The following is a 110965-nucleotide window of genomic DNA, read 5'->3' on the forward strand; positions in this document are numbered from 1 at the left end:
GGGATAATTCCTCTATTCCCCCAGCAGAATCTAATTCTGTAAGGTCTGCGTACATGAGGGGTTTCTATGAGATCGCGGCCAACGACCCTGAACGCCCCGCCCTCCTCGGGGAGGAGGGCACGACCTACGGAGCGCTGCTCGACCGCGCCAACAGGGCCGCCAACGGCCTGACCTCGCTCGGAGCCGGACCTGGTGACTGCGTGGTGACCGTGCTGAAGAACGGGCTCGACGCATTGACCATGATGCTGGCGACGTACCAGATCGGGGTTTATCTGGTTCCCGTCAACTGGCATTTCACCAGCGACGAGATCGACTACATCGTGGCCGACTGCGGGGCCAAGGTGGTGGTCTCACCGGAGGCACTCACCGTCACCGAACTCATCGCCGGCCGGCCCGCCACCGCGCCGGCCCACCGGCGGGCCGGGTCGATGATGCTCTACACCTCGGGCACCACCGGGCAGCCCAAGGGTGTGCGCAGGCGGCTGCTGGACCTGACGCCGGAGGAGCTGTACCCGATCCTGATGCGCAAGAGCTGGCGGCACTTCGGGTTGCCGACGGGCGGGGTGCACCTGGTGTGCTCGCAGCTCTACCACTCGGCGCCGTACGGGCAGGCCATGATGGCGCTGCAGTACGGGCACACGATCGTGGCGCCGGAGCGGTTCGAGGCCGCCGCCGCGCTGGAGCTGATCGAGCGGCACCGGGTGACGAACGCGTTCATGGTGCCCACGATGTTCCACCGGATGCTGGCGGTGCCTGAGCGGGATTCCTACGATCTGTCGTCCCTCACCCACCTCTACCACGGCGCGGCCCCCTGCCCGCCGGCCACCAAGCAGGCGATGATCGACTGGCTGGGGCCGGTGCTCTGGGAGTATTACGGCTCCACGGAGGCGGCCGTGGCGACCATGGTCTCCTCCCAGGAGTGGCTGGACAAGCCCGGCACGGTCGGCAAGGCACTCGACGGCATGTCGTTCACGATCGTGGGGGAGGATGGCGAGCAGGCGCCGACCGGTTCGCCCGGCCTCGTCTACATCGGCGGGATCAACCGCTTCGAGTACCACGGCGACCCGGACAAGACGGCGGCGGCCATGCGCGGGCGGGACTACACGCCCGGCGACATCGGCTACCTCGACGACGACGGCTACCTGTTCCTGCTGGACCGGCGGACCGACCTGATCATCTCCGGCGGGGTCAACATCTACCCGGCCGAGATCGAGGCCGCCCTGCTCGAACACGCCTCCGTCGCCGACGTGGCGGTGATCGGCGTGCCCGACCCCGAGTGGGGGCACAAGGTCGTGGCGCTCGTCCAGCCGGTGGCCGGGGTCTCCGGCGGCGAGGAGCTCACGGCCGAGTTGCTGAGGCACTGCGCGCCCCGGCTCGCCCGGCTCAAACATCCGCGGCTGATCGAGTACCGGGAGTCGTTGCCCCGTACGCCCACAGGCAAGCTGAGCAGGAGGAACGTGCGAGAAGCGTATCTTTCGAGCTGAGCTGGGAAGGGATCTCCCATGAGGGAGATCGCCGCGGGACTGGCCGCCGCAGCCGTACTGCTCGCCGGCTGCGGGCCGCCTCCCACGACCACGGGCACCGCCACGCCGTCCCCCGCGCCGACCACGAGCACGCCGACCGCCTCTCGGCCGACCTCGCCGCAGACGTTGGAGTCGGCGTACGAGAAGGTCATCTCGGAGGTTCTGCCGTCCATCGTGCAGATCACCACGAAGGCCGGGCTCGGCTCCGGCATCGTGTTCGACACCAAGGGCCATATCGTCACCAACGCCCACGTCGTCGGCCAGGCCACACAGATGACCGTGACCATCGCCACCGGCGGCCCGGCGCGATCCGCCAAACTGGTCAGGTCGTTCCCCGCGGGGGACCTGGCGGTGATCAAGGTGGACAAGCCCGACGGGCTGAGGCCCGCCCGGTTCGCCGACTCCGCCAAGCTGCGCGTGGGGCAGATCGTGCTGGCCATGGGCAACCCGCTGGGCCTGTCCGGCAGCGTGACGGACGGCATCGTCTCCGCCCTCGGCCGTACGGTCACCGAACCGCAGAACCCCGGCTCGCCCGGGGCGACCATCGCCGGCGCGATCCAGACCTCGGCCGCGATCAACCCGGGCAACAGCGGTGGCGCCCTGGTCGACCTGTCCGGCCACGTGATCGGCATCCCGACGCTCGCGGCCACGGACCCCCAACTGGGCGGTGGCGCCGCGCCGGGCATCGGCTTCGCGATCCCGAGCAACACCGCCACCGACATCGCTCGCCAGATCGTCCAGAACGGCAAGGTCACCAACAGCCACCGGGCCGCGCTGGGCATCCGGGGCAGCACGGTCATCGGGTCCGACGGGCAGCCGAGCGGGGTCGGGGTGGCCAGCGTCGAGCCGGGTAGCGGGGCCGAGCGGGCCGGCGTCCGGGCCGGTGACGTGATCGTCTCGATCAACGGCAAGAACACGCCGACGATGGCGGCCCTGGCCGAGACCATCACCACCCTCAAGCCCGGGGACCAGGCCCGGGTGGGCCTGATCCGGTCGGACGGATCCAAGGCCACGATCAACATTCGGCTGGGACAACTCCAGGGCGACTAAGCGGTCCGCGGGCAGCTCCAGGACGGGTAACTCCCGGCCGGGCGGCTCCCGTGCGGGCGGCTCCAGGGCGGGCAGCTCCAGGCGGGCAACTCCCGTGCGCGCGGCTTCGGTGCGGGCGGCTCTCGGGTGCGCGGGCGGTTGGGGCGGCTCCGATGTGAGTGGGTGGTCAGGGTGCCGCCGGCGGCGCGTGGGTGGTCGGGGTGCCCCTGGGGTGGCTGCGGCGCGGGTGGGTTGGTGCTGGGGTGGTCGTGGGGGCTTTGTGGTGTCATAGCGGGATGTCGCATACGGTCCGAGCTGGGCTCGCCGCTGCCCTCCTTGGGCTGGTGCTTGGTTGCCTGGCGCTCGGGCCCGCCCTGGGCTGGGGGTTCACGCTGCTCCAAGACATGGTGTTCGTGCCCGACCCGGAGTTCTCGCGGTTCACGTTCGGGCTGGCGGGCGGGGCTGCGCGGGTGGTGCCGAGCGACGTCGTGGTGACCGCGCTGGCGCAGGTGTTGCCGGCCGAGCTGGTGCAGAAGCTGATCCTGCTGGCGATCTTCGTGCTGGGGTGCTCGGGGGCGGCGCTGCTGCTGCCGTCGGAGTCGCTGGGGCCGCGACTGGTGGCGGGGGCGTTCTACGTGTGGAACCCGTATGTGGCCGAGCGGCTGCTGATCGGGCAGTGGGCGCTGTTGCTGGGGTACGCGGGGCTGCCCTGGGTCGTACGGGCGGTGTGGTCGGGGCGGCGGCTGGCCCTGGCCGTGTTGCCGGCGGCGGTAGGCGGGTTCGCGGCGATGACGGTCACCGCGCTCACGGCGCTTCCGGTGGCCGCCTCGCGCCGGAGGGTCCAGTCGCGGGAGGAGGCCGTACCCCGGAAGGCGCGGGGGGAAGCTGCGGTGTGGTGGAAGGGCGTGGTGCGGGCGGTGGTGGTGCTGGTGGGGTTCAGTCTGCCGTGGCTGGTGGCGACCGCGTTGCGGCCGGAGGGGATCGATGGGGATCCGGTCGGTGTGGAGGCGTTCGCGGCCAGGGCGGACACGCCGTTCGGGACTGTGGGGAGTCTGCTGTCGCTCGGTGGGATCTGGAATGTGTACGCGGTTCCGCCCGGCTACGAGAGCGTGGTCGGGGCGGTGGCCAGACTGGCGATCACCCTCGCCGGGATCGTCGCCTTCCTGCGGAGCCCGGCGCCGTACAGGAGAGGGCTGGCCGTGGCGGCGGGGATCGGGCTGGCCGTGGCGTGCGTGGGGGTGAGTGAGCCGGGCCGGGAGGCGTACAAGCAGGTCGTGGGGGTGTGGGGCGGGTTCGGGGTGTTCAGGGACGCGCAGCAGTTCGTCGCGCCGCTGGCGCTGGTGGCGGCGCTGGGGCTGGGGCTGCTGGCCGAATCCGTGGCCAGGCGGCGGGCCTGGGTGGGCGCGCTGGCGCTGGTGCCGGTGGCGCTGCTGCCGACCATGGCGTGGGGTTCGCTCGGGCGGCTCGGGTCCGTTCCGTATCCGGAGAGCTGGACGGTCGCGCGGGAGAGCATCAGGCGCGATCCGGCGGCGGGGGACGTGCTGGTGTTGCCGTTCGAGTCCTACCGGCAGTTCCCGTGGAACGGGGGGCGGGCGGTGCTGGATCCGGCGCAGCGCTTCTTCGCGGTGGCGGGGCGGCGGGTGGTCTCCAGCGATGCCGTACGGGTGGGGGACCTGGTCGTCGAGAGCGAGGATCCCCGGGCACGGGCGGTAGAACACGTACTAGAAGGACCCTCACCCGATCTGGCGGGGGCGGGATTTCGCTACGTAATAGTCGACGCGGGGACAGGTGCGGAGCGGCAGCGGTTCGACGGGTGGCTACGGAGCGCGAGAATCATAGTCGATACCGGTGACCTGCGGTTGTACCGATTTGAAGGATCTGTGGAGGAGATTGACTCCGCATAGGTACGCTGATCAGCGGCTTTGTTAAGATTTCGTCTAGCTACTTCCGAGTAGCAGGAATTGGTTCTAAGTTTGGGGACGCCCGCACCACCCGCCCGCTCGAGGAGGAACCCCCGTGATCAAGATCCTCTTAGCAGCGATCGTCGGCATCGCCGTAGCGGCACTCGTGGCGACGGTCACCACCGTCACCTTCACCGGCGCCACAGCCACGCCGGTCAATCAGCCGCTCTACAACTACGGCGACCGGTAACCCGATCCGAGATGCCGCCCTCTCCGCGAGGGGACGAGGGGACGAGCCGACCACCACTGCTTGAGATCGTCATTCCCGCTTACAACGAGGAAGGACGACTTCCCGGGGGGCTCCTGCAGCTGTGCGCGAAGCTTGCCCGAATGCCGTTCCCCACTGCCGTCATCGTCGTGGACAACGCCAGCACGGACCACACGGCCGAGATCGTCACGAACTGGCCGCGCGGCCCCGTGCCCGTCCGTCTCATCCAGTGCGCGATCCCAGGGAAAGGAGCCGCCGTACGTGCCGGGCTGCTCGGCACGAGCGCTCCCTTCGTCGGCTTCTGCGACGCCGACATGGCCACCGACCTCGATGCCATCGACCATGCGCTCGGGCTGTTGTTGTCCGGTGAGCGCGTGGTCATCGGCTCCAGGGCGCACCAGGGCTCTCTCGTCGAGAACCGGCACAGCCGGATCCGCGAGCTGGGCGCGTTCGGGTTCCGTGCGCTGGCCGGAGCGCTGGTCCAGGGGGTGAGCGACACCCAGTGCGGCTTCAAGTTCTTCGAAGGCGTGCTGGCCCGCGAGACCGCCGCGCGGCTGCGTACCTCCGGGTTCGCCTTCGACGTCGAGTTCCTCGCGCGCTGCGTCGAGCGGGGTTCGCCGGTACGGGAGATCCCCGTGCGCTGGCATGACATGCCCGGCTCGCGTTTCTCCCCCGCGCGGCACACGTTCGGCATCGTGCTGGAGCTCGGCCGGATCTGGGTACGGCTGCGCGCCCGGCCCAGGACCGCGCCGCAGCCCGCCTGGGAACCGCCGCTCGACCCCGTCGGATATCCGTGAAGATCGTTGTCGTCAACTGGCGTGACCCCTGGCACCCCCAGGCGGGTGGCGCCGAGACGTTCGCCTGGGAACCGGCCCGCCGTTTCGCGCGGGCCGGTCACGAGGTGTGCTTCGTCACCGCCCGGGCGCCGGGGCAGAGCCGGCGCGAGAGCGTCGAAGGGGTGCGGTTCGTGCGGATGGGCGGCGTCTTCTCCGTCTATCCGCTGGTTCTGGGCTGGTTGTCGCTGCGGCGGCGGCGCTTCGACGTGGTGCTCGACTGCCAGAACGGGATCCCGTTCTTCACGCCTTGGGTGGTGGGGCGGCGTACCCGGGTGCTCTGCGTCGTGCATCACGTGCACGACCGGCAGTTCGGGGTGCACATGCCGGGGTGGCTGGCGGCGTTCGGGCGCTTCCTGGAGGGGCCGGTGTCGCGGTGGAGCTACCGGCGGCACGAGAGCGTGGCCGTCTCGCCGTCCACGGTGCTGGCCATGCGGGAGCGGCTCGGGTGGCGAGGGCCCGTACACATCGTGCCGAACGGGGTGAGCGTCGCTCAGACCGGAAATATCGAGAAAAGTCGTGTTCCGCGGCTTGTCTGTCTCGGGCGGCTGGTCGCCCACAAGCGGGTCCACCTGCTGCTCGACGCCGTGGCGGAGCTGCGGGAGCGGTGGCCTGACCTGGTCGTGGACATCGTCGGCCGGGGGCCGGAGGAGGCGGCGCTGCGGGAGCGGCTGCCCGAGGGGGTGACCCTGCACGGGTACCTGCCGGAGGAGGACAAGGCGCGGCTCGTCGCCCAGGCCTGGCTGCACGTGAGTGCCTCCCAGGGGGAGGGGTGGGGGCTGAGCGTGCTGGAGGCCGCCGCGCTGGGTGTGCCGACGGTGGCGTACGACGTGGACGGGCTGCGGGATGCCGTACGGCACGGGGAGACGGGCTGGTTGTTGCCCGAGGGAACGGGCCTGGCCAAGGGCATTGCCGCCGCGCTCGACGAGCTGGACCACACTTATACCGTGAAATGTCGGGAATGGGCGGGCCGCTTCTCCTGGGACCGCAGCGCTGACCGCCTCACCGCCCTGATGCTCGGCCACGACCCCGGCCCCGGCTGGGAGGAGCCCCGAGCGGCCGAGCGGCCGGGCTCCGGCCAGGAGTCGTGTGCGGCCGAGCGGCCGGGTCCCGGCTTGGAGGGCCGGTGACCCTGCTCCCCACCGACCAGCTGGTGGCCGGGCGGCGCACGGGCGCCGGCCGCCCCGTCCGCGAGCCGGCCAGGCGGCGGCTCTGGCTGCTGCTGTGCTGCTTCGGCTTCGGGCTGCTGGCCTTCACCACCAAGCCGGGCCACCTCATCTCCGACACCAAGATGGACCTGGCGCTCAACCCGGTCGGCTGGCTGGAACGCGCCGCCCACCTGTGGGACCTGCAACAGTTCGGCCAGCTCCAGAACCAGGTGGCCGGCTACATCTTCCCGATGGGCCCCTTCTTCGCGCTGGGCGACCTGGCCGGCGTCGAGCCGTGGGTGACGCAGCGCCTCTGGCTGACGCTGCTGATGAGCGTGGCCTTCCTCGGCGTGGAGCGGCTGGCCGGGCAGTTCGGCATCGGCACGCCGGGCACCAGGATCGTGGGAGCGCTGGCGTACGCGCTGGCTCCGCGCACGCTGTCCATCCTCGGCGAGATCTCGATCGAGTGGCTGCCCGCCGCGATGCTCCCGTGGATCCTGATCCCGCTGCTCACGGCCTCGGAGACGGGCCAGCGGGCGCGCGGCGCGATCAGGTCGGCGCTGGCGGTGGCGCTGTGCGGCGGCGTGAACGCGGTCGCGGTGCTGGCCGTGCTGGTCGCGCCCGTCCTGTACATCCTGACCCGCCCGCGCCCGGTGCCGCGCTGGCGGCTGCTCGGCTGGTGGTCGGGGGCCGTCGCCTTGGCCACCCTGTTCTGGTCGTTGCCGCTGCTGCTCGTGGGCCGATACGCGTTCTCGTTCCTGCCGTACACCGAGACCGCCGAGACCACCACGGCGGTCACCTCGCTCACGAACGTCCTGCGCGGCGCCTCCGACTGGGTGCGTTACCTGCCGCTGAGCGGCGTCTTCGAGCAGCCGCCCGGCTTCAGGATCGCCACCTCCGCCACGATGGTCGTGGTCACGGGCGTGATCGCCGCGCTGGGCCTGGCCGGGTTGTCCCGCCGCGACCTGCCCGCCAAGGGTTTCCTGGTGGCGTTGTTCCTGGCCGGCGCGGTGGCGCTGGTCGCTGGGCACGCGAGCGCGCTGGAGCCGGTCGTGGCCGAGCCGGTGCGCTGGCTGCTGGACGGGCCGCTCGCGCCGCTGCGCAACCTGCGCAAGTTCGACCCCCTGCTGCGCCTCGCGCTCGCCTTCGGCCTGGCGCACCTGCTGGTCAGGGCCAGGATCCCACTCCGTACGCTCTGCGTCGTGGCCTGCACCGCCCTCGTGCTGCCCGTCTTCAACCAGGGACTGGCCGCCCCCGGCGACTTCAAGGAGGTCCCGTCGCACTGGCAGGAGGCGGCCGACTGGCTCAACCGCAACGCCGACGACGACGGCGTGCTGATCGTGCCGGGCGCCAAGTTCGGCGAGTACGTCTGGGGCCGCCCCATGGACGAGCCCATGCAGGCCCTGTCCACCTCGCGCTGGGCCACCAGGCAGATCACGCCGCCCGGCTCCGTGGGCCTGACCAGGCTGCTCGACGTCATCGACCAGCGGCTCACCGCGGGGCACGGCTCGGCCGGAGTGACGGCCGTGCTGCGCCGGCTGGGCGTGCGCTACCTGCTCGTCAGGAACGACCTGAACAGGGAGAACCTCCAGGGCGCCTGGCCGTCCCGGATCTACGAGGCGCTGCGCGAGTCGCCGGGCATCGAGAAGCTGCGCTCGTTCGGCGAGCAGATCGGCGACAAGGAGACCGACGACGCGGTGAACCAGATCGACGCGCCGTTCCCCGCGCTCGACCTGTACGAGGTGAGCGGCAGCTCCGACGTGGTCTCCGTGCAGGCCGCGGCCGACGCGCTGGCCGTGCGCGGCGGGCCTGAGTCGTTGCTCGCGATGGGCGACCTCGGCCTGCTGAACGACGAGCCGGTCCTGGTGAACGGCGACGCGGGCACGCGGGAGGCGCCGACCGTGGTCAGCGACGCGCTGCGGTTGCGCGAGCGTTCGTTCGGCGAGATCAGGACGAACCTCTCGCCCACCCTCACGGCCGACAAGAAGGCCGACTTCTCCGGGGTCAGGGCGCTGGACCTGCTGGAGGGCGGCTGGCTGGACGACAGCGCCGTGGCCGAGTACCACGGCATATCGGGGATCAGCGCGTCCTCCTCGGTCGCGGATCCGTACGCGATCGCCGGGATCAGCACCACGGGCCGCAGCCCCTGGGCGGCCATGGACGGCAACGCCGGCACCGGCTGGGAGAGCGACGGCACCCAGGCCCCGAAGGGCGAATGGCTGCGCGTGGACCTGCCCGGCGCGATGCGGATCCCGTACGTGAACGTCATGTTCGCCCCCGACCTGCTGCTCGGCCAGTCGATCACGAAGGTGGCCGTGGAGACGGAGGCGGGCAGCCTGGTCCAGGGCGTCACGCGCAGCACCGACCCGCAGCGGCTGCGCGTGCCCGCCGGGCCCACGACCTGGCTGCGGCTCAAGGTCGCCGCCACCGCGTCGGAGGTGTGGAGCTACGGGCAGCGCGTCGGCATCATCGAGTTGTCGATCCCCGGCGTCACGGCCGAGCGCACGATCAGGCTGCCCGGTGAGGGCGGCGACGTGTTCGTCATGAACCGGGGGCTCGACGAGCGGCCCGCGTGCATGCGCAACCAGTACCGCTGGATCTGCAACGAGGTGGTGCTGGCCAAGCAGGGCGAGGAGACGGGGTTCGACCGCGCCTTCCGTGCGGATTCCACCTCCGAGGCCGCGAACGTGCGGGGAACGGCCGTCCTGAAGGATCCCGAGCTGATCGACCGGTTCACCCGGGTGGGTGCGGATCTGACCACCGTGACCGGCTCCTCCCAGCTCAGCGACGACGCCGTGGTCTCGCCCAGGTCGGCGTTCGACGCGGACGGGAGCACCACCTGGATCCCGGACGCGGACGACACCGAGCCCACGCTCACCATCGCCTGGAAGCGCAAGCGCACGATCTCCCGCATCCAGATCGGCCGCCCGAGCGGTGACAAGTCGCCGCTCGACGTGATCGTGAGCGGCGACGGCGGCGTCGTACGCGGCGGCCGGGTGGACGCGCGCGGCAACCTGACGTTCAAGGCCATGACCACCACCAGGCTCAAGCTGCGCTTCACCCCGTTCTCCCAGCGGCTCCAGGTGACCGAGATGCTGGTGCCCGGCGTCGACCCGGTCGGCCGGCCCGCCGACATCCCGCTCAGGCTGGGCTGCGGCCTCGGGCCGAGGATCGAGGTGAACGGCCGCACCATCCCGACCAAGGTCTCCGGCACCCACGCCGACCTGCTCGAACAGCGGCCGGTGCAGATCCTCGGCTGCTCGAAGGCCGCGCTGGCGGCGGGCGACAACCGGGTGAAGGTGCCCGGCTGGGATCCGTACCGGATCGACTCCCTCGTCGTCGGGACGTTGCCCGACGAGCCGCGCGGCGTCGAGGGGGCCGCGGCGCGCGGCACCTGGACCACCACGGAACGCGAGGTCAAGGTGGGCGCGCCCAAGGACGCCTTCCTCGTCGTCAACGAGAACTACAACGCCGGCTGGCGGGCCCAGATCAACGGCAAGACGCTCAAACCGGTGCGGATCGACGGCTGGAAGCAGGGCTGGGAGTTGCCGGCGGGCACCTCGGGCACCGCGCGGCTCGAATACCTGCCCGACCGCCCCTACCGGCTCGCGCTGCTGCTCGGGCTGGCCGGGATCGCGCTGCTCGCGCTGGCCGCCCTGGCGTTGCGGGGGCCGCGTCCCGAGCACGTGCGCGAGACGGCCGCCGCCTCGGCGTCGCGGATGGCACGCTGGCGGGCGCCGTACGTGGTGGTGCTCGCGCTGGCGTTCGGCGGCTGGGTGGCGAACTGGCCCGGCATGGTCGCGGTGCTCGCCGCCGTCCTGCTGACCCTCCTGCTGCGCGCCCGGAGGTGGCCCGCGCACTGGGCGGCGGCCGGTGTCTTCGGCGCGGCCACGCTGTCGCTGGCGGCGGCCATGGTGCTGCGCGACTACGGGATCGACGTGGAGGTGCTCATGGATGAGGCGCCACAGCTGGCCGCCTGCGCGGCCGTGGGCGTGCTGTTCGGCCAGCTCGTCACGGAGCCGGCGCGACCGGCCGCGGAGCCGGAGCGGCCGGCGGCGGAACAGGTGCTGACCGGTGTCGGCTGAGCTTGAGAGCGCCCACCTCGACCAGGTGGTAGCTGCCGACGCTCAGCAGCATCGTGATCACGAACGACACCACCGCCACGCTGGCGAAGTCGCCCTGGAACGGCTGCGCGCCGGTGAGCTTGAGCTGCAGCGTGATCACCGGCGCGTGCCACAGGAAGAAGCTGTAGGAGATGCGGCCCAGGTAGGCGGCCACGGGGTTGCCGAGCACGCGGTTCCTGAGCGAGCCGGGCCTGGAGGCCAGCGCGAACGGCGCCACCACGAGCACGGCCACCGCCGTCTCCAGGCTGACCCGCCAGAGCGACTGCGGCAGGGTGGGCAGCGTGAGCGTGCGCGGCCCGGCCAGCTCGGTGCTCAGCAGCACGTACAGCAGGGCCGCCAGGATGAAGAACTGCGGCGCGAGCGAGTCGATCACGCGGCTGTGCCCGATCCACACCGACAACACCGCCATCGCCATGCCACAGGCGAAGAACACCAGGTTGTACGGCAGCGTCAGCGCGAGCTGCGGCTGCTCGAACAGCCGGGCCACGACCACGGTGACCACCGTGATCACCGGCAGCACGGCGATGCCCATCAGCAGCCGGACCGGCCGGTTCCCGCCGCGCGCCCACCGGTGCAGGAGCCAGGCCAGCACCGGCAGCAGCACGTAGAAGGACATCTCGATGGGCAACGTCCACATCTGGTAGAGCCCGTCGGGCGCCGGGTCGTCCGGGAAGTAGTTCTGCGCCAGCAGCATCCACTTCAGCCAGCCGGCCCAGTCGAAGGAGCTCCACGCCCACAGCGCCAGCCCGGCCACGAGCCAGTAGACCGGCATGACGCGCAGCACCCTGCGCCACAGGTAACGCAGTGGCCTCGGGCGTGGCGTATTCTCGATCACCGCGCGCGCCCACGGGCGGTACAGCAGCAGACCGGACAGGAGGAAGAAGATCGGCACGGCGATGCCCAGGCGGCTCATCATCCAGGGGATCATGCCCTCGCGGTACATCACCCCGGTGTTGCTCCCGACGTGCAGCAGCCAGACGCCGAGCGCGGCGATCGCGCGGATGCCGTCGAGGGCGGCGTCCCTGCTCTTCATCGCTGCTCCCACTTTCCTCTTTCCTACGCAGAAACCACGATAGAACTTGTTTCTATCAATTTGGTTGCGGTGGCAGGACCGCCGGTGACGCGCATCACCCACTGTCATACTTTGTTGCTCGACGATCGCACCAGACGACAACGTGTTCTACAAATGCGGAGGCCCTGATGGGTCGTATCTCAACGCTCGTCCTCATCGGGTTCGGGGCTTTCTTCATCGCGCTGGCGCCGCTGCTGAAATTCTGGGCGGCGGGTCAGATCATCTCCGCTCCGGCGGACCAGTTCGGCATCTCGCGGCTGGAGGCCAAGGGGGCGCAGTACTTCTCGCTCCAGGACCTCAAGGTGCTGACCGGTGACCTGGACATCATCGTCACCACGCGCGGAGACGTGAAGGAGGCCACGAGCGACCGGGTGGTCTGGGACGAGGCCACGGTCGTCAACGACGTGACCAACAGCCGCCCGCAGATCGACATCTCCGAGCGCCGCAGCGCCTTCAACCGCTACACGGGCACGGGCGTGAACTGCTGCGGGTCCAGCGTCGAGAAGGCGCCGGTGACGCTGGAGGGACAGGTCTACAAGTTCCCGTTCGACGTGGCGAAGAAGACGTACAGGGTGTTCAACTCCACGGCCGGCAAGGCGTTCGACGCCACGTTCGTACGCGAGGACAAGGTCAACGGGCTGCCCGTCTACGTCTTCGAGCAGAGCGTGCCGCCGACCAAGACCGAGACCCGCAGCGCCCCCGCCAACGTGCTCGGCATCACCGGCACCACCGGTGACGTGCAGGTGGACCGCTGGTACGACGGCAAGACCACGTACTGGGTCGAGCCGGTCACGGGCGCGCCGGTGCGGCAGGAGGTGCAGCGCCACGAGGTGCTGAAGACCCAGGACGGCATCGAGCGCACGGCGGCCTTCATCGCCACCGCGAAGATGACCGAGCAGACCGTGAACGACCTGGTCAAGAGCGCGGAGCAGGGCAAGAGCACGGTCAACCTGCTGCGCAACATCATCCCGCTGGTCCTGCTGATCGTGGGCGTCGTCCTCGTTCTGGCCGGGGTTGTCCTGGGACGCCGCCGCCCGGCCGACTCCGAGTAATAGCCGGCATATTTGAGGGCCCGTGAAAACGGGCCCTTTTTATTGGCCGGGAAGCCCAACTAGAACGAGTTATAAGCCGAGGTTACTCACCGGTACCAGACGAAAGGTTCTAGTCTAGAACGCGTTGCAGTTCGCCGGTTGGCGGACGTATTGTCGGGCCATGCGGACCCGCGTAACGGACATGTTCGGAATCGAGCTCCCGATCTTCGCGTTCAGCCACTGCAGGGACGTCGTCGCCGCCGTCAGCCGCGCGGGCGGCATGGGGGTGCTGGGAGCGCTCTACTTCACGCCGGAAGAGCTCGAGATGGAGCTCAAGTGGATCGACGACCACGTGGACGGCAAGCCGTACGGGGTGGACGTGGTCATGCCGGCCTCGTACGAGGGCGCCGACTTCGCGCCCGAGGAACTGGTCGGCCGCCTGCAGTCCATGATCCCCGACGGCCACCGCGCTTTTGTCGAGAACCTCCTGGCCAAGCACGGCGTCCCGGCCCTGTCGGCCGACACCGAGGCCGGCCGGGTCCTGCTCGGCTGGACGGACGCCACCGCCCGCCCCCAGGTGGAGGTGGCCCTGCGTCATCCCATCGCGCTGCTGGCCAACGCCCTGGGCCCGCCGCCCGCCGACGTGGTGGACCTCGCCCACGCCCACGGCGTCAAGGTGGCCGCCCTCGCCTCGACCCCCCGCCACGCGCTCAAGCAGGTGGAGGTGGGGGTGGACGTCGTGGTCGCCCAGGGCACGGAGGCCGGCGGCCACACGGGTGAGATCTCCACCATGGTGCTCATCCCGCAGGTCGTGGACGCCGTGGACGTGCCGGTGCTGGCGGCCGGCGGCATCGGCAACGGCCGCCAGATGGCCGCGGGAATGGCGCTCGGGGCCGAAGGGGTCTGGACCGGCTCCCTCTGGCTCACGGTCGAGGAGGCCGACACCCCGGAGATGGCCAAGCGCCGCATCCTGGAGGCCACCTCCCGCGACACCGTCCGCTCGCGCAGCTGGACCGGCAAGCCCGCCCGCCTGCTCAGGAACGAGTGGACGCAGGCGTGGGAGGCGGAGGAGTCGCCGGGAACGCTGCCGATGCCCCTGCAGTTCATGCTGGTCTCGGACGCTTTGCGCCGCATCGGCCGCTCGGACGCCTCCGAACTGGCCACCTTCCCCGCCGGTCAGATCATCGGGGTGATGAACCAGGTGCGGCCGGCCAAGGACGTGGTGTACGGGCTGGTGGAGGAGTACGCACAGGCCCTGGAACGCCTGCAACGCCTCACGGACGACTGACGGCTCAGATGGGAACGACGGTCACCAGACTCTCGAGCCCCACGAAGTCGTCGGTGTTGCGGGTGTAGAGCGGCAGGCCCCGGCTGGAGGCGACCGCGGCGATCATGAGGTCCATGCGCCGGGGCCGGGGATCGCGCTTCGCCGCGACCGTGAGAGCGACGAGGCTGCCGTAGCGGGCGGCCGCGTCGGCGTCGAAGGGGAGCGGCTCGAAGTCGACTGCCGCGCTGCCCAGCCGTTCCATGCGGGCGGCTCGAGTCGCCGCGTCCCTCGCCATGGCCACGCCTTGGTGCAACTCGGCGAAGGTGATCGCCGTGAGCTCTGGCTGGGCTGGGAGGGCATCGGGAGAGATCTCGCCGAGGTCGATGTACACACACGTGTCGATGACTCCGGAAGTGTGACGATCAGCCATGTCGGCGCCCCCACGGGTCGTCATCGACACGGTCCTCTGTCCCGAAGAACTCGTCGGCCTCACGGCGCATCTCGAAGTAGTCGACCTGGGGGAGCAGCCGGTGCTTCGCGACCAGCTCTTCGGCGCTCAGGCGCCGCCTGCGCGGAAGCGGTCGCAGCTCCGCGATCTCGACGCCGTTGCGGGTGATGTGGAAGGTTTCGCCCGCCTCGACCTGATTCATGACATCGGCGGAGTGGTTTCGGAACTCTCGTTGACTGATGACCTTCATCATGCGCCTTACCGTAGCCTCTTGTAGCTCGTCGTGCTACGGAATCCAGTATAAGCGCGACGGTGGTCAGTGGCCCTGGTAGGTCGGGGGGCGCTTCTCGCGGAAGGCTCTGGTGCCCTCCTTGGCGTCCTCCGAGCCGATCACCGGCCATCCCAGATCGTCCGACACCTTCAGGGCCTCCACCTCCGGCATGCCCAGCGTGTCCCGGTACGTCCGCAGGATGGCCTGGACCGCCAGCGGCCCGGAGGCGGCCACCGCGTCGGCCAGTTCGCGGGCCGCCGCGAGCGCCTGCCCGTCCGGGACCACCTTGTTGATCAGCCCCATCGACAGGGCCTCCGCGGCGGTGATCGAGCGGGCGGTGAGGAGGAGGTCCATGGCGTGGCAGTACGGGATCTGCCGGGGCAGCCGCACGGCGCTGCCACCCATGGGGAACAACGCGCGCTTGGCCTCGAACAGGCCCAGGGTGGCCGACTCCGCCACCACCCGAAGATCCGTGCCCACCAGCAGTTCGGTGCCTCCGGCGACCGCGTAGCCCTCGACCGCGCAGATGATCGGCTTGGTGGGCAGGTCCTCTCTCAGCAGGCCCTTCCAGTGGAAGTTGGGGATCTGGGCGGCCCTGGCCTGGACGTCGGGGTCCGAGGAGGGCTGGCCCATGGCCTTGAGGTCGGCGCCCGAGCAGAACGTGCCTTCCGCGCCGGTCAGGATCGCCACCCGGATCCCGGGCTCCGCCGACGCGTACGCCCAGGCCGAGGCCAGGCCGATCAGCATGTCCGAGGACAGCGCGTTGCGGGCCTCGGGCCGGTTCATGGTGACGGTCAGGACGTGGCCGTCACGTTCGATCCGGCAGTGGGGGGTGCTGATCGGCAGGAGCTCCACGGATACCTCCGAAGTCGCTGAATCAAGCGCTTGCTACCAACTTTGGCCCAGGATACGCTCCCAGCAGCAAACGAGAACAGGTTCCTGTTTTGCTCGCCCTGAGACCTAGGAGTTCAGATGGGCACGCTCGGTTTCTGGAGGCTCGCCCAGGCTGATCCCGAGTGGATCGCGGCCGTGGACCCCGACGGCACACAGCACCGCGCGGGTGATCTCCTGGCCCGCTCGAACCGCCTCGTGCACGGGCTGCGCGAGCTCGGACTCCAGCCCGGCGACGGCGTCTGCGGCCTGGTGCCGAACGGCGCCGACGGCCTGGTGCTCTATCTGGCCGCCCTGCAGGCGGGCTGGTACTACACGCCGGTCAACTGGCATCTGACGGGCCCCGAGATCGCCTACATCGTCTCCGACAGCGAGGCCAAGGCGTTCTTCGTACATCCGCGCTTCCTGGCCGAGGGCACCGTCGGAGCCGAGGCCATCGCGCCCGAGCGCCGCTTCCTGATGGGGGGCGGGGCCGGTTTCCGGACGGCGAGCGAGCTGAGCGACGGGCAGCCGGACACCACCCCCGCCGACCGTACGGCCGGGGCCACCATGCACTACACCTCGGGCACCACCGGCAAGCCCAAAGGGGTCAGACGGCGGCTCAGCGGCCTGGACCCGGACGAGGCCGCAGAGCTCATGACGTTCCTGCTCGGACTGTTCGGCATCACCCAGGGCCGGCCGAACGCGCACCTGGTGACCTCCCCGAGCTACCACACGGCGGTGACCCAGTTCGGCGGCACGGCCCTGCACATGGGGCACACGCTCGTCTACATGGACAGGTGGGACGCCGAGGAGATGCTCCGGCTCTGCGAGCGCCACCAGGTCACCAACTCCCACCTGGTGCCGACCCACTTCAAGCGGCTGCTGGCCCTGCCCGAGCAGACCAGGACGAAGTACGACCTCTCCTCGCTCACCTGGATGATCCACGCCGCCGCCCCCTGTCCGATCCCCGTCAAGTGGGCGATGCTCGACTGGTGGGGCGACTGCGTATACGAGTACTACGCGGCCACCGAGGGCGGCGGCACCCTGGCCACGCCCGAGGGCTGGAAGGCGCATCCGGGCACGGTCGGCTCGGCCTGGCCGATCAGCGAGCTGCTCATCGTGGACGACCAGGGCGAACCCGTGCCTACGGGAACCCCCGGGACGATCTACATGAAGATGATGGGCCTCCCGTTCGAGTACAAGGGCGACCCCGCCAAGACCGCCGAGAACCGCCTCAAGGACCACTTCACCGTCGGCGACATCGGCTACCTGGACGAGGACGGCTTCCTCTACCTGTGCGACCGCAAGGCCGACATGATCATCTCCGGCGGGGCGAACATCTACCCGGCCGAGATCGAGAACGAGCTCATGGTCCACCCGAAGGTGGCCGACGTGGCCGTGTTCGGCATCCCGGACGAGGAGTGGGGCGAGCAGATCAAGGCCGTCGTCGAGCCGGCGCCCGGCATCGAGCCCGGTCCCGAGCTGGTCGCCGAGCTGCTGGCCTCGCTCGAAGGCCGGCTGTCCAGGATGAAGTGGCCCAAGAGCGTCGACTTCATCGCCGAGATGCCCCGCGAGCCCAACGGCAAGCTGCTCAAACGCAAGCTCCGCGCCCCGTACTGGGAGGGACACGACCGTGCCATCTGATCCGCTGGTCGCTCAGCACGTCCTGGAGTTCCCCGGCGGCTACACGCGTACGACGGGGCCGGTGATCGGCCGGTTCCTGAGCGAGCTGCGCGCCCGCCGCATCGTCGGGGTGCGGACGGTGGAGGGCCGGGTGCTCGTCCCGCCCCTGGAGTACGATCCCGCGACCGGCGAGTCCGTCACCGGCGAATACGTCGAGGTCGGCCCGGCCGGCACGGTCACGACGTGGGCCTGGGTGGCGGAGCCGCTCGAAGCGCACCCCCTGGACCGCCCCTTCGCCTGGGCGCTGATCGAGCTCGACGGCGCGGACACGGCGCTCGTGCACGCCGTGGACGCGGGCAACCCGAAGGCGATGGCGCCGGGCACCCGCGTCTGGCCGGTCTGGAAGGACCACCCCACCGGCCACATAACCGACATTTCCTGTTTCGTCCCTGAGGTCACGAAGATCGTGTCGAACGTGCGCGCCGACTACCGCCTCCAGGCGGGCGGCGCGCTCCGCGTGTTCCTGGAGGGCGTCGAGCGCGGCGTGCTCCTCGGCGGCCGGTGCGACCGGTGCGAGAAGGTGTACGTGCCTTATCGGATGGCCTGCCCCGAATGCGGAGGCAGCATCACGGAAGCGCGCGAAGTGCCCGACACCGGCACGATCACCACGTTCGCCATCAACAACCTGCCCGACCCCCGGGCCCCCCAGGTGCCGTTCGTGTCGGCGTACATTCTGCTGGACACCACCGACCTCCCCTTGATCGCCCTGGTCGCGGACGTTCCCGCGCACGAGGTGCGCCAGGGCATGCGGGTCAGGGCGGTCTGGGTGCCCGAGAGCGAGCGCACGGCGTCCATGGCGAACATCCGCTGGTTCGCCCCCACCGGCGAGCCTGATGTGGAGTTGTCATGAGGGATGTGGCGATCGTCGCGTTCGCCCAGACGCGGCACACCGATCACGACACCGGCCTGATCGAGCCGGAGCTGATCGCGCCCGTGATCAACGAGGTCAAGGAGCGCACGGGGCTCACGCGGTTCGGCTTCACCTGCTCCGGGAGCTGCGACTACCTGGCGGGGGCCCCGTTCTCGTTCGTGTCGGCCCTCGACGCGCTGGCCGCCTGGCCGCCGATCTCCGAGAGCCACGTCGAGATGGACGGCGCCTGGGCGCTGTACGAGGCGTGGGTCCGGCTCCAGCACGGCGACGTCGACTCGGCCCTGGTCTACGGCTTCGGCAAGTCCTCGCTCACCGACGTGCGCGCGGTGATGACGTTCCAGCTCGACCCCTACTACCTGGCCCCGCTCGGCCTCGACCAGCTCTCCTACGCCGCCCTCCAGGCCAACGCGGTCGGCGCGGACCGGAAGGAACTGGACGAGATCGTCCGGCGGAGCAGGGCGGACGGCAGGAGCAACCCGTACGCGCTCGATCTGCCCGACCCGGACGGCGAGGACTTCGCCGTGCAACCGCTCAAGAAGACGGACGTGCCGCCCATCACGGACGGCGCCGCGGCGATCGTGCTCGCGGCCGGTGACCTGGCCGGGCGACTGTGCTCGAATCCGGCCTGGATCCGGGGCATCGCGCATCGGATAGATCCCCACTACTGGGGTGTGCGCGACCTGGCCTCGTCGGCCTCCGCGGCCGACGCAGCACGAGCCGCGGGGGTCGGCAAGGGTCCCGTCGAGGTGGCCGAGCTGCACGCGCAGTTCCCGCACGAGGAGATCATCCTGCGGCGGGCCCTTGAGCTGGGCGGCGGGACGGTGATCAACCCGTCGGGCGGCCCGCTGGCCGCCAACCCGATCATGGCCGCGGGCCTCATCCGCATCGGCGAAGCCGCGCGCCGCATCCACGACGGCGCCGCGAGCCGCACGGTCGCCCACGCCACCAGCGGCCCGTGCCTGCAGCAGAACCTCGTGACTGTCCTGGAGGCCGAATGAACAGGTGTGCGGTCATCGGCGTCGGCCAGACGCACTACACGACCAAGCGGCTCGACGTCTCGATCGCCGGGCTGGTGCGCGAGGCGGCGCTGCGGGCGCTGGAGGACGCCGGGCTGACGTTCAAGGACATCGACGCCGTGGTCATCGGCAAGGCGCCCGACCTGTTCGAGGGCGTGATGATGCCGGAGGCGTACCTGGCGGACGCGCTCGGAGCGGCGGGCAAGCCGATGATGCGCGTGCACACGGCGGGCAGCGTGGGCGGCTCCACGGCCATCGTCGCCGCCTCGCTCATCCAGGGCGGGGTGCACGAGCGGGTGCTGGCCGTGGCCTTCGAGAAGCAGTCGGAGTCCAACGCCACCTGGGCCCTGTCCACGCACCTGCCGTTCAGCGCGTCGCTCGTGGTGGGCGCGGGCGGCTACTTCGCCCCCCATATCCGCGAGTACATGCGCAAGACCGGCGCTCCCGGACACATCGGCACGCTCGTGGCGGTCAAGGACCGGCTGAACGCGCTGAAGAACCCGTACGCGCACCTCAAGATCCCCGGCATCGACCAGAAGATGGTCGAGTCCACCCCCATGCTCTGGGAGCCCATCCGCTACCTGGAGACCTGCCCGTCCAGCGACGGCGCCTGCGCGATCGTGCTGTCCTCGGAGTCGGCGGTCACCGGCACGCCCGCCTGGGTGCACGGGGCGGCCATGCGCTCCGAGCCGATCTTCCGGGCCGGGCGCGACACGGTCAGCCCGCAGGCGGGCAAGGACTGCGCCGCCGACGTCTACGCGCAGGCCGGGATCGCCGACCCGCGGCGGCAGATCGACGTGGCCGAGGTGTACGTGCCCTTCTCCTGGTACGAGCCGATGTGGCTGGAGAACCTGGGGTTCGCGGCGGAAGGCGAGGGATGGAAGCTCACCGAGTCGGGCGCCACGGCTCTCGACGGTGACATCCCGTGGAACGCCTCGGGAGGGGTGCTGTCGAGCAACCCGATCGGGGCGTCGGGGCTGATCAGGTTCGCCGAGGCCGCGCTGCAGGTGCGCGGGATGGCGGGCGAGCACCAGGTGGACGGCGCCCGTACGGCGCTCGGCCACGCCTACGGCGGAGGAGCCCAGTTCTTCGCGATGTGGATAGTCGGACAGGAGATGCCCTGACCTGCGGGGACACCCCGCATACCCCGGACAACGGAAGTGACTCTCATGGAGTTCAACCACGCTGACCTGTTCGAAGGGCTCGCGGACACGATCGGGGACCGCACGGCCGTCGTCTGCGGCCGGGAGCGCCGCACGTACGCCGAACTGGAAGCCGAGTCGAACCGGCTCGCCCACCACCTCATGGACCTCGGGATCCAGCCGGGCCAGCACGTCGGCCTGCACCTCTACAACGGCATCGAGTACGTCGCGGGAGTGCTGGCCGCCCTGAAGATCAGGGCCGTGCCGATCAACGTGAACTACCGCTACGTCGAGGCGGAGCTGCTCTACCTCTACCGCGACTCCGACCTGCGGGCGCTGGTCTACGACGTGGAGTTCGAGCCCCGCGTGGCCGCGGTCCGCGAGCAGGCGCCGCTGCTGAAGCACCTGATCTCGGTCGGCGGGCCCGCCTCCATCGGCTCGGCGGTGCCGTACGAGAGCGCCCTCGAACGCGGCAAGCCGGAACGGGGCTTCCCCGCGCGCTCGGGCCAGGACGTGTACATCATCTACACCGGCGGCACCACCGGCATGCCCAAGGGCGCGATGTGGCACGTCGAGGACCTGTTCATGGGCTTCGGCGGCGGCAACCCGTACGGCGAGCCGCGCGCCACCCCGCAGGAGGTCATCGACGAGGCGGTCAAGTCCAACCCCACGGTCATGATGGCCGCGCCGCCGCTCATGCACGGGGCCGCGCAGATGGCCATGTTCCTCACCTGGTGGATGGGCTCGACCATCGTGTTCGTGCGCAAGTTCGGCGCCGACGAGGTGTGGCGGGCGGTCGAACGGGAGCGCGCGATCACCCTCAGCATCACCGGCGACGCCATGGCCAGACCTCTGGCCGAGGCGCTGGAGGGCGGCGGGTACGACCTCTCCTCGTTGTTCGTGGTCAGCTCGACCGGGGCCATCCTGTCCGGCGCGGTCCGTGACCGCCTCCAGGAGCTGCTCCCGAACGTGATGATCCTCGACAGCTTCGGCTCCACCGAGTCCGGCTACACCGCCTCCGGCGTCGCCGGCTCCTCGCCGGAGAAGGGCCTGCGCTACCAGCCGAACGCCGTGGTCAGGCTGGCCGTGCTCGACGACAAGAACCGGCCGGTCGAGCCGGGCTCCGGCCAGCTCGGGACGGTGTCCAGGTCGGGGCGGGTGGCGTTCGGCTACTACAACGACCCCGAGAAGACCGCCCGCACGTTCGTCACCGACGAGGACGGCGTCAGGTGGCTGCTCACCGGCGACCTGGCCAGCGTGGACCCCGACGGGACCGTGAACGTGTTCGGGCGGGGCTCGCAGTGCATCAACACCGGCGGGGAGAAGGTGTTCCCCGAGGAGGTGGAGGCGGTGCTCAAGGGGCATCCCGCGGTGTTCGACGCGGTGGTGACCGGGGTGCCGGACGAGCGCTGGGGGAACAGGGTGGCCGCCGTGATCGAGCCGCGGCCGGGCGTCGAGGTGACGGCCGACGATCTGGACGGGCACTGCAGGGGGCTTCTGTCCGGGTACAAGGTGCCTCGTACGTACGCGTTCGTCCAGGAAATGGTGCGCTCCCCGGCGGGCAAGGCCGACTACCGGTGGGCACGCGAGATCGTCGAGGGTTCCTAGGCTTCCCGCGTCTTCTGGCCGGGCCGGGCGCTCTTGTGCGCAGGGGTGATCAGGCGGCGGACCTCGTCCTCCACCGCCTTCGCCTCCTCGCCCTTCCCGGCCCGCTCCAGCAGTCTCAACCTGCCCGCCAGCACGTCGCGGAGCAGGCCGGACTCAGGCACGGGCAGCTCGCGCAGCAGGTCGGCCGACACCCGCAGGGCGGCGTCGGCGGCGTCGTCCCTGCCCAGCTCCTCCTGGCAGAAGCCGAACCGGGCGTGCGCCACCGCCCTGGACAGCTCGTCCCGCGTCACCTGCGTGCTGCGGTGGAAGACCAGCCCGGCCTCCAGCGCCCGGCCCGCCTCCATGAGCGCGTCGCCCAGCATGAGCATCGCCCTGGCCAGCAGCCCGCCCTGCATCGGATTCCCCGGCGAGAACCGCTCCAGCGCCGCCACCGCCTCCCGCAGCGGCGCGATCGCCTCCGCCGCCAGATCCCGCATCCTGAGCGCGGAGGCCAGCGTGAGGCAGGCGCCGGCCCTGCTGGTGTGCAGGGCCTGCGCGTTCATGCCCGTGGTCAGCAACTCGTCGTAGATCGCGATGGCCTCACGCGCCCTCGCCTCCGCTTCCGTGCCGCCGTCCAGCCGCAGCAGAGGCAGCAGCTCGGAGCTCTGCGCGAGTGAGTCGGCCAGGATCGCCCGGTACGTCAGATCGTCCGGCGACCGCCTGGCCAGCGGGATCAGCTCCGCCACGAGCGCGTTGGCCTCGGCGAGCTCGCCCAGCATCATGTGGGACCCGGCCAGCCGCTGAGTGGCCAGGGCCTGCTTCACCGTGCCCGGTTCGTGGCCGGTGGTGGCGATCCGTGCGTACTCGGCCGCCTCCTGGGGACGTCCCGCGGCCAGAAGATCATCGGCGATCACCCCGGCCGTCTCGGCGGCGGCCAGTGTGTCCCGCAACTCCGCGAACAGCTCCAGGGCCTCCATCAGGTGCGCCATCGCCTCCTGGCTGCGCCCGAACGCCCGCAGCACCCTGCCCCTCACCTGGATCGCCTGCGCCCGCACCCGCCGCAACCCCTGCCCCGCCTCCCCAGCCCCGTCCGGCTCGGTCCTGCCCAGCTCAGCCCTGTCCGGCTCGGTCCTGTCCAGCTCGGCCAGCGACCAGCCGGTGGCCTCCAGAGCGGCCTGCGGGCGGTCCAGCGCGGCCAGGACGGAGGCGAGCAGGGCGTAGACGGCGGCGGCGAGGGCGGGCTCCTCCAGCTCGTCACACAGGTCTGCGGCCCGCTCACAGTGCGCCAGGGCCTCCATCGGGCGGGCCTGGTCGAGCAGCTCCGCGGCGTAGTGGTGCAGGGCCTGCGCGAGCGTCCTGCCCTGGCGTTCGCCGAGGAGGTCGATGGCCTGTTCGAGATCGGCCGGATCGCCGTGGCGCGGGATGGCGACAGCGGCGAGGGCGGACCCGAGCGGCTCACGGTAGGCGCTGGAGACGATGGCCAGCCCTCGATAGACGCGCACGGCCAGCTCGCCGATCAGCGCGGCGGTCACCCTGTCACCCGCCGCCGTCGCGGCGAACGCCGTCAGGCACCGGCCGTACCTGTCGTGCGTCTCCGGCGCCCCGCTCACCGGCACCTCCCGCTCCAGCGCCTCGGTGAACGCGCTGAGCGCCCCGGCCAGTTCGGCGGCCACCTCCGCTCCAGACGTCACCTCGTCCGCGAACCCGGAAAGCTCCTCGATGAGCGCATCGAGCACATCCGTGCGGGGCAGCGGTCGCATGCCGAGTATCTGCGTGTACAGACCGGTTCCCGCGGCCGGTCCCTCGTCCTCCACCCGCAACCTGGCCAGGCGGACCAGCGCCAGCAGATGCACGTCCACGAGATCGTGCGGGACGGGCCCGAGCCGCTCCATCGCCGTCGTGCCCGCCGTCAGCCGGGCCCTGGCCGCCTCGCGCTGGTGCCGCTCCGCCAGGCACAGGCCGCCGAGCTCCAGGCAGGTGGCGGCGAGCAGCCGTTCGTGCTCCCCCTGCTCGTCGAGCGGCGACGGCAGGAGGTCGAGCGCGCGGGTGACCGACTGGAGCGCGCCTTCCGTGTCGTGCCTGCCGAAGCGGATCCCACCCTGGAGCCGCAGCGCCCCGGCTAGGGCGAGCGGACGTTCGAGCCCTTCCTCCACGAGTGTCCCGTACAACTCGGCCAGCCGGTCCGCCGCCGACTCCGCGTCGGACGGGCAGGCGGCGCGAGAGAGCGCCACGGTCTCCAGAACCATCAGCTCGGCCAGCTCGGTACGGAACTCGGCGCTCGTCGCGGCATGCGGCTCGTAGGACTCGATGGCGGTGAGCAGATGCGGGATGGCCTCCTTGTGCCGCCCCAGCCCCACGAGCGAGCGCCCGAGCGCCGCGGCCACCATGCCCACGGCGATCGCGTGCGGCCCGTCGGGAGCGGCGTGCCGCTCAAGCAACTCGGCCGCCTGCATCGCCAGCCCGAACGCCTCCGCCGCCCGCCCCGCACTCGCCCAGGCCCGGGCGAGCATGGCTTGTGCGGACAGATACGCGTAAACCTGCTCGATCCCATCCTCACCGGCTTCCCGGCATTCCGCCAGGTGCTGCTCCGCCCTGGTCACGGCCTCCTCCGGCCGGTTCCCGAGCAGCGCCAGCGGCCACGGCTGCCCAGGGCCCGGACTTGCCGGGACGGATTCCAGCCTTCTGCGCAGCCTGGCCCGCACCTCGGAGCGATGGCCGGAGGAGGAGTCGTCATCGGCGCTCAGCACGTCGTACAGCTCGGCGGCGATCTCCAGCTGCGCCAGGCCGTCGGCGGCGCGGCCCAGCTCGTCCAGGCAGAGGCCGAGCAGCCGCCTGCCCCTGGCCTGCGTCGCCGTGTGCCCCTCGGCCGCCACGGCCATGGCCTCCCGCAGTGGCCCGAGCGCCTCTTCAGGCCGGTCGTCGATCAGCAGCAGCTCGCCGAGGTCCAGCAGCCGGCCGGCCAGGGCGGGGCGGTGCTCGCCGGGTTCGAGCGTGACGAGGGCGCGCAGGTTCCTTACGGCTTCCGCGCCGGAACGTACGGCGGCGTCCAGGTCTTCCAGGCGGGCATGAAGCCTGGACGACAGGGCGGCGGCGGAGGCCAGCATGACCCGCAACCCCGGCTCCTCGGCGGCCACGGCCCGCAGACGCGTGACGGCCTCGGCGGCGGGGGCGACGGCTTCGGCCGGTCTGTCGTGCGACTCCAGCCAGGTGGCGGTCAGGTGCAGCCGCTGGGCCACGTCCCTGCTGGTGGGAGCCGCGTACTTGACGGCGGCGACGGCGGCGACGGCGAGACAGGCGGCCAGCTCGGGCAGCACGGCGGCGACGCCGATCCCCTCGAACGGGGTCAGCGGCTCTGGCGCCTGGACGGAGGGCTCGGTGACGGCCGCCGGCCCGGGCGCCTGCCCGATCGGTGCGGCGGCTTGTCCCGGCGGCTGGGACGGGCGCGGTTCGAAGACGTTCGCGACGGATCCGCCGACGAACCTCTGGGCGCCGGTCGCGACCAGCGGCGTCGGAGCGCGCGGTGCCTGCTTGGCCGCCATGGGCTGGGCGGCCGGGCTCGAAAGCGGCTGGTGGTTGACGGGTGTTCGGGGAGGCGGTGGTGCGGCGGCGGGCCGGACGGACAGGACGCCCGTCACGTTCGCCGCGAAAGTGGCGTCACCGCCCGCCGCCGAGAAGGCCGCGACGGCCTCATCCGGCCGCCCGGACTCCAGCAGCGCGCAGGCGAGGTTGTAGTGCGCACGGGCGGCCTGCTCCGCGTACCGGGGATCGTCCTCGGCCAGGATGCGGAACCTGGTCGCCGCCTCCTGCGCGGGCTTGAGCGCGCTCCCGGCCTCACCGCCGATCAGCAGGTACGCCCCGAGGCCGAACAGCGCCTCCGCCCGCCCGGCCGCCTCCTCGTACGGGGGAGCGCCGGCGTACACCTCCACGGACTCCGCCGCCGCGACGACCGCCTCGCCCACCCGGCCCACGGCCGCCAGCCCGCTCGACTGCCACGCCAGCGACCTCGCCAGCGCGATCCGCCCACCGCTCGTCCGCCGATGCCGTACGGCCAGCTCGGCGAGCGTCACGTTGAGCGCCCGCAGCCCCGGCCCGGCGTCCTGGAGCGGCAGCGCGGCCACCGCCTCCGCGAGTTGCCGGTCGGCCGGGAACAGCCCGAGCGCGGCGTTGAGCACGTCGCCGAGCCGGGTGCCGGGGTTCGCGACGGCCTCCGCGACCAGCCTCCCGATCCGGCTGACGACCAGCGACCAGAGCGCCGCCCTGACCCGCTCCCTTCCGGCCGACGACCGCAGGACATCGAGCATGCTCACGAGGTGCTGGACCGTCCTGCCCTCGTGGTCGCGTACGGCGAGCACCAGCGCGTCCAGGTCCTCGGTCCCGCCCAGGAGTTCCTCGGCCAGAAGGTCCGGCCGATCCCCATGAGCCGAGTCGGGGGACCCGGGGAAGATCCGGCCCAGCCAGCGAGCCACGTTCATGGCGCCGCCGTGGACGCCGGGCACGGCCGTCAGCAAGCCGGGCAGTTCGGCCGGGGAGGGGGCGGTGAGCGTGCGGACCGCCACGGCCTGCCGTGCCGTCACCTCCCCGAGCCGTTCCTGCTCCTCCGGCCAGACCCGCGCCCACTGGTCGCACTCACGCGCGACGAACCGCCCGAGAAGCCCCCCACCGGTGCCCTCCTGCTCATCCTCATCGCAAAGGCGCAGCAGAGCGGCTACGTGGACATGGAGCGGCAGACCGTACTCGGGGTCGTCGAGACGCGGCGGCGAGGGCAGTGCGGCCCGGCTGGGCCCGAACGCCTTCATGGCCGCCAGCGCGTGCTCGTTCCGCTCGGTAAGCGTGAGCGGGCGGGCGTTGAGCTGCACGGTCGTGGTGTTGAGCCGCCTGAGCCAGCCCCCGGCCGCCGTGTCCAGGCGCCGCCACCACTCCGCCTCGCCGGGCTCCCGGACGAGCAGGAGGAGCCGGATCCGGGGATTGCGGCCGTGCTTGGCCAGTCGCCGGATCAACTCGCCCACGAGGGGAATGGACGGCTCGGGACGGTCGATCACCATCAGAGTCGGTCGTAACGCCTCGAAGGACACGCCGAACGCCAGGTCGTCCAGCGGTAGAAACCCGGCGTCCCACCCCGCTTCCGCCAGCTCTCCGCACAGTTCCCCCGCCAGCCGCGTCTTCCCCATCCCGCCGAGCCCGGTCACCACCGCGACGGACAGGGCAGCCGGTTCTGCGGCCCATGACCGCAGGTCCGCCAGTTCGTCCGCCCGCCCCAGAAAGGGCACCACCGCGTGCCGGGCCGTCAACAACGTCCAGTCCGGGCAGTCCTGGGGGAGTTTGTCCCGGGCGGGGGTGAGCAGGTCGGGCAGGAGAACGGGCGGGTCGCCTGCCGCCACGGTTTCGAGGCTTCCGGGGGCGACACCCGCCAGCTCGCGGAATCGTTCGTCGCTCAGCAGCGCCGTCACGGGGACGACGTCCAGCCCGGTGCCCATCACGCCGAGGAGCTGACCGGCGGGTTCGGCGAGCAGCGCGGCCCCGGACATGCCGTGCCAGAGCTCCGGAGGGCTCAGCACGCCGACCGTCAGGGCCTTGGAAACCGGGCTCGCGGGGGCTTCCACCAGGCAGAACACCGTCTCGGACGCCCGCGCGCCACCTTGCCGACCGGTCTGCGGGAACCCCCTGGCCAAGCAGCTCACCCCGGTGCCGGCCCGCCCCCAGCGGGTGTGCTCGACACCGGCCAGGTCGCCCCACTCAGGCGAGGCCGTACGCAGAAGCACGGCGTCCGCGCCGCCGCGTCCTCGCCACACCGGTTCGGCCGTCACCCATCGCGAGGACCACGGCACGCGTACGTGGCAGGGCGCGCCGGACTCCACCGACTGCCCCGAGGTCAGCACCAGATCGGCACCGATCACATAGCCCGAGCCGGTCACGCCGACGAGGTCGTCATGACCGGAAAAGACCTCGACGACCCGTTCGAGCCCGAGGCGGTGCACTGGCGTGTCCATGGGTCCGCCTATTAGCTACGTCCCGACGTGCCGTCCCCCTGATCAGCGGCTGATCTCTTCCCCACTATCGCACTATGGCCAGGAAATTTCCTGGCTTGTCAGGCCTTCTAGGTCGTGAGCCACGCCGCCAGCCCCAGGTACACGACCCCGCTGCTCACGTCCAGCGGCCGCCGCGCGCGTACCGATGGCGGTCTTGGGGTTGAGCACGTTCACCACGAACCCCTCCCAGACCACGGTGAACGCCGGTGGCGTCAAAGGCTTTCCCGGAGGGCCCGCAACAGCGCCTCCGTGGCCGGTGGGTAGGGGGCTTCGCCGTAGACGGCGGCGTACACATGCCTGACGGAACCCGGCACCTCCCTGGCCTCCACCTCCGGATGCCGATGGGCGGTGAGCGCGAGCCCGGGCAGCAGGGTCAGCCCCAGCCCGGCCGCGACCAGCGCCTGCACGGCCACGATGTCGTCGCTGGTGAACGAGATCCGCGGCTCGAACCCGGCCTTCTCGCACACCTCCAGCAGGTGGCTGCGGCACCGGTCGCACCCGGCGATCCAGGCCGACTCGGCGTGCTCGGCCAGCTCGCCGGGTGGCCCGTTGGACAGCAGGAAGCTGGGGTCGTCGAGGAGGTGGATCATGTGGATGCCGCTGTCCTCCGGGGCCGTGTCGTCGTAGCGGAACATCACCGCCACGTCCACCCGCCCGGCCCGCAGCAGCCGCAGCGCCTCAGGCGGCTCGGTCTCGGTGAGCTGCAGGCGCAGATCGGGATGCGCGCCGGCCAGCAGCCTGGCCGCCGCCGGGATGAACGTCCCCAGCGCCGACGGGAAGGCGGCCAGCCGCACCCGCCCCGAACGCAGCCCCACGTGCGCGGCCAGCTCGTCGGCGGTGGCGTCGAGCCGCCCGATGATCTCCGCGGCCCGCTCGGCCAGCAGCCGGCCCGCCTCGGTGAGCCGGATGCCGCGCCCGGCGCGCTGGACGAGCTTGGCCCCGGTCTCCGCCTCCAGCCGGGCCAGGTGGTGGCTGACCGAGGGCTGGGAGTAGTGCAGCTCCTTGGCCGCCGCGGTGAGCGAGCCCTTGCGGGCCACCGCGACGAGGACGCGCAGACGTACGACGTCGAGCATTCATCAATCATATCTATTGATCCTCCAGATAACTTCTGTTGGACCTATCGATTGAAATGCAGGACCGTAGAGAGGGAAGGCAGTTCGCTGATTTTCCGAGGGGATCACCATGAACATGGCCGCCACCACAGTCGTCAGGCCAGGACTCGACACCCTCGTGACGGGCGTGTCGCGGATCACCGCCCGCCGGCTCGGCCGCCGCGAAAGCGCGTTCGCCGTAGCCGACCTGCTCCGCGACCACCTCCCCGGCCTCGACCTCCTCACGCCGCACGAGCTCGCGGGCTCGCCCGGCGGGTACGTCAACCACCTGCTGCACGCCGAGGAGGACTTCTCGATCTGCGCCGTCGTCTGGCGGCCCGGCCAGGACACGGTGATCCACGACCACGTGTCGTGGTGCACGTTCGGCATCCTCAGTGGCATCGAGCACGAGACCCTCTACCGCGACATGGGCGACCACCTGGTGGAGATCGGGCACGCCGACAACCGGCCGGGGGAGGTCAGCGGGTTCGCGCCGCCCGGGGACATCCACAAGGTGCGCAACACGAGCGCGGAGATCGGGGTGTCCCTGCACGTGTACGGCGCGAACGTGGCCAGGCTCGGCAGCAGCGTCCGCCGCGTCTACGACCTTCCGGTGCGATGACGATGAGTTCTCACGTGCGGGCAGGTCTGTCCTAGGACGACCGCCGTTACGAAGGGAACGACCATGGAACCCACCACCCGCCTCGACGCCCGTTTCAGCGCGGGTGGCGCCGCCCCCACGCCCTGGCCGGAGGCCCGGGAGCAGCTCGAACGCGCGGAGACGTACTGGCTGACCACCGTACGCGCCGACGGCCGCCCGCACGTCACCACACTGCTGGCCGTCTGGCAGGACGACGCGCTGCACTTCTGCACGGGAGCCGAGGAGCAGAAGGCCAGGAACCTGGAGTCCAACCCCAACTGCGCGCTCACCACCGGGGCCAGCTCCCTGCACGAGGGCCTCGACCTGGTGGTGGAGGGGGTGGCGGAGCGCGTCACGGATCCCGGCACGCTCAAGCGGCTGGCCGACGCCTGGGAGGCCAAGTACACCGGCGAGTGGCACTTCGACCTCGGCGACGGCGTGTTCGTCAACACCGCCGGCGGGGAGGCCCTGGTCTTCGCGGTGCGGCCGGCCAAGGTGCTCGGCTTCCGCAAGGGCGACTACGCGCAGACCCGGTGGCGCTTCTGACGTAGATGCGCAATTTTATTTGCGCAATTTTTCTTTTCCATCTACGGTGGTGTCATGGCGCCTCCCGAGAAGACCCGCCGCATCACCGACCTCGACACGCTCAAGGCCCTGGGTCACCCGCTGCGCATCAGGCTCTACCGAGCCCTGCGCGTCGCCGGCACGGCCACGGCCTCGCAGCTCGCCGACCAGGTGGACGAGGCCGTGTCGCTGGTCAGCTACCACCTGCGCAAGCTGGCCACGCACGGCATCATCGAGGAGGCCGAGGGGCACAGCGAGGACGGCAGGGAGCGCTGGTGGCGACCGGCCGTCACTCGTATCACCACCAGGGACGAGGACTTCGACGACGCTCCGGAGCGCGCCGCCGTCCACGCCGCGATCACCCGTGCGCACGCTCGCCAGCGCGCCGAGATGTTCGAGAGCTGGCTCGACGAGAAGTCGGCCTGGGGCGAGGAGTGGCGTGGCGCGGCCTTCACCTCGGAGAGCCTGATGCCGCTCACCTCCGCGGAGTTGCGGGAGATGGACGACGAGCTCCGCGCCGTGATCATGCGGTGGCGGCAGCGCGGGGAGGCGGCGCGGGAGGCGGGCGACGTGGAGGGCCGGGAGAACGTCGCCGTGCACACGTACGGCTTCCCGTTCCGCACCTGAACCGTCACCTACCCGAGCCGTCGTTTGCGAGAACCGTTCCGTGTCGGAACCGGAGGAGGAGTGAACCCGATGTATCCGGACTTATTCCTGTATGTCGAGCGGGCGAGGGCCCGCGAGCTGAGAGCCGACGCCGACCGTCACCGCCTCGCCCACCCCAGGGGCCCTCGTCGGTCGTGGGAGGTGCGCCTGGGCTGGGCGCTGGTGGAGACAGGCCTGCGGCTCGTGCACCGCTACTGATCGAGACCGAGCTGGTGCCGCACGGCATCCTGATCCCGGACGGCCCAGTGCTCGACGATCCTGCCGTCCCGCACACGGATCATGTCCAGGCCGCGCACCTCGTACCGGCGGCCTGAGGCCGTGTGGGTGCCCCGGCTGAGGTAGACGTTGGCCGACCGGTCGCCGTTCGTCACGTTCTGCTCGACGGTGACCGACACGTCGTGGAAGCCCGTGTCGCCGGACGCCATCCGCTCCCACTTCGCCCGCCACGCCTCCAGCCCGTGGTGATCGCCGTCCTTGCCGCCCCGGTGGTCGATCACGTCGGGGTCGATGAGGGCGAGCGCCTCGTCCGTCACCCCGTTCGCGAGCACCTCGGGGTAGAGCTCGAGCACGCGCCTGTGCACTTCGCCTGCGTCCATCGCCACTCCTGCCACTAAGTGGGGAACTCCCCATTTCCATTCCCCGGCTACACTAACCGGGGAGTTCCCCACTTGGCAAGGAGCACGATGACATCGCCTCGCCCGCTGCGGGCGGACGCACAGCGCAACCGCGACCTGTTGCTGGCCGCCGCCGCGCGGGTGTTCGCCGAACGCGGCACCGACGCCCCGCTGGACGACGTAGCCCGTAGCGCCGGGGTCGGAAACGCCACCATGTACCGACATTTCCCGACCCGCTCCGACCTGCTGGCCGCCGTCTACGCCGACGAGGTGGCCCACCTCTGCACGCGCGCCGAGGAACTACGGCAGTCCGAGTCGCCCCAGGAGGCCCTGCACGAGTGGCTCCGCCTGTTCATGGACCACATCACCACCAAACGCGACCTGGCCCTGGCCGCCACCGACCAGACCGCTCTGCACGCCGAGTGGCACCGCTCCATGCTCGACACCGCCTCGGGGCTGCTGGATGAGGCCAAGCGAGCCGGTGCCGTACGCGCCGACCTGGACGTACGCGACCTGCTCACGCTCGTCAGAGGCATCACCCTGGCCGCCACGGACCAGGCACAGGCCGAACGCCTGCTGTCCCTCGTCTCCTGGGGTGGCTGATCAGCCTGCGGCGAAGGCGGCGCGGTGGTCGTGTGCCCAGGTGGCGAACGTACGGGGCGGACGCCCCAGCACCTGCTCCACCGCCCCGGTGAGCCGCGCGTTGCCGCCCTCCGTGACCAGTTTGGCGCCACCGACCGCGATCTCGACGAAGCCGGGGTCGAGCCCCGCCGCGGTCAACTGCTCGCGGTAGACCGCCAACGGCACGTCAACCGTCTCGACGGTACGCCCGAGCTCCTTGCCCAGCACCTCGGCCATGTCGCGAGTGCCGACCAGTTCTGGCCCGGTCAGGGTGAGCGCGCTCCCTTCGTGACCGTCTGACGTCAACACCCGCACCGCGACCTCGGCGACGTCACGAGGATCGATGACGCCCTGCGTACCCTTGCCGAACATGTTGGGGATCGGCTCTCCCGCCCGAACCTGGGGCGCCCAGCTCAGCGAGTTGGAGGCGAAGCTGGACGGGCGCAGCACCGTCCAGGCCATCTCGCCCTCCCGCAGCGCCCGCTCTCCCGGCAGATGCCAGTCCCCGGCCTTGTCCTCGCCCGTACCGATGGCGGAGACCTTGACCACCTTCCGCACTCCCGCCGCCCGCGCGGCCTTCAGCATCGCCTCGTCGTGCTGGACCACCCATGGGCCGGGGGCGGTGAGCAGGAAAAGCCTCTCGGCCCCCCGCGCCACCTCCGCCAGGGACTCGTGATCGCCGAAGTCCCCCCGTACGGCCTCGACCCCCGGCAGCGCCTCGACCTTCGAGGGCTCCCTCGTCATCGCCCGTACCCGCTCGCCCCGAGCCGCCAGCAACCGGACGACCTCACTGCCGACAGTGCCCGTGGCACCTGTAACAAGAATCATGCCTACGAGGCTGCCAGCGCGCCCACCAGCACTTATAGGAATTTCCGGCACACCCGCCCACCGCTCAGGCTCCTTGCGAGACCGCTCAGGCTCCCTTGCGAGGGCTCGCCCACCGCCGCATGCCCGGGCGTCATGAGGTCCGCCCGCCGCTGTGGCCTCGGTACCGTGGGGCAATGAGCACCGAGGTCCCCATGGTCGTCCCGGACAGGTTGCGGCGACTGGTCAGAGGCGTGACCGTCCTCTCGTCGACGACGACGGCGGACGGGCCCGGAGACCGGCACCCCCTCGTACACGTCCCAGACGCCGACACCTCACTGATCTTCCGCACGACCTCAGCCGACCGCGCCGACCTGCGAGTGATCGGCCCCCGCACCCACGCCTCCTACTACGTGGGCAAGGACTTCCCCCTCTGCCTCAGAATCCGCCTCCACCCCGGCGCCGCCCGCTCTCTGCTCGGAGTCCCGGTGAACGAGCTGGTAGACCGGGTGATCTCGCTGGACGAACTGTGGGGCGCCTCATCGAACGAGCTGACCGCCACTCTCGCGGAGGCCGGTGGCGATCCGGATCTCGTCATCAAGCACATAGAGGCCGCGCTGCTCACCCGGATCGCCACCCAGTCCGGGGCGGATCTGGCACGGGGCGAACTGGTACGGGCCGCCGCCGAAGCCCTGGAGGAACGCCCAGACCACCGGCGCGAGCCCGTACCGGCCATCGCCAGGCGACTGGCCGTCAGCGAGCGCCACCTGCGCGACCTGTTCGCCGACGGCATCGGCCTGCCACCCAAACGTTTCCAGCGCATCGGCCGCGTCCGAGAGGTGCTGGCCCAAGCCGCAGGCGGCCGCCGATGGGCCCAACTCTCGATCTCGGCCGGCTATTACGACCAGTCCCACATGACATCCGAGTTCCGCACGCTGATGGGCGTCACCCCCACCGCCTTCTTCGCCGGCCGGCTACCGGCCCTGCGACCCTGCTGAGAGAGACCTACACCCCCAGCGCCGAAGGCAGGCTCAGTTCGTGCAGGAACAGGGCCTCCGTGGTAGCCACTTTCCGCAGCTCTTCCAGGTCCACCCGCTCATTGGGCGCATGGATGGCCGCATCCTCATCCTCCGCCCCGAACAGCAGGATCTCGGCGGCGGGGAACTGCTTCAGCAACGTGCTCACCAACGGGATCGACCCGCCGGCCCCCACGTCCCGAGGCCGGCGGCCGAAGGCGCGTTCCATGGCACGGTTGAGCGCCGCCCGGCCCTTTCCGCCCGCGTCCGCCTGGAAGCCGGACCCCACCGTGAAGTCCCCGAACGACACCTGCACGCCCCACGGCGCCACCTGCCGCAAGAACTCCACGATCGCGTTGACCGTCGTCTTCGGGTCCCCTGCCGGGGGTACGCGAACCGTCACCCGAGCCCGGACCGCCGGCTGAACGGCGTTGACCGCCCCGGAGACCGTGGGCACGTCGAGACCGGTGACCGTGATCGCGTAGGAGGACCACAGCCGGTCGGCCAGCAACCCCGACCCCACCAGCGACACCCCGTCGGCCACCCCGGCCGTCCTCCTGAACTCCTCCTCCGACGGCCCCTGCCCGAGGAACGACCCACGGGGCAGCCCAGGCACGCGGATGTCCCCGTTGTCGTCGTGCAGTGAGGTGATCATGCGCATGAGCGCCGCCAGCGCGTCGGGGGCGGCGCCGCCGAACGAGCCGCTGTGTACGGGCTCCCGCAGTGTGCGGACCTCGATGGTGAAGGCGGCCATGCCGCGCAGCGACGTGGTCACCGCGGGGTCGCCCAGGCGCGGGTTGCCGCAGTCGGCCACGACGATGGTGTCGGCGCGCAGCAGTTCGGGGTTGCGCTCGACGAACGCCTCCAGCCGGTCGCCCGCGTATTCCTCCTGGCCCTCGATGATGACCTTGAGGCCCACGGGGAACTGGCCCTGGAAGGTGCGCAGAGCGGTGACGTGGGAGATGACGCCGGATTTGTCGTCCGCGGTGCCCCGCCCGTACAGGCGGCCGTCGATCAGGGTCGGCTCGAACGGCGGGGTCCGCCACGAGGCCGGGTCGCCGGCGGGCTGCACGTCGTAGTGCGCGTACAGCAGCACGGTGGGCATGCCGGGCGGCGCGGGCGCCTCGCCGAAGACGGCGGGGAAGCTGCCGTCCACGGGCACCTGCTGCACGCGCGGCAGGCCGGTGGAGCGCAGCAGTTCCTCCGTCATGGCGGCGGCGGCGAACACGGGCTCCTGCGGGTGCCCGGGGAAGGCCACGGAAGGTATGGCGGCCAGCCGTTTCAGCTCCTCGACGGCCTGCGGCATCGCGGCGGAGACGGCGTTCTCGATCTGTTCAGGAGTCACGGACGGTCCCCCGGGGGTTGTTCTCAACAGTTCACTGCCTGGAAGAAGACAGTTCGTCTCATTGGATCACAACCCGCCCACGCTGCGGAAACGGCCCCGACCCGCCCGCCAAGGCACCTGCGGATTTCGTTGCCGTTACATGGCGGTTCTGCGGATCTCGATTTTCTTCCATAGTGCTGCCACCGATTCGCTTGGCAAACCGGCGGTGAGCATTGCAGACTGTGGGAAGTTCAGACACGAGGGAAGATAACCATGACGCAGCCGGAACACGACGTCCTGAAGGCCGCGCAGGACAACCTGTGGTTGCACTTCACGAGGCACAGCGCCTACGAGCAGTCAGAGATCCCGACCATCGTGCGCGGTGAGGGATCCTACATCTACGACATCCACGGCAAGCGCTACCTCGACGGCCTGGCCGGGCTGTTCGTGGTCCAGGTGGGCCACGGACGCCAGGAGCTGGCCGAGGCCGCCGCCAAGCAGGCGCAGGAGCTGGCGTTCTTCCCGCTGTGGTCCTACGCCCACCCCAAGGCCGCCGAGCTGGCCCAGCGCTTGGCCTCCCACACACCGGGCGAGCTGAACCGCGTCTTCTTCACCACCGGCGGCGGCGAGGCGGTGGAGAGCGCCTGGAAGCTGGCCAAGCAGTACTACAAGCTCGTCGGCAAGCCGCTCAAGCACAAGGTCATCAGCCGCCAGATCGCCTACCACGGCACCCCGCAGGGCGCGCTGTCGATCACCGGCATCCCGGCGTTCAAGCAGATGTTCGAGCCGCTGGTGCCGGGCTCGGTGCGCGTCCCGAACACCAACCACTACCGCGCCGACGAGATCAGCGGCGTCAAGGGCATGTCGCCCGAGGAGTACGGCTTCTGGGCGGCCGAGCGGGTGGCCCGCGCCATCGAGATGGAGGGCCCCGACACCGTGGCCGCCGTCTTCGCCGAGCCCGTGCAGAACGCCGGCGGTTGCTTTCCGCCGCCTCCCGGCTACTTCCAGCGCCTGCGCGAGATCTGCGACGAGTACGACGTCCTGCTCGTCTCCGACGAGGTCATCTGCGCCTTCGGCCGCCTGGGCACCATGTTCGGCGGCCAGAAGTTCGACTACGTGCCGGACATCATCACCTGCGCCAAGGGCATGACCAGCGGCTACTCCCCGATCGGCGCCATGATCGCGCACGAGCGGCTGTTCGAGCCGTTCAAGAGCGGCGACACGATGTTCGCCCACGGCTACACCTTCGGCGGGCACCCGGTCTCCGCGGCCGTGGCGCTGGCCAACCTCGACATCTTCGAGCGCGAGGACCTGCTCGGCAACGTCACCAGGAACGAGCCGCTGTTCCGTCAGACCCTCGACGACCTGCGCGACCTGCCGATCGTCGGCGACGTGCGCGGCTCCGGCTACTTCTGGGGCATCGAGCTGGTCAAGGACAAGGCCACCAAGGAGACGTTCGACGAGGACGAGTCCGAGCGGCTGCTGCGCGGCTTCCTGTCGAAGGCGCTGTTCGACGCGGGCCTCTACTGCCGCGCCGACGACCGCGGCGACCCCGTCATCCAGCTCGCCCCGCCGCTGGTCGCGGGCGAGAAGGAGTTCAACGAGATCGGGCAGATTCTCCGTGGCGTGCTCACCGAAGCGTGGGCCCGTCTGTGACACCCCTCAATCCGGTACGACGGCGTGCCGGTTCCCGAAAGGATCCACCGCAATGAAGATCAGCGTTCCAGCCGAGGTCAAGAACCACGAGTATCGCGTCGCCGCGACCCCGGCAGGCGTGCACGAGCTGGTGCGCAACGGGCACGACGTCACCGTGCAAAGAGGCGCGGGCCTGGGGTCGCAGATCACGGACGAGGAGTACCTGGCGGCCGGCGCGAAGATCCTCGACGGCGCCGACGCCGTCTGGGCCGGCGCCGACCTGGTGCTCAAGGTGAAGGAACCCATCGCCGAGGAGTACCACCGGCTGCGCGAGGGGCAGGTGCTGTTCACCTACCTGCACCTGGCCGCCTCCCGCTCCTGCACGGACGCGCTGCTCGCGGCCGGGACGACGGGCATCGCGTACGAGACCGTGCAGGTCGGCCACTCGTTGCCGCTGCTCGCGCCGATGTCGGAGGTCGCGGGCCGGCTGGCGCCGCAGGTGGGCGCGTACAATCTGATGCGCTTCAACGGCGGCAGGGGCGTGCTGCCTGGCGGCGTGCCGGGCGTGGCGCCGGCGAAGGTGGTCGTGATCGGCGGCGGCGTCTCCGGGCTGAACGCCGCGCAGATCGCTGTCGGCATGGGCGCCGAGGTCACCGTCCTCGACACCAACGTCGACCGGCTGCGCTTCATCGACGCCATCTACCAGGGCCGGCTCAAGACGCTGGTGTCCACCTCGTACGCGATCGAGCAGGAGGTCCTGCGGGCCGACCTGGTGATCGGCGCGGTGCTGATCCCCGGCGCCAAGGCCCCGACGCTGGTCTCCAACGACCTGGTCGCGCGCATGAAGCCGGGCTCGGTGCTCGTCGACATCGCCATCGACCAGGGCGGTTGCTTCGAGGACTCGCGCCCGACGACGCACGCGGAGCCGACGTACAAGGTGCACGAATCGGTCTTCTACTGCGTGGCGAACATGCCGGGCTCCGTGGCCAACACCTCCACGTACGCCCTGACCAACGCGACGCTCCCGTACGCGGTCAAGCTGGCCAATCTGGGCTGGCGCGAGGCCATGAAGGCCGACGCCGGCCTCGCGGGCGGGCTCAACACGCATGACGGGCGGCTCACGAACGAGCCGGTGGCGCAGGCGCTCGGCCTGACGTACACGCCGGTCGCCGAGTTCGTCTAAGAGGGAGAGGGAGGGTACGGCCGCGCCTCCGTGCCCTCTACGATCTCGTCAGGGGTGAGCTGCTCCCTGGCCGTCGTGACCGCCCAGCGGTGCCCGAACGGGTCGCGCAGCACGCCGTACCGCTCGCCCCAGAACATCTCCCGCACCGGCATCTCCACCTCGGCCCCGGCCGCGACGGCTCGCGCGGCGCCCCGTACGAACAGATGCGGGCACAGGCCCTGCGGTCGCAGTGAGCTCACGTGATCAGCCCTGCCTCTCTTGCCGCCGTCACCATGCGCGCCAGCAGCGCGGCCTCGTTGCGCGCCGCGCGCTCGCCCTGCGGCGTCAGCTTGTAGTAGCGCCGTCTGGCGTCGTGCGGCGCGGCCGGGTCTCCTTCGTCGGACTCCTCGACCAGCCCGTCGGCCACCAGGCGGCTGATCGTCCGGTAGAGCGTGCCGGGACCCAGCCTGACCGCGCCGTCGCTGACCTCCTCCACGGAGCGCATCACCGCGTAACCGTGGCCTGAGCCGCCGGCCAGCGCCAGGAGCACGTGGAATCCGGCCGCCGTGAGCATGATTGACACGATAGCACCACAATGGTTATATCCATCATGGATACAACCTAAAGGGGGAGCGATGGCGCTCAGCATCAGCCAGGTCAACATCTACGTCGAGGACCAGCAGCGGGCGGTCGACTTCTGGACCGGCAAGCTGGGCTTCGAGGTCACCACCGACCTGCCGTACGGGGAGGACCGCTGGGTCGAGGTCCAGCCGTCCGGCGGCGGCACCCGCCTGGTCCTCAACAAGGCCGACCCCGCCGGGCCCACGCCGGCCAAGGACATGCCCAACTACGTGATGTTCCAGGCCGACGACATCGTCAAGGTCCACCGGGAGCTGGCGGCGCGCGGCGTGGAGTTCACCCAGGAGCCGTCGGAGCAGCCGTGGGGGTGGTCGGCCGTCTTCAAGGACGACGACGGCAACCTGTTCCACCTCGGCCAGGGCTAGCGCACACCTAGCCGGCGCCGCAGGTCGCGGGCCGTGGTCAGGACGTGCTGGAGCTCGCCCGGGCTCGGCCACGGCGCGCTCCCCGGGCGTACCAGCGTGCCGCGTACGGACGCCAGGTGCTCGACCGCGCTCGTGTGCACCCCGCTCCGCTCCGCCAGCCACGCCAGCACGTCGGAGTGGTCGTGCAGCGGCCTGGTCACCAGGTCCCATGTGCCCAGCACCTCGGCCAGCTCGGCCACGGCCAGCGGCGCGCCGCCGGCCCGTGCCGTGGCGGCCGCGGCCAGCTCCGCCCTGGCGGTCAGCTCAGGCTCGGCGGGACGGCCCCAGGCGGCGGGCGGCGGATCGGACAACCACTCCTGCGCCTCCCCGTGCTCGCCGGCCACCGACAGCAGCCCGCCCAGCTCGACCGCGGCCCCGTGATGCCCGGCCCGCGCCGCCTGCCGGAACCAGTGCTGCCCGCCCGCCAGATCCCCGAACTCGGCGATCAGCAGCAGGCCGTAGTCGTAGGCCGCCTCGGCGTCCCCGCCGGCCGCCGCCCGGCCGAACCAGTGGCTGGCCGACGCCGTGTCGCCCAGCTCCACGCAGACGAACCCGGCCATGCGCTGGTCCTCCGCCCGCCCGGCGTTCGCGGCCTGCTCGAACCAGGCCCGCGCGGTGCGCAGGTCGCCTCTGGACAACGCCACCCCGCCGAGCCGCGAGGCCGCGCCTGGATGCTCGCTCTTGGCGGCCAGCCGGTAGTAGGCCTCGGCGCCCTCGGGGTCGCGGCTGGCGTGCAGGTAGAGGCCCAGACAGTAGGCGGACTCGGCGTGGCCGCCCCTGGCCGCGCACTCCCACCAGCGCACGGTCTCCACCTCCTCGCCCGCGCAGTACGCCAGGAAGCCCAGGTCGTGGGCGGAGGCCGCGTCGCCGTCGCCGGCCGCCCTGCGGTGCCACTCGCGTGCCGCGCCCAGCTCGCCCGCGTCCTCGCACATCAGCGCCAGCCTGCGGGCGGCCGTCCTGGACCCGGCCGTGGCCGCGCACTCGAACCAGACCCTCGCCGCCCCGGCGTCGCCGCGCTGCTCCAGCAGCAGGGTGGCCAGGTTCGTCGCGGCCTCGGCGTCGCCGGTGCTCGCGGCGGCCTCGTACCAGGTGACGGCCTCCTCCAGGCTTCCGTGCTTCTCATGCCAGATGCCGAGGTTGTACGCACTGTCGACGTTGCCGCCCGAGGCCGCCCGCTCCCACCAGTGCCTGGCCGCCACACGGTCGCCGTGCTGGGCGTAGAGCTTGCCGAGCCGGTGCGCGGCGTGCGCGTCGCCCGCCCGCGCGGCGGCCATCAACTCGGGCTCGTCTCCCACGCGCGGTGCCGGTACGGCCGGTGCTGTCAGCTCTCCTTGCCAAGCCATGGCGACAGACTGGCACGTGATCGCCCGATCGCGAACCGTAATCGCCGACAAGGCCTCAGACGAAGTTGATGAGGCCCGTGTACATGCCCATTCCGCAGACGTAGCGCAGCGAGCCGGGCCGCTGCGGCGGCAGCCGTACGGTGGCGGGCAGCGCGACGTCCCGCCCGCCGATCGAGACGGTGCCGGTGCAGCCCTGATCCACCAGCTTGAAGATCACCTCGACGGGTACGCCCGCCCGCGCCGTCACCATGGCAGGCCGGTATCCCTCGCGTGTCGCCCACACGGTCACCGACCGTTCCCCCGGGCCTGACGCGGCGGGGGCTTCGGGGACGTGGATCCAGCCCCCCAGATTGACCCCGGCTCCGACCGTCCAGAGACCGGCCGCGATGGCCACGACCCCGGCCAGCCGAGCGAGTCCGGTTCGGGAGACGCGCCGCAACACGTACCCGAGCAGTGCGAACGCCGGCGCGGTCCCGGCCACGAACCCCGCCATGACCGCCGCCCCCGCCACCGGCGAGCCGCTGGAGATCGCGATCATCTCCATGCCGAGCGTCACGCCGCAGGGCACCAGGATGGTGGCCGCGCCCAGCAGGGGCGCCTTGTACCTTCGCGGAGCCGCGGGCTGCGCCTTCGCGCAGCCGGCGGGCCTCCGCCGCATGAGCCTGACCGCGAAAACCACGACCATGAGGCCCGCCGCGACGAGCAGCACCGCCCGCGCCTGGGGCGGCAGGCTGACGGCCGAGCCGAGCAGCCCGAGCAGCGCCCCCACGACGGTGTACGAGGCCAGCCGCCCCACCAGGAACCAGCCCACCAGCGCCGGATCGCGCCCATGGCGGCCGTCGGCCAGCCCCATGAGCAGCCCGCCCTGCACCGCCGTGCACGTGGCGGTCCCGGCGACGAGCCCGGCGGCGACTCCACCGGCGAGCAGGCTGGCGGACTCCGCCGGAAACAGGCTGGCGAACTCCGCCGGGAGCAACATATTCGCCCCCTTTTCACGAAGCCCTATACGAACGTAGCGCCGGTTCCATGGATGCGGCCAGTGACAGTTGTTGCACCCTTAGTAACGTTTATGCGGAACCGCCCCTGAGAACGGAGACCTTTTCGAAGTACTCGTCGTCGGTCATCTCGCCGCGAGCGTAGCGTTCGGCCAGGATCTGCTCGGCCGACGCCGTGGGTGAGGCGGCCGCGGCGGGAGACGGGGTGTGCCCGCGGCGCGGTCCCCACCAGCCCCGCCGCCAGCCTGTGACGGCCGCCGCGATGAGCGCGACCCAGAGCAGGCCCCAGACGATCGGGAAGATCGGCGAAAAACCGGCGCCGGCGCCCCAGTGCGGTGCCCAGAGAGCGATCGTGTTCATGTCTCCTCCTTTGACGTGGTACCTCAAGGGTCCGCCGGAGGAGGGCGCGGCGAATCGCACGCCGGGCTCTGTTCGCGCTGCACCCGGGGGAGTGCTCAGGCGGGCCGGCCGTACGTCAGCGGGGGTAGCGCCCCGGTGCGTTTCATCGTCCGCAGGACGGGGGCCGTCTCCAGCGTCTGCACCGCGTCCAGGGTGCTCACCCGCTCGGTGAGGTAGCGGTACAGGTCGTTGTTGTCGCGGCAGACGGCGGCGGCGAGCAGGTTCGTGGGGCCGGTGGTGACGGCGGCGAAGGCGATCTCCTTGTGCCCGGCCAGCGTCTCGGCCACGTGGAGCAGCCCCGAGGGGCGGACGGACATCCACAGCCGGGCCTCGGCGCGGTACCCGAGCAGCCTGGGGGAGTGGTCGAGCTGGACGATCAGCGCGCCCGACGTTCTCAGCAGCCCGAGCCGGCGCTTGACCGTGGCCTCCGACCAGCCCGTGGCCCTGGCCAGCTCTGAATACCCCGCCCGGCCGTCTCCCGCCAGCACCTCGATGAGACGGTGGTCCTCCTCCTGCAGGACGATCCCGTCCCCTCGGACCGGCGGCGGGCACAGCAGGTCTGCCTGCTCGGGCGTCAGCGCGGCCAGCCCCTGCCAGCCGTCCGGGAGGGCGAAGCCGCGCAGGAGCGAGTGCGCGGTCATGCCCAGGACGCGGCTCGTCCTGGGCAGCCGCTCCAGCAGGACCGCGTCGGGGGACTGGGTGAAGCAGGAGATCTCGGTGCCGCCGGACAACACGTGCACCCAGTACGTGTCGGGCCGTCGTGCCAGAGCCTCGGCGATGGTCGTGCCGGCGTCGGGAGTGCAGCGTACGCGGATGGTCCACGGCTCGTACCCGAGGAGCGAGCCGTCGAGCCCGCCCACCACCCTGATCACACCGGCCGCCGTCAGCCTGCGGTAACGGCGGGCCACGGTCTGCTCGGAGACGCCCAGCACGCCGGCGATCCTGGCGAAGGGCGCCCGGCCGTCGATCTGCAACGCGTGAACCAGTCCCCGATCTGTGGCATCGAGCGTGGCGGATTCCATCTCGCCAGATTAGGCGAATGGAGGAAATCCTCCGAGATGCCACGAAATATTGGGCTTCATCGTGCGGCTGACCGACCCTTGACCACATGATTCTCGTGACAGGCGCCACCGGAAACGTCGGCCGCCAGGTCGTCCACCAGCTCACCGAGGTGGGCCACCCCGTACGCGCCCTGACCAGAAACCCCGCCACCGCCGGCCTCCCGGAAGCCGCGCAGGTCGTCAAGGGCGACCTCGAATCCATCGGCCAGTGCCTGGAGGGTGTGGAGTCGGTGTTCCTCATCTGGCCGTTCCACACCGCCGACGCCGCGCCCGCCGTCGTCGCCGCCATCGCCCGGCATGCCCGCCGCGTCGTCCTGCTCTCCTCAGGAGCGGTACGCGACCAGCCCGACTCCGCCGTGGGCCTGTCGCACAACGAGGTCGAACAGTGGGTCGAGCAGTCAGGGCTGTCCTGGACCATGCTCTGGCCCAGCACCTTCGCCGCCAACGCCCTCTGGTGGGCCGACCGAATTCGCGCCGGGAACGTCGTCCACGGCGCCTTCGGCGCGGTCCCGATGGCCATGCTCCACGAACGCGACCTCGCCGCCGTCGCCGTGCGCGCACTCACCTCGGACGGTCACGACGGCATGCGCTACACGCTGACGGGGCCGCAGGTGCTGACCCAGGTCGAGCAGGTACGCATCCTCGGGGAGGCGATCGGGCGGCCGTTGCGCTGGCAGGAGCTCTCCCGCGAGGCGGAACGCCGCCGCCTGCTGGCCGACGACACCTTCCCGGACTCCTTCGTGGACCCGCTCCTGGACGGCTACGCCCACATGCTCGACAGCCCGCCCCCGGTCGTCACCACAACCGTCTCAGACATCACGGGCCACCCGGCCCGCACCTTCGCCCAGTGGGCCACCGACCACGCCGCTGCCTTCTCGCAGGGACCCGCCACCGAAGTACGGCGGGACACCTCCTGGGGTTAGGCCAGACAGAATTCGTTGCCCTCCGGGTCGGACAGCACGACCCAGTCGTCGTGGGTGGCCAGGAGTTTGGCGCCGAGAGCGATCAGCCGGTCGATCTCCATGTCCTGGTCGTCGGCGCGGAGGTCGAGGTGGAGCCGATTCTTGACGATCTTGCGTTCCGGCACCCGCTGGAACCACAAGCGCGGCGACCCACCCTCCACCAGCACCGTCGGATCGTCCTCGGGGGAAAGGACGCCCTCCCCGCGCAGCCGGGCGAGCTCCTCCTCGTCGTACGGCGCGACGGCGTAACCATCGAGCGCCTCCGCCCAGAACCGGGCCAGGGACGCCGGATGCCGGCAGTCGACTACAAGGTCATGCAATCTGGCCACTGGGTCGCCTCGCTTCGATGAGAAACCTTGATGAATGGGCCACGAACGGACCTTCTGCCTCGATCAGAGAGTGCATCTCGCGCAGTTTCTCTTCGTAGCGTGCGACCGAGAACCCGGGCACGATCCAGATCACCTTCCGCAGGAAGTAGATCACCGCTCCGACGTCGCGGAACTCCATGCGCAACCGCTCGGAGCGCAGGTCCACGACCTCCAGCCCGGCGGACTCGGCCGCCGCCCTGGCCTTGGCGGGGTCGCGGCCCGAGCCGTCGCTGGGCCCGAGGAAGAAGTCAACCAGCTCGAACACGCTCCACGGCCCGACCTGCTGGGAGAAATAGCAGCCACCGGGACGGAGCACACGGGCGATCTCCGACCACCACGTCTCCACCGGATGGCGGCTGGTCACCAGGTCGAAGACCCCGCCGATGAAGGGCAGGCGCGGCGACTCGTCGTCGGCCACCACCCAGGCCCCGCGCGGACGCAGCCGGGAGGCGGCCAGCTTCAGGTTGGGCGGCCACGACTCGGTGGCCACGGTCACCGGCGGCAGGGTGGGTACGCCGGCCAGGATCTCGCCCCCGCCGGTCTGGATGTCGAGCGCGGCCCGCGCCTTCGCCATGCGCCGGGCCAGCAGTCGGGCGTAACCCCATGAGGGGCGCTCCTCGGTCGCGCGGCCGTCGAGCCAGGAGAAGTCCCAGCCTGCCACGGATACGGAGTCGGCTTCCTGGACCAGATCGTCGTACGTGTGCCGCATCCCTCGACGATCTCAGTGGCCCGCCCGGACGTACAACCAAATTTCGGTCACGCGGGGTGCAGCCTCACGCGAGGCGTCCGTGCTGGGCGGCAGCCTCACGCGAGGCGTCCGTGCCGGGGGCGGCCTTACGCGAGGCGTCCGTGCAGGGCGGCGCGGTCGAGGCCGAGTTGGTCGATGAGTTGGGCGACCGGGTCGGGACGCTTCTGCGCCAGCAGGTTGAGCGCCAGGTGTCGTGGCACCTGCGCCTCCCTGGTCTTGACGGTCGTGGCCCTGATGGCCTGGTTGAGCACCGCACGAGCGCTGGAGGTGAGCGCGGTGGCGGGCACCGGCGGATGTTTGCGCGGCGTGGCGGGAAGGTCGCCGACCTCCACGCCCAGCATGCGCAGCGCCGCCCGGTCGAGCTCGTCCAGCGCCGCCCGGGCGGCGGCCAGGTCCACGCCGATCGTCCGGGCGGACTCCTCGTGGTGGAGGAGGCCGAGCAGCAGGTGCTCCGTGCCCAGCCGCCGGTCGCCGCGCAGCCTGGCCTCCTCGAACCCGCCCTTGACGATCACCGTCACCGCGCTCTTCTGTTTGCCGAACATGGTCAGCCCCTCACTTCCCGTATTTGGCGTGAACCGACTGCCGCGACATGCCGAGCGCGTCGCCGATCTGCTCCCAGGTCCAGCCCTGCTCCCTGGCCAGCGCCACGGACACGGCCTCGACCTGCTCGGCCAGCCGGTGCAGGGCGCCGACCGCCCGCAGGCCCATCGCTGGGTCGTTGGCCCTGATCCGCTCGGACAGCTCTGTTACGTCCACGGTGTCAGGCTAGCTTGACAGGAGAGATTTTGTCAATCTAGCCTGACAGGCATGGAAGATGTGCTGATCGTAGGGGCGGGACCCGTGGGGCTGATGCTCGCGTGCGAGCTGAGCCTGGCCGGTGCCCGCCCGATCGTGCTGGAGAAGAGGGCCGAGCCGAGCGAGCTGCCCAAGGCCAACGGGCTGGGCGGGCAGATCGTCGAGTTACTCGACCACCGGGGGCTGCTGGAGCGGTTCAGCGCGGGCAGCCCGTTCTCGGGCCGGGCGCCGGGCTTCCCGTTCGGGCCGGTGCCGCTGAGGTTCGCCGAGATCGACGACGTGCCGCTGCGGCTGCTGCTGCTCCAGCAGCCCCGACTGGAGCACCTGCTGGCCGAGCGGGCGCGCGAGCTCGGGGTCGAGATCAGGCGGGGGTGCGAGGTGCGCTCGCTCTCCCAGGACGAGGAAGGGGTGACGGCGGAGGTCGGTGACGGGCAGATCAGGGCCAGGTACGTGGTCGGCTGCGACGGCGCACGCAGCCTCGTACGCGAGCAGGCCGGGATCGCCTTCCTCGGCACCACCGACGAGGAAGGGCTGCTGGTCGGTCACTTCAAGGCCGCCATGCGGGTGTTCGAGTCCCTGGAGGGGGACGGCCTGCAGCCGGGCTGGAACCGGCGGCGGAACGGCCGCGTCCTGCTCACCTCGCTCCGTGACGGGGTGCTCATCGCCGGTGTACGGGAGGGGGGCCCGGTCGCGGAGGGGCCCGTCACCCTGGCGGAGTTCCAGGCGGCCGTACGGCGTGTGCTGGGCAGGGACCTGCCGCTCGGGGAGCCGATCTGGCTGTCGAGCACGGTCGCGCAGGCCAGGATCGCCGAGCGGTACCGGGTCGGGCGGGTGTTCCTGGCGGGGGATGCCGCCCACCTGTTCCCGGCGGGTGGTTCGGCGCTCAACGTCGGCATGACGGACGCGGCGAACCTCGCCTGGAAGCTGGCCGCCCGGCTGCGTGGGCGGGTGCCGGAGGCGCTGCTGGACACCTACGAGAGCGAGCGGCGGGCGGTCGGTGAGCGCACGCTCATGCAGACCCGGGCGCAGGCGGCGATCGACCGGGTCGAGGGCGAGGACGGCGCCGCGCTGCGCGACCTGCTCGCCGAGGTGTTCGCCTTCGAAGCCCCGGCCCGCCACCTGGCCGGCCTCCTCCACGACTCCGGCATCCGATACGACTCCGGCATCCGGCACGACTCCGGCTCAGGGGATGCCCGGCATCCGCTGGTCGGGCGGTTCGTGCCGGAGCTGGCGCTGGCGGGCGGAGGCCGGGTGGCCGAGTTGATGCGCGAAGCCCGGCCCCTGCTGCTCGACCTGGGCGGCGGCGCCACGCTCGACGACGACTGGATCGACGTGGTCAAGGCCCACTGCGACGCCCCACCCGCCGACGCGCTGCTGATCCGCCCCGACGGCTACGTCGCCTGGGCAGGCACCGACGGCCTGCCGGAGGCGGCCGAGCACTGGTTCGGCACAACCCTCACAACCAGCCGGGCTTGACCAAGCCGGACTCGTAGGCGATCACGACGAGTTGGGCGCGGTCGCGGGCGTGGAGTTTCATCATGGCCCGGCTCACGTGCGTCTTGGCGGTAGCCGGTGACATGAACAGCTTGGCCGCGATCTCGTCGTTCGTCATCCCGGTCCCGACCAGGCAGAGCACTTCGCGTTCGCGATCGGTGAGCTGGTCGAGGCCGTCGGCGACGATGGGTTCCTTGGCGCGGGTGGCGTACTCGGCGATCAGGCGCCGGGTCACGCTGGGCGACAGCAACGCCTCTCCCGCCGCCACCACCCGCACGGCCTGGATCAGCTCGGCCGGCTCGGTGTCCTTGACCAGGAAGCCGCTGGCGCCGCCGCGCAGCGCCTCGAAGACGTACTCGTCCAGCTCGAACGTCGTCAGGATGATGATGTGCGGCCCCGGCGGCATCTGCCGGGTGGCGGTCAGGCCGTCGGTGCCCGGCATGCGGATGTCCATGAGCACGACGTCCGGCTGGTGCTCGCCCGCCAGCCGGACGGCCTCCGCGCCGTCGGAGGCCTCGGCCACCACGGTCATGTCGGGCTGGGCGTCGAGCAGCGCCTTGAAGCCCGCGCGGACCAGCGCCTGGTCGTCCGCCAGCAGCACGTTGATCATGAGGTCTCCTCGGGTAGGGGCAGCCTGGCCTCGACCTGGAAGCCGCCGCCTGAAGGTCCGGCGACGAGCGTGCCGCCAAGCGCGGAGGCCCGCTCGCGCATGCCGGGGATGCCGTTGCCGCTGCCCGATTCCGACAGTACGGCAGGGGTGGTGGCGCCGGTGTCGGCCACCTGGACGATCAGTTCCTTCTCGCCGTACTCCAGGCGCACGCTCACGGAGGAGCCGGGCGCGTGCCGGCCGGCGTTGGTGAGCGACTCCTGCACGATCCGGTACGCCGCCCGCTCCACCTGGGACGGCAGCGGCCGGGAGCCGACGCGTTTGAGCGCCACCTCCAGCCCTGAACGCTCGACCAGTTCGTCGAGCCGGTCGAGCCCGGCGGTCGGGGAGCGGGGGGCGCCCTCGCGCAGGACGTTCAGCACGGAGCGCATCTCGCCGAGCACCTCCTTGGAGGCCGTCTTGATCGTGGCCAGCGCGGTCCTGGCCTGCTCGGGGTTGGCGTCGATGAGGTGCAGAGCGGTGCTGGCCTGCACGTGGATGAGCGAGATGTTGTGCGCGAGCACGTCGTGCAGCTCCTGCGCCATGGTCAGACGCTCCTCGCTGGCCTGCCGCCTGGCCTCCTCCTCGGAGATCCGCTCCCGCTCGGTACGCCGCTCACGGACGATCCTGACCAGCTCGGCCACGACCATCAGCAACATGATGGCGGTCAGCATCCACACGCTGTGGAAGAGGTCGCTGTTGCCGACCAGCCACGCGTAGCTCACGAAGGACAACAGGGTCATGCCGGCCATGAACCAGGCCATCAACCGTTTACCCCGCGTGACCAGGAGGAACAGCATGACCGCCGGGCTGATGAAGGTGGGGCCGTAGGCGTAGCCGCCGATCAGGAACAGGTCGCACGCGCCCAGCGCGACGGCGGTCGTGATCAGCGGGAAGCGGCGGTGCACGAGCAGCGCCAGCGGGCCCACGAACAGCAGCGCGTAGGCATAGGGATCGAGTGGCTCGCGGGTCTCCCGCTGCCCCCAGGAGGCGCCCTTGGAGATCACCAACTGGCCGGCGGCCACGATCAGGGCGAGATAGGGGTCGAATCCATACTTCCTGCGCACGCCCCCCACGCTAGATGAGCCCTCTGACCAGCGCATCCTCCCTGCGTGTGAGGGGGCCCTACCACGATGGGGGTATGTGGGTCATCGTGGACACCATGCGCCGTGTGATCATTCCCGCAGCAGCAGTCCTTGTCACGCTCGTGCCGGCACCCGCCGTACAGGCCGAGCCTCAGCAGAAGTCCCCCGTGGCCGAGGGGTACGGCGGCGCCGTCGCCACCGTCGACCTCGACGCCAGCAAGGCCGCCATCTCCGTGCTCAGGAAGGGCGGCAACGCCGTGGACGCCGCGGTCGCCGCCGGAGCGGTGCTGGGCGTCACGGAGCCGTACTCGTCGGGCCTGACCGGCGGCGGCTTCATGGTCTACTACGACGCCAGGCAGCGAAAGGTGTTCACGATCGACGGTCGTGAGACCGCGCCGCGGGCCATGACCGCGACCACGCTGGAGGGCATCCCCTTCGAGGAGGGCGTCACCAGCGGCCTGTCGGCGGGCATTCCCGGCACGGTCGCGAACTGGGACCTGGCCCTGCGTAAATTCGGCACGATCCCGCTCAAACAGGCCCTCCAGCCGGCGATCGAGGTGGCCTCCAAGGGCTTCGTGGTGGACCAGACCTTCTACGACCAGACCGCCGCGAACATCGCCCGCTTCAAGGACATCTCGACCACGGCCCAGCTCTACCTCCCGAACGGCGCCCCGCCGCCCGTCGGCTCGGTGTTCAAGAACCCCGATCTCGCGGCCACCTACCGTGAACTGGGCAAACGCGGCCCGAGCTGGCTCTACGACGGCGGGCTCGGCAAGGAGATCGTGGCCACCGTCAAGCGGCCCCCGGTCACCCCCGGCAGCACCCGCAACGTCCGGCCCGGCCTGATGGAGCTGTCCGACCTGCGCGCCTACCGCGCGCTGCTGCGCGAGCCCACCAAGGTCTCCTACAACGGCATGGACGTGTACGGCATGGCCCCGCCCTCCTCCGGCGGCTCGACGGTCGGGGAGGCGCTCAACATCCTGGAGGCCCTGCCACAGGTCGGCGTGCACGAATACCTGGAGGCGTCCAGGCTGGCCTTCGCCGACCGCGGCGCTTACGTCGGCGACCTGCCAGGCGTGCCACTCAAGGAGTTGTTGTCCGACGGCTTCGCCAAGGAACGCGCCTGCCTGATCGGCGACAGGGCCCTGACCAGCCCGGCCGCGCCCGGCGTCCCCGACGGCACGTACGGGCCCTGCGCCCAGCCCACCGGCGCCTCCACTCCCGTCGCCAAGGAGGGCCCCGAGACCACCCACCTGGTCATCGCCGACCGCTGGGGCAACGTGATCGCCTACAACCTGACCATCGAGTCCACCGGCGGCAACGGCATCGTGGTGCCGGGCCGCGGCGTGCTGCTCAACAACGAGCTGACCGACTTCACCTTCGGCCCGGCCCCCGGCGACCCGAACCTGCCCGGCCCCGGCAAGCGGCCGCGCTCGTCGATGGCGCCGACGCTGGTCTTCGAGCACGGCAGGCCGGTGCTGGCGGCCGGTTCGCCCGGCGGCTCCACGATCATCACGACCGTGCTGCAGATCCTGGTCAACCGGTACGAGTTCGGGATGAACCTGCCCGACGCGCTCGCCGCGCCGCGCGCCACCCAGCGCAACACCGCACAGACGCAGGCCGAGCCCGCGTTCCTGACCGAGCACCAGGCGGAGCTGGAGGCCAAGGGGCACGCCTTCGCGCCCAACCCGGAGATCGGCGCCGCCACGGCGCTGGAGTTCCTGGGCCGGGGCCGCATCCAGGCCGTGGCCGAGCCGGTGCGCCGCGGGGGCGGCAGCGCGATGGTGGTCTCCTCTAGTAGATGAGCTCGTACGCGCCGGGCTTCACCCTCCGGGTACGCGCCCAGTACTCGAAGCTGAAGCCCGGCCAGATCGTCCGGTTCACTCCGTTCTCGTCCAGATACCAGGAGCGGCAGCCGCCCGCGTTCCAGACCATGGGGTCGAGCCTGCGGCGCAGCCGGTCGTTGAAGGCCCGCTGCGCCCGCGGGGTGACGTCCACGGCTCTGGCCTGGGTGCGGGAGAGCAGGCGCAGGCATTCGACGACGTACCGGACCTGCGACTCGATCATGAAGACGACCGAGTTGTGGCCGAGGCCGGTGTTGGGGCCGAGCAGGAAGAACAGGTTGGGGAAGCCGGAGGTGGCGATGCCGTAGTACGCCTCGACGCCGTTCTTCCACGCGTCCTGGATGGTCAGGCCGTCGCGGCCCACGATGCGCTGGTCGGTCAGCGCGTCCACCACCTTGAAGCCGGTGCCGTAGACGATCGCGTCGGCCTGGTGCTCGACCCCGGCCGCGTCCACGAGCGAGCGCTCCCGGATCTCGGTGATGCCTTCGGTGACCAGCGTGACATTCTCCCTGGTCAGAGCCGGGTAGTAGTCGCTGGAGACGAGGATGCGCTTGCAGCCGATGAGGTAGCCGGGGGTGAGGGCGCGGCGCAGCTCCGGGTCGGGGACCTGGGCGCGCAGGTGGTGCAGGGCGAGCCGCTCGTGGGCCTTCATCAGGCGCGGGTCCACGGCGAAGCCCAGCGCCCTGCTCTCCAGTGCCCAGTAGAGGCCGTCGCGCAGGGTCCTGGCCGCGCCGGGCAGGCGCAGGAGCCGCCGGGCGGCGGGGGAGAAGGAGAAGTCGGGTTTGGGGTGGATCCAGGGGGCCGAGCGCTGGAAGACGGTCACGTGGCGGGCGGTGGGGGCGAGCTGGGGGACGAACTGGACGGCGGAGGCGCCGGTGCCGACGACGGCGACGCGCTTGCCGGTCAGGTCCGCGGAGTGGTCCCATGCGGCGGAGTGGAAGGCGGGCCCGGCGAACGACTCTTGCCCCACAATTTCCGGAAATTTCGGTATGTGGAGGGCGCCGATGCCGGAGATCACCGCGTTGGTGCGGATACTGGCGCCGTCCTCCGTGGTGACCGTCCAGGTGCGGGCGGCGTCGGAGTACTCCAGGGAGGTGACGCGCTTGCCGTACCGGATGTGGGGGAGGATGCCGTGCCTGGTGGCGCAGGCGCGCAGGTAGTCCTGGATCTCCTCGCGCGGCGAGAACATCCGCGACCAGTCCGGGTTGAGCGCGAACGAGTAGGAGTACATGTGCGACGGCACGTCGCAGGCGCAGCCGGGGTAGGTGTTGTCGCGCCAGGTTCCGCCCAGTTCGGCGGCCTTCTCCAGAATGACGAAGTCGTGGTAGCCGGCTTCCTTGAGCTTGACGGCCATGCAGATCCCGGCGAAGCCGGACCCGACGATCACTATCCCTGGCTCATCCACTGCCCCTCCCGGGGGTCTTATTGGACTCTGAATCCAATGTAGTGAGCGCTGCCCGTTCGGGCCAGAGTGATACCCGTCACGCCGGCGGAAGGGCCCGGGAACGACGAAACCCCGCCACGGCCTCCGCGGCGGGTGCTGCTGTCGGCTGTCTTACTGGAGCAGCAGGAAGGCGGCGACGCCGACGATCACGATGACGGCGACGACCGCGATGACGATGGGGACGATGGGCGACTTCTTGGGCTTGGCCGCGACTTCCTGCTCGCGCGCGTTGGCGAAGGCGCGGAAGGCCTGGGTGTTGCCCGCAGGGTCAATGTGCTGGTCAGACATGGGCAGCAGCCTAGCGTGAACGCCTGCGCTGTTTGTGCCTTTTGGCGGCATCTATAGGCATGGGCTGATTAGGGGACCGCCCCACCGGGCGGATAGCTTTGAAGCATGCTGAGGACCCTGCTCTCGCCTCGTCTGATGGGGCTGCACCTGCTCACGATCGGGGTCCTCGTCGCGTTCATCCTGCTCGGCCGCTGGCAGCTCGGAGTCTTCCAAGATTCGGGAAAGCCGCACGTCTCGTCGGATCCCGCGCCCGTCGCGGTCTCCACGGTGACAAAGGTGGGGTCCCAGCTCGACGGCGAGGTGGCGAGCCGCAGGGTCACGGCCGAGGGCGTCTACGAGGCGGGAAGCCAGCTCCTGGTCGCCGACCGTCCGGCCGACGTCGACGCCCCCGGCGGCAACGTCTCGCGTGACCAGGGCTTCTGGGTGCTCACGCCGCTGAAGCTCGACGACGGCTCGCTCATGCCCGTCATACGCGGCTGGGTGGCCGAGGCCGGCGACCCGGCCGTGGCCGCCGTGCCCCAGGGCAGGGTCACCGTGGCCGGGCGGCTGCGGCCGCAGCAGGGCACCGACAGCGTGCAGCGGCGCGCGGAGGGGCTGCCCGCCGGCCAGGTGCAGACGGTCTCCACGGGTGAGCTGGTCAACCTGTGGAGCGGGCAGCGGTTGCGCAGCGGCTTCGTCGTGGCGCAGCCGCCCTCGGGCTCACTGACGCAGGTCAAGGCGGCTCCACCGGTCACCGGTGGCACGCTGACCTGGCGTAATCTGGCTTATGCGGCAAACTGGTGGATCTTCGCCGGATTCGCCGTCTTCATGTGGTTCCACTTCGTCCGCGATGCGGTGCGAGCGGATCGGGACCGCGGCACGTCGTCCCCTGAGATGGTTCTGGAAGGTTAACGGTGGAATCGGCTCTCAAGCCCTTCCGGGTGCTCGCGTATGTGGTGGGCGTCATGCTCCTCGTGCTCTGCGTGGCCATGGTGCTGCGCTACGGCTTCGGCGACGCGTCCATGTCGAAGGTCATCGCCCCCATTCACGGCGGGCTCTACATGATCTACCTGATCGCGGTCATGAATCTGGGCATGAAGGCACGCTGGGCGTGGCCGTACATGCTCGGCGTCATGCTCGGCGGCACGGTGCCGTTCCTGTCCTTCTACGTCGAACGAAGGGTGACCCAGCGCGTGCAGACGGCGCTGGCCGCGGCGGAGGCCTGAGGCCCCCGCCGCGAAGGGCTCAATGGCCGATGCCGCGCCTGCGGGCCCTCTTGAGCCTCTCGCGCTGCGACGGGTCGAGCATCATGTAACCGACCACCGGAGCGGCCACCACGCCGAGGACGACCAGCAAGGTAACCCATCCAGGCAAGAAGATCAGCGAGAACAGAACCGCGGCTCCCGCGGCAATGGCGTACTTCTGTACTGGTGACATCCTCAACTTCCTCCGAACGCGGAGCGCACGCCCCGCCTCTCCCACATTCTGCGTCGTCTGTCCAACGTGTGAACCCACCGCCATGGTTCCATTCGCGATGTATCGCAATTGTTGTGCGGACCGTCAAAGGACTTTCATGAGATCGCGCCGCAGTTCGTCCAGCGTGGGACGTTCCAACGGGTTGCCGGACAGCAGCCTGAGCAGGACGGGAGCCAGCGCCCCTGCCCTCGTCAGCGCCGCGCCTGGCGCGGGCGGCACGCCCTCGACGGCGAGGTAGAGGGTGGCTCCGAGTGACCACAGGTCGGCGGCCTGCGTCGGCGCGCCCTCGGGAGCCGTGTACGCCGGGAGCGTTCCCGTCCTCAGCAGCGGCGTCAGCCGGGCCCGCCCCGAGGCGTCGATGAGCACGTTGCCCGGTTGCACCCCGCCGTGGAAGACGTTCGCCAGCCGGTCGAGGACGGCCAGCCCGATCGCGGCCACCTGGGCGGGCGGCAGCGGCCCCGAGGCCTCGACGACCGCGTCCAGCGGCCGGTCCACGGCCAGGCGGTCGAGCGTCTCGCGCACCGCCTCCATCGGGGGCGGCCCCGACGGGTGCAACATCGCCCTGACCAGCGACCTGAACGGGCCGGCGCCCTCCGCGGGAACCTGGCCCGGCGGGCGGCCCTCCACCGCGAAGTGCAGTGTGGCGGCCAGGGACCACAGGTCGGCCGAGGGCAACATGCTCAGGCTCGGATAGCCGAACCCGGTCAGCACCGCCCGCCCTGTCGCGGTGAGCAGCACGTTGCCCGGATCGACCCGCCCGTGCACGATCCCCGCCTCGTGGGCGACGGTCAGCGCCGCCAGCAGGCAGACGCCGATCCTGGCCGCCTGCGGGACGGGCAGCGGGCGGCGCGAGCGTACGGCCTGCTCCAGCGAGACCCCGGAGACGAACTCCATGACCAGCCACGGCGAGCCCTCCTCCAGCAGCACGTCGAGCACGCCCACGATGAAGGGATGCCGCAGCCCGGCGGCCCTGCGCGCCTCGAACAGGGCGGCGTCGCGCAACTCAGGCGGCACCCGCACCCGCCGCACCGCGACGTCACGGTGCTCCAGCTCGTCGAAGGCCAGGCGTACCGAGCCCGTGCCCAGGGTGTTCAGCAGCCGGTAGCGACCGTTCAGCTTCCTGCTCTCAGCCATGTCGAGGTGCACGATAGCGCCAGGACGGCAGCGGGGTCATCATGCGGGACGGCCCGTGAGCCAGCTCTCGTGGGCCTCGTGCACCCTGCGCCAGAGCTGGTCCTTCTCGGCGGGGCTCACGTCGTCGAGCGGCAGCAGGAAGATGTCCGCCAGGGCCGCGAAGTAGTCATGGGACGAGCTCAGCGTGACCGACTGCGCGCCGTGCCCCAGGCGGGTCAGCAGAAGCCCGCGCAGGCTGTCCACCCCGTACGCGTCGCGCCGGTGCGCCGTGGCCACGCGTACGAAGCCGGACGACGGTGACGTGGTCAAATGGCTGTGCATGTCGGCGAACGCGGACATCTCCGCTTTTTCGATGCCGAAGTCCATGCCGCGGAACCCACAGCTCTTGTCGTGGTCGAACCGCCATCCTCCGGGCGCGACCTCCGACGGGCGCAACACGTACTGGAAGGGGCCCTGCCGGTAGGTGCCCGCGACCAGCGGCAGCGGCTCGTGCAGCGCGTCGCCGAGCCCGGCGTCCACCAGCCACTCGCCGCCCGGATTGTCCGGCGAGGGCAGGCCGCGCACGGTGAGCACCAGGTGGTTCGCGGTGATGCCGGGCTCGGCGTCGTGGTTCTGCACGCCGCCGACGTGCCTGGTCACCTCGTAGCCGAGGGCCGCCAGCAGCGCGGAGAACGCGCCGTTGAGGTGGTAGCAGTAGCCGCCGCGGCCCCGGATGATCCGCTCGGCGGATTCGAGCGGATCGACGGTCGTGGGGCGGCCGAGCCAGATCTCCAGCGCCTCGTACGGGACTTTCTCGACATGCGCGACATGCAGCGAGCGCAGGTCGTCCGCGCTGGTGGGGGCGTTGTGCAGATGGGGCAGGCCGAGGCGGCGGAGGTATCCGGCTGTGTTCACCAGCCAAGTCTGCACTGTTTGTGCACGAATTTAGGAGTGTCGTCTGCACAGCGCGCTTCTAGGCTTCGTACGTGGCAGAGCAGCGACGCATCCTGGTGGTCGAGGACGACGTGACGATAGCCCTGGCCGTGCGGAACAGGCTGGCCGCCGAGGGGTTCGACGTCAGAGTGGCCGGTGACGGGCAGGACGCCCTCGTCCAGTACGGCAGCGCGGAACCCGACCTGGTGATCCTCGACCGGCTGTTGCCCGGCCTCGACGGGCTGGAGGTGTGCCGCAGGATGCAGGCCGCCAGGCCGGTGCCGGTCCTCATGCTGACCGCGCTCGGCGAGGAGACCGACGTGCTGGTCGGGCTCGGGGTCGGGGCCGACGACTACCTGGCCAAGCCGTTCAGCATGCGGGAGCTGGTGGCCAGGATCCACGCGCTGCTGCGGCGGGTGGAGCGGGCGGCCCAGCTCGCCGTCGAGGACACGGTGATCAGGGTGGGCGAGGTGGAGATCGACTCCGCCGCCCGCCGGGTGTTCGTGCGCGGGGTGGAGGCGCAGCTCACCAGGACCGAGTTCGACCTGCTGCGCCGCCTGGCCGAGCGGCCGGGACAGGTCTTCGAGCGCGACCGGCTGCTGTCCGACGTCTGGGGCTTCTCCGAGGCGGCGGCCACCCGCACCGTGGACAGCCACGTACGCGCGCTGCGCCGCAAACTCGGCTCCGACGTCGTACGCACGGTGCACGGCGTCGGCTACGCCCTGGTGCGGCGATGAACCCACTCGACTTCCTGGGCCGGATCAAGGTCAAGCTCGGCATCGTGATCGTGCTGGCCGTGGGGACGGCCTTCGTGGTGAACGAGGTCGGCATCAACTCCGGCTTCTCCCGCGAGGTACGCATCGCGGTCGCCGTGGTCCTGGCCCTGATCATGGTGCAGGTGCTGGCCATGGGCATGACCAAGCCGTTACGCCAGATGGCCAGCGCCGCCCAGACGATCGCCAAGGGCAGCTACACGCTCCGCGTCGGCGCCACCTCCAGGGACGAGGTGGGGGAGCTGGCCAGGGCGTTCAACGCGATGGCGACCAACCTCGGGGAGGTGGACAGGCAGCGGCGCGAACTGATCGCCAACGTCAGCCACGAGCTGCGCACACCCATCACCGGCCTGCGGGCCGTGCTGGAGAACGTCGTGGACGGCGTCTCCGCGGCCGACCCCGTCACGATGCGCACCGCGTTGTCCCAGACCGAACGCCTCGGCCGCCTCGTCGCCCAGCTCCTGGACCTGTCGCGGCTCGACTCCGGCACCCGCCTGATCGAGGCCGAGGCCGTCGAGCTGGCGCCGCTGGTCGAGCAGGCGGTCATGGAGGCCTCACTGGCGCGCGAGGACGTCGTCATCCGGCCGTCCGTCCCCGCCGGCCTGGTGCTGCGCGCCGACCCCGACCTGCTGGCGCAGGTCCTGGCGAACCTCCTGGACAACGCGGTACGGCACAGCCCTCCGTCCGGGGAGGTCACCGTCGGCGTGCTGCCGGAGGGCGAGGCCGGGGTGCGGCTCGCCGTCTCCGACCAGGGGCCAGGGATCCCCTCCTCGGCCCGGGCGCGCGTGTTCGAGCGCTTCTCCCGGCTGGACGCCGGGCGGGCCGCCGACTCCGGGGGCGCCGGGCTGGGGCTGGCCATCGTGAAGGAGATCGTCGAGCTGCACGGGGGTTCCATTCGCATCGATGACTGTCCGGGGTGCCGGATGGTCGTCGATCTACCAGGGAGGACGACGATGGCGGACGTGCCATTAGAGGCTGAGCGTGCTGCTTTGGGGGAGGACGAGCGGTTGGAGCGCGTCACGGCCGAGGTGACGGCGCCCGCACCGGACCCGGCGGACGTCAGGCCCGTTGTCGTCGAGGACGGCCAGGCCGCCCCTGCGGTCGCCGCCGCCGAGGCGGACGCCGCTGTCCCCGCGAGCGAGCCGGCACCGGTCGCGGTCGCTCTGGCAGCTGTCCAGGGCGTCGCGGAGGGGCCGGGCGTCGCGGAAGGCGCCCCCGCGGACGGTCAGGCCGCCCCGGGCGACGTGGTGGTCGCCGCGGGCGTGCCCGACGCCGGCAGTCCCGGTGGATTCGGCGGGCCCAGGGCTGGGCGGCCGGGGTACGGAGGGCCTGGGTACCGGGGGCCTCAGCCGTCGCCTGCCGGCGGGCTGGCCAGGATGATCGGGGGGACGGTCATCGGGCTGCTCATCGGGTTCCTGGTGGGGATGTTCGGGGCCGTGTTCATGAGTGTGACCTTCGGCGACGGGATGGCGCTGGTCACGTTCGTCGGCTGCATCGCGCTCCTGGGGGCCGTCGGGGCGGCCATGGGGGCGGGGTCCGGCAGGCGGGCGGCGGCGTACCAGGCGGTGGGGACGTACCAGAACCAGGGGGGAGGGCCGCCGCGGTACGTGCCGCCGCCGCTCTTCCCGAGGCCCGAGCTGCCGGAGCCCCCGAGATGGCTGCTGCCGGCCGCGGCGGGAGCCGGGGTGTTCGCGGCGGTGGCACTGCCGGAGGCGCAGGTCGGGCTGGGGATTGTGCTGGTCGCGATGGTGCTGGGCGTGGCGACGCTGCCGGCGGTGATGCGGCGGATGACGCCGTGGACGGTGGCGTTCGGGGTGACGGCGTACTGGCTGATCTCCATGGCGGCGGTGCGCGACGCCGACTGGCTGGTCGCGCTCCTGCTCGTGGCGGGGGCCGGGCTGGGCGCGCTGGCCGTCTCGGGCGCCGGGGCCGGGTGGCTGGGCGTGATCAGGGGCGGCGTGTCCGTGGTGCTGGCGCTCGGCCCGGTGCCGTGGTTCCTGGCCCAGCCGGTGAAGAAGCTGACGGCCAAGCGGCGCGTGTTGCCGATGGTGATCGCGCTCGGCATCACGGCGGTGCTGCTGGTGGTGTTCGGGCTGCTGTTCTCCTCGGCGGACGCGGTGTTCGCCTCGTACGTGGAGCGCCTGACCACCACGCCCGTCTGGGCCGAGTCGGTGCCTGGGCGGATCTTCCTGTTCGTGCTGTTCGCGGTGCTGCTGGCCGCCGTGGTGCTGGTGGCGCTGCGGCCCGTCATGGAGCCGGTGGGGCCCGATACGAAGTTCAGGGTGAGCGGGAGCATCTGGCTGGTGCCGCTGACGGCGGTCAACCTGCTGTTCGCCGCGTTCGTGGCGGTGCAGATCACGGCGCTGTTCGGCGGCGACACGCTGGTGCTGAGGACGGCGGGGCTGACCTACGCCGAGTACGCCAGGCAGGGGTTCTTCCAGCTCGTGGTGGTCAGCGTGTTCGTGCTGGGCATCGTGGCCGTGGCGGCCGGGCTGCTCAGGGTCGAGCGGCGCGAGCGCTGGCTGCTGGCCATGCTGCTCGGCGTGCTCTGCGCGCTGACCATGGTGGTGCTGGCCTCGGCCCTGCACCGCATGAACCTCTACACCGACGCCTACGGCCTGTCCAGGCTGCGCCTGTCCGTGCAGGCCACGGTGTGGTGGCTGGGCGTGTTGTTCGCGCTGGTGCTGCTGGCGGGCGCGGCGCGGCTGACGGGCCGGGGGTCCGGCTGGCTGCCCCGTACGATCGTGCTGGTCACCGGGCTCGGGCTGGGCACCTTCGCGCTCGTCAACCCCGACCTCCAGGTCGCGCAGACGCAGGTGGAGGTGCGCGGCGTCACGAAGATGGACTCCGACTACCTCGGCGACCTCGGCGCGGAGGCGGTGCCCGCCCTGGACCGGCTGCCCGAGCCGCAGCGCAGCTGTGTGCTCTCGGCCGTGGTCGACGCGAACGGACTGTCGAGGCCCGACCCCTGGAACGGCTGGAACCTGGCCCGTTCCCAGGCCCGCGACCTGCTGGCCGAGCGGCCCGTGGGCGTGATCACGCAGTGCACCCCGGCGGATCGCCCCTCTGATTGAATCCAGGTGTGAGTTTCGATGTGGTCATCAGCGGCGGCAGGGTGCTCGACGGGACGGGCGCCCCGCCGTACCGGGCGGATGTGGCGATCTCCGGCGATCGGGTCGTCGCGGTCGGGAGGCTGGACGGCGCCGAGACGGGCAGTGTGATCGACGCGACCGGGCGGCTCGTCGCGCCCGGCTTCGTGGACTGTCACGCCCACGGTGACGCGGCCGTGTTCGACCCGGAGGTGCAGCGGGCGGCGTTGCGGCAGGGGGTGACCACGTTCGTCCTGGGGCAGGATGGTCTGTCCTTCGCGCCCGGTTCGGCGGCGACCGTGGCTTACGCGTCGCGCTACTTCGCCGCCGTCAACGGGGCACTAACCGAGGGGCCGATGACCGTCGCGGAGCTGCTCGGCCGCTACGACCGCGCCGTGGCGCTGAACACCGCCTACCTGCTGCCTCACGGCACCATCCGCTACGACGTCATGGGGCCCTCGCCCGATCCGGCCTCGCCCGGCGACGTGGCGAAGATGGTGCGCCACGTCGAGCGGGGGCTGGAGGAGGGCGCGGCCGGGTTGTCGACCGGGCTCGAATACCTGCCGGGCCGCTACGCCGACGCCGAGGAGCTGGCCGCCCTGTGCGCCCCGCTCGGCGGGCTCCCGTACGTCACCCACATGCGCGCCTACGGCGATCGGGCCGGGCTCGGCATGGCCGAGGTCATGGACATCGCCGGGCGGTCGGGCGCCGCCGTGCACGTCTCGCACCTGCACGGGCCCGCCGACGTACTGCTGCCGCTGGTCGAGGAGGCCCTCGGCAAGGGCGTGGACCTCACCTTCGACACCTACCCCTACCTGCGCGGCAACACGATCCTGGCCATGGTCGTGCTGCCGCCGTCCGTGCCCGGCGCCGAGCCGGAGGCCGCCCTGGAGATGATCGACTCTGACGCGCTCGACGCGTGGTGGCCGACGCTGGGCGACGTCTGGCCCCGGCTGACCGTCTCGCACGCGCCGGGGCTCGAATGGGCCGAGGGGCTGACCATGGTGGCGGCGGCCGAGCGGGCGGGCGTGGATCCGGCCGCGTTCTGCCGCCGCCTCCTGACGGAGACGCGGCTGGAGGCGGGCGTCGTCTCCGCCCGTCCCGACGAGGGTCCGCACGGCGAGGAGTCCGTACGCCGGATGCTCCGCCACCCCTCCCAGACCGGCGGCTCCGACGGCATCTACGTGGGCGGTCATCCCCATCCGCGCGGATTCGGCGCGTTCGCCCGATTCCTCGGGCGGCACGTCAGGGAGCTGGGGGACTGGACCTGGGAGCAGGCCGTGACGCATCTGTCCGCCCACCCGGCCAGGCGTTTCGGGCTGACGGACCGGGGGCTGCTGCGCAGGGGGTTCGCGGCCGACGTGGTGGTGTTCGATCCGGCCACGGTGGGTGACCTGGCCACCTACCCGGCTCCGCGCACGCTCGCGGAGGGGGTCGATGACGTGTTCGTGTCCGGTGTACGCGTGCTGGCCGGGGGCGAGCTCACGGGCGCGACCTCCGGACGGGCGCTGCGGCCGTTGGGATAGGGTCGGACGCGGACGAAGGGGGTGTTGTGCCGGCGATCCTCGGTCAGTCGGTCTTCGACGGCGGGCTCGAATTTCCCGCGATGGTGGTGCACCGGGACGCGCTGGAGCACAACGTGGCCACGATGGCGGGCTTCGTCCGCGACCATGGCATGGAGCTGGCTCCGCACGCGAAAACGCACATGTCCGCTCAGATCTCCACCCTGCAGCTCGCGGCCGGGGCCTGGGGGCTCACCGTGGCCACGCCCCGGCAGGCGCGGACGGTCAGGGGGTTCGGGGCCGGCCGGATCATGGTGGCCAACCAGGTCGTCGATCCCGCGGGGCTCACCTGGGCGGCCCACGAGCTGGAGCGTGACCCGGAGTTCGAGTTCCTGAGCTTCGCCGACTCCATCGCCGGGGTGGACATCCTGGCCAGGCACGCCGGGTCCCGGCCGTTCCGGGTGCTGGCGGAGCTGGGGCACGAAGGCGGGCGGGCCGGGTGCAGGACGCTGGAGGAGCTCCTGGAGGTGGCCTCGTACGCGCAGCACACGCCCGGCGTCGAGCTGGCGGGGGTGGCCGGGTACGAGGGCGGGCTCAAGACCGGTGAAGAAGTCCGGAAATATCTTGACTCGTTGCAGGAAGCCGTCGAGTACGTCCGCGTCAGAAACCCCATCCTCACCGTCGGCGGCAGCCAGTGGTTCGACGTGATCGGGCGTGAGCTCGTCGCCACCCAGGCCAGGATTGTGCTGCGCAGCGGCGCCTACGTCACCCACGACGACGGCTACTACCGGGAGCACACGCCGTTCAACCGCATCGACGGCGAGCTGCGTCCCGCGCTGGAGGTGTGGGCCCACGTGTTGTCCACGCCCGAGCCCGGGCTGGCCATCGTGGGCATGGGCAAGCGCGACGCGCCCTACGACGAGGGCCTGCCGATCCCGCGCCGCGACGGCGTCACGATCATGAAGATGCAGGACCAGCACACCGTGGTCCGCGCCGACGGGCTCAAGCCCGGTGATCTGCTGGCCTTCGGCATCTCCCATCCCTGCACGGCCTTCGACAAGTGGCGCGTGCTGCCGCTGGTGAACCGGGATTACCGTGTCGTTGGCACGATAAGCACCAACTTCTAGGGAGATTTCGTGAAAAAGGAGCTCAGGACTACTGAAGGTGCCGCCCCGGTCGGCGCCTACTCGCAGGGTCTCGTGGTCGGCGACTTCGTCTACACCTCCGGCATGGGCCCGCTCGACCCGCACACCGGCGAGGTCGTCGGCGACGACGTCGCCGCCCAGACGCACCGGGTCATGCGCAACCTCGGCGCGATCCTCGCCGCGCACGGCCTCGGCTTCGACGACGTGGTCAAGGCCACGGTCCACCTGCAGCACCTCAAGCGCGACTTCGCCGCGTACAACGAGGTGTACAAGTCGTACTTCAACCAGCCCTACCCGGTCCGCACGACCGTCGGGTCCGAACTGATGGACATCCTGGTGGAGATCGACTTCGTCGCTCACAAGAGCGCTTAAGGTCTGGTTGTGGACAGTTCGGTGTACGTCTTCGTCGAGGACCTGCGCGGCGAGGGCGTCGAGCGGGTGCTCGACAGGATCAGCGGCTATGGCGTGTCCGGCATCACCGTCGGCGCCGTGCACCACGCCTCCCGCGACGTCACCCCGCACGGGCTGTCCCGCCTGACCCTTCGCCACGACGGGGCGCACTTCACCCCGCCGCCCGAGTTGTTCCAAGGGCTCCGGCTCTCTCCCGTGCCCGGCTATCTGGACGCTCTCGACGGTGTACGCGAGGAGTGCGCGAAGCGGTCCATGAAGCTCCACGGATGGACCGTCTTCCTGCGCAACGCCACGATCGGCACCAAGCATCCGGATGTGACCGTGCGCGACTGCTTCGGCGACCGCGGCTCCCTCACTGACCTGTGCCCCGCCCACCCCGACGCGCGCGAATACGCCGTCGCGCTGGCCAGGGCGGTGGCCAGGCTCGGCGTGGACAGCGTGGTGGCCGAGTCGCTGCACTTCAGGCCGCTCAAACCGCAGCGCTCGTTCGTGCCGCTCGGCCCGATGGACGCCTACCTGTTCGGGCTCTGCTTCTGCGACTACTGCATGCGCCGGGCCACCGACCTGGGCGTGAACGCCGAGGTGGCGCGCGACGAGTGCGCCAGGATCGTGGGCGGCGTGTTCGACGGCGACCCGGCCGCGCAGGGCGAGGTGACCAGGGCGGCGCTGACCGCGTACGCGGGGCCCGACGTGGTGGCCTACGCCAGGGCGCGCTCAGAGACGGTCACCACGCTGGTGTCCGAGGTGGCCTCGGCGGTGGCGGGCGAGGGCTCGAAGCTGGTGTTCATCGACTCGACCGGGGCGGTCAAGGGCTACACCGACGGGCTGCCGACGCCCGGCCTGGCCGCGCACGACGCCTGGCAGTTCGGGGTCGACCTGGTGGCGCTGGGGGACCTCGTGCCCGCGTTCGGGGTGCTGGCGTACGCGCGGGACGCGGCGCGGGTGGCCGACGACGTGGGCGCCTACCTGCGTTCCGTGGGCAAGGACCGGGAGGTGCGGGCCGTGCTGCGGCCCGGCTATCCCGACAGCGACTCCGCCGACCGGCTGGTGGCCAAGGCCCGCGGCGCCAAGGCGGCCGGGGCGCTGGCCGTGGACTTCTACGCGTACGGGCTGGTGCCGCACCCGGTCCTCGACCGCATCCCCGCCGCCCTGGCGGAGGCCCCCTGACCTTCTCAGGTGAGGTTCTTGCGCTGGACCTGCCACGGGCCCGCGCATGCCGACCGTCATAGGATTTGTACGCCTTCCAGCACCGCCGCGACCGCCTCCGCCGGGAAGTCGTCGTCCACCGGCGACCCCCTGAACACCGCCCGCATCCACACGGCCCCGGCCAGCAGATCGACGATCAGCATCGGGTCCGCCGACCCCTTCAGCTCGCCCCTGCCGACCGCGCGCTCGAAGATCTCCCGCTCCCTGGCGAACCGGTCGGCGAAGAAGCGCCGCGCGTCCAGCTCAGGATGGCGTACGGCGGCGCTGAGCGCGGCCACCGCGATGTCGCTGCCCGGAGGCTCGGTCAGCAGCCGCCTGACCCCCTCCACCAGCGCGACCAGGTCGCCGCGCAGGCTCCCCGTGTCGGGCGCCTCGAAGCCCAGCAGGTCGGACTCGACCAGGGCCGCCCCCAGCAGCGCGGCCTTCGACGGCCACCACCGGTAGATCGTCGTCTTGTTGACGCCCGAGCGCTCGGCGACCCCCTCGACGGTCAGGCCGTCGTAGCCCCGCTCCGCGGCCAGCCGCAACGTCGCGTCGAAGATCTCCTGCTGCTTCCTGGGCGCCATAGGGCTCATTTTCTCCCGGCGAACGCCATCACCACGCCCAGGCCGAGGTAGACGACGCCGCTGGCGTACCGGAGGGGTCTGGCGGCGCGGTGCAGGCGCTGGCCGAGGGCGCCGGCGGCGAAGGCGTACACGATGTCGGAGATCACGCCGAGGACCAGCAGAATGAGGCCGAACAGCACCACCTGGAGCGCGGGCGAGCCCGCGCCCGGGTCCACGAACTGCGGCACGAACGCCAGGAAGAACAGCGCCACCTTGGGGTTGAGCAGGTTGACCAGCATGCCTTCGAGGAACACCTTGCCCAGTGGTTGCGGTTTCGCCTCGCCCGGCTCCTGCTCCTTGCCGGTGAACGCGCGGATGCCCAGGTAGACGAGGTAGGCGACGCCGGCCCACTTGACGATCGCGAAGAGGGTGGCCGAGCGTGAGATGACGTACGACAGGCCCGCCGCCGCGGCGGCGATGTGCACCAGCGTGCCCGTCTCCACGCCGAACGCGCTGGCCAGGCCCGCCGCGCGCCCCTGGGCGAGCCCGCGGGCGGTGATGTAGAGGTGGTTCGGGCCCGGGATGAGCACCAGGGCGAGGGAGGCCGTCACGAAGAGGGCGAAGGTTGCGGGAGGTATCACAAAACAGCAGCGTAAAGTGGCTTTGGTAGGTCGATGAAGGCCAATCTACGGCTGGTTGACCGGACCAATCCATTGTCGGCCGGGCGTGGCATAGTTTCAGGCGTGAACGGTCTTCTCGTCGGGCGCTCTACTGAGCTGGCCGGGCTGGTGCGGGTGCTTGATTCCGCCGCCGAAGGTGTGGCCGGGGTGGCGCTCGTCGGCGGGGACGCCGGGATCGGCAAGACCCGGTTGATCACCGAGCTGGCGGCCGTGGCCCGCGAGCGCGGCTTCAACGTGCTGATCGGCCAGTGTGCCGAGCTCGGCGACGCCCTGCCCTACCTGCCGCTGGCCGACGCGCTGCGCGGCGCGGAGCCGCCCGTGCGCGAGGCCGCCGCCGCCCACCCCATGCTGGGCCAGCTCCTGCCGGGCACCGAGAGCGCGCCCTCCACCGGGCTCACCCAGCAGCGGCTGTTCGGCTCGCTGCTCGGGCTGCTCGCCGAGTTGCAGCCCGTGCTGTTCGTGATCGAGGACCTGCACTGGGCCGACCGCTCCACCCGCGATCTGCTGGTCTTCCTCAGCCGCATGGTGCAGAACGAGCGGGTCTGCGTCGTCGGCACCTATCGCACGGACGACCTGCACCGCCGCCATCCGCTCAGGTCCGTGCTGGCCGAGCTCAAGCGCCTGCCCACGGTGATGAACGTGGAGCTGAAGCCGTTGGGCGCCGGCGAGATGTCCGACTACGTGACCACGCTTGGCGAGGTGGACGCCCAGGAGCTCGGCCTCATCGTCACCCGCGCCGACGGCAACCCGTTCTACGCCGAGGAGCTGTTCGCGGCCATGGCCGAGGGTGACAGCCTGCCCGACGGGCTGGCCAGCCTGCTGATGTCCAGGGTCGAGGTGTTGTCCGAGGCCGGGCAGCGGGTGTTGCGGGCCGCCGCCGTGGCGGGGCGCCGGGTGGAGGACGAGCTGCTGCGGGAGGTGTCGGGGCTGCCGCTGGCCGAGTTCGAGGAGGCGGTCAGGGAGATCGTCTCGCGCGGGCTGCTCAAGGTCGACGGCTACGGCTACGCCTTCCGCCACGCGCTGCTCCAGGAGGCCGTCTACACCGACCTGCTGCCGGGCGAGCGCACCAGGCTGCACGCCGCCTTCGCCCGCCTGCTCACCTCCCCTGCCGAGCTGGCCCATCACTACCTCGCCGGTCACGACCTGGCCGGGGCGCTGGCCGCCTCCGCCGAGGCGGGGCGGGTGGCCGAGCGGGTCGGGGCGCCCGCCGAGGCCCACGACCACTACGACCGCGCGCTCGGCCTGTGGGACCGGGTGGACGACGCGGCCGGGCTGGCCGGGGAGAGCCGGACCGAGCTGGCCTTCCGCAGCGCGGTCATGGCCGCCGACAGCGGCGACAACCATCGGGCGGTCGTCCAGTTGCGGGTGTTGCCGCCGACGTCCGAGGTGAGCGAGCGGCTGGCCTACTACCTCTACGAGATGGACGACAGGACCGGCTCGGTCGCGGCGGCCGAGCGGGCGGTCGAGAGCGCGGAAGACCAGGCCGCGCTCGCCCGCGCGCTGGCCACCTACGCCCGCACGCTGCTGTGGGGCCCGCGGCACCAGGAGGTCGAGGCCCTGTGCGCGCGGGCGCTCGAGACCGCCCGCGCGGCCGCGGCCAAGGACGCCGAGGTGGGCGCGCTACTCTCGCTGGCCGTATTCGTCGAGCACCGGGGCGACGTGGACACGGCCCACGAGCTGGTCGAGACGGCCTCCGCCGGGCGCACCGGCGACCTGGCCATGGATCTGCGGGCCCGCTTCCACCACGCGCGCATCCACTACGAGCAGGGGCTGCTGGCCCAGGCCGCCGAGGTGGCCGACGAGGGCATCCGGATGGCGTCCGAGACCGGGCTCAAGTGGAGCACCTACGGCACCGACCTGCGCTTTCTGCGCTTCCTCATCCACTACGTGGCCGGGGAGTGGGATCAGGCCGAGACCGTGGCGTGCGGGTTCGGCGCGCGGGTGGGCACGCTGCCGGAGGCCATCCTGTCGTCGTTCGCCCTGTTCATCGAGGTCGCACGTGATCTGCCCGTGGTCGAGAGCCGGTTGACCTGGTTGCGGCCGTTCTGGTCCGACGAGCTGGCCGCGTACATGTCGAGGGCGCTGGCGGCCGAGCACGCGCTCTGGCACGGCGACCCGGCGGCGGGGCTCGCGCACGCGCGCGCGGCCATCGACGCGGTGTCGGACGGCGAGGTGAGCGTGCTGCGGCCGGTCGCCATCGGGTTGTGGGCGCTGGCCGAGCTCGGCACCACCGAGGGGGCCGACAACCTGCGCGAACGCGCCCGCCGCGCCGTCGACTCCGGACCCCTGGGCGAGGGCGGATACCTGGGGCCCGAGGGCCGGGCGTGGGCGCTGCGGGTGGAGGCCGAGTGGCATCGCGTGCACGGGCGGCTCGACGTGGAGGCGTGGCGGCGCGTGGTCGAGGCGTTCGACTTCGGGTTCGTCTACGAGACGGCGCGGGCCCGGTGGCGGCTGGCCGAGGCGCTGCTGGCGGGCGGCGAGCGGGACGCGGCGCTGGGGGAGTGGGAGCTGGCCAGGGAGACGGCGGGCAAGTTGCGGGCCGTGCCGCTGGAGGCCGCGTTGCTGGAGTTCGGGCGGCGGGCCCGGTTCGGGGGCGGCGGCGGTGGCGGGGCCAGTGATGGTGGGCTGACGGCGCGGGAGGTCGAGGTGTTGCGGCTGGTCGCCGAGGGGATGACCAATCGGGAGATCGCGGAGCGGCTGTTCATCGCGCAGAAGACCGTCAGCGTGCACGTGTCCAACATCCTGGGCAAGCTGGAGGTCTCCACGCGCACGCAGGCCGCCGCGGCGGCGCGGCGGCAGGGGTTGCTGGGATAGGCCCGTACTTGGTGAATGGCGCGCTTATGGTCACATCGGGTCTGGCGCGCCGGCAGGAGCCGGTGATGCTTTGGTCGCCCCGGTGGAGACCAAGGGCTGATGCCGGAGGGAGGGCGCCGTTCGTACGTTCGGCTCATGACGGAACTGCGCACACCGCTCGCCGGCCGTGTCCACGAGGTGGACGTGGTACGCGGGTTCGCCCTGGCGGGCATCCTGGTCGCGAACATCGGCTTTTTCGCCGACCCCGGTTACGCCCTGGCCGGCAGCATGCCCATCCCGGACGGGCCGGTGGCCGTGGCCATCACCGCGTTCGTACTGACCAAGTTCTACATCATCTTCTCCTTCCTGTTCGGATACTCCTTCACGCTCCAGATGCGCTCGGCGGAACGGGCGGGCGCGAGCGTGCGGGCCAGGACGTTGCGCAGGTGCCTGGGTCTGTTCGTGATCGGGCTGCTGCACGGGATCCTGCTGTGGATCGGGGACATCCTCACCCTGTACGCGATGCTCGGCCTGATCCTGCTCTCCCTGCGTAACGTCAGGCCCAGGACCGCGGTCGTCATCGGGTCGGTCATCGTCGGCGTGATCGCTGTGGCGCTGGTGGCGCTGGCGTGGCTCTCCACCTTCGACCCGACGGCCGGTCAGGCTCCGGCGGCCGACCCCGAGGCGGCGGCGCGGGCCCTGGCCCTGGCCACCGGCGGGCCGCTCGACTTCCTGACCCTGCAACTTGAGCTGTACCCGCCGCTCGTGATCGTGATCTGGCTGTTCCAGGGCCCGATGGCGCTGGCCATGTTCCTGTTCGGGCTGGCGGCGGGCAAGTCGAGGCTGCTGGAGGAGCCCGAGCGGTGGTGGCGGCTGCTGCCCAGGATCCAGTGGATCGGCTTCGGGCTCGGCGTGCCCGGCGGCATCCTGCTCGCCTGGACGGCCGACAGCCCCGGCTCGATGGAGCTGGTGGGCATGGCGGTGAACAACATCACCTCGATCCTGCTGGCCGCCGCGTACGTGGCCACCCTGCTCCGCGTCATCCGCCGCTTCCCCGCCGCCGGGCGCGCCCTGGCACCCGCCGGGCGGGTGGCGGCCTCCAACTACGTCGGCCAGTCGGTGCTGGCCTGCCTGGTCTTCACCGGGTACGGGCTGGGGCTGGCGGGCAAGCTGTCACCGATCGCCGTGATGGGCGTGGCCCTGGTGATCTACACGGTCCTGCTCTGGCTGAGCGCCCGCTGGCTCCGCACGCACCGTTACGGGCCTGTCGAATACGTCCTGCGCCGCGTCACCAACTGGGCGCCCGGCATTTGACAGCTTGTGACGAGGACGTATTTATACCGGTACGCCGCCTCTCTACGAGACTACGATCCTGGCGGAATCAGGACATCCTGAACCCCCGTCGGGCCGAGCGCAGTCGGAGCTGCGGGACCGCGCCCTGCCCGACGGGCAACCTCCACCCCGTCGCCCCCGCGCCGCCACGCCCGACCTCGCGCCCCCCGGCGCCGCCACGCACGCCCGCTCGAACCAGGAGACCGGCGGAGATCCGCGGGGTCACCGCGACCGCAGCCCGGGACAGGAAGCGTTTGCGGGTGGACGCGGAGTGTGCATCGACGACCAAAAACGATGGCGGCAGCACGAAGATTCCCGCCGTTTCCGCGCGCGGCGGGGATTGTCCTGTCATGCCCCAGCCCCGCCGCTACCCGTGAGATGTTCCCCGAGGGGGCCTACTGCCAGCAGTGGGATCGCCTACTGTCGGCAGTAACCCCGCTAGCACCCCAAAAGCGACTCTGGCCAGGTCGGTAGCGGGAGGCATTCGAATCGCCGCACCCCGGGAATACGCTGTGGGGCCGGTTTGGGGTTCCTAAAGGTTTTCTGTAGAATCCACATCACCCAGCGGGATACGAAAAATCTCATGCCATGCGTAGGCGCGCGGGCGCTGCTCAAGCAGTACGAGTGAACTCTCCTTGACCCAGATGTCAGTGCAAGAGAGCATGCTCAGGTTCTCGACTGCCGCAACAACTTTCTCTGCGGGAACATTGCTGGAGTTGCAATAAGCGATTGTCACATGCGGATGAAGCTCTGAATTTTTAATTCGCGCGTCAGGGTACACGGAAAGAGTCGCCTCGCGAAGAGTGTCGCGAAGATGCACGATGGGCCTGGCCGGCGAAGCGCTAAAGCCGATTGCGCCTGGTGTGCCGCCCAGGGAATCAACCGTGATGCTGAAGGGGGATATTTCTCTACAGGCGAGAGTAGCTGCCGCATTGATGGCACGCAGATGCTCTGGCGTCAGGTCGCTCTCGAACGCGACCCTGTCGAGAGTAAGGTGTAGATCTCCCAGAGGAACCAAGTCGTAATATGGGAAAGAGACTGCTTCTTGGGATCGTTCGATCAAGGGTTTCAATCGCGGCGCAGCCGCGAATGTTAGGTACCAATAGTATCCGCGCGGAGAGGCCGGGCGTGCCCAGTGATCGGTGAGCTGTCGAAGGGATCGGAAACGCCGGTTGAGCCCATCAAGATCAGACGAGTTCGCCGTGCCTTCAGGGCGGGTGTCATTCGTCAACGAGCGCCCCATTCGGAGATGGCGTGACGAACCTGGCCTAGCTGGTCAGCGGTGGGCCACCGCTGGGATGCCTGACGCACAAGTTCTATGGCACGCTGTTGTACTGAGATTATCGGGCGACCCGCAGAAATGCTAAGTGCATCGAGAGCAAGACTGCTGATGTGCTCGACGTCGGCGTCTTCGGAGGGAACCAACGAAGCAGCGTAATCTATCATGATCAGAGAGCGACTCCAAGGGGATTCTGAACTGTCTATGTCGGGTAGAGCTAATGTGACGTACTGCCGAACCTTGTCTGGCATGCCGAGTGAAAGGTAGGCAGTCGCTGCGTTACTAGCTGCCTGTGCAGCACTGTAGCATCCGAGAGATATGCTGGACGGGACTCCGCTGGGAACCTGATTGCATGACAAGAGGTCGTAGGCACTGGCGACTGCGCTATGGACGCCCTCAACGTCCCCAAGTTTTCCCAGCGCGCGAGCCACGCCGTTTAGGGTGAGGCGGACGCTCTGCGGCTGCGATTCCGCGTGAGTAAGACCGTCAACGGCTAGCCGCAATGCTTCGTCGTAGTCGTGGGCATAGTATTCGCAGAAACTTTGCATCCCACGCGCCCAAGCCTGAAGGTTGGCAGTTTGAGCGAGTGTGGCGAGCTGAAATGCCTCAGCGCAGTAGGCGCGAGCCAGTGGGAAATTCCCTAGTCCTGTAGCTATATAGCCAAGGACACCGGACGTTCCCCCGGCGATTTCGAAGAGTTGCTGACGCTGTGCCGGATCATTGCAGTCCTGAATTAGCTCGTCAATCCAGGCACGCTGTTTACAAAGCATGGGGGCCAGGTGTGAATGGCTCGCCTGCTCGTATCCTGTTACAGCATTCCCGAGAGTGTCGCGCATTTGGCAAATGATCGCAGGATCTACCGACCTGTTGAGTTTATGGACACGGCGAAGGATGTCGATGACATCCTCGGTCACGTCTGGAAGGACTGGCACGAGCTCCATGAGCTCACCGTCTACACCCAGCACGCTTTCCAGGCGTTGGGCCAGTGGCACGGACGGGGGTTTGTGGTCATTGACTATTTTGGAGAGGTATCCGACGTCATAGTTGGCGGCTTTTGCCAGCTTGCGCAGGGAGAAACCCTGCTGACTCATTAGCTCCTGCGTCTTCTCGCCGAAGGTCGTCATAGCGCGCCCGTGTCTCGGAGCCAATGGTGGGGACCGACGTGAAACTGTGTCGCCCGGTGCCTGTTGCCTGTTGCCTGTTGGTAGGGGCCAACGGGCAACATCTCCCACGCTAGCCCGGCTGGCGGTTGCATGGGGAGCGACGTAGGCAGATCGCGGCTCTGCATCGCGGTTTGTCTGGAGCCGCTAAGCGGCCCCGGCCTCGGTGCGCGAACACCGAGGGTAGTCCGGGGCCTTGATCAGGAATAGAGGTCCTGACCCATGGCACAGGATACGGCCAGTGCGGAAGCGCGAAAGAGCGGCAAGGGTAGCGCGGGGCGGCAGGCATGAGTGCCCGCACGGTGGTGAGTCCGGCGGGTGATCTGGCTTGCGCGCTGGCGGGGGAACTGCACCGGTACGGCATTGCCTCGGAGGTCACGGAGTGCGCGGGGATCGCGCTGGTGGGCGTCTGGGCGGTGGGCCTGCCGGTGTGGTGCGAGTGCGGGCCGCTGGGGTGGCGGTTTCGATGGTCGATGAGCGACACGCGCTCGGGTGGCCAGTCGGTCTACACCTGCTGCCCGGCAGGGGCGCTGGAGACGGCGGCGGCGCGGATCGTGCGGCTGTACCGGGCGAGGTCCGGGTGAGCCGGGTCAGAGGTTACGCGCGGGTGATCGGGCGCGTGTGTGCGCGGTGCGGGCGGGTGACCGGGTGTGCGGGGGTGCTGCTGATCACCAAGCTCCGGGCCTGGTGGAACGGGCCGCCGGTGGAGTTCACTGTCTACGCGTATCACCGCACGGCAGACCCGAAGCGGGCAGCAGGGCGTATCGCCGCCCGGTGTGGGCATCTTCGGGCATCAGGCTCTTCCGCTTTTGGCGGGGCGTGATCGGGCATGGCGCGAGACGCATGGAGCCGAGATCATCCCGCAGCGTACAAGGCTTCCCTGCTGGGTCAGAAGCACGCACGGAGCAGGGCGCTTTCCAAGGTCGAGTTTTTGGACGCCTTTGATCTGAATATCCGTGATTCCCGTCAGGGATACAGCGCGACAGCGTTGTATTTCGAATATCTGCGTTCTCGCCTTCGGGTGAGAACGCAGCCCCCAGATCGAATGGAGGAAGGCGCATGACGGGACGCCGTATATGACCGAATGACACCCTTCGCACAAGATAGGTGGGAGTTCTGGGAAGACGAGCCACCCCGCCGCTTCTACGCGAAGCGGCGGGGGCGCGGAGGTTTGCCTGTCCGCAACCACGATTCACACTCTGTGGCGTTGCGTGCGGCGAGTGGAGCAGGTGCACGGCTGGAGCACGCCCCACGAGCCCGTCATGGTCTGGTAAACGGCCCAACTGGTGAGGCTCGAGTATGACATGGGCCGATGGGACCCCCGATCGTGACCGAAACCCGCATCGAGGAACTGGCGGATGCCGGCCTCGCCGCCTATGTGGCGCACGGCCCTGCGCAGGAAGGCGCGGTTGGCGCGGCCGGCCTCGCGGGCGTCGGGGGCGATCTTCAGGGCCTCTTCGGCCACCTTGCGGTCGGCCTCGTAGTTGTCCTTGCCGCCGAGAAACAGTCGTACACTCGTGCGATCCTGGTGTGGTCGGATCGATTCCGTGCGGCACCTCCAGGGGAGCCGTCTCGCCCTATGACCTGATCGCTGTCACTCATGACACCTTTGTCGGCTTGATAAGGAAAGGAATCGTATCGTCGAATGCCAGGAGGGCTGAGATAAATGATTTATGAGATGTTTGTTCGCGTTTCGGATGATTCGGTGGTGGAGCTGTTCACCGTACGCGTTCCGGGAAGCGATCCATTGCTGGTGATCCATGGTGGGCCCGATTGGGATCACACCTATCTTCGAGAACCATTGGTTCGACTCGCTGACCGGCATGACGTGATTTTTCCTGATTTGAGGGGATGCGGGCAATCGACTCGTGGTCTGCCTGATGGGCACTACACTCCCGACGCGGCCACGTACGATCTGGTCGCGCTGCTCGACGCGCTGGGTGTGGAGCGTACCGACGTGCTGGGGTTTTCGTATGGTGGTCTGATTGCGCAGGGGTTGGCGGTGGTTGCGCCTGATCGGGTGCGGCGGCTCGTGATTGCCTCCAGCAGTGTTTTGCCCGTGCCTGCGGACGCGTTCGCCGGCTGGGAGGAGCGTGAGCGGCGGGTCGTCGCTGAGAGGGACGTGTGGTCGGATCCGGGGCTGTCCGGGGCCGAGCTCACCCGGGCCGCCGCCTTCGCCGGCGCCGAGGCGAACGTGTGGCGTGCCGAAGCTCTTGACGACTACCGCGAACGTCTCTCCCGTGTACGTTTCTCGGCCGAATGGCTGCGTCCCTTCCGGGCCGGGACCCTGCCCTCGGCGCGCCCGGACCGCGCCGCCGAACGCCTGGCCGGGCTCGGCCTGCCGATCCTGCTGCTGCACGGACGGCAGGACATGACGTTCCCGGCGGCGCTGGCCGAGGAAGGCGCGCGGCTGATCCCCTCGGCGGCGGCCGTGATCATCGACGAGGCCGGCCACATGGCCCACGTGGACCAGCCGGAACGCTGGCTGGAGTCGCTGGCGACCTTCCTGAACTGACGGCTGTGGCGAGGTGACGGCTGTGGCGACGTGGCGGTTGCCGTGATGTGGTGGCTGTCTTGAAGTGGGTGGCCGCTCTGATATGGCGGCTTTCCTGATGTGACGGTTGCCTTGTAGTGACGGCTTTCCCGAACAAGCGGAGGAACAGCGAGCATGACGAACGCACTGCCGGTCACCCTGGACGACGTCCACTCCGCCGCCGCGCGGCTCAAGGGCGTTGCCCACCGTACGCCCGTTCTGCGCTCCCGCACCCTGGACGCCCTGGTCGGCGCCGAGGTCTTCCTCAAGTGCGAGAACTTCCAGCGCATCGGGGCGTTCAAGTTCCGCGGCGCCTACAACGCCGTCTCAAGGCTCTCACCGGGGCAACTGGCGAAGGGCGTGGCCGCGTACTCGTCCGGTAATCACGCCCAGGCCGTCGCGCTGGCGGCGCGTGAGCTGGGCAGCAGCGCGGTGATCGTCATGCCTGAGGACGCGCCGGGCTCCAAACGGGAGGCCACCGCCGGCTACGGCGCCGAGATCGTCACCTATGACCGTTACACCGGCGACCGGGTGGCCATCGGGGAGGCGCTCGCCGCCGAGCGCGGCCTCACGCTGATCCCCCCGTACGAGCACCCGCACGTCATCGCCGGCCAGGGCACCGCGGCGCTGGAGTTGATCGAGGAGGTCGGCGACCTGGACGCGCTGCTCGTGCCGATCGGCGGCGGCGGCCTCATCGCGGGCAGCGCCACGGCGGCCAAGGGTCTGCTGCCGGGGATCCGGGTGATCGGCGTGGAGCCCGAGGAGGGCGACGACACCAAGCGCTCGCTGGAGGCGGGTCACCGGGTCTCCATCCCGATCCCGCGCACGATCGCCGACGGCCAGGCCGCTGAGATCCCGGGCGAGCTGACGTTCTCCATCAACAAACACCTGGTCGACGACGTCGCTCTGGTGAGTGAGGACGACATTCGCGCGGGGATGCGGCTGGCGTTCGAACGCATGAAGATCGTCATCGAGCCCAGCGGCGCCACCCCGCTGGCGGCGCTGCTGAACGGACGGGTCCGGGACGTGCCCTCCCGGATCGGCCTGATCGTCTCCGGCGGGAACATCGACGTGCGCCGCTTCGCCGACCTGTGCGCCGATTAGAGCACGCCGACCTCTGCGCCGATTGGAGCACAATGTGAGGAGATGATCTCCTCCCAGACGCACCCCCAAGAACGACGCGATTTCCGGCGACTCTGGTCGGGCTCGACCGTCAGCCAGCTCGGATCGGCCGTGGGCATGGTGGCCCTGCCCGTGGTCGCCGTCACCGTCATCCACGCCTCGGCGTTCCAGGTCGCGTTGCTGGCCGCGCTCACCGCGGTCACCACCGCGCTGCTGGCGTTCCCGCTGGGCACGTACGTGGAGTTCCGGCGCAAGCGGCCCATCATGATCGCGACGGACCTCGTGAGGTTCGCCGGTATCGCGAGCGTGCCCGTCGCGGCGGCCCTGGGCGCGTTGACGTTCGTTCACCTGTGTGTGATCGCCGTCGTGAACGCCTCTTGCCAGATCGCGTTCAACGCGGCCGCCCAGTCCCACCTCAAGGCGCTGGTCTCGGCCCCGCACCTGATCGAGGCCAACAGCCGCCTGGAGTCGACGCGCTGGCTCAGCATCTCGGTCGGCCCGTCCGCCGCCGGGGCGCTCATCGGGCTGCTGAGCGCGGTGGGGTCGCTGGTGATCGACGCGGTGTCCTTCCTGTTCAGCGCCCTCGCCATCAGGACCCTGCGCACCCCGGAACCCCCTGCGCCGGTACGCGAGGCCCACGTTTCGCGGCGCGAGGAGTTGTTCGCCGGGTGGCGCTTCGCGTGGCGGCATCCGGCCCTGCGGCCGATGTTGGTGAGCTGGGTGACCTTCGCGGGGGCCAGTTCGATGGCCGCGGCGGTGTCGGCCGTCTACTACCTGCGCGACCTGGGATTCGAGCCCTGGCAGTACGGGTTGATCATGGGCGTCCCGTCGCTGGGCGGCTTCGCGGGGGCCCGGCTCGCGCCGCGGCTGGTGGCCAGGTTGGGGGCGGTACGCGGCCTGTGGTGGGCGAGCATGTTACGCGGCCCCTGGTACTTCCTGATCCCCGCCGCTCTGCCCGGCACGCTCGGCCTGGTGATGTGCGGGTTCGGGTTCGGCATGGTGCTGCTGTTCGCCGGCGCGGCCAACTCACCATGACCAGTTACCGCCAGCAGCACACGCCCGACGAGCTGATGGCCAGGGTGGCGGCTCTGTGGTCGTTCGCGACGACGGTTACCCAGCCGCTGTTCATCCTCCTCGGTGGGCTCGTGGCGACGTGGGCGGACAGCCGCGTCACGCTCTTCGCGGCGGCGGGCCTGATGTGCGCGGCGGCGATCCTCCTGCCCCGCCGCGAACCTAAATCAACATATAAATAGATTCCATGGGACAAAGGACGTTTTATCCGCCAATAGAGCCGTACGAGACCGGAATGCTCGATGTGGGCGATGGGAACGAGCTCTACTGGGAGGTCAGCGGGAACCCGGACGGCAAGCCCGTGGTCTTCCTGCACGGCGGCCCGGGTGGCGGGATCCTGCCGGCCATGCGCAGGTTCTTCGACCCGCAGGCGTACCGGATCGTGCTGTTCGACCAGCGCAACTGCGGCAGGAGCCGCCCGCACGCCGGTGATCCGGGCGTGTCGCTGGCGGCCAACACCACCGGCCACCTGGTCGATGACATCGAGCGGCTCAGGGAGCGGCTGGGGGTCGGGCGCTGGCAGGTGTTCGGGGGGTCGTGGGGGAGCACGCTGGCGCTGGCGTACGCGCGCCGGCATCCGGAACGGGTGAGCGAACTCGTGCTGCGCGGCATCTACCTGGCGCGGCCCGCCGACGAGGTGTGGGCGTTCACCGGTACGGGAGCTGCGCGGCTGTTCCCGGCGGAATGGGCGGCTTTTCGGGACTTCATCCCTGCCGACGAGCAGGACGATCTTCTGCAGGCGTACCACCGCAGATTGTTCGACCAGGACCCGGAGGTGCACGTTCCCGCGGCGCGGGCCTGGGCCGCCTGGGAGTTGTCGGCCAACACGCTGCTGCCCGTTCCGCCGCCGCCGCTCGACGACCGCGACCTGGTGGCCTTCTCCCGGATCGAGGTGCACTATTTCGGCCAGGGCTGCTTCCTCAAGGACGGCGAACTGCTCGACGTCGGCGCGATCAGGCACCTCCCGTGCGTGATCGTCAACGGCCGCTACGATATGAAGACGCCGTTCGAGGCCGCCTGGGACCTGCATCTGGCCTGGCCGGAGGCCGAGTTCCAGATCGTCGAGGACGCCGGCCACGCGGGCGCGGAACCCGGCACCCTGCACCACCTCATCGAGGCCACCGACCGCTTCCGCGCCTGACCTCTCAGCTGCCCAGATCGCTTCCGCGCCTGACTCCTCAGCTGTCCAGATCGCTTCCGCGCCTGACCCCTCAGCTGTCCAGGAGGGCTGACAGGTCGGCGCGGGAGGAGATGCCGAGCTTGGCGTAGACCCGGGCGAGGTTGTTGTTGACCGTCGCCACGGTGAGCCCGAGCCGCTCGGCCACCTGCTTGCTGCTGTGCCGGGCCGCCAGGACGGCGACCTCGCGTTCCCTGCGCGTGAGCACGGCGGTCGAGTCCTGCTCCAGCAGCGGCGTCACGGAGCCCTCGCAGCGGTCGCGGAGCCAGGCCGCGCGCTCGACGGCCATGCCCGCCTTGCCCGCCAGCCCGGAACGCCGGTACGCCCGCGCCCCCGCGGTGACGGCCTCGGCGGCGAGCAGGTCGTGGCCGAGCCGGGCGAAGCCGGTGGCCGCCGCGCAGAGCGCGTCGCCGTCGAGGCCGGCGAGCCCGCGCGCGGCCGTGGCCTGCGCCCGGCTGAGCGGGGTGCCGAGCCGGACGCTGAGCTCCTCCAGCCGGGTGAGGTCGGCGGCGGCGCCCAGCCGGGCCACGTCGTAGTGGGCCTGGCACTCCACCGTGGGCAGGCCGATGTCGCGGGCCAGCGAGGCGGCGCGCCGGGCGGAGTCCGCGGCGTCGGTCAGCTCGCCGGCCGCCGCGCGTGACCAGGCGTCCGCGAGCATGATCCAGGGCGCGAAGACGCGGTTGGCGCCGTTGTCCCGCCAGATGGCCCGCTCGACCCACGTACGCGCGGCGGCGTCGTCACCGACGAGCGTGCTCGCCGTGCCGAGTCCGGCCATGAACACCCCGGTCAGCCGTACCGCGTCGCGGTTCTCCAGCGCGCAGACGGCCTCGCACAACGACTGCGCGGCCGTGACGGGCCGCCCCTGGGCGCATTCGACGAGCCCGCGGAACCCGACGGAGCCGGCCCCCATGAGCGGCGCGGGCCCGGCCAGGATCTCGCGGTAGTCCTCCTCGGCCACCTGCCAGGCCGTGACCAGGTCCCCGAGGGCCAGGCAGGCCAGGCAGCGGCCGATGTTGTGCTGGACGACGGCCCACGGGTACTCGCCGGGGTGGGCGGCCATCAGCGCCTGCCCGCGTTCGAAGAAGAAGGCCGCCTCGGCGGGCCGGCCCAGGAACCCTGCCGCCGCCGTGGCCGACGCGGTGGCCCACAGGACGGCCTGGGGATCGGCCGACTCCCAGGCCAGCAGCCGCCTGGCCGTCTCGATCACGGCGGCGCAGCGCCCGTCGAACATGAAGATCCACGCCCGGTTGCCCTCCACCAGGTCGCCGCCGGCCAGGTCCATCGCCTCGACGGCCGCCTCGATGTCGCCCGAGCCGAAGTAGAGGGTGTCGGAGCGGGCCAGGGCCCAGCGCACCCGTTCCGGGCCCGGCGGGGGCACATCCGACAGCACGGCCGCGGCCTCCTCGCTGAATCCCCGGTACTCGAGGATCTCGGCGAGGAGGGCGTCGGCGTGCGGGCCGGGCTCGGCGTCCCGGGCGGCGCGGGCCAGCCGCTCGGCCAGCGCGAGATCGGCGCGTTCGATCGCCTGCCGCGCGCCCAGGCCCACGATGTCCGGCCGCGTCACGGCCCCGCCTTCGAGCTGCCAGATCCCGGCCCGCAGCGCGTCGTCGCGACGGCGCAGCGGAGCGGCCAGCGCGGCCCCGGCCAGGCGGGCCGCCAGCAGCCGGGCCCGCGAGGCCGACAGGTCCGCGCGCACCAGCTCGCCGTAGAGCGGGTGGGCCAGCCGCACCTGCACGCGCGCGCCCGTACACTCCGACACCGCGAGCCCGCACTCCTCCGCCTCCTCGATCGCCGCCGCGCCGGCCAGCCGCTCCAGCAGGGCCGGTTGCAGCGGCTCCCCGCAGGCCAGCAGCTCCAGCACGAGCCTGGTGGACCGGTCGAGCGGCCGCAGCCGGTCGAGGAGGAGCTGCCGGACGCCGCCGCGCGGACGGGCCTCGCCGGTGAAGTGCCACACCCCGTACGCCCGCCGCAACGTCCCGTTCGCGACCGCCCCCGACAGCAGTTCGCGCAGGGCGAGCGGGTTGCCCGCGGCCAGGCCGTGCAGCCGCGTCCGCGTCACCCCTTCGATCCCGCCATGCAACTCGTGCTCGATGAGCCGATCGACGGCCGAGGGCGGCAGCGGGTCGAGGTCCAGCCACACGGCCGGCCCGTCCTTCCACAGCGCCACGACGGAGTCCGGTACGGGTTCGCCGTCCCGTACGGTGATCACCGGCACGACCAGCCCCTGACCGGCCAGATGCCCGAGCACGGCGGCCGACCCCTCGTCGAGCAGGTGGGCGTCGTCGAACCCGAGCACCACCCTGCGCCCCTCACCCCACTCCCGCACCGTGGCCTCGGCCAGCGCCAGCATGGACAGGCCCGGCTCGCGGGGGAGCCGGTCGGCGGGCAGCAGCGCGGCCACCGCCCCGCAGGGGATGCCCGCCAGCGCCCTGGTCGCGGCGATCCAGCCGGTCGGAGCCCCGCCCGCCGCGTGTTCCGCCAGGATCTCGCGGGCCAGCCAGGTCTTCCCGACGCCCGCCTCCCCGGCGATCACCACTCCGACCGCATCTCCCGTGGACAGGCGGGATCGCACCCGATCCAGCTCCGCCTCCCGCCCGACGAACGGCCACCCTCGCATGCGCTGAGCCCCCTTCGCTCGGCCTCCCCCCTTCATTCGCCGGCGGCGGCCGGCCGGATGACCCCCGAATCCGCGCAGCTCAGGCGGCCGTTCTAAGGTGATGGGATGACCGATGACGAGGTGGTACGGGAAGGGATGGGCGGCTCGTCCTCCGCGCGATCGTGACGGACCGCGCGCGATCCGGGCGTAGGCGGGACTCGGGAGGGTTCGACCGCAGACTCGTCCTGCCGATGGTTCTGGGCTCGATCCTCAACCCGATCAACTCCTCCATGCTGGCGGTGGCGCTGATCCCGATCGGCGCGGCGTTCGGTGTGCCGCCGTCGCGGACCGCGTGGCTGGTGACGGCCCTCTACCTGGCCACGGCGGTCGGGCAGCCGGTCATCGGGCGGCTCGTGGACATGTACGGGCCGCGCCTGCTCTACCTGATGGGCACGGCGCTGGTGGGCGTGGCCGGGGGGATGGCCGTGTTCGCGCCGGACCTGAGCTGGCTGATCGTCTCGCGGGTGCTGCTCGGGATCGGCACGTCGGCGGCGTATCCGGCGTCTATGTTCCTGCTGCGCAGCGAGTCCGAGCGCACCGGCCTGCGTAACCCGAGCGGCATCCTGGCCCTGCTCTCCGTCTCCAACCAGGTCATCTCGGTGGTCGGGCCGACGGTCGGCGGCGTGCTGATCGAGACGGGCGGGTGGCACCTGATCTTCTCGATCAACGTCCCGCTGTCGCTGGCCTGCCTGGTGCTGGGGGCGTTGCGGCTGCCGAGGCGGTCGCAGTTGCGCACCGACCCCGCGCGGGGGGTGGACGTGCTGGGCATGGTGGCGTTCGCGGGCATGCTGACCGCTTTCATGCTCTTCCTGATGGGGCCAGGGGTGGAGCACGCGTACCTGGTGGGGATCGCCGTCGTGGCGGGGGCGGGCTTCGTGTGGTGGGAGTGGCGCAACGCGGAGCCGTTCATCGATCTGCGGGTGTTGCGGGGCAATGCCCGGTTGCTGGCCACGTACGTGAGGCAGTTGCTGGCCTTCACCACCTCCTACGCCTTTCTGTACGGGTTCACGCAGTGGTTGCAGGAGAGCCGGGGGTTGAGCGCGTACCAGGCGGGTCTGCTCCTGCTGCCCATGTCGGGGGCGGCCATCGTGGTCACCGCGCTCACCGGCCGGCGCGCCGTGGTGCGCGGCAAGCTCGTGGTCGGCGCGCTCGTCCAGATCGCCGGGTGCGCCGCGCTGCTGACGCTCGGCCCGTCCAGTCCCGTCTGGTCGTTGGTGGTCATCGCCGCGGTCGTGGGCGTCCCGCAGGGGCTGATCGGGCTGGCCAACCAGAACGCCCTGTACGCCCAGGCCGACCTGGACCGCATGGGCTCCTCCGCCGGGCTGCTGCGGACCTTCATGTACATCGGCGCCCTGCTGGCCGCGGCCGCCAACGCCGCCTTCTACCGGCACGGGGCCACCACCTCGGGACTGCACGGGCTGAGCGTGCTCCTGCTGGCGGTCGCCGTCCTGCTGCTCCTGACCACGCTCGCCGACCGGTCGCTGCGGCGCGTCGGCCGGGCCGTCCCGCGATAGCCTGGAACCGGACAGTTGTCCGGTGGGCCGATCGGGGAGGCGGAATGGGCGGTTTGCGGTCCGACGCGGAGCAGAACCGCGTACGCATCCTTGAGGTCGCCCGCGAGGCGCTCGCCGTCTCCGGCGATGCCACGCTGAAGTCCATCGCCACCAAGGCGGGGGTCGGGCAGGGGACTCTCTACCGGCATTTCCCGACCAGGGAGGCGCTGGTGCTGGCCGTCTACCGGCAGGACGTGAGCGAACTGGTCGATGCCGCCCCCGCGCTGCTCGCCGAGCACGAGCCGTGGGAGGCGCTGTGGTTGTGGCTGGAGCGGCTGGGGGCCTTCGGGCGGATCAAGCACGGGGTCGCGGGCGTGTTGCAGGCCGCCACCCGGGCCGATCTCGCCGGTGAGCACTACGGGCCGGTGGTGGAGGCGATCGAGCGGCTGCTGGGGGCCTGCAAGGGGGCCGGCCTGATGCGGCAGGACGTGGCCGCCGGGGAGCTGCTGCTGCTGGTGAGCTTCCTGTGGCGCGGTGATCGGGAGCCCGGGTGGGAGGACCGCTCGCGCCACCTGCTGGAGATCGTCATGGACGGCCTGCGTCCACCCCGTGTGCCTTCATCGCGTCCTTGACGGCGTCGAACAGGCTTGCGGCCCGCGTGTCCGGCACCCCCTCCTGGAGGCGGTTCATCACATAGCCGAACGCCAGCCCGCTCTCCGGGTCGGCGAAGCCGATCGAGCCGCCGAGGCCGCCGAATCCGAAGGCCGTGGGGGAGTACCAGTACGCGTCCGGGGTGGGCAGGCCGAAGCCGGTGCCGATGCGGACGGGTACGCGCAGGATGCGGTCGATGCCGGCGGCCTGTTCCACGGTCGCGTCCGCGAGGGCGCCGGCGGTGAGGACGCGGTGCCCGTCCACCTCGCCGATGAGGGCGGCGTAGAAGCGGGCCAGGGCGTGGGCCGTGCAGAGGCCGTTGGTGGCGGGCATCTCTGCGGCCTGCTCCGCCGGGTCGTTGTGGTCCAGCGCGGGCTGGACGAGGGTCATCGCGCGTACGGTCAGCGACGCAGGGTCGGCGTAGGCCGCCATCACCTCGCGCATGGGCTCGGGGACGGCGTCCAGGTCGATCGCGGAGGGCTCGAAGCCGCCCGGGGCCGAGACGATGCGGCTGACCCGGTGGTGCTCCGATTCGGGCAGGCCGATCCACAGGTCCAGGCCGAGCGGCGCGGCGATCTCCTCGGCGAGGAAGGTGCCTATGCCGCGGCCGCTCGCCCGGCGTACGACCTCGCCGACGAGCCAGCCGTAGGTGAGCGCGTGGTAGCCGTGTTCCGTGCCCGGCTCCCAGAACGGCCGCTGCGCCGCCAGCGCGTTCACCACGGGCTCCCAGGCGATCGCCTCCGCCGGGGTGATCGGGTGGTCGAGGGTGGGCAGGCCGGCCTGGTGGGTGAGTAGCCACCGTACCGGGATGTGCTCCTTGCCGCCCGCCGCGAACTCGGGCCAGTAGCGGGCCACGGGGGCGTCGAGGTCGAGCTCGCCCCGCTGGGCCAGCAGGAGGGCGCAGGCCGCCGTGACCGCCTTGGTCGTGGAGTAGACGATCTGCAGGGTGTCGCGCTCCCACGGGCGGCCGGTCCCGGGGTCGGCGATCCCGCCCCACAGATCGACGACCTTTCGTCCCCGCAGGTAGACGCTGACCGCCGCGCCGACCTCCTGCCCGGAGGCCATATTGGCGGCGAACGCCGTACGTACCGCTTCGAATCCCGCTGCGGTCTCTCCGCTGATCTCGGGCATGCGTCATCGCCTTCTGTGTGATGTGTTCCGCGAAAGGGGTCAGCGGCGGAATTTCTCGACGAGCCAGGCGCACAGCTGCGGCTCGCTCATCTCGGGGAACTCCACCGCGAACGTGGCCAGCGCCCGCAACGCCTCGTCCCGGTCCAGGCCGCGAGCCATCGCCGCCTTGAGGTAGTCCTGCCGTGCGGCGGTAGGACGCCCGCCCCCGGACCCACGCCCCGGCAGCCCTTCACGCCACCGGACGATCTCCTCCAGCCGCCCGGACCGCCAGCCGGGAGCCCCGTCGACCTCGACGTCCGGCTTGGGAAAGGCGTGCTCGGAGCCTTCCGGATAGCGTGTGCGCCACTTGTGCACCGCGTGCCGGCTCACTCCCAGGGCCTCGGCGACGCCGAGGACACCGAGGTAGCGCTCGGTCATGGGCGCACCAACTTGTCCTTCCGGCCTCCTTCGCGGATCTCCAGTATTACCCACCTCGCCGTTCGAGGCGCCACAAACATTGTCTCTCTAAGAGGCGATGTTGGCAACCTGGGCTGCACGTCACCATCCGGAGCCTCGAAGGCTTCCGGGACCGCAGGTCAGGTGGCCAGGCGTTTCGTGATGGCCGCCAGCTCATCGCTCTGCACGTGCACGATCTCGTCGGCGAGTTGCCGCGTCGGCGCGTGCTCGCCCTTCGTCTGGATCTCCTTGGCCATGTGGATCCCGTGCTCGAGGTGCCCGGACAACATCGTCAGCCACCCCCGGTCGAACCCGGCCCCGGCCCGCAACTGATCACCTCCTCCGCGGCCTCTTCGGCGGGTACCGCCTGCTGCCACGACTTCAGCCAGCCCGACATCTTCTGGATGTCGGCCTGCTCGCCGGGGATGATCTTCGCGCTCAGCTCGCGCACGTACGCGCTGCCGCCCCGCTCCGTGGCGAGCTCGGCGAGGTGGATGGTCTGACGGTGGTGGGCGATCATCTGCTGGCTGAACCGCACGTCCGCCTCGTTGTACCCGGCCGACGTGTCCGCCGCCGCGCTGCAGCCGCTCACTGCCGCCAGCAGTCCCAGCAGCGCGACGGCGACGGTCATTCTCCAACTCATGTACGAAGGTACGCGGAGCGGCACACAGCGGTTCATGTCCCTGCAAAGACCAGGGAATGATCACGTCGGCCGCGCTACGAGCCGGACGGCAGGGGTAAGGCCAGACGAGCGGGTGGGCTCGACGGGGGAGTGGCCACGTGAAAGTCGTCGTCGATCTGACGCGCTGCCAGGGATACGGTCAGTGCGCCTTCCTCGCGCCGGACGTATTCACCATCAAGGAAGAGTCGCTCCTGTACGACCTGGACCCCGGCGACGAGCAGCGCGACCAGGTGTTGCGGGCGACCGCCGCCTGCCCGGTCCAGGCCATCCACCTCGACTGGACGGAGACGCGCACCCCCGCGGAACAGCCTGCGCCGATGAAGAGCGACGGGCGCATCGTCATCGTCGGGGCCTCGCTGGCCGGGGCGCGGGCCGCCGGGGTGCTCAGGCGCGAGGGGTTCGGCGGGTCGCTGACGGTGATCGGGGACGAGCGGTACGAGCCCTACGACCGGCCGCCGCTGTCCAAGCAGGTGCTCACCGGGCAGGTGCCGTCCGACCACACGATGCTGCCCCGCCTGCGCGAGGTCGAGGCCGAGTGGTTGTGGGGCACCCCGGCGACGGGGCTGGACGTGGAGGGCAAGCAGGTACGGCTGGCCGACGGCCGTGAGATCGGCTTCGACCGCGTCCTGCTGGCCACGGGCACCCGCGCCCGCCCCTGGCCGAACGAGACCGAGGCGGCACTGAAAGGCGTCCACACCCTGCGCACCCTGGAGGACGCCGCCCGGCTGCGGCAGGCCCTGGCCGCCCGCCCGCGCCGGGTGCTCGTCCTCGGCGGCGGGTTCACCGGCTGTGAGATCGCCTCGGTCTGCCGCGAGCTGGACCTGCCGGTCACGGTCGTCGAACGCGGCCCCGCCCCGCTCGTCAACGCCCTGGGCGGCGTGATCGGCGACGTGGCGGCCCAGATGCAGCTCGAACACGGTGTGGACCTGCGCTGCGACACCACGGTGACGGCCCTGGAGGGCGACGTGGAGGGGCGGTTGCGCGGGGCCCGGCTGTCGGACGGCAGCACGGTGGAGGCCGAGGTGGCGGTCGTCGCGCTCGGCTCCGTACGCAACGTCGAGTGGCTGCACGACTCCGGGCTGGCAGCCGGCGTGTGGGGGGTGGCCTGCGACGCGGGGTGCCGGGCCGTGGACACCAACGGCCTGGTCATGGACGACGTGTTCGTGGCCGGGGACATCGCCCGGTTCCCGCACCCGCTCTACCAGTACCAGTTCATGACCCTGGAGCACTGGGGCAACGCGGTCGCCCAGGCCGAGATCGCCGCCCACAACATGGTCGCGGGACAGGCGCACCGATGGCCGCACCTGGCGGTGCCGGTGTTCTGGTCCAGCCAGTTCGGGGTCAACATCAAGTCGGTCGGCGTGCCCACGTTCGCCGACGAGATCGTCATCACGCAGGGCTCGACGGAGGAGCGGCGGTTCGTGGCCGTGTACGGCTACCAGGGGCGGGTCACCGCGGCGGTCACCTTCGACCAGGGGTTGTGGCTGGAGTTCTACCAGCGGCTGATCGAGCGGGCCGCGCCGTTCCCGCCCGAGTTCCGGCACGTGAACCGGCGGGAGGCGGCGCGCCCCGAGCCGGCGCGGGTGCCCGACAGGCTGGTCGCCACGGCGGGGGCGACCGTGGTGGTGACCGGTCACGATCCGGCGGAGCGGCGCGCCACGCTGGTGCACAGGGAGCACATGCCATGACCTCGGACAACGTCTTCCAGCGGATCCTCGACCCGGCGGAGCGCGCCAATCCCTACCCGCTCCTCGACCGGCTCCGCGAGACGCCGGTGGCGCGGCAGGAGGACGGCACGTACGTCGTCAGCACCTACCGCGAGATCGTCGAGCTGCTGCACGACCCGCGCATCAGCTCCGACCGCCGCCACCTCGTCTCCGCGGCCGAGCCGCCGGACATCACGCCCTCGTTCATCGGGCTCGACCCGCCCGAGCACGACCGGCTGCGCGCTCTGACCATGCGGCACTTCGGGCCGCCGCACTCGCCCGGCACGATCGACGCGCTGCGGCCGGCGATGCTGGAGGTCACCACAGCCCTGATCGACGCCATCGCGGGCAAGGGCAGGGCCGATCTCGTGGACGAGGTCGCCTACCCGCTGCCGGTCGCGATGATCTGCCGGCTGCTCGGCGTGCCTGAGGAGGACGAGTCGCAGTTCCACGCGTGGGCCGACCAGATCATCGAGACGCTCGGGCCGGGCGAGGAGGACCGCGCGGAACGGGAGCGGGAGCGGCATGAGGTGGCGAAGGAGCTGGAAGGCTACCTCGGCGGGCTGGCCGAGGTACGCCGGCAGGAGCCGGGGCAGGACATGTTGTCCGGGCTCGTCACGTACCGGGGGCCGGAGGGCGGCATGACGCCGCGGGAGGTCGTCGCCACCTCCGTGCTGCTGCTGATCGCCGGCCACGAGACCACGATCAACCTCATCGCCAACGGCATGCTCACCTTCCTGCGCGAACCCGACCTGCTGGCACGCCTGCGCGAAGACCCCGGCCTGATCATCCCGGCCGTCGAGGAGCTGCTGCGTTTCGAGCCGCCCGTGCAGCTCGTGTCCTCACGGGTGGCCCTCGACGACATCACCGTCGCCGGCACCACCATCCCGGCCGGATCGCCCATCGTCCTGGCCCTGGCCGCGGGCAGCCGCGACCCGGCCCACGTGGACGATCCCGGCCGGTTCGACCCCTGCCGCCCCCGCAACGAGCACCTGGGCTTCGGCGGCGGCGTCCACTACTGCTTCGGCGCGCCGCTGGCCCGGCTGGAGGCCCAGATCGTGCTGACGGAGCTCGTACGCAGGCTGCGCAACCCCCGCCTCGTCACCGACCCGCCTCCCTACCGGCCGAGCCCCATCCTGCGCGGCCCGCGCCACCTGCTGGTCGACTACGACGGCGTGGACTGATCACGCGGGCAGGTGGACCGTGCCCCAGATCGCCCGGTGGTCGGAGGGCCCGGTCGAGGACATGACCTGGCACGTCCACGACGCGTCCGTGGGCGCGAAGAGGTAGTCGAGCTTCATGCCGTCCTTCGTGGGCCGGTTCGTGCCCTGGTCGCACTCCCGGTAGCCGCTGTAGAGCGCCTTCAGCACCGGGAGGTCGGGGGTGACGTTGAGGTCGCCGCCGAAGATCGGCCGGAAGCCCGTTCGTGCGGCGAGGGCGTCGATCATGGTCTGGGCCTGGCGCACCTGGTACGTCCTGTCCGGGTCGTCGTAGGTGGGGCCGCCGGTGCTGAAGTGCGCGGAGCAGGCGATGACGGCCCAGGACTCGATGGTGGCGCACAGGGCGGTGCGTTGTTCCTTGCCGGGCGGGGAGGGCAGCTCGACGGCCTCGTACCAGGTGTTCTCCTCCGGCACCGCCACGGCCACGCCATAGGCGCCGCGGTTCTTCGCGCACGTCTTCTGGGCCGGGAGCGCGCTGCCCTGGTGCTGGATGGGGGCGAAGCGCACGTCCCAGCCGCCCGAGCCGGGCTGGGCCTCCAGCGCCAGCTCCAGGGGCCTGGCCAGCTTCTCGCAGAACTCCTGGAAGAAGATCACCTGGGGCGCTCCGGCGGTCTTCGCGGCGCTGGTGACGGCAATGGTGAACTCTGACTCCGTCTTCGCGTACATGGGGCAGTCGCCGTTGTTGGCGCAGAGGTTCCAGGACATGACCCTGACGTCGCGCGCCCGCGGGGCGGCGGGGGAGGTCGTCGCCGTGTACGGCAGCTCGCGCAGGGTGAACCGCTCCCAGGCGCCGACGGCGGTCGCCCTGGCGCGCAGCAGGCCCTCGTCGGCGCCGGAGAAGTCGGCCTCCGCCGAGACGTAACGGGTCTGCCCGTCGTAGGTGTACTTCAGCGCGTACCGGCCCTGGCCGGCCGGCACCAGCGTGAACCGCTCCCACGCGCCGATGGAGCCGTCCTGGCGGGCGCGCAGCATGCCCTCGTGGGTTCCCGCGTCGTGGAACTCCGCGGACACGTAGCGGCCGTTGGACTCCTGCCGGAGCGCGGTGGTCTTGCCGTCGGTGTCGGTGTGCAGGGTGAACGTCTCCCCGGAACTGACGCGGTCGGCAGTGGCGCGCAGTTTGCCGTACTGGTCGCCTGATAAGCCGAGTTCGGCGGTGACGTACTTACCGGTGGCCTCCGACAGCAGCGCGTACTTGCGGCCGGCGGACTTCGCGGTCGCCGCGTCGGCGGCCTGCGCCTGGGTGGCCGGGGAGAGCAGGAGGGTGAGGAACACGGCGCAGAGCACCGAGAGGGCTTTCGTCGTCATATGCCGTCCTGCGGGTCAGGGGGTGTGCAAGGTAACGAAAGCGTAGCCGGGCCGTATATCCACCAAGGGCAGGAAGATCGGGGGAATAGCCGCATTACCGCAGCTTGGGAGATGCGTCCCCGGAAGTCCCGCGTCACTGTGACCCTGTCAGGCACCGTCCCGCAAGAAAACGCGAGGTGAGTAATGGCGACGACCTCGATCCGAGGCTCTGCCTTCAACCTGGACCTCAACGGACGCCACCACAAGGCCGCGCTCGGGGTCTTCATGTTCATCGTGATCGCCCACTGGGCCGAGCACGTGGTGCAGGCCATTCAGGTCTACGCCTGGGGCTGGCCGCTGGCCGACGCCCGGGGCGTGCTCGGGCTGCCCTTCCCGTGGCTGGTGACCTCCGAGTGGATGCACTATGGATACGCGCTGCTCATGCTCGTGGGCCTCATCATGTTGCGCAAGGGCTTCGCCGGCAGCTCGCGCACCTGGTGGAACATCTCTCTTGGCATCCAGGTGTGGCACCACATGGAGCACCTGCTGCTGCTCGCGCAGAAGCTCAGCGGTCTCTACCTGGCGGGCCGGCCGGTCCCGACGAGCGTCCTGCAACTGGTCCTGCCCCGGATGGAACTGCACCTGTTCTACAACGCCGTCGTCTTCGTCCCCATGGTGGTGGCGATGGTGCTGCACCGCCGCGCGAAGGAGCAGGCAGGGGCGAACTGCACCTGCGCTCCGGTTCTCGTGCCCGCGACATGACGCTCACGAAGCAGCGGCCGGACACCATGTTCACGGTGATCATCGCCATCGTGGGCCTGGTGCTGCTGTTCGTGTCCGTCCCGGAGGTGGGCCCCGCCGTGCGGGCCGCGCGCGCGGACGGGGTGAGCGGCGTCTTCACGGCCACCCGGCTGCAGTGCGTGCAACACCCGGGGCATGAGTCCTGCGTCTGGTCGGGAGACTTCTCCTCCGACGACGGGCGGGTCCAGCGGAACGACATCGAGCTGTACGGCAGCGACCGCGACCTGCTCGTCGCCGGCCAGAGCACGGCGGCGGTGGACACGGGGCGCCCGTACCGCGTCTACGGCCCTGGCGGCTCCGGGGAGTGGATGTTCATCACGCTCCTCATCCTGGCCGGGCTGGCCGTGCTGGTGGTGGCCGCCGGACGGCTGCGGCGACGGTGAAGCGGCGGCTCCCGCCACGGGAGCCGCCGCACTCAGGTGCGCGGGCATGATGGGACCTGCCACGTCCCGCCGGAAGGAATGCGCATGACCGCGACCGTCGCAACGCCGACGCCCACGCCTTTCGACCCGCTCTGCCCGCTGATGGGGGTCGAGGAGGAATACCTCGTCGTCGATCCCCGCACCAGAGAGGTGACGCCGCGGGCCGGGCTGGTCGTCGAGCGGGCCGCGGAGGAGCTCGGCGAGCGGGTGTGCACGGAGATCACCCAGTTCCAGGTGGAGGCCAAGACGCCGCCCTGCGCCGGGCCCGCCGAGCTGGAGCGGGAGTTGCGGCACATGCGCGCCGTAGTCTCCGCCGCCGCCGAGGCCGTGGGACTCGCCGTGGTCGCCTCGGGCACGCCCGTGCTGGGGGACGCGGTTCCGCCGCCCATCACCGAGCATCCCCGCTACGACCTCGGCATCGCGAACTACCGGGCGCTCCACGACGAGCAGGCCATCTGCGCCGGGCACGTCCACGTGCACCTGCCGGACCGGGAGCGGGCGGTGCTGGTCTGCAACCACCTGCGGCCCTGGCTGCCCGCCCTGATCGCCCTCATGGCCAACTCGCCGTTCTGGGCCGGGCGCGACACGGGTTACGCGGGCTGGCGCATCCTGTCATGGAGCAAGTGGCCGGTGGCCGGGCCGCCGCCCTACCTGGAGAGCCTGGACGACTTCGAGCGCCTGGTCGCGGCGCTGACCGAGAGCGGCGCGCTGGTCGATCCCGCGACGATCTTCTGGGACGCGCGGCCGTCGTTGCGGCTGCCCACCGTGGAGGTGCGCGTGACCGACGTGCCCGCCACGGCGGGGGAGTCGGTGTTGCTGGCGCTCGTGGTCCGGGCGCTGGTCACGGTCTCGCTGCGGCGGGTGGAGGCCGGCGATCCCGGGCCCAGGGTTCCGGCCGAGTTGTTGCGGGTGGCGTACTGGCGGGCCGCCAGGGACGGGCTCGACGGGCATGGGGTCGATCCGTTCACCGGGCGGCAGGTGCCGGTGGCGGAGGTGGTGGACGGGCTGCTGGAGCACATCCGGCCGGCGCTGGCGGACAGCGGCGACCTGGAGACGGTGACCCTCGGGCTGCGATGGTTGCGGGAGGCGGGGGGTGGGGCCGCCCGGCAGCGGGCCGCCGGCGCGGCCGAGGACGTGGTGGATGATCTGGTGGCGCGGTTCCTAACGTAGCTGCTCGGACAGGAAGGCGCGGAGCGGGGCGATGTGGCGTACCGGGTCCTGCCAGCGGGCCTGGAGGTCCTCCAGCAGGTGCCGTTCCGCGAGCAGTTCGCCGCGCCGCCAGACCCGTACGACGGGGTGCAGGAAGGCGCATTCGTCGGCCCGCTCGGGCGTGGGGTGCCGCTGGATGGCGAACACGTCGGGGTGGTCGCGGCGGCCCCAGCGCAGGGTGACGGTGAGATACAGGTCGTGGCCGGCGAAGCGGGCCACGGCGTAGTCCTCGGGCAGGTCCTCGTAGTGCCGCGCCGTGGGGCCGCCTTCCTGTGGCTCCTCGTCACGGCCGGCCGCGTGGCCTTCCCGCGGCTCCTCGTCACGGTTGCTCGCGGGGCTGAGCACGTACACGTCGGACAGGTACTCGAACTGCGTCCACAACGCCGAGCTGTGGTTGACCCGGCCGAGCACGTGCTCGGTCAGTTCGTCCGGGCCGGCGGGCACCTCCCGCGAGCGCAGCGGCACGCCGTCGTAACGCTCGCAGAGCAGCGCGGCCAGCGTGCGCAGGTTGTAGCGGAAGCCGTCGATGAACGCCGAGGAGGCCCGCTTGAAGTCGCGCGCCTGCATGAGGGTGCCGGCGAAGTACAGGCCCTCGACGTTGGCGGACTGGAAGTCGGGGCGGACGGCCGGCAGGCGGCCGTTCGGGGTCAGGTCGGGACGGCATGACTCGCCGAACAGCCCGGTGTCCATGGTGAACCCGGTGCAGCGCAACACCGCGTCGTAGTCGAGCACCTCCTGCTCACCCTCGGCCAGCGTGTACGTGATCGCCGCCCGATATCCGTCGCCCTCGCGCCAGATCCGGTCCACGGTGCACTCCAGCACCGCGTGCAGGGTCTTGAACCAGTAGCTGTCCAGCAGCGCGCCGTACATGCCGCGCACGTGCCCGGGATGTTTGCTGGTCCACGACAACCGCACCGGGCTGGGACTGGCGAGGTGGATCACCGACGCGTACGGCAGCAGCGCCTGCGCGGTCTCGAACGCCGAGTTGCCCTTGCCCAGGATGAGCACCCGCTGCCCGGCGTACTCGTCCCCGGTCACGGGCGCCTCCTCGTAACCGGCGGCCAGCTCGATGCCGGGAATGTCGGGCACGTACGGCCCGCCCCAGCCGCTGGCCACGATCACGCAGTCGGCGCGGTAGACGTCGTCGCCCGCGTGCACGACGAACCGGTCCCCGTCCTTGTCCACCCGCCGCACCGGCGTGGAGTAGCGCACCCGCAGCTCGTGGGTGTGCTGGAAGTCGGCCAGGTAGCGCACCAGGTCGTCGGCGTGCGGGAAGTACTCCTGAGAGTAGCTCGGGAACATCAGGTCGGGGCCGTCGTTGAGCAGGGAGTTCCAGTCCCAGCGGAGCTGGGTCTCCCGATCGTCCGTGCCGGTGTGGACCTTGTTGAGCGAGATCAGCCGCCGGTGCCGCGGGTAGCGGCGGAAGAAGCCGCCCGGCGCGGCCTCCCGTTCCAGCGTGACGTAGTCGGCCCCGGCGCGCTGCAGGAAGTAGCTGAGCTGCAGCCCGCCGGGCCCGGCTCCGACGATCAGATAGCGGTGGTCGTGGATCACCAGGTCTGCCCCGGTCTGGGGACGTAGCCATTGGTCACGATGTGCTCGGCCGCGGTGGCGTAGACCGCCGGGTCGTCGGGGGCATGGGTGTCCAGGCCGTCCACGTACCGGTTGAACATGCAGAACGCCGCCGCGATCAGCACCGTGTCGTGGATCTCCCGGTCGGTGGCGCCCTGCGCCTTGGCCGACTCGACCAGCGCGCCGGTGACCTTTCTGCCGCTCTCCTGGACCGCGGCCGCGATGGCCAGCAGCGCCCTGAGCTTGTCGGAGATCGGCGCGCCGTCCGCGTCGGCGCGTACCTGGTCGACCAGCGGCATGCCCTCGGGCAGTTGCGCGGCGGCGAACGCGGCGTGCGAGGCGGTGCAGTAGCGGCACTCGTTGAGTCCCGACACGTAGGCCGCGATCAGCTCGCGCTCGCCACGTGTCAGCGTGTTGTCGCCGCGCAGCAGCACCTCGGCCAGGGCGTTCAGCGGTCTGGCCGTCTCCGGGCTGTAGACGAAGAGGCCGCGAATTCCCGGCTCCTCGGAATTGATGCTGACATGGGGCATCAAGGCTCCTTAGTTGTGCTTAATCCGTTTGCATGATCGGCGTGCCGCTCGTCCACTGTCAACGCTTCCTGGGATTGTGTCCGTCATTTACCGCACGGCCCCTCCTTGTCTCACGGGTCGTCGCCACGTAAGGTCGCGAACGGTCCTATAGCCCTGTTTGTGATCGGACGGATTGTATGGCTGAACACCCACACATCACTGTCGCCAGCGGCTTCTACGACGCCCTCGCCAAGGGTGACCTGGACGATCTCCGAGACCGGCTCCTCACCGACGACGTGGTCTTCCACGTGCCAGGGCGCGGCCCGCTGGCCCGTGACTACCAAGGCAAGCAAGAAGTTCTCGGCTACCTGGCCCAGCTGTCCAAGGCCACCACGGGCACCCTGCGACTGGAGCCCGAGGACTACCTGGCCGGCGAGGACCGCGTGGCCGCGGTGCTGCGGATCCGCGGCGAGCGCGACGGCCGCAGCCTCAACGACCACGGCATGCAGCTCTTCCGGATCACTGACGGCAAGATCAGCGAACGGTCGAGCTACCCGCACGACCCCTACTCCGTGGACGAGTTCTTCGCCTGACGCTTTCGCGGGCTGGACGGGGCCTCAAACGGCCTCGTCCAGCGCGTCGTTCCACACCTTCACGTAACCGGTGTTCAGCTCGGCCCGCTGGGCGTAGTGCCCGGGATCGTCGCAGGCCAGCGTGGCCAGGCCGTCCACGTACCGGTTGTACATGCAGAACGCCGCCGCGATCAGCACCGTGTCGTGGATCTCCCGGTCGGTGGCCTCCTCCTGGCGCGCCGCGCGTACGTGGTCCTCGGTGACCTCCTGACCGCCGCGCTGCACCGCGCCCGCGATCGCCAGCAGGGCCTTGAACTTGGCCGTGATCGGCGCGCTCTCGGGGTCCGCGCGGACCTGGTCGACCAGCGCCATGCCCTCAGGGAACCGTACGGCGGCGAAGGCCGCGTGCGTGTGGTAGCAGAAGCGGCAGCGGTTGAGCGACGACACGTAGGCCGCGATCAGCTCCCGCTCGGCCCGGCTCAGCGGGCTGTCGCCGCACAGGAGCACCTCAGAGAGCTGGTTCAAAGGCTGCGCCGCCTCCGGCTGATACCGGAACAGCCCGCGAATTCCCGGCTCGTCCGTGCGTAACGCGATATGGGGACGGGTGTCGCCCCGGTGATTGACGAATTCATGCCAGCGTGGCGGCCACTTGGTGCTGTTTCGGGCATCCGAAACAACGGCGCTCGTCATTTCCCTCCCTGCCTTTCCTTCGCTGATGTGTTCCGACGCTTTTCAGTGTGCGGCGAATCCGCTCCGGAATTCGGTCCTCGCGCGGCCATCAACCTGCACGCCGATGACCGCTTCCTGTCATGAGGCGCGTTTCGGTCATGGATGAGGAGAGGCCGGTGCTGACGGACGAGATGGTCGTGCGCCTTACCGCTGTTCTGCCTCGGGGGAGTCGGCGAGGGGCAGCGGGGCGGTCCACCATTCCGACGCGATGGACAGCCCGGCCAGGCCCTGGCGCGGAGCGGTGCCACGCCACCGAGCCGCACCCGGGCGACTGACTACGAGATTTGGATCATTCGTTCTCTTGTATCGTTCGCCTTTAAGTAGGTATGTTGGGTGGTCATGACCGCATCCAGGACTCCGTCCACCGCCGAGGAGCTTCGCGGCGCCGGCCTGCGGGTGACGGCCGCGCGCGTCGCCCTGCTCGAGACCGTCCGGCAGGGCGACCACCTCGGCGTCGAGGCGCTTGCCTCCGGGGTGCGTGATCGCGTCGGCCACATCTCCTTGCAGGCCGTCTACGAAGCTCTCAACGCGCTCACCGCGGCGGGGCTCGTCCGCCGCATCGAGCCGGCCGGCAGCCCGGCCCTGTTCGAGGGGCGCGTCGGGGACAACCACCACCACATCGTGTGCCGGGAGTGTGGGGCCGTCGCCGACGTCGACTGCGCGGTGGGCCATGCCCCCTGCCTGAACGCGTCCAACGACCACGGCTTCACGATCGACGAGGCCGAGGTCGTCTACTGGGGCGTGTGCCCCGACTGTTCCGCCAGCCGCACTGCCTGAGTGCCGAACTCTAGTCCGGAAGGATTTCCATGTCCGAGAACCCCGATGCGATCGTCACTGACGCGAAGCTGGAGGAGACGAGCGGCGGCTGCCCGGTCGCGCACGAGCGCGCGCCGCACCCGACCCAGGGTGGCGGCAACCGCCAGTGGTGGCCTGAGCGGCTCAACCTGAAGATCCTCGCCAAGAACCCCGCCGTGGCCAACCCCCTCGGCGATGAGTTCGACTACGCGGAGGCGTTCAAGAGCCTCGACCTGCCCGCCGTGAAGCGGGACATCGCCGAGGTGCTGACGACCTCGCAGGACTGGTGGCCGGCGGACTTCGGCCACTACGGCCCGTTCATGATCCGGATGGCGTGGCACAGCGCGGGCACCTACCGGATCAGCGACGGCCGTGGCGGCGCCGGGGCGGGCCAGCAGCGCTTCGCCCCCCTCAACAGCTGGCCGGACAACGGGAACCTGGACAAGGCCCGCCGTCTGCTGTGGCCGGTCAAGAAGAAGTACGGCAAGAAGCTCTCGTGGGCCGACCTCCTGATCCTCACCGGCAACGTCGCCCTGGAGTCGATGGGCTTCAAGACGTTCGGCTTCGCCGGCGGCCGCCCGGACGTCTGGGAGGCCGAGGAGGACGTCTACTGGGGCCCCGAGACCACCTGGCTCGGCGACGAGCGCTACACCGGTGACCGGCAGCTGGAGAGCCCGCTCGGCGCCGTGCAGATGGGCCTCATCTACGTCAACCCCGAGGGCCCGAACGGCAACCCCGACCCGATCGCCGCGGCCCGCGACATCCGCGAGACGTTCCGCCGGATGGCGATGAACGACGAGGAGACCGCGGCCCTGATCGTGGGCGGCCACACCTTCGGCAAGACCCACGGCGCGGGCCCGGCCGACAACGTCGGCGACGACCCCGAGGCCGCCCCGATCGAGGCGCAGGGCCTGGGCTGGGCGAACACGTTCGGCACCGGCAAGGGTGGCGACGCGATCACCAGCGGTCTTGAGGGCATCTGGACCAACACCCCGATCACCTGGGACAACAGCTTCCTGGAGATCCTCTACGGTTACGAGTGGGAGCTGTTCCAGAGCCCCGCCGGCGCCAACCAGTGGCGGCCGAAGGACAGCGCGGGCGCGGGCACCGTACCCGACGCGCACGACTCGTCGAAGACGCACCAGCCGACGATGCTCACGACCGACCTCGCGCTGCGCTACGACCCGATCTACGAGCAGATCACGCGACGCTGGCTGGCCAACCCCGACGAGCTCGCGGACGCCTTCGCCAAGGCCTGGTACAAGCTGACCCACCGCGACATGGGCCCGATCGTGCGCTACCTCGGCCCGGAGGTCCCGGCCGAGACGCTGCTCTGGCAGGACCCGCTGCCCGCGGCGACGCACGAGTCCATCGACGCCCAGGACGCCGCCGCCCTCAAGGCGCAGGTCCTGGCCTCCGGCCTGTCGGTGTCCCAGCTCGTGTCCACCGCGTGGGCGTCGGCCTCCTCCTTCCGTGGCAGCGACAAGCGGGGCGGCGCCAACGGCGCGCGCATCCGCCTGCAGCCGCAGAGCGGGTGGGAGGCCAACGACCCCGACCAGCTCGCGCAGGCGCTGGGCACCCTTGAGGGCATCCAGCAGTCCTTCAACGCGGCCGGCGGCAAGCAGGTCTCGCTCGCCGACCTGATCGTGCTGGCCGGTGCCGCGGGCGTGGAGAAGGCCGCCAAGGACGCCGGTTTCGACGTCACGGTGCCGTTCACGCCGGGCCGGGTGGACGCGGCGCAGGAGCAGACGGACGTGGAGTCGTTCGCCGCGCTCGAGCCCGCGGCCGACGGGTTCCGCAACTACCTCGGGAAGGGCAACCGGCTGCCGGCCGAGTTCCTGCTCATCGACCGGGCGAACCTGCTGACCCTGAGCACGCCCGAGCTGACGGTCCTCGTCGGCGGCCTGCGTGTCCTGGGCGCGAACTACCAGCAGTCCTCGCTCGGCGTCCTGACCGAGACCCCCGGCGCGCTGACCAACGACTTCTTCGTCAACCTGCTCGACCTGGGCACGACGTGGAAGGCGACGTCGGAGGACGCGAACACCTTCGAGGGCCGCGACACCGCCACCGGCGACGTCAAGTGGACCGGCACCCGCGCCGACCTGGTCTTCGGGTCGAACTCCGAGCTGCGCGCGGTCGCCGAGGTCTACGCGAGCGACGACGCGAAGGAGAAGTTCGTCAACGACTTCGTCGCGGCGTGGGACAAGGTCATGAACCTCGACCGGTTCGACCTCGTCTGATCTGCCTCTGATCTGCGCGAACGCCCAGGCCGGTCCCGGCCTGGGCGTTCGTCGTGACGAGCGGGTTCACAGGTCGTCGATGCGGCCGTCCTTGTGGACGCGGTACTTGGCGCCGCCCAGGTCGACGTCGCTGTAGGACTTCCAGCCGAAGCCCTTCTTCTTGGCCTTCTTGACGATCTCGCTCTTGTCCTTGCTGGTGAGTTCCTTGGTGTTCTGGTGGATGTCCTTGTACTTGGGCACGCCGGTACGCGCGACATACCCGCCCTCGGCATGCCTCCTGGCGTCCTTCATGCTCATCCAGCCGTCCGCGCGACTGCGCCTGCCGATGTTCATCTGCAGCCCGCCCGCGAATTGAGGTTCGGGGTTGGACAGGCGGCCGACGCGGGAGGCCACGTCGTTCAGGGGCTCGGTCACGTGGCGGCGCATGGCCGGGGTGAGCGTGTGCTCCACGCCGCGCGCCAGGGACTGACGGATGCGCGCCACTCCGAGCCGGGTGCTCGCCAGAGCGGTGGCCCTGGCCAGCGGTCCGCCGGCCACCGTGGCGGCGTTGGCCCTGACCATCCCGTTGGCCAGCTGGGAGAGGGTGGCGACCTGGCTGCCCCGGACCACGTGGGCGAAGCCGCGCATGACGATCGGCGCGGCCGCCGTCAGGGCGAGGCCCGCGACCACGGCCTTGGCGCCCGTGGAGTCCCAGAAGTCGGCCAGCGCCTCACCGGAGTCGCCACCCGTGTGCTGGACGGCGCCGCGTACCTGGTCATCCGTCTGCCCGGCCACGGTGTTCAGCTGCTGGACGGTGGTGGACAACTCCCCGGCCCGCTGATCCACCTGGTCGGGATCGACGTTGATCCACGGCATCCCCACCGTGGTGAGCATCGTGGCAGCCCAGCCGGGCAGCGTCACACCCATGTCTCCTCCCCTCCCGCGGGCGGGACCAGCGAGGTGGCCGCCTCGTCGGCCGCGATGGCGGTGTTCGCCATGCCCGCGAGGTTGGCGCCGGTGTCGGTCATCAGCGTGGCGAGCCGCCCGTGCACCTCGGACATCAGGGACGCGGCAGTCAGGTACTCGCGCAGGAACGACGCGGTCAGCACGTCGTCTCCCCACGAGTCCGCGCTCATGTCCGCGAGCGGCTGGGAGGAGGTCGCGTACTCGGCGCCGTGGTGCAGCGTCGCGGCGGAGTCCGCGCGCAACGACGACGCATCGACGGAAAGTGCGTCAGGCATGATCCGCACGATAATCAGTGCGGACGGGCCGGCGGAGTTGGTTCCAAGTTCCTTGAATCGTCCGCGTTCGCCGGCCTCGCGGTGCCTAACGTCAGCGCAGGCACGAGGAGGAACGATGACGAACGAGGACATCGAGAGCGTGGACCGCACCGTGGAGCGGGCCGAGGCGGCCATGCGGCGGATCCAGCGGGCGCAGGCCGAGGTGGCCGGCGTGACCGGGCAGGGGGCGAGCGACGACGCCCTCGTCCGGGCGGTCACCGACGCGGAAGGACAGCTCATGGAGATCGCCGTGAGCCCCCGCATCATGCGGCTGACCAGCGACGCCGTCGCCCGCGCGGTGACCGAGGCCGTCCAGCGCGCGCAGCGGGACGCCAAGGGCAAGGTGGAGGAGCTCCTCGGCGACGTGCTCGACGGCGTTCCGCCGCTGGACGCGACGTTCGTCGAGGAGCGGGTCGCGGAGGTGGCCGAGGAGCTGGCCCGGTTGGAGCGCGGCTGGTGAGACCTCGGCCGGCCTGCTGGTTGCAGTTGAGCGCCCGCGTCAATCCCGCAGCAGAGGGAGGAGCTGGTCGCCCTGGCGCTTGATCTCCGGCAGGTACGGAGTGTCGGAGAGCACGAAATGGGTGATGCCGAGGGCCTGGTACCTGCGCAGCGACCGCGCCACGTCCTCGGCCGAGCCGACCAGCCAGGTCGTGCCCGCGCCGCCGCCGCCGTACTTGCCGGGAGCGGTGTAGAGGTTGTCGTCGAGCACCTCTCCCCGCGCGGCCAGGTCGAGCAGGCGCCGCTGGCCGACGGCGGCCTGCCAGTTCGGGTCGCGCGCGGTGGCGCCCTTCGCCATCTCCTCGACCTTGGCCTCGGCGTCGGCCCAGGCCTGTTCGGTGGTGTCGCGCACCAGCGTGGTGATTCGCAGCCCGAACTCCAGCGGGGCGTGCTCGCGCCCGAGCTTCTCGCTCAGGTCCCTGAGCCGCTCGATCCGCTCGCCGACGCCTTCGAGCGGCTCGCCCCAGAAGAGCTGCACGTCGGCCTCGGCGGCGGCCACCTGCTCGGCCGCTTCCGAGGCGCCGCCGAAGTAGAGCAGGGGGTGCCGGCGCTCACCCCGGACGACCGTGCGCGGCTCCACGGTGGAGCCGGTCACGCCGAAGTGCTCGCCGTGGTAGGTGACGTTCTCCTCGGTCCACAACCTGCGCGTGATCTGGATGAACTCCTTGGTACGGGCGTAGCGGTGCGCCTGGTCGCCCTCGCTGTCGCCGTACGCCGCCAGGTTGTCCTTGCCCGACACGATGTTGACCAGCACCCGCCCCTCGCTGAGGTGGTCCAGCGTCGCGGCGGCGGAGGCGAACTTGGCCGGGTGCCAGTATCCGGGCCGGACCGCGATCAGCGGCTGGAACGTCGTCGTCCGCGCGGCCAGCGCGGCCGCGACGGTGAAGGTGTCGGGCCGCCCCCAGCCGGTGCCGAGGAGTGCTCCGCCCCACCCGTGATCTTCGAGGGCCCTGGCGTGGCTGGTGAGGGTCTCCAGGCTGTTGTGATCCGCGACGGTGTCGTCGCCGCGGTGCCCGGGGCGTACCTGGTTCGGGATGTACCAGAGGAACTGGAGATTCATCGGCGCTCTTCCTCTATAACCTACTCTTCCTGTAGGTAAAGTATAGATACATAATGCCTGTTGACCACATCGGGATTGCAGGCAAAGCTGAGAGGGCCTCGAAGGGAGAGCCAGATGAGCATCACCGACGAGCTGGTCGCCAACGCCGAGCGCTACGCCGAGTCCTTCCGTCATGGAGGGCTTCTCCTGCCCCCGGCCAAACGGGTGGCGGTGGTGGCCTGCATGGACGCCAGGCTCAACGTCTACGGCCTGCTCGGCCTGCGCGAGGGGGACGCCCACGTCATCCGCAACGCGGGCGGCGTCATCACGGCGGACGAGCGCCGCAGCCTGGCCATCAGTCAGCGGCTGCTCGGCACGCGCGAGATCATCCTGATCCACCACACCGACTGCGGCATGCTCACCTTCACCGACGACGCCTTCAAGCGGGACATCCAGAACGACGTCGGCGTCAAACCCGACTGGGCCGCCGAGGCGTTCACCGACCTGGAGGACGACGTCATCCAGTCCATCGGCCGCATCCAGGCGGACCCGTTCATCCCGCACAAGGACGCGGTCAGGGGATTCGTCTACGACGTCAGGACCGGGCGGCTCAACGAGGTCAAGCGGTAACCGGAGCCGTTCTCACCAGGGCAGCGGGCGCTCGTCGAGGTAGAACGCGGCGGTGGGGCCGTCGTCGCCGATGGTCGCCAGCCGTACGATCTGGCGGGCGCCCTGCTCGGCCGTACGGAAACCGGTGTGATCGGTGGCGTCCGTCGCGCACCAGCCGGGGTCCACGCTGTTGACCTTGATCGGGGTGTCCCACAACTCCTTGGCGTACGTGATCATGATCATGTTGAGCGCGGCCTTGGAGGAGTTGTACGCCAGGTCGTGCTGCCCCCAGATCGGGTGATGCCGGTCGAGCACCCGGGCCATCGAGCCGAGTTCGCTGGAGACGTTGACGATCCGGCCGGCGGGGGAGCGGCGCAGCAGGGGCAACATCGCGTTGGTCACCGTGACGACGCCGAACACGTTCGTCTCGTACACCTGCCTGACGAGGTCGAGCGGGGTGGCGCTCGGCTGCGCCTGCCGGGTGCCGATGATCCCGGCGTTGTTCACCAGGATGTCCAGCGTGCCGAACTCCTCCTCCACCCACGCGGCCGCCCCGCGCACGCTGTCGGCGTCGGTGACGTCGAGGCGGACGTACGGCTGCCCGAGGCGCGCGGCGGCGGCCCTGCCCCGGTCCTCGTCGCGGGCGGCGACGATGGCGGTGACGCCCTGCTCGGCGAGCAGCCGAGCGGTCTCGAACCCGATGCCCTTGTTCGCGCCCGTGATGAGCGCCCTCTTCTGTACTCCCATGATCAATCCCTTGCGTCCGGGTTTTCGGCTGGGCTCGGCGTCCGGTTTCGGGCGCCATCGGTATGACGGGGCCGCACTCGGGAACGTGACGGTTCTCCGGGACGAACCGAGGGGGAGACGGACGGGTCGTCGGGCGCGCGAGGATTTGAGAGGCTTCCGGGGTGCGGATTGTCTTGCTTGGGCCAGTTGAGGTTTTCGCGGCGGACGGCCGGCCGATCGACATCGGCGGCGCCCGGCTGCGCATGCTGGTGGCCAGACTGGCGCTGGCCGCCGGCCGGCCGGTGACGGTGGAGTCGCTGATCGAAGATCTGTGGGGCGACGAAGCACCGGCGGGTGCGGTCAGCGCGTTGCAGGGGCTGGCCTCACGGCTGCGCAGGGCCCTGGGCGATGCCGGCGCCGTGGAGCTGGTGGCCGGCGGGTACCGGCTGACGCCGGTGGACACGCGGGACGTGGACGCGCACCGGTTCGAGGAGCTGGCCGCGCAGGGCAGGCGTGAGCTGGCCGCCGACCGGCCCCAGGAGGCCGCCGCGCAGCTCCGTGCCGCGCTCGGCCTGTGGCGGGGCGAGGCGCTGGCCGATGTGCGGGAGGCGCCGTTCGCCCGCACCAGCGCCACCAGGCTGCACGACCTGCGGGCCGCCGCGGCCGAGGACCGCTTCGACGCCGAGTTGCGTCTGGGCGGGCACGCCGAGGTGCTGGCCGATCTCGGCGCGGCGGCGGGCGAGCATCCGCTGAGCGAGCGGCTGGCCGAGCTGCGGATGCGGGCGCTGTCGGCGTCCGGACGCCAGTCGGACGCCCTGGCCGTCTACGAGGAGATCCGCGCCAGGCTGGGCGAGGAGCTCGGCGTCGATCCCTCGCCCGAGCTGCGGGAGGTCCATCTCGCCCTGCTCCGCGGCGAGCTGGACCGGCCCGTCGCGCGGCCCCAGGCCGCGCCGAGCCGGCTGCCCGCCCGGCTGACCAGCTTCGTCGGCCGGGAAAACGAGCTCGACCAGCTCGCTGGGCTATTGGCCGGCTCCCGCCTGGTGACCATCGTCGGGCCCGGTGGCGCGGGCAAGACCAGACTGTCGCTGGAGGCGATGAGCCGCGATCAGCGGGGCCGGGTCTGGTTCGTCCCCCTCGCCGGGGTGAGCCGGCCCGATCAGCTCGCCGACGCGGTGCTCGGCGCGCTCGGCGACCTGTCCGGCGGTGGCCGTCCCCTGGAGGGCGGCGCGACCGACCGGCTGGCCGAAGTGCTCGACGTCGGCGAGGCCGTGCTGATGCTGGACAACTGCGAGCATCTGGTCGAAGCGGTGGCCGACCTGGCCGAGGACCTGCTCGTACGGCTGCCGCGGCTGCGCGTCCTGGCCACCAGCAGGGAGCCGCTGGCGATCACCGGGGAGGCGCTGTGCCATCTGGGCCCGCTCGGGCTGCCCGCGGACGAGCCGGACCTGGACGAGGCGGCGCGGGCGGCCGCGATCCGCCTGTTCGTGGCGCGGGCGGCCAGCGTGCGGCCGGGGTTCGCGCTCGACGAGTCCACGGTGGGCGCGGTGGTGGAGATCTGCCGCCGCCTGGACGGCATGCCGCTGGCGCTGGAGCTAGCCGCGGCCAAGCTGCGGGCGATGGACGTGGCGCGGATCGCCCGCCGGCTGGACGACCGGTTCCGGTTGCTGACCTCGGGCAGCAGGACGGCGCTGCCGCGGCAACGTACGCTGCTCGCGATGGTGGAGTGGAGCTGGGACCTGCTGGACGAACCCGAGCGGATCCTGGCGCGCCGGCTGTCGGCCTTCCCCGGCGGGGCGAGCCTGGCCGCGCTGGAGGCGGTCTGCGCCGATGAGCCGCTGGCCGCCGAGGACGTGCTGGACGTGGCTGGCTCCCTGGTGGAGAAGTCCATCGTGCAGCAGGCCGACGACCGCTATCGCATGCTGGAGACGATCCGCGCCTACGCCGCCACCCAGCTCGCCGCGTCGGGCGACGACATCTCCGGGCGTTTCGGCGGCTACTTCCTGGCGCTGGCCGAGGAGCACGAGCCGCTGCTGCGTACCGGGGAGCAGCTGCGGGCGATCGAGCTCTTCGACACCGAGCACGACAACCTGGCCCTGGCGCTGAGGACGGCGACAGAGGCCGGGGACGTGGCCATGGCGGTCCGGTTCGTCAGGGCGATGTTCTGGTACTGGGGCATCAAGGGGATGACCACCCAGTACGTGACGGCCGTCTCCGACGTGCTCACGTTCGGCGACGCGCTGCCCGAGCGGGTGCGTACCGCGTTCGGTGTGGTGCGGGGAGCGGCAGGGCCGATGCCTGTGCCCGGGCCGATGACGGACGCGGACCTGGACTTCCATCCCGCGTTGCCGATGTTGCGGATGGCCCAGCTCGGCGCGGCCGCGGACGACTTCGACCTCGCGCGACGTTCGCCGGACCCATGGGTGCGGGCCAGCCTGCTGGTGTCGCAGGACATCGTGCACACCGAACGGGGCGACCTGCGCTCCGGCGTCGAGGCCAGGCGGGAGGCGCTGCGGGGCTTCGAGGAGGTGGGCGACCGCTGGGGGCTGGTGATGATCCTGCTCCGCATCAGCCGCGACCACTCCTTGCGGGCCGAGTACGAGCAGTCCGTCGCCCTCGCGGAACGGGCGGTCGCGATCAGCTCCGAGCTCGGCACCGAGCTGCACCTGTTGTGGACCAAGAGCACGCTCGTACGGGCGCGCATGAACAGCGGCGACGTGGACGGCGCGCTGCGCGACATCGAGGCCGCGCTGCGCCAGGCCAGGGAGCGCGGCCACCGGCGCATCGAGGCCAACATGCCGGCGTACGTGTCGATCGCGCACCGGCTCAGAGGCGAGCTGGAGCAGGCCGATCAGGCCCTGGAGGAGATGGAGGCACGGGCCAAACGGCTGCCGTCCGGCGAGGGGCTGCCCAGCGACATGATCACCGGCTTCAGGATGGCCAACCGGCTCGCGGAGGGAGCGGCGGGCCCGGCGCGCGCACTGCTGCCGCGTGTCATCCGCGATGTGTTCGCCCCGGGCCACGTCAGCGACCTGAGCTGGGGCGCGGAGCTGCTGGCCGGGCTGCTCGCGCTGGAGGACGACCCGGCGGGCGCGGCCACCGCGCTGGGGATGAGCCAGGTGATCCGCGGCGCGTTCGACGAGGGCGACCCTGAGCTGCGCACGCTGACAGCCGGCCTCACCGGGAAACTCGGTGAGGCCGGCTATCAGAAGGCCTATCGCCAGGGTGCGGAACTGCCCAGGCAGGAGGCGCTGGACCGGCTGGCGGAACACGCCGGGTGAGCGGTTCTTCGCGGTGCGACCGCCCTGCCGTGGTCAGGCGGCCCTCCTGCGATAGGCGCGCATGGCCAGCGGGCAGAACACCACGAGCACGCCGGCCATCCACGCCAGGCCGCCGAGCAGCGGCCCGGCGACCTCGCCGCCGTTGAGCAGGCCGCGCATGGTGTCGGCCATCAGGCTGACCGGGTTGATGTCCGACCACACCCGCAACCAGCCGGGCATGGTCCGCGACGGGACGAACACGTTGCTGGCGAACGTGAGCGGGAGCACCAGGATCGTCATGAGGCCCTGCACCGACCCCGGCGTGCTGACCAGCATGCCGAGGTAGACCGACATCCAGGAGAAGCAGAGGGCGAAGCCGATCAGCAGCGCGACCGCGGCCAGGACGGCCATCGGGCCGGTGCCGAACCGATAGCCCATGATCAGCGCCAGGGTCAGCAGCGTGCCCAGGGCGACGACATAGCGGACGACGTCGGCCAGCACCGCGCCCACCAGCGGCGCCGAGCGGGCGATGGGCATGCTGCGGAACCGGTCGAAGACGCCGGTGCTCGCGTCGGCGTTGAGTGAGACGCCGATGCCGATGCTGGCCTGGAAGACGGTCATCACCATGATGCCGGGGACGATAGTGCGGAGATAGCCGTCGATATCGCCGCCGCCGATCGCGCCGCCGAACAGGTAGACGAACATCAGCAGGAACACGATCGGCGTCAGGATGACGTCCACGAGCTGCACCGGAGTCTTGACGATCTTGGTGACGCCCCGGCCGGCGAGCGCGAACCCGTGCCGCGCGGCCTGGGCCGGTCCGATGGTCATGGTGCTCATGCCGCGTTCCTCTCCGTGCCGGCGGGCTGCCGGGTCAGTGTCAGGAAGACCTCGTCCAGGCTGGGCAGGCGCAGGCCCAGCTCGTCGGTGGTGATGCCGGTCGCCTCCAGCCTCCGTACCAGCGCCGACACCAGCATCGGGTCGGCGGCGGGCACGGTGAGCAGGCCGGCGTCCCCGGTCGGGGTGTGGCCGGTCAGCTCGGTCAGGATCCGGGCGAGCGCGTCCAGATCGCCGGGCAGGGTCGGCCGCACGTGCAGGATCTGGCCGCCGATGCGCCGCTTCAGCTCGCCCGGCGAGCCCTCCGCGACCACGCGGCCCTGGTCGATCACGCTGATCCGGTCGGCGAGCTGGTCGGCCTCCTCCAGGTACTGCGTCGTGAGCAACACCGTCGTCCCGTCGGAGACCAGCTCCCTGACCACCTCCCACAGCTCGTTGCGGGTGTGCGGGTCCAGGCCGGTGGTGGGCTCGTCCAGGAACAGGATGCGCGGCCTGCCCACCAGGCTGGCCGCCAGGTCGAGCCGGCGCCGCATGCCGCCGGAGAACGTGGCCAGCGGGCGGGTGGCGTCGCCGGTCAGCTCGAACCGCTCCAGCAACTCGGCCGCCCGCGCCTTGGCCTGCCGCTTCGGCAGGTTCAGCAGCCGGCCGTACAACACCAGGTTCTCCACGGCCGACAACGTCTCGTCCACCGAGGCGTACTGCCCGGTCAGGCCGATCAGGGAGCGGACCCGCACCGGATCCTGGACCACGTCGTGGCCGCCGACCCTCGCGCGGCCCTCGTCGGGCCGCATCAGCGTGGCCAGGATCCGCACCATGGTGGTCTTGCCCGCGCCGTTCGGGCCCAGGACCCCGATGACCTCGCCGGCGGGCACCTCCAGGTCCACCCCGTTCAGCGCGGTCCTGTCGCCGTACCGTTTGACCAGGCCCTCGGCCTGGATCGCGGAGGTCATCATCGCTCCTTGCCGAACAGCCGGCCGGCCAGGTCCACGCCCACGATCGTGCCGTCGTCGTCGCGGGTGAAGAAGCCGCGCTGCCCCTTCAGCCCGCCCTCGGTGAGGATGTACTCCTCGCCGTCGCCGGGCAGGAAGCCCATGGCGGCCGGCGGGTAGTCCGGGGGCATCTCGGCGTCCGACCCCTGGCGGATCTCGGGCTTGATCCCGACCTCAAGGGTGAGCCGGGTGCCGTCGGTGGCGATGTCGAGGTTCATGGCGTCGTTCTCGTAACGGCCGGCGGCCTCCCGGGCCCGTGCCTCGTCGTACGGGATCGGCTCGGGGTCCCGCTCGACCACGCCGAGGTAGTGTTCGAGCGCCCAGCGGACGACGGACTGGTTGAACGGGTAACCGTCGGGGCCCGCGTTGGCCAGGGAGACGACGGCGAAGCCGCGTTCCGGCACGATGAGCAGCTCGGCGAACTGGCCGTTGCCCGATCCGCCGTGCCCGATCGTCCGCACACCGTCCACGTCACGCAGGAACCAGCTGATGCCGAAGGCGTCACCGAGCGTGCTGGAGCGCAGCTCGACCGTCTGCTCCCGCATGCGGCCCAGCGTCTCGTCCCCGGCGGCGAGGTGGTACCTGGCCCAGCGCAGCAGGTCGCTCACCGAGGAGACGATGCCCCCGCCGGGGTTGTTGCCGTGGCTGCCGGCCCGCCACGCCGTCCACGGCCGCGCGAAGTGGAACGTCCCGTCCGCGCCGCGGTTGTGGCCCACGGCGAACCGCCTGACCATGATGTCGTCCGGGTCGAAGAAGGTGTTCGACAGCCCCGCGGGCTCCAGGACCAGCCGGGCCACGGCCTTCTCGAACGGCAGGCCGGTGACCTTCTCGATGATCCGCCCGGCCAGGTTGTAGCCGGCCTGACTGTAGGAGGCGCGGGCGCCGGGCGGCGCGATGGCCGGCAGCTCGGCCATCCTGGCCACGAACCCGGCCAGGGAGCCGTCGTCCTCGTCGGCGTCGATCAGGTTCCAGTCCAGGCCGGAGGTGTGGTTGAGCAGGTTCAGCACGGTGACCTCGGCCGTGGTCCGCTCGTCGGCGAGCCTCAGCTCGGGCACGTATCGGCGCACCGGGGCGTCCAGCTCCACCTTTCCCTGCTCGACCAGGCGCATCAGCGCGGTCGCCGTGAAGGTCTTGGTCACCGACGCCAGGTGGAACAGCGTCTTCTCATCGACGGTCAGCGGGTTGTCGAGGCTCGTGACGCCGTGGGAGGCGTAGATCTCCTGGCCGTCCACCAGCACCCCGACGGCTACGCCGGGGATGTCCTCGGCGGTGGCCCGGACGAAATCGGACAGGTCCTCGTACGACATGGTGTTCGCTCCGTTCGCTTCTGTGTGTACTCAGACCATGGCCGCCGCCGCTGTCACCGCTCTGACAGCGCGTGAACAGGCCCTCTCAGCGCTCGTCAGCGAGTAGAGAAGTCACGCCGGGGAATGGCATCCCTGACCTGACCACACGGACGATCCCCCCGCCGGAAACGCCCCAGCACCGCGACAGGAGACTCGCCGTGTCCACCTTGTCCGCCGCCGAAGCCGCCCACTCACTCGCCGCCCCCGCCACCTACGCCGACGAAACCCGCCTCCACACCGCGCTGGCGCTGCTGCGCAGCCGGTCTCCGGTCCACCACGTCGAATCCCCCGGCTACAACCCCTTCTGGGCAGTCACCCGCCACGCCGACATCCTCGACGTCGAACGCGACCACGCCCTCTGGCTCAGCGCGCCCCGCCCCGTCCTGCGTACGGCCGCGCTCGACGCCGCCCTGGAAGCCCGCCGCAGCCAGGGAAAGGCCCTGGCCAGCATCGTCCACATGGACGGCCCCCAGCATCGCGCCCTGCGCGCCATCGCGGCCGACTGGTTCCGCCCCAAGGCGATGCGTATGTTGCAGACCCGCGTCAGCGACCTGGCCAGACGCCACGTGGACACCATGGCCGAACTCGGCGGCGCCTGCGACTTCGCCCGTGACATCGCCGCCCACTATCCGCTCTACGCCATCCTCACCCTCCTCGGCCTGCCCGAATCCGACTTCCCCCGCATGCTCCAGCTCACCCAGCAGCTGTTCGGGCATGACGACACGGACACCGGACGCGGCTCGGGCACGCCGCGCGACCACACCTCCGTCCTGGAGGACCTGTTCGCCTACTTCCACGACCTGACCGCGCGGCGCCGCGCCACACCGACCGGCGACCTCGCCTCACAGATCGCCAACGCCCGCATCGACGGCCGCCCCCTGGACGACAACACCGCCGCCTCGTACTACATCCTCATCGCCACCGCCGGCCACGACACCACCAGCTCCACCATCGCCGGCGGTCTCGAAGCGCTCATCGCGCACCCCGGGGAGCTGAGGCGCCTGCGCGAGGATCCCGGGCTGCTGCCGTCGGCGGCCGAGGAGATGATCCGCTGGGTCAGCCCGGTCAAGTCGTTCGTGCGCACCGCCTCCGCCGACACCCACGTGCGGGGCACGGCCATCGGGAAGGGGGAGTCGGTGCTGCTGTCGTACCCGTCGGCCAACCGCGACGAGGACGTCTTCGCCGACCCGTTCCGCTTCGACGTGGGACGCGATCCCAACAGGCACCTGGCGTTCGGCTTCGGCGTGCACTACTGCCTGGGCGCGGCCCTGGCCCGCATGGAGATCCAGACGTTGTTCGCCGAGCTCCTGCCCCGGCTGGCGCACGTCTCGCCGGCCGGTGAGCCGGCGCGGACGGCGACCACGTTCGTGGGCGGCCTCAAACGCCTGCCGATCCGCTACTCCCTCACGTGAACGCGGGCCGGTGAGGTCTGCGGCCGGCACATCTTCCAACGTGCTCTACCTCTGGCGAAGTCTTGTCCGCCGAGATCGTCACGACTGACAATGATCTTCGAGGAGGCGAGATGTTGATCGTCTTGACGTTGGTCGCCGGACTGCTGACCCCCGCACACCAGGCGCCGTTGGCGGTGCCCGGCGCCGAGCACGTGGTCACGGCCAAGCTGGCCGATCTGACCACGGCGGGCACCGTGGCGTCCGGGCACACCGACCCGGCCGACTGGGCCGGGTTGCACGCGTCGGGCACCGTCAACCCGACGGGTGTCCCCGGCATCCAGCTCGACGGCTACTTTCCCGACACGTCCGCGACGAACACCAACCACGGCTGGAACCACGACGCGCAGTTCGTGATCCGGCTGCCGGACCGCTGGAACGGCGGCCTGATCGTCACGGGCGCGCCGGGCAACCGGGAGCAGTACGCCAACGACTACACGATCTCCGACTACGTGTTGTCGCGGGGATACGCGTTCGTCGCGACCGACAAGGGCAACACCAGCCCCGAGTTCCACACCGACGGCCGCGAGCCCGGCGACGCGATCGCCGAGTGGAACCAGCGGGTCACGCAGCTCACCGTGGCCGCCAAGGCGGTGGCACGCCGGCGGTACGGCCGGGCGCCGGCGCGTACGTACATGATGGGCATGTCCAACGGCGGCTACCTGGTCCGGTGGCAGCTGGAGAACCGCGGGTGGTTGTACGACGGCGGCGTCGACTACGAGGGCACGTTGTGGAGCGTCGATCACGACAACCTGCTGACATTCCTGCC

103 protein-coding genes and 2 pseudogenes (1 of these 105 running past the window's edge) are annotated in these 110965 nt (G+C 70.8%); 57 read left to right on the forward strand and 48 right to left on the reverse strand.

From position 1 onward, the window contains the following. Positions 1-53 precede the first annotated feature (53 nt). The 7 genes from ACFPZ3_RS23880 (at position 54) to ACFPZ3_RS23910 (ending at position 10787) form a co-directional block, all read left to right on the forward strand. Positions 54-1484, forward strand: coding sequence for an AMP-binding protein (locus tag ACFPZ3_RS23880; protein WP_379516430.1), 1431 nt, complete (start codon positions 54-56; stop codon positions 1482-1484). A gap of 18 nt (positions 1485-1502) precedes the next feature. Further along, the gene (locus tag ACFPZ3_RS23885; RefSeq protein WP_379516431.1) at positions 1503-2573 is read left to right on the forward strand and encodes a S1C family serine protease; all 1071 of its coding nucleotides are present in this window, start codon (positions 1503-1505) and stop codon (positions 2571-2573) included. Between the two features lie 275 nt (positions 2574-2848). Further along, entirely contained in the window at positions 2849-4456 is a 1608-nt protein-coding gene (locus ACFPZ3_RS23890; RefSeq protein ID WP_379516432.1) for an MmpA family trehalose lipid delivery protein, read from the forward strand. A gap of 112 nt (positions 4457-4568) precedes the next feature. Then, positions 4569-4703 carry a hypothetical protein gene (locus ACFPZ3_RS23895; protein ID WP_379516433.1) on the forward strand — a complete coding sequence of 45 codons (135 nt, stop codon included), beginning with the start codon at positions 4569-4571 and terminating at the stop codon, positions 4701-4703. 11 nt (positions 4704-4714) lie between these two features. Then, positions 4715-5518, forward strand: a complete 804-nt coding sequence (locus tag ACFPZ3_RS23900; protein WP_379516434.1) for a glycosyltransferase — start codon at positions 4715-4717, stop codon at positions 5516-5518. Continuing rightward, positions 5515-6684 (forward strand): glycosyltransferase family 4 protein, encoded by a 1170-nt coding sequence (locus tag ACFPZ3_RS23905; protein WP_379516435.1) that lies wholly within the window; start codon positions 5515-5517, stop codon positions 6682-6684. The genes ACFPZ3_RS23900 and ACFPZ3_RS23905 overlap by 4 nt, the downstream gene beginning before the upstream one ends. After that, positions 6681-10787 (forward strand): alpha-(1->3)-arabinofuranosyltransferase domain-containing protein, encoded by a 4107-nt coding sequence (locus tag ACFPZ3_RS23910; RefSeq protein WP_379516436.1) that lies wholly within the window; start codon positions 6681-6683, stop codon positions 10785-10787. The genes ACFPZ3_RS23905 and ACFPZ3_RS23910 overlap by 4 nt, the downstream gene beginning before the upstream one ends. Here the strand turns inward: ACFPZ3_RS23910 and ACFPZ3_RS23915 are convergent. Further along, positions 10714-11859 (reverse strand): acyltransferase family protein, encoded by a 1146-nt coding sequence (locus tag ACFPZ3_RS23915; protein WP_379516437.1) that lies wholly within the window; start codon positions 11857-11859, stop codon positions 10714-10716. The two genes, ACFPZ3_RS23910 and ACFPZ3_RS23915, sit on opposite strands and share 74 nt — an antisense overlap. Before the next feature lie 167 nt (positions 11860-12026). Between ACFPZ3_RS23915 and pgfA the strand changes: the two genes are divergently transcribed. Together pgfA and ACFPZ3_RS23925 are read left to right on the forward strand one after the other, a co-directional pair. Then, positions 12027-12950, forward strand: a complete 924-nt coding sequence (pgfA, locus tag ACFPZ3_RS23920) for a cell envelope lipid trafficking protein PgfA (RefSeq protein ID WP_379516438.1) — start codon at positions 12027-12029, stop codon at positions 12948-12950. A gap of 160 nt (positions 12951-13110) precedes the next feature. Continuing rightward, positions 13111-14217, forward strand: a complete 1107-nt coding sequence (locus ACFPZ3_RS23925; RefSeq protein WP_379516439.1) for an NAD(P)H-dependent flavin oxidoreductase — start codon at positions 13111-13113, stop codon at positions 14215-14217. A gap of 4 nt (positions 14218-14221) precedes the next feature. Here ACFPZ3_RS23925 and ACFPZ3_RS23930 read toward each other — a convergent pair whose 3' ends face one another. From ACFPZ3_RS23930 to ACFPZ3_RS23940, 3 genes are all read right to left on the reverse strand, one after another. Next, complete coding sequence (locus ACFPZ3_RS23930) at positions 14222-14626, reverse strand: type II toxin-antitoxin system VapC family toxin (protein WP_379516440.1); 405 nt, start codon at positions 14624-14626, stop codon at positions 14222-14224. Further along, the gene (locus tag ACFPZ3_RS23935; protein ID WP_379516441.1) at positions 14619-14897 is read right to left on the reverse strand and encodes a type II toxin-antitoxin system Phd/YefM family antitoxin; all 279 of its coding nucleotides are present in this window, start codon (positions 14895-14897) and stop codon (positions 14619-14621) included. The genes ACFPZ3_RS23930 and ACFPZ3_RS23935 overlap by 8 nt, the downstream gene beginning before the upstream one ends. Before the next feature lie 63 nt (positions 14898-14960). Further along, entirely contained in the window at positions 14961-15770 is an 810-nt protein-coding gene (locus ACFPZ3_RS23940; RefSeq protein ID WP_379516442.1) for a crotonase/enoyl-CoA hydratase family protein, read from the reverse strand. A gap of 117 nt (positions 15771-15887) precedes the next feature. Here ACFPZ3_RS23940 and ACFPZ3_RS23945 point away from each other — a divergent pair, with 117 nt between their 5' ends. From ACFPZ3_RS23945 to ACFPZ3_RS23965, 5 genes are read left to right on the forward strand one after another with little or no spacing between them, the layout of a single operon-like run. Beyond that, positions 15888-17432, forward strand: a complete 1545-nt coding sequence (locus tag ACFPZ3_RS23945; RefSeq protein ID WP_379516443.1) for an acyl-CoA synthetase — start codon at positions 15888-15890, stop codon at positions 17430-17432. Then, entirely contained in the window at positions 17422-18321 is a 900-nt protein-coding gene (locus ACFPZ3_RS23950; protein WP_379516444.1) for a Zn-ribbon domain-containing OB-fold protein, read from the forward strand. Before ACFPZ3_RS23945 ends, ACFPZ3_RS23950 begins: the two co-directional genes overlap by 11 nt. Next, positions 18318-19340 (forward strand): thiolase domain-containing protein, encoded by a 1023-nt coding sequence (locus ACFPZ3_RS23955; RefSeq protein ID WP_379516445.1) that lies wholly within the window; start codon positions 18318-18320, stop codon positions 19338-19340. Before ACFPZ3_RS23950 ends, ACFPZ3_RS23955 begins: the two co-directional genes overlap by 4 nt. Further along, positions 19337-20482 (forward strand): thiolase domain-containing protein, encoded by a 1146-nt coding sequence (locus ACFPZ3_RS23960; protein WP_379516446.1) that lies wholly within the window; start codon positions 19337-19339, stop codon positions 20480-20482. The genes ACFPZ3_RS23955 and ACFPZ3_RS23960 overlap by 4 nt, the downstream gene beginning before the upstream one ends. Before the next feature lie 45 nt (positions 20483-20527). Continuing rightward, positions 20528-22108, forward strand: coding sequence for an acyl-CoA synthetase (locus tag ACFPZ3_RS23965; protein WP_379516447.1), 1581 nt, complete (start codon positions 20528-20530; stop codon positions 22106-22108). Here ACFPZ3_RS23965 and ACFPZ3_RS23970 read toward each other — a convergent pair. Further along, positions 22105-28074 (reverse strand): hypothetical protein, encoded by a 5970-nt coding sequence (locus tag ACFPZ3_RS23970; protein ID WP_379516448.1) that lies wholly within the window; start codon positions 28072-28074, stop codon positions 22105-22107. The genes ACFPZ3_RS23965 and ACFPZ3_RS23970 overlap by 4 nt on opposite strands. Positions 28075-28325: 251 nt before the next feature. Further along, the gene (locus tag ACFPZ3_RS23975; protein WP_379516449.1) at positions 28326-29186 is read right to left on the reverse strand and encodes a LysR family transcriptional regulator; all 861 of its coding nucleotides are present in this window, start codon (positions 29184-29186) and stop codon (positions 28326-28328) included. A gap of 109 nt (positions 29187-29295) precedes the next feature. Between ACFPZ3_RS23975 and ACFPZ3_RS23980 the strand changes: the two genes are divergently transcribed. The 4 genes from ACFPZ3_RS23980 to ACFPZ3_RS23995 all read left to right on the forward strand — a co-directional run bounded on the left by ACFPZ3_RS23980 (position 29296) and on the right by ACFPZ3_RS23995 (position 31272). Continuing rightward, a complete protein-coding gene (locus tag ACFPZ3_RS23980; protein ID WP_379516450.1) occupies positions 29296-29826 on the forward strand; it encodes a cysteine dioxygenase family protein in 531 nt (176 codons plus the stop codon). Positions 29827-29889: 63 nt separating this feature from the next. Further along, a complete protein-coding gene (locus tag ACFPZ3_RS23985; RefSeq protein WP_379516451.1) occupies positions 29890-30390 on the forward strand; it encodes a pyridoxamine 5'-phosphate oxidase family protein in 501 nt (166 codons plus the stop codon). 54 nt (positions 30391-30444) lie between these two features. Further along, positions 30445-31035, forward strand: coding sequence for an ArsR/SmtB family transcription factor (locus ACFPZ3_RS23990; protein ID WP_379516452.1), 591 nt, complete (start codon positions 30445-30447; stop codon positions 31033-31035). A gap of 69 nt (positions 31036-31104) precedes the next feature. Continuing rightward, positions 31105-31272: a hypothetical protein gene (locus ACFPZ3_RS23995; RefSeq protein ID WP_379516453.1), complete on the forward strand. Its 168-nt coding sequence runs from the start codon at positions 31105-31107 to the stop codon at positions 31270-31272. On the opposite strand, the gene ACFPZ3_RS24000 is transcribed toward ACFPZ3_RS23995, so the two are convergent. Then, on the reverse strand, positions 31266-31670 hold the full coding sequence (locus ACFPZ3_RS24000; protein ID WP_379516454.1) for an ester cyclase: 405 nt from the start codon (positions 31668-31670) through the stop codon (positions 31266-31268). The two genes, ACFPZ3_RS23995 and ACFPZ3_RS24000, sit on opposite strands and share 7 nt — an antisense overlap. A gap of 87 nt (positions 31671-31757) precedes the next feature. Here ACFPZ3_RS24000 and ACFPZ3_RS24005 point away from each other — a divergent pair, with 87 nt between their 5' ends. Further along, complete coding sequence (locus ACFPZ3_RS24005) at positions 31758-32291, forward strand: TetR/AcrR family transcriptional regulator (protein WP_379516455.1); 534 nt, start codon at positions 31758-31760, stop codon at positions 32289-32291. Here ACFPZ3_RS24005 and ACFPZ3_RS24010 read toward each other — a convergent pair whose 3' ends face one another. Next, entirely contained in the window at positions 32292-33137 is an 846-nt protein-coding gene (locus ACFPZ3_RS24010; protein ID WP_379516456.1) for an SDR family oxidoreductase, read from the reverse strand. A gap of 173 nt (positions 33138-33310) precedes the next feature. On the opposite strand from ACFPZ3_RS24010, the gene ACFPZ3_RS24015 reads away from it, so the two are divergent. After that, positions 33311-34111 carry a helix-turn-helix domain-containing protein gene (locus ACFPZ3_RS24015; RefSeq protein WP_379516457.1) on the forward strand — a complete coding sequence of 267 codons (801 nt, stop codon included), beginning with the start codon at positions 33311-33313 and terminating at the stop codon, positions 34109-34111. Between the two features lie 7 nt (positions 34112-34118). Here the strand turns inward: ACFPZ3_RS24015 and ACFPZ3_RS24020 are convergent, their stop codons facing one another. Beyond that, positions 34119-35474, reverse strand: a complete 1356-nt coding sequence (locus tag ACFPZ3_RS24020; protein WP_379516458.1) for a M20/M25/M40 family metallo-hydrolase — start codon at positions 35472-35474, stop codon at positions 34119-34121. A gap of 252 nt (positions 35475-35726) precedes the next feature. Between ACFPZ3_RS24020 and ACFPZ3_RS24025 the strand changes: the two genes are divergently transcribed. Together ACFPZ3_RS24025 and ald are read left to right on the forward strand one after the other, a co-directional pair. Then, the gene (locus ACFPZ3_RS24025; RefSeq protein ID WP_379516459.1) at positions 35727-37109 is read left to right on the forward strand and encodes an aspartate aminotransferase family protein; all 1383 of its coding nucleotides are present in this window, start codon (positions 35727-35729) and stop codon (positions 37107-37109) included. Between the two features lie 52 nt (positions 37110-37161). Continuing rightward, on the forward strand, positions 37162-38271 hold the full coding sequence (ald, locus tag ACFPZ3_RS24030) for an alanine dehydrogenase (protein WP_379516460.1): 1110 nt from the start codon (positions 37162-37164) through the stop codon (positions 38269-38271). On the opposite strand, the gene ACFPZ3_RS24035 is transcribed toward ald, so the two are convergent. Next, on the reverse strand, positions 38268-38510 hold the full coding sequence (locus ACFPZ3_RS24035; RefSeq protein WP_379516461.1) for a VOC family protein: 243 nt from the start codon (positions 38508-38510) through the stop codon (positions 38268-38270). The genes ald and ACFPZ3_RS24035 overlap by 4 nt on opposite strands. Then, positions 38507-38824: a PadR family transcriptional regulator gene (locus ACFPZ3_RS24040; RefSeq protein WP_379516712.1), complete on the reverse strand. Its 318-nt coding sequence runs from the start codon at positions 38822-38824 to the stop codon at positions 38507-38509. The genes ACFPZ3_RS24035 and ACFPZ3_RS24040 overlap by 4 nt, the downstream gene beginning before the upstream one ends. Positions 38825-38885: 61 nt before the next feature. On the opposite strand from ACFPZ3_RS24040, the gene ACFPZ3_RS24045 reads away from it, so the two are divergent. Beyond that, the gene (locus ACFPZ3_RS24045; protein WP_379516462.1) at positions 38886-39254 is read left to right on the forward strand and encodes a VOC family protein; all 369 of its coding nucleotides are present in this window, start codon (positions 38886-38888) and stop codon (positions 39252-39254) included. Here the strand turns inward: ACFPZ3_RS24045 and ACFPZ3_RS24050 are convergent. The 4 genes from ACFPZ3_RS24050 to ACFPZ3_RS24065 form a co-directional block, all read right to left on the reverse strand. Beyond that, positions 39251-40588, reverse strand: coding sequence for a sel1 repeat family protein (locus tag ACFPZ3_RS24050; protein ID WP_379516463.1), 1338 nt, complete (start codon positions 40586-40588; stop codon positions 39251-39253). The two genes, ACFPZ3_RS24045 and ACFPZ3_RS24050, sit on opposite strands and share 4 nt — an antisense overlap. A gap of 103 nt (positions 40589-40691) precedes the next feature. Further along, on the reverse strand, positions 40692-41615 hold the full coding sequence (locus tag ACFPZ3_RS24055) for an urease accessory protein UreH domain-containing protein (RefSeq protein ID WP_379516464.1): 924 nt from the start codon (positions 41613-41615) through the stop codon (positions 40692-40694). Between the two features lie 88 nt (positions 41616-41703). Then, positions 41704-41991: an SHOCT domain-containing protein gene (locus tag ACFPZ3_RS24060; RefSeq protein WP_379516465.1), complete on the reverse strand. Its 288-nt coding sequence runs from the start codon at positions 41989-41991 to the stop codon at positions 41704-41706. A gap of 95 nt (positions 41992-42086) precedes the next feature. After that, positions 42087-43052, reverse strand: a complete 966-nt coding sequence (locus ACFPZ3_RS24065) for an Lrp/AsnC family transcriptional regulator (protein ID WP_379516466.1) — start codon at positions 43050-43052, stop codon at positions 42087-42089. Positions 43053-43138: 86 nt separating this feature from the next. Between ACFPZ3_RS24065 and ACFPZ3_RS24070 the strand changes: the two genes are divergently transcribed. After that, positions 43139-44014 (forward strand): SDR family oxidoreductase, encoded by an 876-nt coding sequence (locus ACFPZ3_RS24070; RefSeq protein WP_379516467.1) that lies wholly within the window; start codon positions 43139-43141, stop codon positions 44012-44014. Here ACFPZ3_RS24070 and ACFPZ3_RS24075 read toward each other — a convergent pair. The 4 genes from ACFPZ3_RS24075 to ACFPZ3_RS24090 all read right to left on the reverse strand — a co-directional run bounded on the left by ACFPZ3_RS24075 (position 44011) and on the right by ACFPZ3_RS24090 (position 45925). Further along, positions 44011-44382 (reverse strand): VOC family protein, encoded by a 372-nt coding sequence (locus ACFPZ3_RS24075; protein WP_379516468.1) that lies wholly within the window; start codon positions 44380-44382, stop codon positions 44011-44013. The genes ACFPZ3_RS24070 and ACFPZ3_RS24075 overlap by 4 nt on opposite strands. After that, entirely contained in the window at positions 44366-45130 is a 765-nt protein-coding gene (locus ACFPZ3_RS24080) for a class I SAM-dependent methyltransferase (protein ID WP_379516469.1), read from the reverse strand. Before ACFPZ3_RS24080 ends, ACFPZ3_RS24075 begins: the two co-directional genes overlap by 17 nt. A gap of 125 nt (positions 45131-45255) precedes the next feature. Then, on the reverse strand, positions 45256-45711 hold the full coding sequence (locus ACFPZ3_RS24085) for a Clp protease N-terminal domain-containing protein (RefSeq protein WP_379516470.1): 456 nt from the start codon (positions 45709-45711) through the stop codon (positions 45256-45258). Between the two features lie 10 nt (positions 45712-45721). Beyond that, positions 45722-45925, reverse strand: coding sequence for a helix-turn-helix domain-containing protein (locus ACFPZ3_RS24090; protein ID WP_181449102.1), 204 nt, complete (start codon positions 45923-45925; stop codon positions 45722-45724). Between the two features lie 51 nt (positions 45926-45976). Between ACFPZ3_RS24090 and ACFPZ3_RS24095 the strand changes: the two genes are divergently transcribed. Beyond that, on the forward strand, positions 45977-47440 hold the full coding sequence (locus ACFPZ3_RS24095; RefSeq protein WP_379516471.1) for an FAD-dependent oxidoreductase: 1464 nt from the start codon (positions 45977-45979) through the stop codon (positions 47438-47440). Here ACFPZ3_RS24095 and ACFPZ3_RS24100 read toward each other — a convergent pair. After that, positions 47421-48068 carry a response regulator transcription factor gene (locus ACFPZ3_RS24100; protein WP_379516472.1) on the reverse strand — a complete coding sequence of 216 codons (648 nt, stop codon included), beginning with the start codon at positions 48066-48068 and terminating at the stop codon, positions 47421-47423. The genes ACFPZ3_RS24095 and ACFPZ3_RS24100 overlap by 20 nt on opposite strands. Beyond that, positions 48065-49171, reverse strand: coding sequence for a sensor histidine kinase (locus ACFPZ3_RS24105; RefSeq protein ID WP_379516473.1), 1107 nt, complete (start codon positions 49169-49171; stop codon positions 48065-48067). The genes ACFPZ3_RS24100 and ACFPZ3_RS24105 overlap by 4 nt, the downstream gene beginning before the upstream one ends. A 74-nt stretch (positions 49172-49245) precedes the next feature. Here ACFPZ3_RS24105 and ACFPZ3_RS24110 point away from each other — a divergent pair, with 74 nt between their 5' ends. Continuing rightward, on the forward strand, positions 49246-50994 hold the full coding sequence (locus ACFPZ3_RS24110; protein ID WP_379516474.1) for a gamma-glutamyltransferase family protein: 1749 nt from the start codon (positions 49246-49248) through the stop codon (positions 50992-50994). Here the strand turns inward: ACFPZ3_RS24110 and ACFPZ3_RS24115 are convergent. Further along, positions 50984-52438 carry a flavin-containing monooxygenase gene (locus ACFPZ3_RS24115; protein WP_379516475.1) on the reverse strand — a complete coding sequence of 485 codons (1455 nt, stop codon included), beginning with the start codon at positions 52436-52438 and terminating at the stop codon, positions 50984-50986. The genes ACFPZ3_RS24110 and ACFPZ3_RS24115 overlap by 11 nt on opposite strands. 150 nt (positions 52439-52588) lie before the next feature. Beyond that, on the reverse strand, positions 52589-52765 hold the full coding sequence (locus tag ACFPZ3_RS24120) for a hypothetical protein (protein WP_379516476.1): 177 nt from the start codon (positions 52763-52765) through the stop codon (positions 52589-52591). Between the two features lie 105 nt (positions 52766-52870). Between ACFPZ3_RS24120 and ACFPZ3_RS24125 the strand changes: the two genes are divergently transcribed. Both ACFPZ3_RS24125 and ACFPZ3_RS24130 read left to right on the forward strand, forming a co-directional pair. After that, positions 52871-53656 (forward strand): SURF1 family protein, encoded by a 786-nt coding sequence (locus tag ACFPZ3_RS24125; protein ID WP_379516477.1) that lies wholly within the window; start codon positions 52871-52873, stop codon positions 53654-53656. A gap of 2 nt (positions 53657-53658) precedes the next feature. After that, on the forward strand, positions 53659-53970 hold the full coding sequence (locus ACFPZ3_RS24130) for a DUF3817 domain-containing protein (RefSeq protein ID WP_379516478.1): 312 nt from the start codon (positions 53659-53661) through the stop codon (positions 53968-53970). Between the two features lie 19 nt (positions 53971-53989). Here ACFPZ3_RS24130 and ACFPZ3_RS24135 read toward each other — a convergent pair whose 3' ends face one another. The 3 genes from ACFPZ3_RS24135 to ACFPZ3_RS24145 all read right to left on the reverse strand — a co-directional run bounded on the left by ACFPZ3_RS24135 (position 53990) and on the right by ACFPZ3_RS24145 (position 56248). After that, positions 53990-54181, reverse strand: coding sequence for a hypothetical protein (locus tag ACFPZ3_RS24135; RefSeq protein ID WP_379516479.1), 192 nt, complete (start codon positions 54179-54181; stop codon positions 53990-53992). 123 nt (positions 54182-54304) lie between these two features. Then, positions 54305-55354, reverse strand: a complete 1050-nt coding sequence (locus ACFPZ3_RS24140) for a protein kinase domain-containing protein (protein WP_379516480.1) — start codon at positions 55352-55354, stop codon at positions 54305-54307. Positions 55355-55393: 39 nt separating this feature from the next. Further along, positions 55394-56248, reverse strand: a complete 855-nt coding sequence (locus ACFPZ3_RS24145; RefSeq protein ID WP_379516481.1) for an arylamine N-acetyltransferase family protein — start codon at positions 56246-56248, stop codon at positions 55394-55396. Positions 56249-56319: 71 nt separating this feature from the next. Between ACFPZ3_RS24145 and ACFPZ3_RS24150 the strand changes: the two genes are divergently transcribed. From ACFPZ3_RS24150 to ACFPZ3_RS24175, 6 genes are read left to right on the forward strand one after another with little or no spacing between them, the layout of a single operon-like run. Further along, complete coding sequence (locus ACFPZ3_RS24150; RefSeq protein ID WP_379516482.1) at positions 56320-57003, forward strand: response regulator transcription factor; 684 nt, start codon at positions 56320-56322, stop codon at positions 57001-57003. After that, on the forward strand, positions 57000-60113 hold the full coding sequence (locus ACFPZ3_RS24155; RefSeq protein ID WP_379516483.1) for a DUF4153 domain-containing protein: 3114 nt from the start codon (positions 57000-57002) through the stop codon (positions 60111-60113). Before ACFPZ3_RS24150 ends, ACFPZ3_RS24155 begins: the two co-directional genes overlap by 4 nt. Positions 60114-60121: 8 nt before the next feature. After that, a complete protein-coding gene (locus ACFPZ3_RS24160; RefSeq protein WP_379516484.1) occupies positions 60122-61654 on the forward strand; it encodes an N-acyl-D-amino-acid deacylase family protein in 1533 nt (510 codons plus the stop codon). 26 nt (positions 61655-61680) lie between these two features. Next, positions 61681-62757: an alanine racemase gene (locus tag ACFPZ3_RS24165; RefSeq protein ID WP_379516485.1), complete on the forward strand. Its 1077-nt coding sequence runs from the start codon at positions 61681-61683 to the stop codon at positions 62755-62757. A gap of 9 nt (positions 62758-62766) precedes the next feature. Further along, a complete protein-coding gene (locus ACFPZ3_RS24170; RefSeq protein ID WP_379516486.1) occupies positions 62767-63147 on the forward strand; it encodes a RidA family protein in 381 nt (126 codons plus the stop codon). A gap of 9 nt (positions 63148-63156) precedes the next feature. After that, positions 63157-64353: a hypothetical protein gene (locus ACFPZ3_RS24175; protein WP_379516487.1), complete on the forward strand. Its 1197-nt coding sequence runs from the start codon at positions 63157-63159 to the stop codon at positions 64351-64353. Positions 64354-64409: 56 nt separating this feature from the next. Here ACFPZ3_RS24175 and ACFPZ3_RS24180 read toward each other — a convergent pair whose 3' ends face one another. After that, positions 64410-64958 (reverse strand): TetR/AcrR family transcriptional regulator, encoded by a 549-nt coding sequence (locus tag ACFPZ3_RS24180; RefSeq protein ID WP_379516488.1) that lies wholly within the window; start codon positions 64956-64958, stop codon positions 64410-64412. Between the two features lie 5 nt (positions 64959-64963). Then, positions 64964-65578, reverse strand: a complete 615-nt coding sequence (locus ACFPZ3_RS24185; RefSeq protein WP_379516489.1) for a LysE family translocator — start codon at positions 65576-65578, stop codon at positions 64964-64966. A gap of 102 nt (positions 65579-65680) precedes the next feature. Here ACFPZ3_RS24185 and ACFPZ3_RS24190 point away from each other — a divergent pair, with 102 nt between their 5' ends. Then, positions 65681-68431: an ATP-binding protein gene (locus ACFPZ3_RS24190; protein WP_379516490.1), complete on the forward strand. Its 2751-nt coding sequence runs from the start codon at positions 65681-65683 to the stop codon at positions 68429-68431. Positions 68432-68566: 135 nt separating this feature from the next. Further along, positions 68567-69724, forward strand: a complete 1158-nt coding sequence (locus ACFPZ3_RS24195) for a DUF418 domain-containing protein (RefSeq protein ID WP_379516491.1) — start codon at positions 68567-68569, stop codon at positions 69722-69724. 550 nt (positions 69725-70274) lie between these two features. Here the strand turns inward: ACFPZ3_RS24195 and ACFPZ3_RS24200 are convergent. After that, entirely contained in the window at positions 70275-70805 is a 531-nt protein-coding gene (locus ACFPZ3_RS24200; protein WP_379516492.1) for a 2'-5' RNA ligase family protein, read from the reverse strand. 164 nt (positions 70806-70969) lie between these two features. Beyond that, a complete protein-coding gene (locus tag ACFPZ3_RS24205; RefSeq protein WP_379516493.1) occupies positions 70970-72145 on the reverse strand; it encodes a helix-turn-helix domain-containing protein in 1176 nt (391 codons plus the stop codon). Positions 72146-72468: 323 nt separating this feature from the next. Here ACFPZ3_RS24205 and ACFPZ3_RS24210 point away from each other — a divergent pair, with 323 nt between their 5' ends. Continuing rightward, positions 72469-72765 carry a hypothetical protein gene (locus ACFPZ3_RS24210; RefSeq protein WP_379516494.1) on the forward strand — a complete coding sequence of 99 codons (297 nt, stop codon included), beginning with the start codon at positions 72469-72471 and terminating at the stop codon, positions 72763-72765. A 608-nt stretch (positions 72766-73373) separates the two neighbouring features. Here ACFPZ3_RS24210 and ACFPZ3_RS24215 read toward each other — a convergent pair. Then, the gene (locus tag ACFPZ3_RS24215) at positions 73374-73721 is read right to left on the reverse strand and encodes an SAM-dependent methyltransferase (protein WP_379516713.1); all 348 of its coding nucleotides are present in this window, start codon (positions 73719-73721) and stop codon (positions 73374-73376) included. Between the two features lie 126 nt (positions 73722-73847). Between ACFPZ3_RS24215 and ACFPZ3_RS24220 the strand changes: the two genes are divergently transcribed. From ACFPZ3_RS24220 to pip, 5 genes are all read left to right on the forward strand, one after another. Next, a complete protein-coding gene (locus tag ACFPZ3_RS24220; RefSeq protein ID WP_379516495.1) occupies positions 73848-74696 on the forward strand; it encodes an alpha/beta fold hydrolase in 849 nt (282 codons plus the stop codon). 153 nt (positions 74697-74849) lie between these two features. Beyond that, positions 74850-75818, forward strand: a complete 969-nt coding sequence (locus tag ACFPZ3_RS24225) for a threo-3-hydroxy-L-aspartate ammonia-lyase (protein WP_379516496.1) — start codon at positions 74850-74852, stop codon at positions 75816-75818. A gap of 42 nt (positions 75819-75860) precedes the next feature. After that, complete coding sequence (locus ACFPZ3_RS24230; protein ID WP_379516497.1) at positions 75861-76871, forward strand: MFS transporter; 1011 nt, start codon at positions 75861-75863, stop codon at positions 76869-76871. Next, positions 76868-77089, forward strand: a complete 222-nt coding sequence (locus ACFPZ3_RS24235; RefSeq protein WP_379516498.1) for a hypothetical protein — start codon at positions 76868-76870, stop codon at positions 77087-77089. Before ACFPZ3_RS24230 ends, ACFPZ3_RS24235 begins: the two co-directional genes overlap by 4 nt. 5 nt (positions 77090-77094) lie before the next feature. Then, positions 77095-78048, forward strand: a complete 954-nt coding sequence (gene pip, locus ACFPZ3_RS24240) for a prolyl aminopeptidase (RefSeq protein ID WP_379516499.1) — start codon at positions 77095-77097, stop codon at positions 78046-78048. A 70-nt stretch (positions 78049-78118) separates the two neighbouring features. Here the strand turns inward: pip and ACFPZ3_RS24245 are convergent, their stop codons facing one another. Further along, positions 78119-79819: a LuxR C-terminal-related transcriptional regulator gene (locus tag ACFPZ3_RS24245; RefSeq protein ID WP_379516714.1), complete on the reverse strand. Its 1701-nt coding sequence runs from the start codon at positions 79817-79819 to the stop codon at positions 78119-78121. 549 nt (positions 79820-80368) lie between these two features. After that, positions 80369-80737, reverse strand: a pseudogene (locus tag ACFPZ3_RS24250) (ATP-binding protein); the annotation flags it as partial. Positions 80738-80931: 194 nt separating this feature from the next. Between ACFPZ3_RS24250 and ACFPZ3_RS24255 the strand changes: the two are divergent. Both ACFPZ3_RS24255 and ACFPZ3_RS24260 read left to right on the forward strand, forming a co-directional pair. Further along, positions 80932-82254, forward strand: a complete 1323-nt coding sequence (locus tag ACFPZ3_RS24255) for an MFS transporter (RefSeq protein WP_379516500.1) — start codon at positions 80932-80934, stop codon at positions 82252-82254. Between the two features lie 44 nt (positions 82255-82298). Continuing rightward, positions 82299-82865, forward strand: a complete 567-nt coding sequence (locus tag ACFPZ3_RS24260; protein WP_379516501.1) for a TetR/AcrR family transcriptional regulator — start codon at positions 82299-82301, stop codon at positions 82863-82865. Here ACFPZ3_RS24260 and ACFPZ3_RS24265 read toward each other — a convergent pair. The 4 genes from ACFPZ3_RS24265 to ACFPZ3_RS24280 form a co-directional block, all read right to left on the reverse strand. Further along, on the reverse strand, positions 82819-84015 hold the full coding sequence (locus tag ACFPZ3_RS24265; RefSeq protein ID WP_379516502.1) for a serine hydrolase domain-containing protein: 1197 nt from the start codon (positions 84013-84015) through the stop codon (positions 82819-82821). The genes ACFPZ3_RS24260 and ACFPZ3_RS24265 overlap by 47 nt on opposite strands. 39 nt (positions 84016-84054) lie before the next feature. Then, positions 84055-84432: a hypothetical protein gene (locus ACFPZ3_RS24270; RefSeq protein WP_379516503.1), complete on the reverse strand. Its 378-nt coding sequence runs from the start codon at positions 84430-84432 to the stop codon at positions 84055-84057. A gap of 158 nt (positions 84433-84590) precedes the next feature. Beyond that, positions 84591-84779 (reverse strand): DUF305 domain-containing protein, encoded by a 189-nt coding sequence (locus tag ACFPZ3_RS24275; RefSeq protein WP_379516504.1) that lies wholly within the window; start codon positions 84777-84779, stop codon positions 84591-84593. Then, complete coding sequence (locus tag ACFPZ3_RS24280; protein WP_379516505.1) at positions 84743-85081, reverse strand: DUF305 domain-containing protein; 339 nt, start codon at positions 85079-85081, stop codon at positions 84743-84745. The genes ACFPZ3_RS24275 and ACFPZ3_RS24280 overlap by 37 nt, the downstream gene beginning before the upstream one ends. A 149-nt stretch (positions 85082-85230) precedes the next feature. On the opposite strand from ACFPZ3_RS24280, the gene ACFPZ3_RS24285 reads away from it, so the two are divergent. Both ACFPZ3_RS24285 and ACFPZ3_RS24290 read left to right on the forward strand, forming a co-directional pair. Continuing rightward, a complete protein-coding gene (locus tag ACFPZ3_RS24285; protein WP_379516506.1) occupies positions 85231-86820 on the forward strand; it encodes an FAD-dependent oxidoreductase in 1590 nt (529 codons plus the stop codon). Next, positions 86817-88022 (forward strand): cytochrome P450, encoded by a 1206-nt coding sequence (locus ACFPZ3_RS24290; protein ID WP_379516507.1) that lies wholly within the window; start codon positions 86817-86819, stop codon positions 88020-88022. Before ACFPZ3_RS24285 ends, ACFPZ3_RS24290 begins: the two co-directional genes overlap by 4 nt. Here ACFPZ3_RS24290 and ACFPZ3_RS24295 read toward each other — a convergent pair whose 3' ends face one another. After that, positions 88023-89363: an endonuclease/exonuclease/phosphatase family protein gene (locus ACFPZ3_RS24295; RefSeq protein WP_379516508.1), complete on the reverse strand. Its 1341-nt coding sequence runs from the start codon at positions 89361-89363 to the stop codon at positions 88023-88025. Positions 89364-89546: 183 nt separating this feature from the next. Between ACFPZ3_RS24295 and ACFPZ3_RS24300 the strand changes: the two genes are divergently transcribed. From ACFPZ3_RS24300 to ACFPZ3_RS24310, 3 genes are all read left to right on the forward strand, one after another. Then, positions 89547-90104 carry a hypothetical protein gene (locus ACFPZ3_RS24300; protein ID WP_379516509.1) on the forward strand — a complete coding sequence of 186 codons (558 nt, stop codon included), beginning with the start codon at positions 89547-89549 and terminating at the stop codon, positions 90102-90104. Further along, positions 90101-90526, forward strand: a complete 426-nt coding sequence (locus ACFPZ3_RS24305; RefSeq protein WP_379516510.1) for a hypothetical protein — start codon at positions 90101-90103, stop codon at positions 90524-90526. The genes ACFPZ3_RS24300 and ACFPZ3_RS24305 overlap by 4 nt, the downstream gene beginning before the upstream one ends. Positions 90527-90610: 84 nt before the next feature. After that, positions 90611-91735, forward strand: a complete 1125-nt coding sequence (locus ACFPZ3_RS24310; RefSeq protein WP_379516511.1) for a carboxylate-amine ligase — start codon at positions 90611-90613, stop codon at positions 91733-91735. On the opposite strand, the gene ACFPZ3_RS24315 is transcribed toward ACFPZ3_RS24310, so the two are convergent. Next, a complete protein-coding gene (locus tag ACFPZ3_RS24315; RefSeq protein WP_379516512.1) occupies positions 91727-93325 on the reverse strand; it encodes an NAD(P)-binding domain-containing protein in 1599 nt (532 codons plus the stop codon). The genes ACFPZ3_RS24310 and ACFPZ3_RS24315 overlap by 9 nt on opposite strands. Next, entirely contained in the window at positions 93322-93873 is a 552-nt protein-coding gene (locus tag ACFPZ3_RS24320; RefSeq protein ID WP_379516513.1) for a carboxymuconolactone decarboxylase family protein, read from the reverse strand. The genes ACFPZ3_RS24315 and ACFPZ3_RS24320 overlap by 4 nt, the downstream gene beginning before the upstream one ends. 176 nt (positions 93874-94049) lie before the next feature. On the opposite strand from ACFPZ3_RS24320, the gene ACFPZ3_RS24325 reads away from it, so the two are divergent. Next, the gene (locus tag ACFPZ3_RS24325; protein ID WP_379516514.1) at positions 94050-94445 is read left to right on the forward strand and encodes a nuclear transport factor 2 family protein; all 396 of its coding nucleotides are present in this window, start codon (positions 94050-94052) and stop codon (positions 94443-94445) included. Positions 94446-94469: 24 nt separating this feature from the next. On the opposite strand, the gene ACFPZ3_RS24330 is transcribed toward ACFPZ3_RS24325, so the two are convergent. Continuing rightward, positions 94470-95018 carry a carboxymuconolactone decarboxylase family protein gene (locus tag ACFPZ3_RS24330; RefSeq protein ID WP_379516715.1) on the reverse strand — a complete coding sequence of 183 codons (549 nt, stop codon included), beginning with the start codon at positions 95016-95018 and terminating at the stop codon, positions 94470-94472. A gap of 474 nt (positions 95019-95492) precedes the next feature. Here ACFPZ3_RS24330 and ACFPZ3_RS24335 point away from each other — a divergent pair, with 474 nt between their 5' ends. Both ACFPZ3_RS24335 and katG read left to right on the forward strand, forming a co-directional pair. Beyond that, positions 95493-95930 (forward strand): Fur family transcriptional regulator, encoded by a 438-nt coding sequence (locus ACFPZ3_RS24335; protein WP_379516515.1) that lies wholly within the window; start codon positions 95493-95495, stop codon positions 95928-95930. A gap of 29 nt (positions 95931-95959) precedes the next feature. After that, positions 95960-98188, forward strand: coding sequence for a catalase/peroxidase HPI (gene katG, locus ACFPZ3_RS24340; RefSeq protein ID WP_379516516.1), 2229 nt, complete (start codon positions 95960-95962; stop codon positions 98186-98188). A gap of 66 nt (positions 98189-98254) precedes the next feature. On the opposite strand, the gene ACFPZ3_RS24345 is transcribed toward katG, so the two are convergent. Further along, positions 98255-99094 carry a hypothetical protein gene (locus tag ACFPZ3_RS24345; RefSeq protein ID WP_379516517.1) on the reverse strand — a complete coding sequence of 280 codons (840 nt, stop codon included), beginning with the start codon at positions 99092-99094 and terminating at the stop codon, positions 98255-98257. Further along, positions 99085-99408 carry a hypothetical protein gene (locus ACFPZ3_RS24350; RefSeq protein WP_379516518.1) on the reverse strand — a complete coding sequence of 108 codons (324 nt, stop codon included), beginning with the start codon at positions 99406-99408 and terminating at the stop codon, positions 99085-99087. Before ACFPZ3_RS24350 ends, ACFPZ3_RS24345 begins: the two co-directional genes overlap by 10 nt. Positions 99409-99523: 115 nt before the next feature. On the opposite strand from ACFPZ3_RS24350, the gene ACFPZ3_RS24355 reads away from it, so the two are divergent. Further along, positions 99524-99907 (forward strand): YbaB/EbfC family nucleoid-associated protein, encoded by a 384-nt coding sequence (locus ACFPZ3_RS24355; protein WP_379516519.1) that lies wholly within the window; start codon positions 99524-99526, stop codon positions 99905-99907. Positions 99908-99946: 39 nt separating this feature from the next. Here ACFPZ3_RS24355 and ACFPZ3_RS24360 read toward each other — a convergent pair whose 3' ends face one another. Continuing rightward, the gene (locus ACFPZ3_RS24360; protein ID WP_379516520.1) at positions 99947-101005 is read right to left on the reverse strand and encodes an LLM class flavin-dependent oxidoreductase; all 1059 of its coding nucleotides are present in this window, start codon (positions 101003-101005) and stop codon (positions 99947-99949) included. Positions 101006-101119: 114 nt separating this feature from the next. On the opposite strand from ACFPZ3_RS24360, the gene ACFPZ3_RS24365 reads away from it, so the two are divergent. Continuing rightward, positions 101120-101614, forward strand: coding sequence for a beta-class carbonic anhydrase (locus tag ACFPZ3_RS24365; protein ID WP_379516521.1), 495 nt, complete (start codon positions 101120-101122; stop codon positions 101612-101614). Between the two features lie 12 nt (positions 101615-101626). Here the strand turns inward: ACFPZ3_RS24365 and ACFPZ3_RS24370 are convergent, their stop codons facing one another. Then, the gene (locus ACFPZ3_RS24370; protein WP_379516522.1) at positions 101627-102340 is read right to left on the reverse strand and encodes an SDR family oxidoreductase; all 714 of its coding nucleotides are present in this window, start codon (positions 102338-102340) and stop codon (positions 101627-101629) included. 242 nt (positions 102341-102582) lie between these two features. Here ACFPZ3_RS24370 and ACFPZ3_RS24375 point away from each other — a divergent pair. Continuing rightward, a pseudogene (locus ACFPZ3_RS24375) lies at positions 102583-103698 on the forward strand (AfsR/SARP family transcriptional regulator); the annotation flags it as partial. A gap of 1932 nt (positions 103699-105630) precedes the next feature. Here the strand turns inward: ACFPZ3_RS24375 and ACFPZ3_RS24380 are convergent. From ACFPZ3_RS24380 to ACFPZ3_RS24390, 3 genes are read right to left on the reverse strand one after another with little or no spacing between them, the layout of a single operon-like run. Next, the gene (locus ACFPZ3_RS24380; protein ID WP_379516523.1) at positions 105631-106416 is read right to left on the reverse strand and encodes an ABC transporter permease; all 786 of its coding nucleotides are present in this window, start codon (positions 106414-106416) and stop codon (positions 105631-105633) included. After that, the gene (locus ACFPZ3_RS24385) at positions 106413-107363 is read right to left on the reverse strand and encodes an ATP-binding cassette domain-containing protein (RefSeq protein WP_379516524.1); all 951 of its coding nucleotides are present in this window, start codon (positions 107361-107363) and stop codon (positions 106413-106415) included. Before ACFPZ3_RS24385 ends, ACFPZ3_RS24380 begins: the two co-directional genes overlap by 4 nt. Beyond that, positions 107363-108709 carry a serine hydrolase domain-containing protein gene (locus tag ACFPZ3_RS24390; RefSeq protein WP_379516525.1) on the reverse strand — a complete coding sequence of 449 codons (1347 nt, stop codon included), beginning with the start codon at positions 108707-108709 and terminating at the stop codon, positions 107363-107365. The genes ACFPZ3_RS24385 and ACFPZ3_RS24390 overlap by 1 nt, the downstream gene beginning before the upstream one ends. Before the next feature lie 197 nt (positions 108710-108906). Here ACFPZ3_RS24390 and ACFPZ3_RS24395 point away from each other — a divergent pair, with 197 nt between their 5' ends. After that, positions 108907-110160 carry a cytochrome P450 gene (locus ACFPZ3_RS24395; RefSeq protein ID WP_379516526.1) on the forward strand — a complete coding sequence of 418 codons (1254 nt, stop codon included), beginning with the start codon at positions 108907-108909 and terminating at the stop codon, positions 110158-110160. Positions 110161-110270: 110 nt separating this feature from the next. Then, positions 110271-110965, forward strand: the 5' portion of a protein-coding gene (locus ACFPZ3_RS24400; protein WP_379516527.1) for an alpha/beta hydrolase family protein. Its footprint extends 463 nt past the window's final position; the window shows 695 of its 1158 coding nt (coding positions 1-695); the start codon lies at positions 110271-110273; its stop codon lies off the right edge, out of view.

This window comes from Nonomuraea insulae, assembly GCF_042656245.1.

Bases quoted from the DNA above. Each gene is read 5' to 3' on its own strand.
- ACFPZ3_RS23955 (WP_379516445.1), top strand. From the start codon at position 18,318: ATGAGGGATGTGGCGATCGTCGCGTTCGCCCAGACGCGGCACACCGAT.
- ACFPZ3_RS24055 (WP_379516464.1), bottom strand. From the start codon at position 41,615: ATGTTGCTCCCGGCGGAGTTCGCCAGCCTGTTTCCGGCGGAGTCCGCC.
- ACFPZ3_RS24295 (WP_379516508.1), bottom strand. From the start codon at position 89,363: ATGACGACGAAAGCCCTCTCGGTGCTCTGCGCCGTGTTCCTCACCCTC.
- ACFPZ3_RS23930 (WP_379516440.1), bottom strand. From the start codon at position 14,626: ATGGCTGATCGTCACACTTCCGGAGTCATCGACACGTGTGTGTACATC.
- ACFPZ3_RS24320 (WP_379516513.1), bottom strand. From the start codon at position 93,873: ATGCCCCATGTCAGCATCAATTCCGAGGAGCCGGGAATTCGCGGCCTC.
- ACFPZ3_RS23880 (WP_379516430.1), top strand. From the start codon at position 54: ATGAGGGGTTTCTATGAGATCGCGGCCAACGACCCTGAACGCCCCGCC.
- ACFPZ3_RS24305 (WP_379516510.1), top strand. From the start codon at position 90,101: ATGACGCTCACGAAGCAGCGGCCGGACACCATGTTCACGGTGATCATC.
- ACFPZ3_RS24010 (WP_379516456.1), bottom strand. From the start codon at position 33,137: ATGATTCTTGTTACAGGTGCCACGGGCACTGTCGGCAGTGAGGTCGTC.
- ACFPZ3_RS24280 (WP_379516505.1), bottom strand. From the start codon at position 85,081: ATGACCGTCGCCGTCGCGCTGCTGGGACTGCTGGCGGCAGTGAGCGGC.
- ACFPZ3_RS23975 (WP_379516449.1), bottom strand. From the start codon at position 29,186: ATGCTCGACGTCGTACGTCTGCGCGTCCTCGTCGCGGTGGCCCGCAAG.
- ACFPZ3_RS23925 (WP_379516439.1), top strand. From the start codon at position 13,111: ATGCGGACCCGCGTAACGGACATGTTCGGAATCGAGCTCCCGATCTTC.
- ACFPZ3_RS24235 (WP_379516498.1), top strand. From the start codon at position 76,868: ATGACCAGTTACCGCCAGCAGCACACGCCCGACGAGCTGATGGCCAGG.
- ACFPZ3_RS24265 (WP_379516502.1), bottom strand. From the start codon at position 84,015: ATGCCCGAGATCAGCGGAGAGACCGCAGCGGGATTCGAAGCGGTACGT.
- ACFPZ3_RS24360 (WP_379516520.1), bottom strand. From the start codon at position 101,005: ATGAATCTCCAGTTCCTCTGGTACATCCCGAACCAGGTACGCCCCGGG.
- ACFPZ3_RS24100 (WP_379516472.1), bottom strand. From the start codon at position 48,068: ATGATCAACGTGCTGCTGGCGGACGACCAGGCGCTGGTCCGCGCGGGC.
- ACFPZ3_RS24220 (WP_379516495.1), top strand. From the start codon at position 73,848: ATGATTTATGAGATGTTTGTTCGCGTTTCGGATGATTCGGTGGTGGAG.
- ACFPZ3_RS24040 (WP_379516712.1), bottom strand. From the start codon at position 38,824: ATGCTCACGGCGGCCGGATTCCACGTGCTCCTGGCGCTGGCCGGCGGC.
- ACFPZ3_RS24080 (WP_379516469.1), bottom strand. From the start codon at position 45,130: ATGCGGCACACGTACGACGATCTGGTCCAGGAAGCCGACTCCGTATCC.
- katG (WP_379516516.1), top strand. From the start codon at position 95,960: ATGTCCGAGAACCCCGATGCGATCGTCACTGACGCGAAGCTGGAGGAG.
- ACFPZ3_RS24355 (WP_379516519.1), top strand. From the start codon at position 99,524: ATGACGAACGAGGACATCGAGAGCGTGGACCGCACCGTGGAGCGGGCC.
- ACFPZ3_RS24110 (WP_379516474.1), top strand. From the start codon at position 49,246: ATGTGGGTCATCGTGGACACCATGCGCCGTGTGATCATTCCCGCAGCA.
- ACFPZ3_RS24260 (WP_379516501.1), top strand. From the start codon at position 82,299: ATGGGCGGTTTGCGGTCCGACGCGGAGCAGAACCGCGTACGCATCCTT.
- ACFPZ3_RS24060 (WP_379516465.1), bottom strand. From the start codon at position 41,991: ATGAACACGATCGCTCTCTGGGCACCGCACTGGGGCGCCGGCGCCGGT.
- ACFPZ3_RS24095 (WP_379516471.1), top strand. From the start codon at position 45,977: ATGGAAGATGTGCTGATCGTAGGGGCGGGACCCGTGGGGCTGATGCTC.
- ACFPZ3_RS23960 (WP_379516446.1), top strand. From the start codon at position 19,337: ATGAACAGGTGTGCGGTCATCGGCGTCGGCCAGACGCACTACACGACC.
- ACFPZ3_RS24225 (WP_379516496.1), top strand. From the start codon at position 74,850: ATGACGAACGCACTGCCGGTCACCCTGGACGACGTCCACTCCGCCGCC.
- ACFPZ3_RS24070 (WP_379516467.1), top strand. From the start codon at position 43,139: ATGATTCTCGTGACAGGCGCCACCGGAAACGTCGGCCGCCAGGTCGTC.
- ACFPZ3_RS24210 (WP_379516494.1), top strand. From the start codon at position 72,469: ATGAGTGCCCGCACGGTGGTGAGTCCGGCGGGTGATCTGGCTTGCGCG.
- ACFPZ3_RS24255 (WP_379516500.1), top strand. From the start codon at position 80,932: ATGGTTCTGGGCTCGATCCTCAACCCGATCAACTCCTCCATGCTGGCG.
- pip (WP_379516499.1), top strand. From the start codon at position 77,095: ATGGGACAAAGGACGTTTTATCCGCCAATAGAGCCGTACGAGACCGGA.
- ACFPZ3_RS24195 (WP_379516491.1), top strand. From the start codon at position 68,567: ATGACGGAACTGCGCACACCGCTCGCCGGCCGTGTCCACGAGGTGGAC.
- ACFPZ3_RS23885 (WP_379516431.1), top strand. From the start codon at position 1,503: ATGAGGGAGATCGCCGCGGGACTGGCCGCCGCAGCCGTACTGCTCGCC.
- ACFPZ3_RS23970 (WP_379516448.1), bottom strand. From the start codon at position 28,074: ATGGACACGCCAGTGCACCGCCTCGGGCTCGAACGGGTCGTCGAGGTC.
- ACFPZ3_RS23965 (WP_379516447.1), top strand. From the start codon at position 20,528: ATGGAGTTCAACCACGCTGACCTGTTCGAAGGGCTCGCGGACACGATC.
- pgfA (WP_379516438.1), top strand. From the start codon at position 12,027: ATGGGTCGTATCTCAACGCTCGTCCTCATCGGGTTCGGGGCTTTCTTC.
- ACFPZ3_RS24335 (WP_379516515.1), top strand. From the start codon at position 95,493: ATGACCGCATCCAGGACTCCGTCCACCGCCGAGGAGCTTCGCGGCGCC.
- ACFPZ3_RS24125 (WP_379516477.1), top strand. From the start codon at position 52,871: ATGCTGAGGACCCTGCTCTCGCCTCGTCTGATGGGGCTGCACCTGCTC.
- ACFPZ3_RS24135 (WP_379516479.1), bottom strand. From the start codon at position 54,181: ATGTCACCAGTACAGAAGTACGCCATTGCCGCGGGAGCCGCGGTTCTG.
- ACFPZ3_RS24155 (WP_379516483.1), top strand. From the start codon at position 57,000: ATGAACCCACTCGACTTCCTGGGCCGGATCAAGGTCAAGCTCGGCATC.
- ACFPZ3_RS24290 (WP_379516507.1), top strand. From the start codon at position 86,817: ATGACCTCGGACAACGTCTTCCAGCGGATCCTCGACCCGGCGGAGCGC.
- ACFPZ3_RS24180 (WP_379516488.1), bottom strand. From the start codon at position 64,958: ATGGCGCCCAGGAAGCAGCAGGAGATCTTCGACGCGACGTTGCGGCTG.
- ald (WP_379516460.1), top strand. From the start codon at position 37,162: ATGAAGATCAGCGTTCCAGCCGAGGTCAAGAACCACGAGTATCGCGTC.
- ACFPZ3_RS24385 (WP_379516524.1), bottom strand. From the start codon at position 107,363: ATGACCTCCGCGATCCAGGCCGAGGGCCTGGTCAAACGGTACGGCGAC.
- ACFPZ3_RS24065 (WP_379516466.1), bottom strand. From the start codon at position 43,052: ATGGAATCCGCCACGCTCGATGCCACAGATCGGGGACTGGTTCACGCG.
- ACFPZ3_RS24015 (WP_379516457.1), top strand. From the start codon at position 33,311: ATGAGCACCGAGGTCCCCATGGTCGTCCCGGACAGGTTGCGGCGACTG.
- ACFPZ3_RS23990 (WP_379516452.1), top strand. From the start codon at position 30,445: ATGGCGCCTCCCGAGAAGACCCGCCGCATCACCGACCTCGACACGCTC.
- ACFPZ3_RS24025 (WP_379516459.1), top strand. From the start codon at position 35,727: ATGACGCAGCCGGAACACGACGTCCTGAAGGCCGCGCAGGACAACCTG.
- ACFPZ3_RS24365 (WP_379516521.1), top strand. From the start codon at position 101,120: ATGAGCATCACCGACGAGCTGGTCGCCAACGCCGAGCGCTACGCCGAG.
- ACFPZ3_RS24350 (WP_379516518.1), bottom strand. From the start codon at position 99,408: ATGCCTGACGCACTTTCCGTCGATGCGTCGTCGTTGCGCGCGGACTCC.
- ACFPZ3_RS24300 (WP_379516509.1), top strand. From the start codon at position 89,547: ATGGCGACGACCTCGATCCGAGGCTCTGCCTTCAACCTGGACCTCAAC.
- ACFPZ3_RS23985 (WP_379516451.1), top strand. From the start codon at position 29,890: ATGGAACCCACCACCCGCCTCGACGCCCGTTTCAGCGCGGGTGGCGCC.
- ACFPZ3_RS24045 (WP_379516462.1), top strand. From the start codon at position 38,886: ATGGCGCTCAGCATCAGCCAGGTCAACATCTACGTCGAGGACCAGCAG.
- ACFPZ3_RS23935 (WP_379516441.1), bottom strand. From the start codon at position 14,897: ATGATGAAGGTCATCAGTCAACGAGAGTTCCGAAACCACTCCGCCGAT.
- ACFPZ3_RS23945 (WP_379516443.1), top strand. From the start codon at position 15,888: ATGGGCACGCTCGGTTTCTGGAGGCTCGCCCAGGCTGATCCCGAGTGG.
- ACFPZ3_RS23995 (WP_379516453.1), top strand. From the start codon at position 31,105: ATGTATCCGGACTTATTCCTGTATGTCGAGCGGGCGAGGGCCCGCGAG.
- ACFPZ3_RS24205 (WP_379516493.1), bottom strand. From the start codon at position 72,145: ATGACGACCTTCGGCGAGAAGACGCAGGAGCTAATGAGTCAGCAGGGT.
- ACFPZ3_RS24005 (WP_379516455.1), top strand. From the start codon at position 31,758: ATGACATCGCCTCGCCCGCTGCGGGCGGACGCACAGCGCAACCGCGAC.
- ACFPZ3_RS24380 (WP_379516523.1), bottom strand. From the start codon at position 106,416: ATGAGCACCATGACCATCGGACCGGCCCAGGCCGCGCGGCACGGGTTC.
- ACFPZ3_RS23900 (WP_379516434.1), top strand. From the start codon at position 4,715: ATGCCGCCCTCTCCGCGAGGGGACGAGGGGACGAGCCGACCACCACTG.
- ACFPZ3_RS24390 (WP_379516525.1), bottom strand. From the start codon at position 108,709: ATGTCGTACGAGGACCTGTCCGATTTCGTCCGGGCCACCGCCGAGGAC.
- ACFPZ3_RS23980 (WP_379516450.1), top strand. From the start codon at position 29,296: ATGAACATGGCCGCCACCACAGTCGTCAGGCCAGGACTCGACACCCTC.
- ACFPZ3_RS24325 (WP_379516514.1), top strand. From the start codon at position 94,050: ATGGCTGAACACCCACACATCACTGTCGCCAGCGGCTTCTACGACGCC.
- ACFPZ3_RS24310 (WP_379516511.1), top strand. From the start codon at position 90,611: ATGACCGCGACCGTCGCAACGCCGACGCCCACGCCTTTCGACCCGCTC.
- ACFPZ3_RS24085 (WP_379516470.1), bottom strand. From the start codon at position 45,711: ATGTTCGGCAAACAGAAGAGCGCGGTGACGGTGATCGTCAAGGGCGGG.
- ACFPZ3_RS23890 (WP_379516432.1), top strand. From the start codon at position 2,849: ATGTCGCATACGGTCCGAGCTGGGCTCGCCGCTGCCCTCCTTGGGCTG.
- ACFPZ3_RS24120 (WP_379516476.1), bottom strand. From the start codon at position 52,765: ATGTCTGACCAGCACATTGACCCTGCGGGCAACACCCAGGCCTTCCGC.
- ACFPZ3_RS24345 (WP_379516517.1), bottom strand. From the start codon at position 99,094: ATGGGTGTGACGCTGCCCGGCTGGGCTGCCACGATGCTCACCACGGTG.
- ACFPZ3_RS24140 (WP_379516480.1), bottom strand. From the start codon at position 55,354: ATGGCTGAGAGCAGGAAGCTGAACGGTCGCTACCGGCTGCTGAACACC.
- ACFPZ3_RS24270 (WP_379516503.1), bottom strand. From the start codon at position 84,432: ATGACCGAGCGCTACCTCGGTGTCCTCGGCGTCGCCGAGGCCCTGGGA.
- ACFPZ3_RS23915 (WP_379516437.1), bottom strand. From the start codon at position 11,859: ATGAAGAGCAGGGACGCCGCCCTCGACGGCATCCGCGCGATCGCCGCG.
- ACFPZ3_RS24370 (WP_379516522.1), bottom strand. From the start codon at position 102,340: ATGGGAGTACAGAAGAGGGCGCTCATCACGGGCGCGAACAAGGGCATC.
- ACFPZ3_RS24000 (WP_379516454.1), bottom strand. From the start codon at position 31,670: ATGGACGCAGGCGAAGTGCACAGGCGCGTGCTCGAGCTCTACCCCGAG.
- ACFPZ3_RS24230 (WP_379516497.1), top strand. From the start codon at position 75,861: ATGATCTCCTCCCAGACGCACCCCCAAGAACGACGCGATTTCCGGCGA.